The sequence below is a fragment of the Flavobacterium rakeshii genome (assembly GCF_009741375.1).
Taxonomy (GTDB): Bacteria; Bacteroidota; Bacteroidia; order Flavobacteriales; family Flavobacteriaceae; genus Flavobacterium; species Flavobacterium rakeshii.
This window is the reverse complement of sequence record NZ_WOWP01000024.1, coordinates 1-115,343: the sequence shown is the minus strand read 5'-3', so window position 1 is coordinate 115,343 and position 115,343 is coordinate 1. Positions and strand designations below refer to the sequence as shown.

Here is a 115,343-nt window from a genome sequence, read left to right as displayed (position 1 = left end):
GCAGAATACGACTCAGAAATAGCTAACGTTGAAGTTGTTCACGGTCCTAATAGGGCAGGAGATATTCCTCACTCGCTTGCAAGTATAGATAAAGCTTCGGGTTTACTGGGCTATGATCCTAAGTATTCCCTTCAGGCAGGTCTTAAGGAAGCTGTGACGTGGTATTGGGCTAATTTAAAATAATGTATTTCTTTTTTATATAAAACAGGTTTATGAAAATAGCGATAATAGGGTTAGGTTATGTAGGATTACCATTAGCAAGGTTGTTTGCTACAAAATATTCTGTAGTAGGATTTGATATTAATCAGTCTCGTGTTAATGAACTTAACTCTGGTAAAGATAGTACGTTAGAAGTAGAAGATGTTTTATTGCAATCTGTACTGAAAAAAAGTGCATCTGAAGATGTAGGGTTGTTTTGTACAACTAACTTAGAAGATGCAAAGGATTGTAACTGTTATGTAATTACAGTTCCAACTCCTGTAGACAGGAATAACAGACCTGATTTGACTCCTTTATATAAAGCTAGTGAAACGGTTGGTAAAGTGTTATCAAAAGGGGATATTGTGATTTATGAATCTACGGTATATCCTGGTGTTACTGAAGATGAATGTGTTCCTGTGCTTGAAAAAATAAGCGGTTTAAAGTTTAATGAAGATTTTTATGCCGGTTATTCTCCAGAAAGGATTAATCCAGGAGATAAAGAGCATACAGTGGAAAAAATATTAAAAGTTACTGCCGGTTCAACTCCTGAAATAGGTAAGAAGGTAGATAATTTGTATAAATCGGTTATTGCTGCAGGAACTCACTTAGCTCCAACGATTAAAGTCGCAGAAGCAGCAAAAGTTATAGAGAATTCTCAAAGGGATATTAATATTGCTTTCGTAAATGAGCTAGCTAAAATTTTTAATTGCCTAAATATTGATACTCATGATGTATTAGAGGCTGCGGGTACAAAGTGGAACTTCCTTCCTTTTAAGCCGGGGCTTGTAGGTGGACATTGTATAGGTGTTGATCCATATTATTTGGCACAAAAAGCTCAGGAGGTAGGGTATCATCCTGAAATTATATTAGCAGGTAGAAGACTTAATGATAGTATGGGCGAATATGTAGCCTCTCAGGTAGTTAAGCTTATGATTAAGAAAGGGATAGTGGTAAATGGAGCTAAGGTTCTTATGCTAGGTGTTACTTTTAAAGAAAACTGTCCGGATGTTAGGAATACTAAAATTGTTGATGTTATAAGTGCTTTAAAAGAGTATAGTGTAGAGGTTGATATTTATGATCCATGGGCTAGTCCTAAAGAAGTGGAGCATGAATACGGTCTTAAGGTTACTAATACTCAACCAGAAGAAAAGTATAATGCAATAATTTTAGGTGTAGCACATAATGAATTTAAAAATTTAAATTATGAGGTGATTAAAGCTGATAACGGAGTTGTTTATGATGTAAAAGGAGTTCTTGGGGAATTGGCAGACAGTAAATTATAAAGAGATTAAGAGAAATGAAGGTTAAAAATATATGTTGTATAGGAGCAGGTTATGTAGGAGGTCCTACTATGGCTGTTATTGCTTATAAGTGTCCTGATATAAAGGTTACTGTTGTAGATGTTAATGAAGCTAGAATCAAGGCATGGAATGATGAAGATATTTCTAATATACCTATATATGAGCCAGGGCTGGAAGATTTAGTAGCTGAAGCAAGAGGTAGGAATCTGTTTTTTTCTACCGATGTTGAAAAAGCTATTGATGAGGCTGAGATGATTTTTATCTCTGTTAATACGCCTACAAAAACTTATGGTTTAGGTAAGGGAAAGGCAGCTGATTTAAAGTATATTGAGCTTTGTGCTAGGCAAATAGCTTCTGTAGCTAAAACGGATAAAATTGTTGTGGAAAAGTCTACGCTACCTGTTAGGACAGCTGAAGCAATTAAGAGTATTTTAGATAATACAGGAAATGGGGTAAAGTTTGAAATTTTATCTAACCCGGAATTTTTAGCAGAGGGTACTGCTGTTCAGGATTTATTAAATCCTGACCGGGTATTAATTGGTGGAGGAACAGATGAAGACGGATTTGCCGCAATTAATGCTTTGGTTGAAGTGTATGCTAATTGGGTTGACAGAGAAAAGATTTTAACTACAAATGTTTGGTCTTCAGAGTTGTCAAAACTTACAGCTAATGCTTTTTTAGCTCAAAGAGTATCTTCGATTAATGCAATGTCAGAACTATGTGAGAAGACAGGTGCTGATGTGAGTGAGGTTGCTAGGGCAATAGGTATGGATAGCCGCATAGGATCTAAATTTTTAAAAGCGTCTGTAGGTTTTGGAGGTTCTTGTTTTCAAAAAGATATTTTGAATTTAGTTTATATAGCAAAATCTTATGGTCTTCATGAAGTAGCGGATTATTGGGAGCAGGTTGTTATAATGAATGATCATCAAAAAAGACGTTTTGCAGTTAATATTGTTAAAACCCTTTATAATACTGTTTCAGGTAAAAAGATAACTTTTTTAGGCTGGGCCTTTAAAAAGGATACCAATGATACCAGAGAGTCAGCAGCTATATATGTTGCGGATGATCTATTAAATGAGCAAGCAAACATAGCTGTTTATGATCCTAAAGTGTCAGATCAAAAAATTCTATCGGATTTAAATTATTTAGAGACAAGAAGTGAAGCTGAGAATAGAGAGGGTATAGAAGTAAATCAAGATCCTTATGAAGTCTGTAAAGATGCTCATGCGATAGCGGTTTTAACTGAGTGGGATGAATTTAAAGGGTATGACTGGCAAAAAATATATGATAATATGAAAAAACCTGCTTTTGTTTTTGATGGTAGGAATATTCTTGATGGTGAAGAGTTGAGAAGAATTGGTTTTGTTTATAAAGGGATTGGAAGATGAATTTATAATTCAAGTTAGATTTTTGTGATAGCTAGATTGTGTTTTCTGAGGTATTTCCTTCTACTTCTATAAATGATTAAGAATTATAAGATATCTGTATAGTTTGGTGTTTTGTAAATGAAAATGACTAGGCAAAATTTATAAAAATAAAATATTGGAAAAAAATAAACTAAATAAGAAAATAAAAACTGGAGTAATTTGGACAGGAATTGATTTTTTAAGTAAAGCGGGTTTACAATTTGTTTTACAGCTTTTTTTGGCTAAATTATTATTTCCTTCTGATTTTGGTATAATTGGAATGGCGATGGTTTTTTCTGTCATTATTCAGGCATTTGTAGACTTTGGTTTTGCTTCAGCTTTGGTTCAAATGTCTGAAGAAGAGGTGTCTGATAAGACATTTAATACTGCTTTTTGGACTGGTTTTACTTTAAATTTATTAGTGTATTTGCTTTTGTGTATTATTATTGGCCCTTTGGTCGCTAGATTTTATAATGAACCGATTTTAGTATATGTTTTTCCTGTTTTATCCTTGAATATAATATTCAATTCGTTTAACATGATTCAATTGGTGAAACTGACAAGAGATCTTCAATTTAGTAAATTAGCAGCAGTCAATTTTACAGGGAACTTTATTGCTTGCATTATTTCGATAATAATGGCTTACAATGGATTTGGACTATGGAGTATTGCAGTAAATGGTGCATTAACTTCTTTAGTGTGTTTGCCTTTATATTTATATTTTAATAGATGGTTACCTAGTTTTTCATGGGAAAATAAAGAAATTAGAAAAATTTTTAGTTTTGGTATATATGCTACGGGTACTCAGTTGACAAATAATATTACATCGCAAATAGATTATCTTTTGATAGGGAAGTTAGTTGATAAGTACAATGTTGGTATTTATTCTTTTTCTTTTCAGATCACGAGTATTATCAGGTCTTCAGTAGTTGGGGTTGTGTCAAAAGTAATGTACCCTATTTATGCGAAAATAAGGGATGAGAAGTTAGCTTTGAAAAACTATTACGGACAGATAGTTCGGTTTAATACTATGATAGTTTCATATATAATGATTTTATTGTTTTTGTATGTAGAGCCAATTTTGGAGTTTTTTTATGGAGATAAATGGGATGAAGCAATTTATGTGATAAAAATTTTGTCCATAAGTTCAATTGTGTACGTCTTGGCAGGTTCAAATACATCTTTGATTAGAGCTTTAGGGAGGGCTGCATTAGAGTTTAAAATTCAATTATTTAAGACGTTTTTTTTGTATATCCCCTCTATAATAATAGGGACTTATTACTATGGAATAATTGGTACAGCGTGGAGTATAGTTTTTAATGGCATTGTTTCTGTTATTATAGCAATGTATTTCATGAAGAAATTATTAGGTTTTACTTATAAGGATTTGTTTTATTCTATCTACAAAACTTTCGTAATAATATTTTTTGTTATAATTGTACATTTTAGTTTTCTAACTAATAATCAGTACTTAAAACTATCAATTTCAATTTTTATATTAATATTAGGTACATTGGTTTTTCAAGGAAAGGATATAATAAAAGTATTAAAAAAATAATTATGGTTGTAGAAATATATGGAGCTCGATTTGTAAACAAAGGGGCTGAGATGATGCTTTACTCTATTGTAAATAAAATAAAAGAAAAATATCCTGAAGCTAAGATTGTTCTTAGTTGTTCATCAAAAGCAGAGTTTGATTTGTTAACACAGAAAGGTTTTTATAAACGTATTACTTACCGTAAACACCTATTTGATTTTGGGGATTTGGGTAGGTTAATTCCAAAAAAAAATAGAGAAAAAAATAATATTATTTTAGAAAATGAAATAGATGTTTTTTTTGATGCTTCTGGTTTTGCTTATGGAGATCAATGGACATATAGAATGGCGAACTATACTGCAAACAAGTTTAAAAAGTATAAAAAAAATGGTACAAAGTTAATAGTAATGCCACAGGCTTTTGGACCATTTAATAAAAAGAATAATAATTACTATACTAGGCAGTTTTTAAATTTAGCGGATTTTGTTTTTATTAGAGACAAAAAATCCTTTGAATATGTGCAAAAATTAAATTTGAATCATAATGACATTAAGTTGATGCCTGATTTTACAATGTTACTTGCTTATCAAAAAGAAAGTAAGTATAATAGTTTAAAAGATTATGTATTCATTGTTCCCAATAAAAAAATTATATCAACATCGAGATTAAATAATATTGAAGAATTGTATATTGAGATGCTTAAAAATATGATTCTTAAATTAGAATTGTTAGGGGTCTCTGCGGCTTTTCTTATTCATGAAGGTATTGGTGATTACCATATTGCAGAGATGATTAATAATAAATTGCCTAAAAAAATTGAGATAGTATGGGAGAAGGATATTTATAAATTGAAAGGAATTATTCATGGAGCTAAAGCTCTAATTGGTTCACGTTTTCATAGTTTAGTTTCAAGTTTGTCACAATCTGTTCCATCGATTGCTATAGGTTGGAGTCATAAATATCAGATGCTCTTTGAAGATTTTAATACTGAAGATAATATAATCAAAATAGATGAAGAAAAACAGGTGTATTTAGATAAGATTGATAATTTCTTTAGAGAAGAAAAAATGAAAAATGAAATTGAGAATTTAAGAAAGAATAGTCTTGTTCAAAAAAATAAAATTGATGATTTATGGGATATAGTATTTGAGAAAGTTTTAAATTAATAATTTAATGGGTGATTTTTTCGTAGGGTATTACATACTTTATTCTTTTTTTTTCATAATAATTTTACTTGATTTAATTGGTGGTTTTTTTAACAGGAAGCTGTTATACTTAAAATTTCAAGATTTTTTCCTATTCCTGTTTTTAATAGCATTCTATATATTATTAGCTAATAGGAGTGTAAATGTGGGGGCTGATACAGAAAGGTATGTTAGGCATTATGAAAATATGATTTATCACGGTGGAGATGTATATGGTTCAGATTTTGGTTTTAATATTTTAAATAAACTTCTGATTTATATAAACGTTTCCCCTCAATATTATTTATTTTTTTTATCACTGTTGTTTGTTGTTCCCGTTTATTATGCATTCAAAAAGTTTGAAAATGTAAATAAAGTTTATTTGTTATGGTTTTTTTCTAGTCTGTTTATCTTTATTTCAATGTCTACAAATGTACTGAGGCAGGGAATTGGTGGAGCTTTTATTATGTTAGGAGTGAGTTTGTATTTAAACAATAAGAATAACAGTAAGAGATTTATTATTCCTTTTTTAATAGCTCCTTTTTTTCATTTTTCTTGTCTATTAGCTGTTTTTGTTTTTTTTACTAGTAAGTATGTTAGTGATAAGATTGTTTATTTAATATTGTTTCTGAGCATTTTGTTGTCGTATCTAGGTTTTAATTTAAATACGCTATTGGTTAATTTACCAATTGTTGGAGGTCTTTTTTTAGATAGAATGGATGGGTATTTAAATGATAATATTAAGGGCTATAAAACAGGATTTCGCATTGATTTCTTAATTTTTAATCTCTTTTTTATTATATTAGGTTATTATATTTCTAGACTAAAAGGGGTAAGTGATAGGTATAAAAAGTATAATTTTGTTTATCGTGTTTATGTTTTACTTACCAGTTATTTTATTATGATGTTTAATATTCCTTTTTCTGATAGATTTGGAATTCTATCATGGATTTTTATTCCTTTTTTAATATATCCTATATATGAAATGAATAATTTGCAATATTATAAATTGAAATTATTTTCGGTTTGCTTAGGTTTTTCTTTGTTTTTGATTTTTAATGTAATAGGTGTATGATTTCTATAATAACTACAGTGAAAAATGGATCTAAATATATTTTAGAAACATTGGAAAGTATCAAAAATCAAACTTTTAAGGATTTTGAACATATTATTGTTGATGATGGCTCTACTGATAACACTGTACAAATTTTAAATAAATTTCAGTTTGATAATCCTAATTATAAATTGCTTTTATTTCAACCAGGGTCTCTAGGTAGGGGTAAGGCTCTAAATTTTGCTATTGGTAAAGCGAAATTTGAGTGGGTAGCTATTATTGATGCGGATGATATATGGCATCCTGAGAAACTTAAAGCACAAGTAAATATTCTAAAAGTTCATCCGGAAATAACAGTTTTAGCTACTAAGACAAAATTGTTTTCCAAAAGTTTTGAATTTGATGATTTTAAAGTAATTACTTTTTATTTAATTAAACCAAAAAAAATGTTATATAAATCAATTATATCTCACTCATCTGTTATAATTAAGAAACAAGATGCTGTTTATGATGAAAAAAGAGTTTCTCAGTTTGATGCTGATCTTTGGTATCGCCTAGCTTTTAATAGTGATAAAACATTAGCGTTAATTGAGCAAGAATTAAATTTTCATAGAATTCATGAAACCCAATCTTTTGAATCTTCAAAAGGGCAATTGTATCAGATAAATGCAATAAAATTGAATGTAAAGTATTGTATAAAAACCTTTACTATATTCCCACTCATTATATATGCAGTAAAGTATTTTTATAGATCATTAATTCCAAGAAATATCAGATTTAAAAGAGTTAAGTAATTATGAATATAGCAATTCTATTCAATAAAAACCATAAACTCCACAGTACTAATTGGAGCCTAGCTTGGATTCAATATTGTGAAGATAATAATATAAGCTATAAAATAGTAAATCCATATGAAAATAGGGTGATCCATAAATTAATGGATTTTGACATAATTCTTTGGCATTTTAGTAATTATAGTTTTAAGGATATGTTAATGGCAAAAAATATTTTGTTTACTCTTCAAGAGCGAGGTAAAAGTGTATTTCCTTCTTATAAAGATGCTTGGCATTTTGACGATAAATTAGCTGAAACATATCTTCTGGAAAGTATAGATGCGCCTATTCCCAAGTCTTTTTATTATTATGATATTCAAAGTTTAGAATATGATATAAAAAATAATAAATTAGACTTTCCTATTATTGCCAAACTTAGAAATGGATCGGGATCTCATAATGTTAAAATGTTAAATACAAAAGAAAAGCTATTGATTTATGCCAAAAAGATGTTTAATTCAGGTATTAGTAGTGCTCCCAGTATTTTATATAAAGCATCTTCAAATATAAAATCCTCTAAAAGTATAAAGACCTTCATTAATAGGGCAAAACGAATTCCAGAATTTTTAAATTCTCTTTCAAATGCTAGAAAATTTAATATTGAAAGAGGGTATGTTTATTTACAAGAATTCATTCCAAATGAAGGATATGATTTAAAAATAGTTGTTGTAGGGGATAAATTGTCATTTATCGGAAGGAATATACGTGATGACGAATTTAGAGCATCAGGTGGGGGAGATTTGTTTTATAATAGAAGTAGGGTAACAAACGATATCATTCATTCAGCTTTTACAGTCTCTGATATCTTAGGGTTTCAATGTATGGGATATGATTATGTTGTAAATTCAAATACAGGTAAAGGCTTGATAGTTGAAATAAGTTATGGATTCTCACATCGAGCATTATTAGATGCAGGTGGCTATTTTGATAGAGGAGGTAGATGGCACGACGAACCATTAAATGTGCCTCATGAAATAATTAAAACGATGACTTTATAAGATATCTTTGCTTTTCAATAGTTTTAATGAATTAAAAGAATTATATTCAAATTTTGTTTAGAGGATTATATTTTTTTGAGGGATTTGTTAAAAATGTATATCCATATTTCAATAAAGCCGAGATTTGTGTAGTTCCCTTCAAGAGTTGAAGGTTTTCCTAATGTGCTTTTGAAGATGATGTTCCAAAATAGTAAAATAGTTTCTACTAAATGTGCAGGAGGTATAGATAAAATTAAAGGCGTTTTTGTTTGTGAAACTGAAGATGTAAATGCTTTAACTCATGCAATGGAAAAAGCTCTTGATTCGAATACGGATTATTGTAGAGTTTTGTTTGATAAGTTGTTGGAAGTTAAGAGTATAGATGGTTTTGTGGGTAAAATTGATTCTGTTATTTATGAAAAATAAACTCGTAAGAATTACAACTGTTCCTATATCCTTAGAGAAGCTCTTGGAGAATCAGCTTCGCTATATGAATGATTTCTACGAGGTGGTAGCTATTTCGTCTGATGAAGAAAGACTTAATAGATTTGGTGAAAATCAGGGTGTAAGGACTTATACTGTTGAAATGACAAGGACTATATCACCCTTAAAAGATGTTTTTGCATTGATAAAAATGATGAAGGTTTTAAAGAAGGAAAAGCCTTTTATTGTTCATACACATACACCGAAAGCTGGAATTGTTGGTATGCTAGCGGCAAAAATTGTAGGTATTCCTCACAGGTTGCATACAGTTGCAGGTTTACCATTATTGGAGACTAATGGCATGAAGAGAAAGGTTCTTAATTTTGTTGAAAAGCTTACATATAATTGTGCTACTAAAGTTTATCCAAATTCATATGGTTTAAATGAAATTATTGTCAGGGAAGGTTTTTGCGAGTCTTCAAAACTAAAAGTTTTAGCTAATGGTAGTTCAAATGGTATAAATACTGCTTATTTTAATTCAAATTTTTGGAGTGATAATGATAAACTTGTTTTTAAAGAGAGTTTAGGTGTTTTAGAATCTGATTTTGTTTTTGTTTTTGTAGGAAGGTTGGTTAGGGATAAAGGGATTAATGAACTGGTTCATGTGTTTGATAAATTAAGTTCAGGGATTAAAAATATTAAAATGCTTTTAGTAGGTCCATATGAATCAGAATTAGATCCTTTGTTGCCTGAAACTGTTGGTATTATAAAAAAGAATAAACTAATAATTGAAACAGGTTTTCAAAAAGATGTGAGGCCATACTTGGATATTTCTAATGTTTTGGTTTTTCCAAGTTACAGGGAAGGTTTTCCTAATGTAGTTATGCAGGCTGGAGCTATGGGACTACCTTCAATAGTTACAAATATTAATGGTTGTAATGAAATTATCATTAATGATGTTAATGGTTTTATTATATCTGTAAAAAATACAAAACAACTTCATGATGCGATGTTTAGAGTTTATGAAGATACTCAGGTTTATGAGTCTATGAGAGATAAATCCAGAGAGATGATTGTTTCTCGCTATGAGCAACTAGTTGTTTGGGAAGCAATACATGAAGAATATAAAAGTTTTGAGAATGATTTATAAAAATGTTTTAAAAAGATTAATTGACTTTTTGCTTGCATTGTTAGCTCTGTTAGTTTTTAGTCCTGTACTTCTTGTGGTTGGGGTATGTCTTTTTTTTGCTAATAGCGGAAAACCTTTCTTTTTTCAAAAAAGACCAGGAAAGGGCGGAAAGGTGTTCAGTATTGTAAAGTTTAAGACTATGACAGATGCGAGAGATGTAAATGGAGATTTGCTTTCAGATGCTGAGCGTTTAACTTCTATTGGCGCTTTCGTCAGAAAAACTTCTTTGGACGAGATTCCACAATTATTAAATGTATTAAAAGGTGATATGAGTCTTGTTGGGCCTAGGCCTTTATTAGTTCAATATTTGCCATTGTATAATGAAGTGCAAAATAGGCGTCATGAGGTGAAACCTGGTATTACCGGTTGGGCTCAGGTAAATGGAAGGAATGCAATTAGCTGGCAGGATAAATTTACTTTAGATGTTTGGTATGTAGATAATCTATCCTTCAAATTAGATTTAAAGATATTATTTTTGACTGTAAAGAAAGTGTTTAAGTCGGAGGGAGTTAGTTCATCAACTTCTGTGACTATGGAAGTTTTTAAAGGGAATTAGTATGTTTTTATATGGTGCTAGCGGTCATAGCAAAGTTGTAATTGAAGTTGTCAGGTCAGGTAAAGAGCAATTTGTTGAGGCTTTGTATGATGATAATCCGGGACGTGATGAATTGCTAGGGGTTAAAGTGGTGTCTGATAAAACTGTTTTTGAAAGCAAAAGTGAATGGTTAATAGCTATTGGAAATAATCGTATAAGAAAAAAAATAAATGATAAGTTAAAGCTAAATTATGTTTACTTAGTGCATTCCAATGCAACTTTATCTCCCTCTTCCAAGTTGGGTAAAGGTTCAGTTGTTATGGCAGGTGCTGTTATAAATGCAAATGCTTTGGTAGGGAAGCATTGTATTGTTAATACAGGGGCAGTTATTGAGCATGACTGTATAGTAGGTGATTATGTTCATGTTTCGCCAGGTGCTGCTTTGGCTGGAAATGTTGAGGTTGGTGAGGGGACTCATATTGGTATTGGAGCTGTTGCTATACAAGGGGTTAAAATAGGGAGATGGGCTACAATAGGTGCCGGAGCAGTTATTATAAGAGATGTTCCTGATTTTGCAGTCGTTGTGGGGAACCCGGGTAAAATCATAAAATATAATAGGTTTTAATGACTTGTGTTATCATTAATTAAAATTGTTTAGTTTGATAGTTTTAATTTAAATTTGTATAAAAAATAATCTCTAAATAATGAGTTTGGATAAAATATGGCTCTCTTCTCCACATATGGGAGGGAACGAACAGAAATATGTAAATGAGGCTTTTGATACCAATTGGGTTGCTCCGCTTGGGCCTAATGTTAATGGTTTTGAGGGTGATTTAGAAACTTATTTATTGAGTAATTCTCATGTAGGAGTTCTGAGTTCTGGTACATCCGCTTTACATTTGGGGTTGATTTTACTTGGAGTTGGTTATGGTGACGAGGTAATTTGTCAAAGTATGACTTTTTCAGCTTCAGCAAATCCTATTAAATATGTAGGTGCAAATCCTGTTTTTGTTGATAGTGAGCCTGATACCTGGAATATTTGTCCTGACTCACTTGAAGAAGCGATCAAAGACAGGATAAAAAGAGGAAAAAAGCCTAAGGCTATTATTGCCGTACATCTTTATGGAATGCCATATAAAGCGGACAGGATTAAACAAATATCTGATTTGTATGATATTCCTGTTTTAGAGGATAGTGCTGAGGCTCTTGGAAGTACTTTTAAAGGGCAAAAATGTGGTACTTTTGGAGATATAGGTATTTTGTCTTTTAATGGAAATAAGATAATAACAACTTCTGGAGGAGGTGCAATAGTACTAAAAAATAAGGAGTTGAAAGATAAAGCGGTTTTTCTTTCTACACAAGCCAGAGATGCCGCGCCACACTATCAACACAGTGAAGTAGGATATAACTATAGAATGAGTAATGTGTGTGCTGGTATTGGTAGAGGGCAAATGGAAGTGCTTGATGAGCATATCTCTTTAAGGAGAAGAATGAATCATTTCTATAATACATTGTTTGAAAATATTAAAGGGGTGAACGTTTTTAAAGAACCTAATGGTGATTTTTATTCAAACCACTGGTTGTCTGCTATTACTGTTGATTTTACAACTACTGGTAAGACGAGAGAAGATTTAAGGTTGGCTTTTGAAGAAAAGAATATAGAGTCAAGACCTCTATGGAAACCAATGCACATGCAGCCTGTATTTAAAGGGTGTTCTTATTATGGTGGGAACGTTTCAGAATCATTATTTGAGTCGGGTTTATGTTTGCCTTCTGGTTCAAATTTGGAAGATGTAGATAGAGAGCGTATATTTGAAGTGATTAATACAGTATTTGATTTGGCAATTTCTACTTAGTTTTTAAAAGAAATTAAGGTGATATTTATTGATTTTTAGAGAGTGAGGGAAGGTAAAAATATTAGAGACTACAATTGGAATGACTATCGTTTTTGGACGTCATTACATAATTTAGGTTATTTGCCGCGTTGGATAATACTGTTGCTGGATTTAGTAGTGGTTTCTTCTACCGGTATAATTTCCTATGTTTTAATACATAGAACAGGTGTGTCTATAAAGTCAGATTTATACTTCTTGAGTATACTGATATACCTATTTATAACATTACTATCCTTTCGGGCTTTTAGAACTTATGCAGGTATTATTAGGCACTCTTCTTATATAGATGCGGTTAAAATATTTTTTGCCCAGTTTACTACGGCTTTTTTACTTTTAGCATTTAACAGTTTGTATCAAACTATTACCGGAGATTTAATTTATCTTAACGTCGCTATATTAATTAATGCTGTGTTTTCATTCAGTTGTTTATTTTTATATAGGGTATTAGTAAAACAGGTTTTTGAAAATTACTTTAACAGTAGTAATGGTAAAAAATTGGTAAGGGCTATTATATATGGTTCTGATGCTAATGCTATTGCTGTTGCTAATGCATTGAAGTCTGAGATTCCGGGGCGATTCAAATTAGTGGGTTTTATAGATAAATCAAGTCATAATAAATCTAAAATGATTCTCGGGTTGCCTATCTTGCAACATAAAAAGAAAATATCTGTTGTGATGAGGGTGTTCAATGCTGAAGCATTGGTTATTGCAGATAAGAGTTTATTAAAAGAGGAAAAGCTCGCTATAGTAGATGAATGCTTGGAGTTTAATTATAAAGTTTATACAGTTCCTTTGATATCTGACTGGGAAGATCAAAAAGAAATTTCCAGAAAAATAAAAAATTTCCAAATACAGGATTTACTTGAAAGAAAACCTATAGTTCTTGATAACTATTCAATTTCTTCTCAAATAAAAAATAAAACAATACTGGTAACCGGTGCTGCAGGTTCTATAGGGAGTGAAATTGTAAGGCAGGTTTTACAATTTAATCCTAAGAATGTTGTAATGGTTGATCAGGCAGAAACACCTTTACATCAACTGGGGCTTGAAGTGAGTAGAATGGATTCTAACACTAATATTGTTTCTATTATTAGTGATGTAAGAAATAGAGGGGCTATGGAAGAGGTTTTTAGAAAATATAAGCCTCAGGTTGTTTATCATGCAGCAGCATACAAACATGTTCCTTTGATGGAGGAAAATCCTTCTCAGGCTATTTTTGTTAATGTTTTAGGGACTAAAAATATTGCTGATTTAGCTTATGATTATAAGGTTGATAATTTTGTAATGGTTTCCACTGATAAGGCTGTTAACCCAAGTAATGTTATGGGAGCAAGTAAACGTATTGCCGAAAAGTATGTTCAGGCTCTACATAATAAAATGATGGTGGAAAACGGACATTGCTCTACAAAATTTATTACTACTCGCTTTGGAAATGTTTTAGGATCTAACGGTTCTGTGGTTCCGTTATTTACTAAACAAATTGAAGCAGGAGGTCCCATTACTCTAACTCACCCAGATATCATACGATATTTTATGACTATACCTGAGGCCTGTCAATTAGTATTAGAGGCGGGAGCTATGGGTAAAGGAGGTGAGATTTATATATTTGATATGGGAAAACCAGTTAAGATTATAGATCTTGCAAAAAAAATGATTCGTTTAGCAGGTTTTATTCCTGATAAGGATATTGAAATCAAAATAATTGGATTAAGGCCAGGGGAGAAGTTATATGAAGAACTATTGAACGATACATCTAAAACGTTACCTACGCATCATGAAAAAATTATGGTTGCTCAGGAGGTTTTTGATGATTTTATTTGTTTAGGACATCAGGTGGATGATTTGATAGTAACGGCTTCAGGCTATTTAGTAGAAGAAGTGGTTTTTAAAATGAAACAAATTGTTCCTGAGTTTATTAGTATGAATTCTGAATTTGCTACTCTTGATAAAAAGGGTTAAAATCCCCTTTTAACTAATTATTCGTTTTTTTGCTTTTAAAAAAAATTATCTTTGCGCTAAATTAACCAATATTTTCTTCTTAGAAAAAATATCCATACCGTAAAAAATGATAAGAAAGATATTACTGTTTTTTATTGCTACACTTTTATTTACCTCATGTGTTCCTAGGAAGAAGCTAGTGTACTATCAAAATTTACCATCGTTTGAAGATTCAAAACAAAATTTTGAAACACGTATAAAAGCGGACGACTTATTGATGATAGTTGTTTCAGCTCCTGATGGTGCCGCAAAGGATTTCAACTTACCAATAACGGGAGTTACCGGTACAACTACTTTTAGTGGTAGTATTGATGTAGCATCTTCTCAACAAAGAATTCAGGCTTATACCGTGAATAGAAATGGAGAAGTTCAGCTGCCTGTTTTGGGGGATGTGAAAATAAGCGGACTTACAAAAGAAGAGGCTCTTGAGATGTTAAATGAAAAATTATCTGCTTATCTGAAGGAGTTTACAATTAATTTAAGGATTGTGAATTTTAAGGTTACGGTTGCTGGTGAAGTTACTAGGCCTGGTGTTGTTTCTGTACAGACAGAAAGGCTTACTCTGCCTGAGGCTATTGCTATGGCTGGAGATATGAGTATTTATGGTAAGAGGGATAATGTATTGGTAATACGTGAAATTGATGGTGTTAAGACTTATAATTATATAGATATGACAAAAGCTGATTTTATTAACTCACCTTTTTATTATCTTACTCAAAATGATTATGTGTATGTAGAACCGAATAAAACCAGAATAAACTCATCTGGTGTTGGTCCTAATGTAAGTGTGCTCATATCTGCAACTTCAATCTTAATTTCACTTATTGCTCTATTAACTAGATAAAAATGCAAAACAATAATATTCCTATTTTAACAGAAAACGAAAATGAATCCGGTTTTGATGTAAGAGCTCAGCTAGATAAATATCTGGTGCATTGGAAATGGTTTACAGTAAGTGTAATTGTTTGCTTGTTTTTGGCTTTTATCTATCTAAGATATGCAACCCCTGAATATAGTATTTCGGCTACTATTCTTATTAAAGATGAGAAAAAAGGCGGAGCCGGAAATGAGCTATCTGCCCTTAGTGAGCTAGGGTTTATGTCGGGGAACAGTAATGTTGATAATGAGATAGAAGTACTTAAAGCCCGTACACTGATTCAAAACACGGTTAAGAATTTAAAGTTTAATGTAAGTTATTTTAATAAGGGAAACTTAAAAACTTCTGAAGCTTACATGAACTCGTTTGTGAGAGTTAACTTTTATGATACAACACCTGATTTTTTTGAATCAGATACCATTTTTTCAGTTAAACCTATTTCAGATTTAAAGTATGAATTATTAGATTCTGAAGGTGAAAAAGCTGGGGTGTATTCTTATGGAGAATCATTGCCAACTAAGTTTGGAAATATGGTTGTGACTATAAATACTGATAGTCTGCCAACAAATACTAAGAATGAAGGTAAAGAGGTTTTTATACAGATAAAGCCTTTAAGGAAAATTACAGATGCATATGGGAGTAAATTAAAGGTTAATACAGTTAATAAAATGACGAGTGTTGTTTCGTTATCTATAACTGATAAGGTGCCTGAAAAAGGAAAGAACTTTCTTGATACTTTAATAAGTATTTATAATAATGATGCTGTAAAAGATAAGAACCTTGTAGCTGCTAATACTGAAAAGTTTATTAATAAGAGGCTTGAATCCTTAACAAAAGAGCTCGATACTGTTGAGAGAGATGCAGAGGGTTATAAAAGAGGAGAGAGGCTTACTGATATTTTTTCTGATGTAAAACTATCTTTGACTTCTGCGGATGCTTACAGTAAAAGTGTTAATGCGAAGGCAGGAGAGATTGATGTTGTGAATTATATGATTGAGTTTTTAGATAGTGCTGACAATGATAGTACTATGCCAACCAATCTTATGCCGGAAGGAGATGCAGCTTCAATGATTAAAGAGTATAATGAGCTTGTTCTTCAAAAACAAAGACAGACTGAGAGCATGACAGATGAGCATCCTCAGATGGTTGCTATAAATACTCAAATAGAAGGATTTAGAGAGAGTCTTAAGCAAAGCCTGGGTAATTTATTGTCTTCTCTTAAAATTGCTAAAAAGAACCTTGAAAGGCAGGAAAATATAATGCAGGGTAGAGTGGGTGAGGCCCCTCGTCAGGAAAGACAATTTAGGGTTATTGAGAGACAAAAGGAAGTTAAGGAAGAGTTATATTTATTTTTATTAAAAAAGAGAGAAGAGAATGCTATTACCCTTGCAGTTACTTCTCCTAATGCAAAAATAATTGATTCTGCTTTTGCTAAGGAACAGCCCGTTTCTCCAAAAAGTAATATTGTTTTATTGGCATCCTTAATATTAGGATTGTTAATTCCATTTTTAATTATATACCTAAGAGAGCTTCTAGATACTAAGATACATAGTAACGCTGATTTTGATCATTTAACAGTACCTTTCTTGGGAGATGTGCCTAGGTCAGAAACAAGTAGTGAGCTGGTTAATCTTCATGGTCGATCGGGTACAGCTGAGGCTTTAAGGATTATTAGAACAAATATGGAATTTATGCTTAATAATGTGTCTGAAGGCATTGCTAAAACCATTTTTGTTACATCTACTATACCTAAAGAAGGTAAAACTTTCGTGTCTGTTAACTTAGCTACCACAATAGCTATGACAGGTAAAAAAGTGCTTCTTATAGGTATGGATATACGTAACCCTAAGTTAGATGAGTATGTAAACATACCTTCTAAAGGGCTTACAAATTACTTGTCTTCACCTAACGGAGCAAATCTTAATGATTATATTGTTAAGTATGGAGATTTTGAAAGCTTCTATATACTTCCTCCTGGTATAATACCTCCAAACCCGGCTGAATTACTTATGGGGAAACGTGTGGTTGAAATGTTTGAAAAGCTTCAAAAGGAGTACGATTACATTATAGTTGATACAGCTCCAGTTAGTTTAGTGACCGATACTATAATTGTTGCTCATTTGGCGCATTCATTCATTTATGTGTCAAGAGCGAATTATCTTGATAAGAGGATGCTTGTTGTTCCTGAAAACATGTACAAAGAAGGGAAGCTACCTAATATGGCTCTTGTTCTTAATGATACTGATAGGAAAACGGGCTACGGTTATGGTTATGGCTACGGTTATGGTTATGGATATGGTTATGGTGCCGATATGGACGCGTCTAGATCAAGCTGGAGAGATAAAATCTTTGGAAAGAAAAAGCTGTAAGCTTTATATAATATAAAAATAATGCCTTCTTTAAAATTTAAAGAAGGCATTATTTTTTAAGGCGTCTTTTAAAGCGTCATGCTTTTTAAAAGGTATTTTGCTTTTAAAAGCTGTAGCATGTTTCATGTGGTGTGTGTCTGATCCTGTAAAGTCAATTAGCTTTTCATTTAAAAGTCTTTCAGCCGTTTTTAAAACACCTTGGCCATAGTATCCTGTAACTGAAAGCAGGTTTAATTGAAACAGGCATCCTGCTTTTTTAAGTCTGTAGTATTCTTCAAATTTTGAATGATAAAACAGGTAGCGTTCGGGGTGGGCAAGTACAGGTTTGTAGCCTGCTACCTGTAATTCAAATAATATGTCGTAAAGGTTAATTGGCGGATTAATGTATGACATTTCAACCAAAACGTAATTATCCTTAAGTGTCAGGAGTGATTCTGATTTGAATAACTCAACAAAGGTGTCATCCATTAAATGCTCAGCTGCGGCTTTAAATGGTGATATTATATTTTGTTCTCTTAAAAAAGAAAGGGTGCTTTCTTCTTTTTGCAGTATTCCTTCTTTAGTGTTGTTCCATACTCCCGGTAGTATATGCGGTGTAGCTGTAAATTGTGAGAACCCGTATTCTTTTAAGGTATTGATGAGTAAAAGGGTGTCATTTTCGTCTTTAGCGCCATCATCTATTCCGGGTAATAAATGTGAGTGTATGTCTATATAGCCATCAGGGATTAAATCTGCCAGGGCTACCTTTGGTTTATTGAAAAAAAGCAAGGTATTAGGTTTAAAATTAGTGTTGTAAAATTAATATAAAACACTAATTCTAAATAATACTGTTTGTTAAAATGTGCTAATTAGTAGTGGGGATTGCTTTCATTTTTCTGATTAAGGCAACTGAGTTGACTAATAAGAGTGGTAACATAAGCCATATATGTATTTTAGTTATTGTTAGTGCCAGATAAACTACAAAAAGGCTAGATGATATGTATATAAGTCTTTTTAAGAGTGTTTTTCTCTTTTTTGGACTGATGATGGCTATAATTATAAAAAGTGGATTAAATAGTAGTATATTGTAGTTTAATAATAGTTCGTTATGGCTGGAATATAAACTCACAAAGCAAAATAGTAATCCCATAAGACCTGCGAATACCAAATAAGTGTTGTAGCCTGCTTTTTTAATAGTAAGGATAAGTAATAAAAGAGCTAATATAATATAACTGTAAAAGCTATTTATAAAAGAAAAACCTGTGGTTAGTTCTGTTTTTTCAACTATCGTTGTTGTTACCTTTGCTAAAGACTTATCGCTTTTTGTTTTGGTATTGCTAATTCCCTCCATCAGTTCTTTAGGTAGAAATAGCTTTTCAGATGTATTATCTGTTTTGTAGCCAAACAAAAGGTTTATTCCCAGATTTTCGTAAAAATGGTTGTCCTGAAGATAAGAGTAGATAATCTCTCTGTATGTTTTTCCGCTGTCTGAATTTTCTAATGAAATAGGAACCTGTTTGTTGACTATGTCTGCCACCATAGTTGTGCAATTACGGTTTATGAATTTATAGGTGTAATATTTTTTATCTGAAAAAAGTATACCGTTAAGTTCGTCTGCAATCTGTTGTTTTTGGTATTGAGTAAGGTTTAATGTCTGTTCATATACATCACGACCGTAATACTGGTATTCGTAAATAAAATCACGGTAAGAAGCTACTGAAACAAAATACTGTAAGTCTCCTTTTACGAATTTTGGGTAGAAGTTAGGCGTGTCAAAATCGAATGTCCCGAAGTTGTATACCGTATTTATATTTTTGGCAGGGTCAAATATCCTGATAGCTGTATGTCCGAATACTGAATATAGTTCGTTTCCCGGTCCACAGGTTAATACACTTATTTCGGCTTTATGTGATAAAGGGATTTGTGCAAAGGTTTTAAAGGTTGATAAGCTAATAAAAAGTAAAATTAATAAAGCTCTAAAACTTTGCATGGTGTGATTTGTTTATCTGAATATCCCTAAATCTACTTTGAGGGAAAAAATGTTTGAATATAATGCTGCACTCTGGTCGCCAATATCGGTCAATGCATAATCAACTTCTATGCCTTTGTACTTAAAGCCAAGTCCTATATTTGGCTGAAAGCTTAATTTACCGCTACCGTCAATTTCCCTTATGTTTTGAAAATTACCAACACCACCTCTTAAATAAACGATGTCGATATAACCAAATTCAAAACCAAAGGCCGGATCAAAACTGATTGACTCTGTAGATACAAGGTCATTAGTTTGGGCAAACTGCATATTTAAATTGGCCGATGCTAATATACTATAATCGTAGCGTATTATGAATTTTTTTGAGAAACCAAGTTGAGCTTTTGGTAATGTAATCTCATTAGTTTCCGGTAATTCCTGATTTTCACCGGGTATAGCATCACTAATAGTTTGGAACTCCTCTTCATCAATGTTCCAAACGTTGTAGGTGGTTGTTATGTCCCTTAACATTAAACCGAATTTCCAGTTGTCTTTAGTTTGGTATTGTATGCCTATGTCAAAACCAAATCCCCATGAGTTGGCAAAATCTCCTATTATCCTTCTGATAACTTTTGCGTTAATGCCATACTGAAAGCCGTCTAACGGTAGCGAGCGGGCATATGATATGGTAACGCCATAATCGGCAGCCGAGAAAAGGCTTATCCTGTTGTAGTCTATATTACCTTCGCTGTCTATTAGCTGTGTGGTATTCATAATGTCATCCACACCAAATCTAATTACCGATATTCCAAAGGCGCTCCTTTCGTCAATAGGCATGGCAAAAGCGGCATAGTCGTATTGTGCTATATTGGCAAAATAACTGGCGTGCATAAGTGCCAGTTGTTTGTCTTTTACCTGTAGTAATCCGGCAGGATTCCAGTAGCCCGAGTTAACGTCTCCGGTATGGGCTGTAACAGCATTACTCATTCCCAGTGCAGCGGCATCTACCCCAATGTTCATGAATTCATTAGAGTACTTCCTGACTGACTGTGCATGAGCTAAAAAGGAAAAAAGCAGTATGGGAAATATAAATTTCTTTTTCAACGCTGTTAAATTTGTGCAAATATGAAATAAAAATCTCAATTACTAAACTCTATTTCTATTAACTTATTGTGTTAACTTTGCAGTAAAATTAAATGCTATGTCTGTTAAGAAACACATTCCGAACTTTATTACGTTACTAAATCTTGCTTCTGGTTTAATAGCTCTTGTGTATGCATTCAATACCAATTTGCAAATGGCATTCTTTTGGGTTTGCATGGGTATCTTTTTTGATTTTTGGGATGGTTTCTTTGCAAGGATACTAAAAGTTCAGGGTAAGCTTGGACTTCAGTTAGATTCTTTGGCCGATATGGTTACCAGTGGTGTAGTGCCGGGTGTAGCGATGTATCAGCTATTGGCAAATATTGCTGATTTAACTGATGACTATAACTTATCTATCGATAATGGTTATTTAGGCTTATTACCTTATGTTGGTTTTATTATAACCCTGGCTTCCTGCTATAGGCTGGCAAAGTTTAATATTGATGAACGTCAAACCGACTCGTTTATTGGTTTGCCTACACCTGCAAATGCATTGTTTATAATGAGCTTACCTGTAATATTGAACCACACCGGAGGTGAGGGTGTTGTGTTTGAGTTTTTAAGTAATCCGTTTATTCTGGTAGGTATAACTTTACTGAGTGCTTACCTGTTGAATGCCGAGATTCCTTTGTTTTCGCTTAAAGTAAAATACTTTAACTGGAAAAACAATAAAATACAATTCATATTTCTAATAGTATCGGTATTGTTATTGTCTTTCTTCCAGTATTTTGCTATTCCTGTAATTATATTGTTTTATGTAATACTTTCTGTAATAAACAATATGACTGCTAAACAGGCTAATGGATAACAGGCAATACAAAAAAAACTATAATAAGGCTTCCAGAAAAGCAAAGGCTGTTTACAGGGAAGATAACCGAAAGGTTACACCCGGTAAAATACTTAAGTATTCTTTTTTGGTTTTACTATTGTCTTTTGTTGTGGCAATAGGTTATCAGTACAGACATGGTTTTTTATACTATTTAGGTTTTAAGAGCAATAAGTGTATTGAAAAACTAACTAAAGAGGAACGCAAAATTGCCGACCTCAGAATTTATGAGATAGTATCGCGCCACAAGGATAAAGTTTTTGGTTTTGATGTGTCCGAATATCAGGGTGATATTGACTGGGGTAAGGTAAAAGAGGGGAACGAGGATTTTGCCATGAAATTCGTATTCGTTAGGGCTACTGCCGGTAAGAATAAAACCGATAAACAGTTTAAGGATAACTGGAAACAATCGGGTAAAAAAGGGTTTATTCGCGGTGCATACCACTATTACAGACCAAATGAAAACTCTATAAAACAAGCCGATAATTTTATAAAAACAGTTTCCCTGAAAAAAGGTGACCTGCCACCTGTGCTTGATATTGAAAAGATACCAAGTAAACAAAGTATGGATAGCCTTAAAACCGGACTTAAGCGCTGGTTGGATAGGGTTGAGACTCACTATGGTGTTAAGCCGATTATTTACAGCGGGGAGAGTTTTTATACCGATTTTTTAAAAAAAGAATTTGTAGGCTATACTTTATGGATTGCCAACTATAGTTTTTTTGAAGAAGAAATAAGGAAGGAATGGCATTTTTGGCAGTTTACAGATAAGGCAGCTATTGAAGGAATAGATGGCAATGTTGATGTAAATATTTACAACGGAGATATTACAGCATTACATACAATGAAACTACAGTAGTTGTTTTTTAGCTTATTGATTAATAGTTTTCTATATATTTGGCTGCAACCAATTTATTTATACTATGAAATCAAAATTAGTTTTTTATTAACTGCTGCTCTCATTTTGAATCAAAAAATGTAATGATGGGTATGAGGCTTTTGGATATTTATGAAGTTGAAATAAAAGGGGATACTGTAAAAAAAGTCCTTTATCTTAATATGTATGATAAAGGTAAACTTTTTGCGCCGAAGGAATTTTTAATGAAATAATAAACAAAAAACGGCCTCAAGGCCGTTTTTTTATTCACTTATATTAAAAGTTTTCTTCATCAGGGACTGTAGACGGAGTTGTTTGTTGCTGGAAGTCCAGTTTTTTCTTTCTTAACTCAAAGTTTTGTCCCAAATATACTTTACGTACCATTTCGTCACTGGCAAGATCTTCGGGTACACCTGCCTTAAGGATGTCTCCCTGAAACATTAGGTAAGTCTTATCTGTAATGGCAAGAGTTTCCTGTACGTTATGGTCGGTAATAAGAATACCTATATTTTTATTTTTTAACTGTGCTACAATACGCTGAATGTCTTCAACCGCTACCGGGTCAACACCTGCAAAAGGCTCATCAAGAAGGATGAACTTAGGGTCGGTTGCCAGTGCACGGGCAATTTCTGTACGACGTCGCTCACCACCCGATAAAAGGTCACCTCGGTTAGTACGTATATGTTGTAGTGAGAATTCGTCTATAAGGGCTTCCATTTTAGCTTCCTGTTCCTGTTTAGATAGGTTTGTAAGTTGTAATACACTCAATATGTTATCTTCAATACTAAGCTTTCTGAAAACCGAAGCCTCCTGAGCAAGATAACCAATACCGTTTTGAGCACGTTTGTACATAGGATAATCGGTAATATCCATATTGTCCAGATATATTTTTCCGCTGTTAGGCTTTACAAGTCCAACAATCATATAGAAAGATGTGGTTTTTCCGGCACCGTTAGGTCCCAATAGTCCTACAATCTCTCCTTGGTTTACCTCAACCGAAATACCTTTTACAACGCTTCGGCCTTTATATGTTTTGACTAGGTTGTCAGCTCTTAAGATCATGTCTTAAATTTCTTTTTTTAATATTATTCGCCCTGTCCCTTTTCTTCAAGCGCTTCCCAAAACTCGTAAGCTCTTCTAAGGTGGGGAACTACTATTGTACCGCCTACCAGGGTTGCAATGCTAAGGGCTTCCATAACCTCTTCTTTGTTAAGTCCTTCTTTGTAGCAGGTCTCTAAATGGTATTTTACGCAGTCGTCGCAACGTAATACTGCAGACGCCACAAGTCCCAGCAATTCTTTTGTTTTAACATTAAGAGCGCCTTCCATGTAGGCGTTTGTGTCAAGGTTAAAGATACGTTTTATTATTTTATTGTTATCTGCCAGAAGCTTGTCATTCATTTTCTGGCGGTAGTCGTTAAACTCCTGTACTATATCGCTCATGTCTAATTAGCTTTTGTTATCTCACTTTTCTTTCCAATTCTTACAGCAATAAATATACTCAGTTCATATAGTATTGCCAGTGGTACGGTAACTATAACCTGACTTACAACATCAGGCGGAGTAACCACAGCAGCAACAATAAGCATAATCACGTAGGCATATTTTCTGTATTTTCTTAAAAACTCGGCGGAAACCAGTCCTACCTTAGCAAGAAAATATATAAGTATAGGTAACTCAAAAATCAGACCACATGAAATAACGGTGGTTTTGATAAGGCTTAAATAAGAATCCAGATCGATGTCGTTTTTAACAATTTCGCTAATTCTGTAGTTACCTAAAAAGTTAATCGATAAAGGTACGATAAGGAAATATCCGAAAAAGACACCAAGGAAAAACAGTATTGAGGCAGAGAATATAAATGCCATAGCATACTTGCGCTCTTTGTCATAAAGTGCCGGACGTATAAATTTCCAGAATTCCCATAAAATTACCGGGAAGGCTAAAATAAAACCGGCTGTTATAGATGTCCAGATATCGGTTGAGAACTGACCGTCCATTCGCCTACTTTGAATTTCAAAAGGCAGTTCGGTAATGCAAAAGCTTTTGTCTAAGTCGTATTTATTTGCCAGGTCGCAAAAAAACTGGTAAGTAAGAAAGTCTCCGCTTGCCGGGGCAAATATAATATTGTCAAAAATGAATTTACTGAAGATAAAAGCTATAACTCCGCAAATTAATATTGCTAATGTACTTCTAATCAGTAACCATCTTAATTCTTCAAGATGGTCAAGGAAAGACATTTCTCCTGTGGTTGTTTTTTTAGCGTCTTTGGCCATTTATTTATACTATTCCTTCTTTTAAAATATCGTGTAAATGCAGTATGCCTTTGTACTCTCCGTTTTCTTCTACTACCAGCTGGGTGATAGCAAAATTTTCCATAGTGTTAAGAGCATCTGCTGCCATTTCGGTTGGCTTTATTGTTTTTGGGTTGTGCGTCATTATATCTTTAGCTACAACTCCGGCAATGTTATCCCTGTCGTTAAGCATTCTTCTTATATCACCATCGGTAATAATACCTACAACTTTTTCACCTTCTAACACGGCTGTAACACCAAGTCTTTTTGCCGATATTTCAAAAATTGCCTGTTTTATACTGCTGTCTGGTGTTACTGCTGGTCTGTGAGTATCGTCAAGCATATCACCTACACGTAATAACAGTTTTTTGCCAAGCGCACCACCAGGGTGGTATTTGGCAAAATCTTCACTTTTAAAATTGTTAAGCTCCATAAGACATACGGCAAGAGCATCGCCCAAAACGAGCTGTGCTGTAGTACTGTTTGTTGGTGCCAGGTTGTTAGGGCAGGCCTCACTTTCTACATACGCATGAAGTACATAATCGGATTCTTTTCCTAAAAACGAATCTTTATTTGCAGTCATGCCAATAAGTACGTTGCCGTCGCGTTTTAATAACGGAGCGAGTACTTTGATTTCAGGGCTGTTGCCACTTTTAGAAATACAAATAACCACATCTCCCGGTTGGACCATTCCTAGATCTCCATGAATAGCCTCGGCTGCATGAAGGAAAAGAGATGGGGTTCCGGTAGAGTTAAGCGTTGCAACAATTTTGCTGGCTATAATGGCACTTTTACCAATTCCGGTAACAACCAGTCGGCCTTTGCTCTGGTGAATTATACCGGTAGCCTTTGCAAAGTCCTCATCAAGGTAGTTTACAAGGTTAGCAATGCTCTCGCTTTCAGTAAGTATGGTTTTTCTGGCTGAATCCAGTATTGCCTGTGTATTTATCAAGATTGTGAAATGTTTAAAAAGTTGCGCGTATTAAAGATTTTTGTATCTTTATGTTCTGCAAATTTATGTAAATTACTATTAATAAATAATGAAATCGACCGAAATTGACTTACACAAAGAGTTAAAAAAATATTTTGGTTTTAACAAATTTAAAGGTCTCCAGGAAGATGTTGTAAAAAGTATCATAACGGGACAAAATACATTTGTTATAATGCCAACAGGTGGCGGAAAATCACTGTGTTATCAGTTGCCTGCTTTGGTGCTCGATGGAACAGCGATTGTAGTTTCCCCATTAATCGCGCTGATGAAAAACCAGGTGGATGCCATAAGGAGTCTTTCGTCAGAACAGGGGATAGCGCACGTTTTAAATTCTTCCCTTACAAAAACAGAAGTGAACCAGGTAAAAAGTGATATCACTAACGGTATTACTAAGCTTTTGTATGTAGCGCCCGAGTCGCTTACTAAGGAAGAATATGTTACTTTTTTAAGAGGTGTTAAGCTGTCTTTTGTAGCGATAGATGAAGCACACTGTATATCAGAATGGGGACATGACTTCAGGCCTGAATACCGTAATTTAAGGAATATTATAAAGCAGCTGGGCGATGTACCTGTTATAGGACTTACAGCAACAGCTACACCTAAGGTGCAGGAAGATATACTGAAAAACCTTGACATGAGTGACGCCAATGTGTTTAAGGCATCATTCAACAGGCCAAACCTTTATTATGAGGTAAGACCAAAGGCTAAAACAGTTGAGTCTGATATTATTCGTTTTATAAGGCAACATAAAGGCAAATCAGGGGTTATTTACTGTTTGAGCCGTAAAAAGGTGGAGGAAATAGCACAGGTATTGCAGGTAAATGGTATTAGTGCCGTGCCTTACCATGCCGGATTGGATGCTAAAACACGTGCCAAGCATCAGGATATGTTCCTTATGGAAGATGTAGATGTGGTAGTGGCAACCATTGCATTTGGTATGGGTATCGATAAGCCGGACGTTCGTTTTGTAATTCACCATGATATACCAAAGTCACTTGAGAGTTACTATCAGGAAACAGGTAGAGCCGGTCGTGACGGAGGTGAAGGGCATTGTTTGGCTTACTATTCGTATAAGGATATAGAGAAGCTGGAGAAATTCATGTCGGGCAAACCCGTGGCAGAGCAGGAAATAGGTTTTGCACTGTTGCAGGAAGTAGTTGCTTATGCCGAAACTTCAATGTCAAGACGAAAATTCCTTCTTCATTATTTTGGGGAGGAGTTTGACGAAGTGAATGGTGAAGGTGCCGATATGGATGATAATATTCGTAATCCTAAAAAGAAATCAGAGGCTAAAGATCAGGTGGTAATTTTATTGGAAACGGTTAAGAATACCAAGCAGATGTATAAGTCTAAAGAAATAATATTTACACTTACCGGTAAGGTTAATGCGCTTATAAAGGCTCATAAAACCGATTCTCAGGCTTTCTTTGGCAAAGGTAAGGAGTATGATGATAAGCACTGGATGGCACTTATTAGGCAAGTGTTGGTAGAAGATTATCTGTCTAAAGATATTGAGACGTATGGAGTGCTTAAGCTTACGCCAAAAGGTGAAGCGTTTATTGCTAACCCTGTGTCATTCATGATGACTGAGGATCATGACTACGGTGACGATAGTGATGATGCTACAGTAACAGCAGCAAAATCCGGTGGGGGTACTACTGATGAGGCTTTGGTAAATATGCTTAAAGATCTTCGTAAAAAGGTAGCCAAAAAACTGGGAGTTCCGCCGTTTGTGGTGTTCCAGGATCCATCGCTGGAAGATATGGCTTTAAAGTATCCTGTTAGTGTTGCCGAACTGAGTAATGTACATGGTGTAGGTGAAGGTAAGGCTAAAAAATACGGTAAAGAATTTGCCGACCTTATTGCCCGCTATGTTGAGGATAATGATATTGTAAGGCCAGATGATCTTGTAGTGAAATCTACAGGGGCTAACTCTGCACTTAAGTTATATATTATCCAGAATGTGGACAGGAAACTTCCGTTGAGTGATATTGCCAGTGCGAAAGGTTTGGATATGGATGCCCTGCTTAAAGAAATGGAGCAGATAGTATATTCGGGAACCAAGCTTAATATTAAGTATTGGATTGACGAAATACTGGACGAGGATCAGCAGGAAGAAATCCATGAATATTACATGGAATCAGAGTCTGATAATATTAAGGATGCACTTAAGGAGTTTGACGGTGATTATGATACCGAAGAACTAAGACTTATGCGTATTAAGTTTATAAGTGAAGTTGCTAATTAAATTAGCAACGCATAAAATGATAAAAAAAAAGCCCCAGGATTTCTCGGGGCTTTTTTATGATATTTATACATTCAGTTTAATCATTGGATACTGATCGCTAATTACTCTTCATAGAGTTCGCCACGATGAGGTTTGAGTGCATCGCGCACCTGTATCATGTGTTCATCGGTAACTACCATATAAGCTATGGCATGCATGTCGCTTATTGCTTTAAATCCTGTAATGTTTAACGGTAGTTTTTCTATAGCTATATATTCTTTTAAATGAATTTCATGGTGCTCGGCGGTTTTTGCTCCGGCAGGTCCTTTAAAATCCCATATCAGTTTTATTTTTCTCATGTGTAATTGTTACAGTTAGGAAGGGTAAAGTTACAAAGTAGGTTTTATTCTCTGGGTAAAGTTTTTATATTTATAACCTTATATCAATAATTAGCATGAAACACTATATACTTACCGCTTTATTTATCACCTCGGTTTCCTTTGCACAGGAACTAACTTTAGAAAGAGCCAACGGCCTTGCCGGACTACCGTTAAAATGTATGCAACAGGAGTTTCCTAATAAAATGGGACAGCTTATTGCCGATGCTTCCGAACTGGGTACACCTCAACAGTTGCACCCTGCCTTTTATGGCTGTTTTGACTGGCATTCGTCGGTGCACGGGCATTGGAGCCTGGTGTATCTGCTTAGTAAGTTTCCTGATATTGACAGGAAAGAAGACATTATAAGTAAGCTACAGGTAAATTTGAGTAAAGCTAATATTGAGCAGGAGGTAGCCTATATGAGTAAAGGCCATGAAAAGGCTTTTGAGCGTACTTATGGCTGGGCATGGCTTTTAAAGCTTCAGTTGGAACTGGAAAGGTCTCCGGTTGGTGAGGTGAAAGGACTGGCTGCTAATGTAAAACCGCTGGCCAATTTGATAGCTGAAAGATATATAGAATTCCTGCCAAAGCTTAACTATCCGGTTAGGGTAGGTACACATACAAACACTGCCTTCGGGATGTCATTGGCATGGGATTATGCTGTGTATTCGGGTAATGCAGAATTGCAACGTGTGATTAAGGAAAATGCCTTACGCCTGTTTAAAAATGATACCGATTGCCCTTTTGACTGGGAACCAAGTGGTACTGATTTTCTTTCGCCTTGTATGGAGGAAATGGCAATAATGCAACGCGTAATGCCTGAAAAAGATTTTTTAAAATGGCTTAAAGGCTTCGCAAAGCAATTGTTTGATGAAAAGTACAATTGGGAACCGGGTGAGGTATCCGACAGGAATGACGGTCACCTTGTGCATCTTGACGGACTTAACTTTAGCCGTGCCTGGAATATGTACAGGCTGGCAAGTCAGTATCCAAAACAGTTTGGTCATTTAATTCCGTTAGCCAATCATCATTTTAATTATTCGTTACCGGCTATTGTAGACGGTAATTATGAAGGCGAACACTGGCTGGCTTCATTTGCGCTTCATGCTTTTGAAGAAAAAGTGGCTTTAAAATAGCCTGAATTTTTAAGTGAAGATAATCTCTAAATATTGATTATTTTTGCGACATGCCAAGAGAACTCCAGATACAGGTAACCCCAGAGGTTGCCGCACAGCAGCATTTGCTTACAGAGCATGTTGCTAAGCTTATGCAGGTTAGTCCTGATGAGATCAGTCATATCGCTATTGTAAAGCGCTCTATTGATGCGCGCCAAAAGGCTGTTAAAATAAATCTTAAGCTTGCAGTATACTGGAAGGAAACGTATACCGAAACCACTATTCCTTTGCCTGATTATAAAGATGTTTCTAATAGTAAGGAAGTAATTATAGTAGGGGCAGGACCAGCAGGATTGTTTGCAGCGCTGCAACTTATTGAGCTTGGTGTTAAGCCTATTGTTATAGAAAGAGGTAAGGATGTGCAGGAACGCAGGCGTGATCTTAAAGCTATTAACCGCGAACATATTGTGGACGAAGATTCCAACTACTGTTTTGGTGAGGGTGGTGCCGGAACTTACTCTGACGGGAAGCTATATACCCGTTCTAAAAAGCGTGGAGATGTAGACCGTATCCTGAAACTTTTTGTGGCTTTTGGTGCTGCCGATAATATAATGGTAGAGGCGCATCCGCATATTGGTACCAACAAACTGCCTAAGATAATCAAATCCATGCGTGAAAAGATTATTGAGTTTGGCGGCGAGGTACTTTTTGATACCCGTGTAGTTGATATACTGGTAAAAAACAACGAAATTGGAGGAGTGGTTACTCAGAATAATGACGTAATCAATGCCAAAAAAATAATACTGGCAACAGGACATTCTGCAAGAGATGTATTTGAGTTGCTGGATCGTAAAAAAATCTTCATAGAAGCAAAGCCTTTCGCGCTTGGTGTAAGGGCAGAGCATCCGCAAACCTTAATAGACAGCATACAGTACAGTTGCGATTTTAGGGGAGATTACCTGCCACCTGCACCATATAGTATAGTAAAACAGGTAAACGGCAGGGGGATGTATTCCTTTTGTATGTGTCCGGGAGGTGTTATTGCGCCTTGTGCTACCAGTCCGGGAGAGGTTGTTACTAACGGATGGTCTCCTTCTAAAAGGGATCAGGCTACGGCTAATTCGGGTATTGTGGTAGAGCTGAAACTGGAAGATTTTAAACCTTTTGCTAAGTTTGGTGCACTTGCCGGAATGGAATTCCAAAAAAGCATTGAACAAAAAGCATGGCATTTGGCGGGTGAAACCCAAAAGGTGCCTGCGCAGCGCATGATCGATTTTACACAAAGCAAAGTATCTGCCGATATTCCTAAAACATCTTATGTGCCGGGAACAACTTCAGTTGAACTGGGGCAGGTATTTCCGGGATTCATTACTCAGGTAATGAGGCAGGGTTTTGTGGATTTTGGCAAATCCATGAGAGGATACTTAACTAATGATGCTATACTTCATGCTCCCGAATCAAGAACCTCATCGCCGGTGCGTATACCGCGTGATCCATATACGCTGGAACATGTACAGATAAAAGGACTCTACCCGTGTGGTGAAGGTGCGGGTTATGCTGGGGGAATTATCTCTGCCGCTATTGATGGGGAGAAGTGTGCTATAAAATGTGCTGAAGAGCTGGCATAAATATTGCCTAGCTTTTTAGTGTAACTAAAATCAAACCAATAACTATGAAAAAAATATCAGCCTTACTCCTGGTATTGTTACCTCTTATTGCTTTTTCGCAAAACAACTTTAAAGCAATCGATTCTGTTTTATCTGTTTATGATCAGGGTGTTGTGCCCGGTGTTTCTGTTAGTATTGCAAAAAACGGCAAAGTCATTTATAGCAGAAATGTTGGTTATGCAGATATTGAAGCTAATAAAAAAATAGACGACAAAACGCTGTTTTGTATGGCGTCTGTATCAAAACAGTTTACTGCTGCCTGTATTGTTATGCTGGAACAGCAGGGCAAGCTGAGCCTTGAAGATAAATTATCAAAATATTTTCCTGATTTCCCTGAGTATGCTAATACTATTAGCATTGTTCATCTTTTAAATCACACCAGTGGTATAAAAGACTACTTGGCCTTATCTATGTTGAGGGGACATGATAATAAAGATTATACAAATGAAATGGTAGAAGATATGCTTAGAGTACAGGAGCTTGACTTTGAACCGGGAAGCACTTTTTCTTATACCAATTCAGGATATTGGTTTTTGGTAAGGATTATAGAGAAAGTATCAGGTAAATCAATTATTGATTTTGCTCAGGAGAATATTTTTCGACCTTTAAAAATGAAAAGTACTCAATATGCTTATGATCCTTATTTAGTAAAGCATATGTCAAAAGGTTACGTGGAAACAGATGAAGGGTATGAAATTGAACCACAAAAAGAATATGTAATTTCAGGAGCGGGCGTTGTTTCTTCGGTACAGGATATGCAAAAGTGGCTGTTTGAAATGTATACTCAAAAAGTTTTTGGTACTGCCTTTTGGCACCGTATGCTTAATGAAGAGTTTTATGATTTGGGTAATAATAATTTTTCTACAAAAGGATTGTTTACAGGAGATTACTACGGGGTAAAACGTATTCAGCATGGGGGTGATGTTGATGGTTTTCATACCGTAGTAGAGTGTTTTCCTGAGCAGGGAGTAACTGTTGCAATATTTACTAATAATGATAATGTAAATGTTTATGAGTTTAATAAACCTGCATTGAGTAGCTTGTTGAATTTGAAATATAAAAAAGAGGTTGTCAAAACAGAAGAGCCGCCGATTTTTGACCCCGTTAGTGAAACTGATTTAAAACAATATGAAGGAGATTATGGTTCTGAGTTGGGATTGTTTTTTAATGTTAGTGTTAAAGACGGTGTTCTCTATGTTATACAGAAATGGGATGGAGGTGGTTATCCTGTTGTGCAGGCAGGAGCTAATAAATTTAAAATAGAAGGAGACCCGGTCTTTTTTGAGTTTATTGATATAAATAACGGAATGGCAAATTTATTAAAGGTGAATCAGGAAGACGGGGAGTATGTTTTTATGAGAGATTATCAGTTGCCTGATTTTGGTGATTATTTAGGGAAATATTACTCAAAAGTACTCGATGTAAACTATGAATTCTATTTAGAAGGCGGTTTGTTGGTGTTCAGGCCACAGGGTGTCGATGAGGTACGTGTTGCTACTATAAACGAAAAAGATAAAGCAACTAGCCCTTGGGGGGACTTGTCTTTTGTAAGAGATAGTGAAGGTGTTATTACAGGTTTTTTACTGTCGCATGATAGAGCCATGAATATTGAATTTGTAAAAGTGCCGGCTATAGAGTAGGCTGTTATCTGTATGTTGCAGTTGTTATTTTTACAGTTACTGACGGCCGGAAATATGCTGTTAAAAGCAATGGACTTATTTTGACAGGCCTTTCATTGTGATGAAATCTAATCAAACAATTATGAAAAAAATATCAGCCTTACTCCTGGTATTGTTACCTTTTATTGCTTTTTCACAAAATAACTTTAAAGCAATCGATTCTGTTTTATCTGTTTATGATCAGGGTGTTGTGCCCGGTGTTTCTGTTAGTATTGCAAAAAACGGCAAAGTTCTCTATAGCAGAAATGTTGGTTATGCAGATGTTGAAGCCAATAAAAAAATAGATGACAAAACGCTGTTTTGTATGGCATCTGTATCAAAGCAGTTTACCGCTGCCTGTGTTGTTATGCTGGAACAGCAGGGTAAGCTGAGTCTTGAGGATAAATTATCCAAATATTTTCCTGATTTCCCAGAGTATGCTAATACCATTAGCATTGTTGACCTTTTAAATCATACCAGTGGTATAAAAGATTATATCGTTTTGTCTATGTTGAGAGGAGATCATTATATGCTATATAAGGATCAGGATATGAATGATATTCTAAAAAAACAGAATCTTGATTTTGAGCCTGGAAGTGAATACTCTTATAGTAATTCAGGATATTGGTTTTTGGTAAAGATTGTTGAGAAAGTGTCGGGTAAATCGATTATTGATTTTGCTCAGGAAAATATTTTTTTTCCTCTTGAAATGAATAATACTAAGTATACCTATGATCCGTATTCAGTAAAGCATATGTCAAAAGGCTATGTTGAAACAGATGAAGGACATGAGATTTCACTACAAAAAGAAGGCTTAATTTCTGGAGCAGGTGTTGTTTCTTCTGTGGATGATATGCAAAAGTGGCTATTTGAAATGCATACTCAAAAAGTTTTTGGTGCTGCCTTTTGGAACCGCATGGTTAATGAAGAATTTTATGAGATAGATAAAGATGAATTTTATACTAAAGGTTTGGTTATTGATACTTATTTAGGAGAAAAGCGTATTGAACATGGAGGAGATGTAGATGGTTTTCATACTCTAACTGAATATTTTCCTGAACAAGAGTTAACTGTTGTCATATTTAGTAATAATGATGAAATAAGTATAAATAAAATCAATAAAACATTATTAAGTGTTTTTTTTAAGAAGATAATCTCTACTATAACAGAAGATGAAAAAAATAAAAAAGTTAGCGGAGTAAAACTTACTGAAGCCGAATTAAAAAAATATACAGGTGATTATGTTTTTATCACTTACTCATTTAATGTGAGTGTTAAAGAGGGGGAGCTCTTTTTTCTACAGGGATGGAATGGAGTTGGTTATTCGGTTTTGGCGTTAGGTGATGATAAATTTGCAGATAAAGATAATGAAGATGTTGTGTTTAGCTTTTCTGATATTAAAAATGATAGTACAGGTTTATTGGTGTTAAATCAAAATGGTCAAGAATATAAGTTTGACAGAAAGCCTGTAGCACAGGATGTTAATGAGTTTGTAGGTAGCTACTATTCAGCAGCTCTTGATGTAACATATAATTTTATATTAGAGGAAGGTGATTTGTGGTTTGTGTTAGGGACTGAAGAATCAGTTCCTCTTTTACACCAGGGTAAGGACAGGTATTTGTCTCCTTTTGGAAACCTGACTTTTAAGAGAGGTGAAAAAAGTAAACTTACAGGCTTTTTACTATCACATGAAAGAGCTAGGGATATTGAATTTGTAAAAGTACCGGCTAGGGGATAGGGATTTCCTCTTCATGTAGTTTATGCCCGCCTTTATCATAGTAAATGCAGGTCATGGCTACCATATCTATTACCCATTTGTCTACACCATCCTGAGCGGCGTGTTGGCAAAAAGCCTTATAATCTGTTTCGCCTGCCTGATGGGCATTGAGGTGGTGGATAAAATCAATGGGATTACCTGAGCCTGTAATTTCAAGGTTGTCATATTTTGGGTTAGACTGTACTCTGTAATTGTCACAGCCCCAGTATACGGTGTGACCGTCTCTTACATAGGTGTTGTAGCGAATAACGCCCAGCTTTATTAGGTCCTGAATGTATTGGGGGAAATCGGCACCACTTTTAACATTAGAGTGCGCTTCTTCAATTTGGTCAATTGTAAACATACTCTTTAAATTTTAATATAAAGGTACGTAAAAGATTGATGTGTAATTGTATAACCTTAAATATTAACAAAATAAGCCAAATTGCCAAGAGGCTGCTTTTCCGCTAATATTTTCTTATTTTTGAAAGCTATTAAAATATCATGACAGAAGAAAAAGTAATACTTGTAAACGAAAAAGACGAGCAAATAGGGCTTATGCCAAAAATGGAGGCACATGAAAAAGCGTTGTTGCATCGTGCTTTTTCGGTTTTTATACTGAACTCCAAAAATGAGATTATGCTGCAACAAAGAGCAGCCGATAAATACCATTCGCCACTGCTATGGACAAACACTACCTGTAGCCATCAGCGTGACGGGGAAACCAATATCCAGGCCGGTAACCGCAGACTCATGGAAGAGATGGGGTTCCAAACAGAACTAAAAGAACTGTTTTCCTTTATATATAAGGCTCCTTTTGATAACGGTCTTACTGAGCACGAACTGGATCATGTTATGATAGGATATTATAATGACGAACCTAATATTAATACCGAAGAGGCTGAAAGCTGGAAGTGGATGAGTATTGATGCTGTGAGGGACGATATGAAAAATCATCCGGAGCACTATACAGTTTGGTTCAGAATCATATTTGACGAGTTTTACCATTATCTGGAAGATCATAAATTACCTAACTAATGAGAGTAACTGTTAGCAGAAAAGCACATTTTAATGCCGCGCACCGCCTGTACCGCAAAGACTGGAGCGACGAGCAAAATGAGGCTGTTTTCGGGAAATGTAATAATCCTAATTTTCACGGGCACAACTATGAGCTTATAGTGAGTGTTACGGGAGATATTGATCCTAAAACCGGATATGTTATAGACATGAAGGTGCTTAAGGATATTATTAATGATGAGGTAGAGCAGCCTTTTGATCATAAAAACCTAAATGTTGATGTACCTGAGTTTAGGGATTTAAATCCTACTGCCGAAAATATAGTGGTAGTGATTTGGAATAAAATAAGAAAGCGTATTGATGCTGCCATGGATATTGAAGTGGTACTATATGAAACGCCAAGAAACTTTGTTACTTACCGCGGTAACTAAAGCAACTATATTAATAATAAGACACTCAAATGGAATTATATCCGCTAATTTTTGAACCGATTTTAAAAGACAGGATTTGGGGAGGTACTAAGCTACAATCTGATCTTGGGAAAAATATACCAACACAAACAACAGGGGAGAGCTGGGAACTTTCGGCTGTTCCCGGAGATGTAAGTGTAGTTAGTGAGGGTATATATAAAAACAAACCGCTTAGTGAATTGTTAGAACAGTTTCCGCAGGAAATACTGGGGCAAAAAGTACATGAGCAGTTTGGGGCACAGTTTCCGTTACTGTTTAAGTTTCTTGATGCAAGAGATGATTTGTCAATACAGGTGCATCCTAATGATGAACTGGCTAAGCAACGTCATAATTCTTTCGGGAAAACCGAAATGTGGTATGTTATGCAGGCCGATGAGGGTGCCAGGATTATTGTAGGGTTTAAACATAAATCAGGTCCGGAGGAGTATGTAGAACACTTAAATAACAAAAACCTTATTGAGATACTTAATGAGGTTGAGGTTAAAAAAGGTGATGTGTTTTTCCTTGAAACAGGAACCATACATGCTATAGGTGCCGGAATTGTTATAGCTGAGATACAGCAAACATCAGATATAACTTATCGTATATACGACTGGGACAGGGTAGATGCGCAGGGGAAATCAAGAGAACTGCATGTAGAGCAGGCTCTTGATGCCATGAATTACAATACTACCGATACCCAAAAGCACTATACTCAAACAGAAAACAGTGCTAATGTAATGGTAAACTGCCCTTATTTTACAACCAGCTATTTTCCGTTAAACGGAGAGGCTAATGTGAATAAAAGCGGTAGTAGCTTTACAGTATATATATGTACAGAGGGTGAATATAGCTTTGAAAATAACGGAAAAACATATTCATTTAAAAAAGGAGACACCATACTGGTGCCTGCAGCCTTAAAGGATTTCTCGCTAAGGGGAGAAGCTACTTTGTTAGAAATATGTATTTCTTAACAGAGAAGGAGAAAATTAGTTGTAATTTTGCGAAGAATTTAAAATCAAAATAAAGATGGCAAGTGTAAGAACTTTAAAAAAAGACATTAATTACGTTTTAGGAGATATTATCGAGGCAGTTTACATTTGGGAGATGACAACTCAGGGAAAACCAACTCAGGAGTCAGAAGCTATTATAGATGAGGCAATTACTGTTTTTGATAATTTAATTACAAAAATTAACGCTAAAAACGTTGAAAATAAAAAAGATCATTTCAGAAAAATAAATCAAGAACTGGAAGAATCTGCTGGTCAGCTTGTTGCAAAGATTAACGCGCTGTAAGGAAAAATTTCAATAAAAAAGTGCAAATTTTTTTTTGGAAAATTCAAAACCAGTCTTATATTTGCACCCGTATTGAGATGCCGGTGTAGCTCAGCTGGCTAGAGCAGCTGATTTGTAATCAGCAGGTCGTGGGTTCGAGTCCCTCCATCGGCTCAATAAAAAAACCGTTTCAGAAATGAAACGGTTTTTGTTTTTTATAGCCTGTTTCTAATCCTCAATTTTAAAATAATCCTCGAGGTACTCTTCAAACGTTTCTATAGTAGCTGAATTCAATATAGTAATATTATATTCTTTGATAAACTTATATTTTGCAGTATAGTTACTACTGTTAAAGTCGACATTTTTTTGCCTTTTATACTATAAAGCCAAAAGGTATAGTCTCTATAAAGATATAATGCTAAAAAATCTCCGTTGAATGAAACCCAAATTCCTGTTATATCCTGAAAAAATTATAATAAAGGGAATAGAGTAATAAAAGTAGTAGTTTTTATAAAACTTTAGGTTTGGTGTTTTTATTGGTAGTCTTTGTAATCATGAATAAAGGAGATAAATAGGTTACCTCTACTGTTCTGGTATTATATCCTAAAGCCCCAATATCTTGCTGTTGCAGTTCTACAGTTTTAGCTTTGCTGTTTTTTTCTGATATTGTTTCAATTGTTTCCCATGCAGAGGCATAAAAAATGATTTTAAGAGGGGATATGTATAAGATGAGTAGTATTGCTATAAATGGGGTAAAAAGTGTCTTTAAACGCTTCTTTTTGCTTTTATAGATGAAATAGTTTATTGTGAATAGCAATGGAGAAAGTAACAGGAAGCTATAGTAGGTATAATACTTTAACGGCTGACTTTTTATTTCTACTATTTGTAACGCATCAAATACAAAAAGAAAAACAGCAAGGATATATGCTGCGTTTAGTATTGCTGATATATGCCTTGCTGTTTTCATATTTTAAAGAAAGAGTTTTATTCTACTGTATCTTCTTTTTTTCTGTTGTCAATAAACTCGGTAAGCATTTTTCCATAATGCGATTTTGCAATCTCAGGTGTCATGCTTTTTTGTATGGTGTCTAAAAATTTGACGTTAGCATCATATATTTCAGAGAGTGCTATATAAGGTCCTATTGGTTTATCTGCGTTATTAAGGGCAAAGTTTATAGTTGCTAAGTATCTTGTTTTAGTGATTTTTTCACTCGCTTTCTCAATACTGTCAAGTTGCTGAGTGTTTCCTGTTTTTGTGGCCTCAAGGTTTTTCTCCATAAGGTCCAGATTCATGTTAGTGTAGCGCTTTTTAATTTCTAAAAAGCTTTCATATAGTTTTTGGTTCTCTGAGCCTGTAACTTTAGCACGGCTGTAAAAACCTTCAACATCTGAGTTAATGGTAATATCACCCGGTTCAGCAAAAAACGGTAGCTGATTGTCTACAGAATTGGTTTGTCCTCTGTCTAAAATAAGGTATAGCATTTCGGGTTCTTCTATATTTAAATCACTGTTAAATGCTGAATTTCCGTTAATGATAATACTGTCCAGAGTAACAAGGTTAGTGTCTACTATTCTTTTTATATAAAGCTTACCCTGCTTAAAACCTTTAATATTTCCAGATATATGCAGGTTGGTTCCGGCTTTATGTTCTTCTTTACAGGCAAAAAGTGCGGTTGCTGCAAACAGGGCTAAAATAGTTTTTTTCATAAATCAATACTGCGGTTAAATTTTTCGCAAAGTAATAAAATTTTACCGCTTTATGTAAATAAAAAAAGCAGCCTCAAGGCTGCTTTTTTGTGTATAATGGTTTTGATTAATCGTCTAATAACATTTTTACCAGTTTGATGTTGCCTGTATGAATAAGTTCTACAAAAAATGAACTTATACCATACCTGGGAACTTCTGTCCCGGTGGTACATACTCTTGAAGACCCCTTTTTTGTAATTGGTTTTACTGTGGAAGTCTCTTCAGTTTTTACAGCAGATGCTGTTGTAGCTGTTTTTGCAACCTTAGTATTTTTAGTTTCCTGTTCTGTTTTGGAAAGTACAGTATTGTTCTCAGTAGGGTTTGGAGTTGTGTTATTTTCATTACCATTATTGCCGTTATTTGCAAGAGCGGTAAAACTCAGTCCCATAAAAAATATAATAAATAAAGCTTTCATATTCAGTAAGGTTTTAATTGTTTAAAGGTGTGCAGCTTTTTTAAGAGCCTAAATATAGTAATTTTTTGTATACCAAAGCATTAACTGTTGTTTTTTAAGCTTTTTTGAATTGGTTTTTTTATTTAATAATGGTTGTTTTTTTATACAGTTTTAAAATTAGTAGCAGAAAACATGATAATGTTACAGTTAATTGTTACTTTTTTTAAAATTATTTTACCTGTTGTTTTATCCACCCTGAAACTTCGCTTAAAACTGCCGGAGACATAGTTTGCTCTATGTTACCATATTCCTGCGGTAGTCCTGTTGTACATTCCTGAAAAAGGTGATTAAGTCCGTCCAGTTTTTTAATAGTTACTTTTTTGTTTGCAGCAGTAGCCAGTTTAATTCCGTTAAGGTTTTCATCCGGGGTTACCTGTACATCTTTAGATCCGTTAAGAGCCAGTATTGGGCATTTTGTGTTTTTTAGCGCCTGTTCAGGGTTGTATTTTAAAAAGTAAACAAACCACGGACTTAATATGCCTTGTGCTTCAGATGCGGCATACCTGTCAATTTGTTCCTCTGTCGCACCCTGAGCAGCAAGGTCGGCACCCATATCTGCCTTAAATAATGCAGTTACTTTCTCTTTCCTGATTTTTGGGTCACTCTCGTTAATAACCACATCATATATCTTTTTGTTTTGAGCCTTGCTCGATGCCAGAACCTCATCTGTAAGTCCGGATAGTTTTCCTAATGTGTAGGTTTGAAGTATCATTAGTTCAGAAATTTTAATACCGGGCCCTGCCAGAAGCACTACAAAAGCAACATCTTTATTTTTTTCGGCAACCATTGGGGCTATCATTCCACCTTCGCTGTGTCCCAGTAAACCGATTTTCTTTTTGTTTATTTCCGGTCTTGTTTTCAGGTAATTTAAGGCTGCTTCTACATCGGTAGCAAAGTCAGCACTGGTAGCTTTTTGAAAATCTCCTCCAGATTCGCCAACCCCTCTGTCATCAAAACGAAGTACAGCTATACCGTTTTTGGTAAGGTGGTCTGCTAAAAGTAAAAAGGGTTTATGGTCGGCAATTTCTTCGTTTCTGTTACTAGGGCCGCTCCCGCTAATAAGTATTACCGCTGGATAGTTGCCCGTTTTTTCAGGAAGGGTTAGTGTGCCTGCCAGTGTAATGCCATCTTTTTCATTTTTAAAGGTAATATCTTCACTTTGGTAAGGGAATGGAGCTTTCGGCTCCTGCGGACGGTTTACACCTAAACCCTTAGATAAGTTTAACGGAAGGCTGGAGCCTGCCTGGCTAAAAGTTCCGTTAATGTTCCCGTCTTTAAAATCTCCTTTATACTGAACCCCGGCTGCAGGTACAGAGAAGGTAAGTGAATTGTCTGTAAAGTTTATATTGCTTAAGGGGATGCCTTTAGCTCCCTGATCCGGGCTGTCCATAGTGCCGTTATATTCTCCGGTTTCATTTTGCGAAATGTTTACAACCATTCTAAGTTGTACACCCTGAAATTCAAGTTTACCGTTCCAGGTGCCTGTAATATCCTGAGCTATGGCAAATGTTGTTGCCATTAAAATTATAAGTGTAAAGAGTTTTTTCATAATCAGTTAGTTTAATGCTGTGATAAAAAGTATTGAAAGTACCTCTGCCAGTATAATGGCGATGGCAAATAATACTTTATGTGTTATGGTTTTTAAATTGGTTGCTGTTTTAAAGCCGTTATATAGTAATGCTATTGTCCATATAAGGGTAATAATTCCTAATAAGGATACTATGGTTATGGTTATAATTTCGGTAGCAGTGAAAGATATAGGTGCCGGATCAAGCGGATTGATTTTAGCTGTTTTGACCGCAAATTCTTCCAGCGTATCTGCTGCAAAGTGTGTAAAGGGCATGATGCAATATATGCTTCGTGCTACCAGTACGGTATTTAAAATATCTATAGGTCTTACTTTTTTATTAATGAAAAACCCAATTGCGTACAATGTTGCAAAAAGGGAAGCGATATTTATAATGTTATCTGTAATAGCCTGCTTTAGTGTAATGTTTTTAACCAGATGCATATCTATCGCTCCGTCAAACCTGGCATTGAATATATAGCTTAAGTAAGTTGAAAGGACTGCCGTGGCTATCCCAAAAATAAATAATTGGGTTTCGCTGTATTTTTCAAACGGATTAAAAAGTATTTTCTTCATAGCATTAATGAGTTTGTTGTAATTGCTTAATTTTTTCGATAAGATCGTCCAGCCTGTTTCTAACGGTTGGATAACTTATGCCCATTTGAGAAGCCATTTCCTTTAGGCTGCCACTGGTAAGGAAAAACTGAAGTATAAAACTTTGTTCGTCCTGCGAAAGCTGTAAGTATACCGGTAGCGGAAAGTTACCATTCACGCTGGTGCTACACTCCGGGCAGGTTAGCTGCGATACATTTAGTGACGATTCGCAACTGGGGCATATTACGGGAAGTTTTGCCATAACATTAAGTTGTTTTAAATAAATTGCATTACAATATTAATAAAATTAAAGTTAACTTTAATAAAATTAAAAATAAAATTTACTTTGGTTTAAATTAGGGCATAAAAAAACTCCCTGTTTAAAAGGGAGTTTAATAAAATTAAAATTTGTTTTTAAAATAATATTTTGAGTCTAAATCGTCGTCCTCCAAGTTGCTAAAGTTTTGCGACTTTGGTTTTGGTTTCTTTCCGGCCACCTTTTTCTTCCACAATTCAAAATTGTCGGCGGGCAGTTTCTTTTTCATAATTTCAGTTATTTCCTTCTCGGATAAACCAAATTGTTTTTTAATTTCTTCAAACGGCTTTTTTTCTTCCTGAGCCAAAGAAACTATTCTGTCTATAGCTTCCTTTTCAAGTTCCGTACGGTTACTCTTTTTCATCAGATGAAAACATTAATATCAAAAAATAAGTTTTAAAGTTTAATCAATATTACTAAAAAAAATAATTGATTTTAAGTTTGTAGGTAATTTTTGTGTTTTTTAAAAACTAATTAACAGTAAGGGGGTTAGCGTTGTATTATTTAAAAAAAATATTACATAATGGTTAAGTTTTTTTAAAGGTATGCAATGCCGCTTCCTGTTTTTAGATATAGTAGTATGCCCAATACAAGAGTACAACCTGTAACGGAAGCCTGATAAACCTTATTTGCTTAGATAAACCTAATGATGCATTGTCGTTTATGTACATGTAAACGTTTGCCGGAAAAACGGCAATAAGTAAAGCCATGATCCCGAGTGCAGCATAGCCCGATGTTTTAGGGATACATAATAATATGCCTAAAACAACCTCGGCTACTCCTGCAATAGCGTTGAGTGTTTTTGGAGAAGGGAACAGCGGCGGGATAATTTTAGTATACATTTTAGGAACCCTGAAATGATTGAGTCCGGCAAAAATGTACAGTGCTGCCATAAGGTATAAATGCCAGGGTAAGCTCATAAGTTTACTTTTTATATAAAGATACTTAATTTGAGTTAGTTATTCCTTCGGTATTTTATATTCATAATTACTACTGCAAGTATAATGAGTACAATCCCTGCCCATTGTATTAGGGTTACCTTTTCCTGTAAAAGGATAAAAGCCATGCTTACCGATACCGGAAGTTCCAGTGATGATACTATACTGCCCAGCCCTATGCCTGTGAGCGGGAATCCTTTATTTAAAAGTAACGGAGGAATAATAGTACCAAAGATGGCAAGAACCAGCCCCCATTTTATAAAGATGTCAAAATTGTAAGTACCGGGCCATGTTATTGCGGTAAAAGTAAGTACTATGACTGCGCCTCCATACAGCATATACAGGCTGCGCTTTGATGGCGGAAGGTGTACTGCTATACGGCTTGAGGTAAACATATTTGCGGTAAATGCCGCGGCGGCTAAAAGTCCTAATACTATACCGCGCCAGTCGGGCACCTCGGTTGTGTTAAGTAAGTTAGTAGCCATTATGGTTCCGGCAAGTACTATAATAACGGCTATTACTTTACGTAATGAAGGTAGGGTTTTGGTAAGGAGGGCCTCCAGTACAACGCCCATCCATACGGTTTGCATAAGGAGTACTATACCTATGGAAACCGGAATGTATACTACAGCCAAGTAGTAAAATACACTGGTAAAGCCCATTGAAGTTCCGGCGATTATAAGGTGGAGTTTGTTTTTATTGGTAGCCTTTACAGCCGGAGTGTTTTTATTTTTCTTTTGGTAAAAGGTAATGATAAGCATTCCTATAATTCCCAAAATCATTTGTGAAGAAGTAACCTCGGCAGTAGTGTATCCCTGTTTGTAGGATAGTTTAACCATAGTGGCGAGCATACCGTAGCTGGTGGCACCAAGACCAACCAAAAAAACGCCTTTTAATATATTCTTGCCCATTTGTTTTATTACAGGTTAAAGGTAGTAATCATTTACGGTATATTTGTGTCTCTTAACATTACTTTTTCCAACAGCTTTTAAATGATAAAAACGAAATACACCTCAAAATGTGATTATTGGTACAGTACCATTGTAGGTAGTGTGTTTACACTAATTCCTATATATGGAGTAGGTTATTTATTTTTACTTAAAACGGGGATGGTAGAGTTTTGGCCATTATGGCTGGTGGCAACCATACTTATTATAGCCTTTTTATTATGGCAGGATAACACTTGGCGAAAAGTGGCTACTGGTAAATCTAAAGCAGTTAATTTTGATATTGTAAAAATCGCATTGCAAAACTTAGGTTGGAAAGAAAAAGGTTTTACGTCTAAAATAGAGCTTACTTATAATAAATACATTCTGAAATTTCTTGAGATCAATATTGAACCTCATTCCCAAATAATACGATATCATTTTAGATATGCAACTTCCAATAGTGCTAGGTTACTTTTTATTTTCGGGATATGTTCTTTTTGCGAGTGGCGCTTTAAACGGGCTTTGAAAAAAGAAATGGCAAAAAGATAAATAGATTAATACTAAATCAACTAAAAATATAGTTATAGGTAATAACCTACATCTTAACTATATGACTGCCAAATTATACCTGTTGTTTTTTCTCTCTGTTTTTAGCTGTTCGGGGAATAAAAAAGAAGAAGCTAAAGAAGCTGAAAAAGACTATACCGCTACACATACCGAAGCTCTTAAATTTTGTAAAGAAAAAGGCTTTTGTAAAGATTATTATTTTTTGGTAGATATGAGTATACATTCAGGCAAGAACCGTTTTTTTGTTTACAGTTTTAAGGATACCATTGTGACCGATAAAAATATTGTAACCCCTGGTAGCTGTGATCAGTTTGAAGAGAATCCGTACAAATACCAAACAGCCAAGTTCAGTAATACGCCCGATAGTCATTGTTCTTCAAAAGGGAAATATAAGGTAGGTAATCGCGATTACAGTTCGTGGGGTATTAATGTAAAATACTGGCTACACGGACTGGAAGAGACCAATAATAATGCAGTCGACAGGGTAGTGGTACTACACTCCTGGGATGCGGTATCTAACAGGGAAATCTATCCGCAATACAGTCCGCTTAGTTGGGGATGTCCTGCGGTGTCTGACAAGTTTATGAAAAAACTGGATGAGAAACTAAAGCAGACAGCCAAGCCTGTTTTACTATGGATAGTAGAGTAAAGTATATTTGTTAATCTGTTTATTTGTTAATCTGTTTATTTGTTTATGGGTAATTAAATCCACAAACTAACTGTGTTTCTTCGCCTCTTCAATCAAATCGCTTAGGTGAACCCTTAATGCTTTTACCGATATGCTTATCTCCCAAAACGATACGGCAAGTGAAGCCAGTAATAACAGCAGACTTAACCCAAAAACGTAAGTGCCCCATAAATTACTGCCAATAAAAAGTAATGTCATGGCAAAAACCGAAAAGAAAAGGCTCAATACGCCATACATCTGCATTTGGCGGATAAGCGTAAGTCGTTTGTTGAGGTTTTTAATTTCCAGCAGTATGCTTTTGGTTTCGTTTTCCTCATAGTTTTTTTTAAGTCCGCGTACAATGGTGGCTATAGTCAAAAACCTGTTGGTGTAGGCAAGTAGTATAAGTGAGGTGGCAGAAAATAATAGTGCCGGAGTTTCCAATGGAACATTCATAACAAAACACTGATTGAATAGTGATATAAAGATAAGGCTTTTAAAATTTTATTAACATCATTTTTCGTAATTATGTCTTACAATACAATTGTGCCTTATTTCGTTATTTAAGTTTAAATCCAACCGCCATGTTGTACCACGATATTTATACACTTTTAAAACAGTCTTTTTCCCAAAAACAGGATAACTCATTTGTGCCCGAACTGGATATTGCTATGTCGCATTATTCGTTTACATCGGCAGATGCCAAGCAGATGCTTCCGGGTAGTGATTCCCTGTTTTGCAGTAAGCACGATCATGCTTTTGATGATGTGGAACCGGGTGGTACAGGTGAAAACACCATAGTAGATGTAACCGACCATGAAATAAACGAAAACAACAGTTTTAAATATACCATAGTGCGTAAGGCGGGGCAGGAAAGGGCTAACGGTGCCATAATACTGCTACACGGACTTAACGAAAAAACATGGGACAAATACTTGCCGTGGGCTTATAAGCTTACACAGGATACGGGCAAGGCGGTAATACTGTTTCCTATTGCTTTCCATATGGACAGGGCTCCTGAGGTTTGGAGTGACAGGAAGCTGATGTTTGCCGTTGCCGAAGAGCGTGAGAAACGTTCCCGTGATAATACACAATGCTCGTATGTAAATGCGGCAATCAGTTCGCGTATGGATGCTAACCCGCAGCGTTTGTTTTGGAGTGGTATGCAAACCTATTCAGACATTATCCGTTTGGCAGATGATATAAAAGCCAATAAGGTGCCCGAGATAAGCAGTAATGCTTCGATTGACCTGTTTGGTTATTCAATAGGGTCGTTCCTGGCACTGATACTGATGATGGGTAACCCTAAGAATATATTTGACAATTCCCGATTGTTTTGTTTTTGTGGAGGGATGACCATAGACCGTATGTTCCCTGTATCACGCTACATTATGGATGCCCATGCGGCAGTAACCATGCAAAAGTCGTTTGCCCAGTTTTTAAGTTCTAACTTTGCTACCGATGGCAGGCTGGGGCATTATCAGGATACTGAACTTCACCCCGAAGAAAGCTGGTTTAAAACCATGGTGCGTTACAACCATTTCCAGAAGGAACGCGAAAAAAGGTTTGGCGAACTTGCTACACGCATAAAAGCCGTAGTGTTGGAAAAGGATGAGGTCGCACCACCCGCTGAAGCTTTAAATACCCTACAGGGCGGTTACAGGAATATAAAGGTTGAGGTAGATATACAGGATTTTAACCACCCGTATACCCACATGGTGCCTTTCCCGCTAACGCAAAAGTTTAAGGAAGAGATTAATGCCTCGTTTGAAGATACCATGAAAAAGGCTGCTGCTTTTTTGGGGTGAGATTAAAGAGTTCCTGAAATTAATTTTTTAAATGCATTAAGCCTGATTTGGCACTGTTTGTGTTGGCTTGATTGGAATAATTATTACTACAGATTAAAAAAATGAATTTCAAAAAAATAATATTCCTTTTAGTTTTTCTCTCACTACAAAATATTAATGCCCAAAACACCGAATATCTACTCGCTTTATCTAAAGGAGATAAAAAGGTTTTGATTTATGATTATAAAACATTGGATTCCATAACGTCTATTGATATTGGGGATGATCCCCATGAAATAGTTACCAATAAAAAAGGGGATTATGCTTATGTTTCACATCCTGTTTTAAGAGGTAAGGGGCACACCATTAGTGTGATAAACCTAAAAGATTTTGCTTTGGAAGATACTATAGATACCGCACCCTTTTATACACCTCATGGGTTAGTCTATAAAGATGATAAACTTTGGGTTACGGCACAGGGTTCCAAAAGTGTAGTAAAGTATAACTTACAATCCCGAAAGGCTGAAAATGTATTTGGAACAGGTCAGGATTTTACCCATTTAATATACCTTGCAAAAAAAGGGAACTGTTTTTATACTACAAATGTAGAGTCGGGGACACTAAGTATTTATGAAAACAGGGAGATACCGCCTTACATGCCGCCTACAGGTGTTTTACCTCCTAATGCAAAATCACGAATTGAATGGAGGCAAACACTTATAGATGTTGGGCTGGGGGCTGAAGGTTTTGATGTTAATGACAGAGAAGATATACTTTGGACAGCAAGGCCCGACGGCTATATTGTAGTAGTGGATTTATTGAAGAAAGAAGTAAAAACTACTATAAATACAGGTGTACAGGGATTACATCGTCTTAAATTTACACCAGACGGAAAATCTGTTGCTATTGTAAGTGTAAAAACAGGAGACATACTTTTCTATAATGCCGAGACATATAGTTTAGAAAAGAAAATTAATATTGGGAGAGGAGCAGGTATTTATATGGATAATGCAACTAGTCGTATGTTTGTTTCCTGTACTCCTGAAGATTATATTGTGGTAATGGATTTGAAAACCCGAAAGGAAATAAAACGTATAAAAATATCACGACCTGATGGGGTTACGAGTGTAAAGGTAGCTAACTAAAATAAAAAACCTGCAACTTTCGCTGCAGGTCTGTTATAATTATTTTGAAGTGAGATTTCTCGACTCCACTATGTTTCGCTCGAAATGGAAATTATTTAATAAGATCAAAACTACGTTTTACAAACGCGGTTAAGTCTTCACCCTTAAGCAGGTTTTGCGATAGTTTGGCAAGGTCAAGCGCCTGCTTTACTAATGCTTCCTGGTGTGCTTTATCTCCGCTGTTTAAAATGTTTGAGGTAAGCTCGTGGTTAGTGTTTACCACAAGGTTGTACATTTCCGGCATGTTGCCCATACCAAACATACCACCGCCACCGCTTTGGCTCATTTCTTTCATACGGCGCATAAACTCAGGCTGTGTAATTTTGAATGGTGCTGCGCTGCTGTCCATAGCTTCAAGTTGTACACTGTAGGTTGTTTTTGGTACAATCTCTTCCAGTACGGTTTTTAGTTTTTCTTTTTCCTCGTCGCTTAGTTTAGAGATTTGCTCATCATCTTTTTTGATAAGCTTATCAATATGATCGGCATCCACGCGGGTAAAGGTTACATTCTCGTTATCGGCCTCTAACTTCTGGATTAGGTGCGATACAATAGGAGAGTCAAGTAGCAGTACTTCATAACCTTTCTCTTTAGCATCGGCAATGTAACTGTGCTGAGCATCCTTATCACTAGCGTATAGAATTACCAGTTTACCGTCTTTATCGGTTTGGTTCTCTTTAAGGTTTTCTTTCAGTTCTTCAAGAGTAAAGTATTTCTCATCTACTGTTGGGTATAGGGTAAACGCACCTGCCTTTTCGTAGAATTTAGGTTCGCTAAGCATACCGTACTCCAGTACGATTTTAATATCGTTCCATTTTTTCTCGAAGTCCTCACGGTTTTCGGTAAACAGTGATTTAAGTTTATCGGCTACCTTACGGGTAATGTAGTTGGATATCTTTTTAACCGCACCGTCTGCCTGTAGGTAAGAACGCGATACGTTTAGCGGAATGTCCGGAGAGTCAATCACACCTTTAAGCATAGTAAGGAATTCCGGTACTATACCTTCTACGTTATCGGTAACAAATACCTGATTTTGATACAGCTGTATTTTGTCTTTTTGTACCTGTAGGTCGGCAGAAAGTTTAGGGAAATATAAAATACCTGTTAGGTTAAACGGATAATCTACATTAAGGTGGATGTTAAACAACGGCTCCTCAAACTGCATTGGGTAAAGCTCATGGTAAAAGGCTTTGTAATCCTCATCGTTAAGTTCGCTTGGTTGTTTTGTCCATGCCGGGTTAGGGTTGTTTATAATGTTGTCAACCTCAATTTCTTCGGCTTTATAATCTTCAGGAGCATCTTCCGGTTTTGGAAGTGTTTCTGTACGTGTACCAAATTTAATTGGCACCGGCATAAATTTATTGTACTTTTTAAGCAGTTCGCTTATGCGGTGCTCTTCAAGAAATTCGGTAGAATCCTCAGCAATGTGAAGGATAATTTCTGTACCTCTTTCAGTTTTGTCACTTGGTTCAAGAGTAAACTCAGGGCTACCGTCACACGTCCAGTGTACAGCAGGTTCATCTTTAAATGATTTAGTGATAATCTCTACTTTATCGGCTACCATGAAGGCAGAGTAGAAGCCTAAACCGAAGTGTCCAATGATACCCGAATCTTTTGCAGTGTCCTTATATTTTTCAAGGAACTCCTCTGCACCCGAGAAAGCTACCTGGTTGATGTATTTTTCAACTTCTTCACCTGTCATACCAATTCCCTGGTCAATGATGTGAAGTTTTTTACCCTCTTTATCCAGTTTTACCTCAATAACCGGGTTGCCATATTCTACTTTGGCTTCACCTATGCTTGTAAGGTGTTTTAGTTTAAGGGTAGCATCGGTTGCGTTTGATACCAGCTCACGTAAAAAAATCTCGTGGTCACTGTATAAAAATTTCTTGATTAGGGGAAATATGTTTTCTACCGAAACATTAATTTTTCCTGTTGCCATAGTATTGTTTGATTTTATTTTGCAAATATTGATGTGAGTACTTACTCAAATAAAATACCAAGACGGGTTTGGTGACAAATTGACATTTTAAGGCATGGTTTGTCAGTAATACAACCGTTTTTATATGTTAAAAAAACAGGGTTTTAAGAAAAAATTAATTCAAGCCCTTGCTATGAGCCGGATTCCCTACAATCCCCCTGACAGCTAACGATTTACCGGAGTGCTAAAAATAAGCGTGTTAAATTAACCGATAATTCCTGTTAAAAAACGCATACTGCTATTGTTTGATAACCTAAAAACTGATTAACTTTATTCATTGAAAAGTGAGTATATAACCTAAAACTTAAAATAACAGTTATGAAAAAAGTATTGTTTTTATGCATGTGTGTTATTGCCCTTGCCTCGTGTTCTTCACTGGATCAAAAATCGCAGGTAGGAATTAAGGGAAACTGGACAATTTCACAGGTGTCTTATCCGGGATCTGATTATATAAAAGTGACTTCTTTTGATGTAGCCGACTCACAATGTTTTGTGGGAAGCTCATGGAAGTTTGTTAGTAATAATAACACTGGGGAAATGAGCCTTGCTAAGGCAGGATGCCCTTCGTTTACAAGTCCTATTGTATGGAGTGTAACTAAAGAAGGTGCTTTTACCCTTAAAATAACCGAAGGAGAGAAAGCAAAAAGAGTTTCTCAGGGATACTTTTTACAGGTAAGAAACCAAACAGAAAACTCGTTCCAGTTGGTTGATAAAGTAAATGTAGGAGGTAAAACCGTGGATGTGGTGTACCAGTTTAACAGAATGTAATAAACAGATAAAACAAAAAAACAGCATTATGAAAGCGACGAAAATTTATTTAATGGCTTTTGCCTTTATTTTCAGTATAGGTTTCACCTCGTGTGAGGCTACAAAAAATATGAATAATACTCAAAAAGGTGCCGGTATTGGTGCTGCAGGTGGTGCCATTATTGGTGGTATCATTGGTAATAATGTGGGTAAGGGTAATACTGCCCTTGGTGCTATTATTGGTGGTGTTGTAGGTGGTGCTGCCGGTGGTGTAATTGGTAACCAAATGGATAAGCAGGCTCGTGATATTGACGAGGCGCTACCGGGTGCTGATGTTGAAAGGGTAGGAGAAGGTATTAAAATTACACTGGGTGAGAACTCGGTTAACTTTGATTTAAATAAGTCATCTCTAACTTCTACAGCAAAAGGTAACCTTGATAAACTGGTGCCTGTATTTAACGAGTACCCTGATACAGATATAGAGATATTCGGTTATACGGATAGTAGCGGTAGTGATGAGTATAACTTAAAACTGTCTGAACAAAGAGCTGCTTCGGTAAAAACTTACCTTGTAGGTAAAGGTATTAGCGGTGCACGTATTAATACTGTAGGTCGTGGTGAGGCAGATCCAATTGCATCAAACGATACTAAAGAAGGTATGAGTAAAAACAGACGTGTGGAATTTGCCATTACAGCAAACGAAAAAATGGTTGAAGATGCTAAGCAACAGGCTCAGTAATTTCTAACCAATTTATACAAATAAAAAAGCAGCCTGGTGGCTGCTTTTTTATTTTATCTCCAATCGGCATCGCCTTTGTTTTTGCCTAAGTAAAAGGTAAGTCCGGCAGAAAGGTTTAAAAGCTTTCCTACCGATGGCGGATCGGTTTCTTTTGAATATCGTTCACCGTTAAAGTCATAATCCTGACTAAAGTTCATAATATAGGTAGCGTCTAAATGAAAGGCAACCCAGTCGGTAATTCTTACCTGAGGTGTAATTCCCAGCATAATAAGTCCTACATTATCTTTTGCAGGATATCTCATCGATTTGATGTTGGCATAACCCAAACCGGCATGTGCCAGTAAATTGAAACGGGTGTCGCTATGGTTTTTAAGATTTAATGTTCTTGCCAGGTTGTTAACTGCCTGTACCGAAAAACGGGTATAATCTGAGCCGTAATTAGGAACATTGTCTTTCCTGAATTTATCTGACCCAAAGTCAAATTTAATTCCCCAGCTTTCGTCAATCATATACCTAAATGCAAATTCATAATGGGAATAATCAGAAAAACGTCCCACAGGAATACTGGCTCCATAACCTGCTTCCAATGAATACTGATCTGACTTGTTTTGAGAAAAAGCGCAAAAAGAGAGCGCCAACATACAAAGTGTGATGGTCTTTTTCATATTGTTTTTTAATGAGTTATGGTGTGGTGGGGATAAAGAAAGAAAAAATATTTTGAAGATTTTTAAATTTTAAAAACCGTTTAACAATTTTTCACGTATATATATTTATACAAGTTGGTTTTTATCAAATATGCATTTGATAAAATAATTTTAAAAGTGATAATTCACGAATGAGTTTGTTTATTTATTGGTTAGGTTGATAAGGGTACTTTCTCCTCGTTTGAGATTGTGCCCTTATTATTTTTTATAAGCCTGTTAGTTTGCCTTAAATCACTTACTTTTGCAGGGTTAAAATTTATAATTTTCAATGCTTGCTGTAAAGAATATTTCCTTTGGTTATACCGAGAAAACCATACTGCACAACCTGAGTTTTACTGTGAAAACCGGGCAAAATATAGCTGTTATAGGCGAAAGCGGATGCGGTAAAAGTACCCTGCTTAAACTTATATACGGTTTATATGATATTGAGGAAGGAGAAATTACCTATAAGGGCGAACCGGTACTTGGGCCTAAGTTCAATTTAATACCGGGTATGTCTTATATGAAATACCTTGCTCAGGATTTTGACCTGATGCCTTATATTACAGCGGCTGAAAATGTTGGAGCTTTCCTTTCTAATTTTTATCCGGAAGAAAAGCAGAGGCGTATTATGGAGTTGCTTGATATTGTTGAGATGAAGGAGTTTGCTAATGTTAAGGCACAATTTCTTAGCGGCGGGCAGCAACAGCGTATAGCACTGGCTAAAGTACTGGCGCTTGAACCTGAGGTTTTACTGCTGGATGAGCCTTTTAGTCATATTGATAACTTCAGGAAAAATGCACTGCGCAGAAATCTTTTTGCCTACCTAAAACAAAAAGGCGTTACCTGTATAGTGGCTACGCATGACAGTACCGATGCGCTTTCTTTTGCTGATGAAACCATTGTGATAAAAAGCGGAAGGATGCTCTCTAAAGCCAAATCAAAAGAGATTTATTACAATCCGGTAGATAAATATACCGCTTCGCTGTTTGGAGAGGTAAATGAAATAAAGCTTGAACTTTTAACGCTGACACAAAATCCTGAAGAAACTGTGTTAATCTATCCGCACCAGTTAAAGGTGGTGGAAGAGGGACCGCTTAAAGTAGTGGTAAAACAATGTTACTTTAAAGGGAATCGTTATTTGATAAAGTCGGCTTTAAACAGGCAGGTAGTGTTTTTTGAGCATTATAAAGAGTTGCCTGTTAATAGTGAGGTCGATTTAGCGGTAGACAGAAATGCTTTTAGCTAGTGCCTGCTACATGCTGTAAAGCAACAGGTTAAATGTCTTGCTATTAATTAAAAAATAAGTTAATTTACACTTCCTTTTTAAGGAATGTTTATTTTTGCGCCTGCATTTTTAATAAAACAATCAGTTTATGTATAATTCAAAGATTTCAGGGTTAGGCTATTATGTTCCGGAGAACGTGGTTACTAATGACGACCTTTCCAAAATAATGGATACTAATGATGAGTGGATCCAGGAACGTACAGGTATAAAAGAAAGAAGGCATGTAGTAAAAGGCGGTGGCGATACTACCACAACTATGGGGGTAAAAGCTGCTAAAGTTGCTATAGAACGTGCCGGTATAGATAAAGACGATATCGATTTTATAGTGTTTGCAACTCTTAGTCCTGATTATTATTTCCCGGGCCCGGGTGTATTAGTGCAAAGGGATCTTGGATTGAAAAGAACCGTAGGTGCACTTGATGTAAGAAACCAGTGTTCCGGCTTTATATATGCACTTTCGGTAGCCGATCAGTTCATAAAAACAGGTATGTATAAAAATATACTTATTATAGGTTCTGAGCTACACTCTACAGGTCTTGATATGACTACAAGAGGACGTGGTGTTTCGGTTATTTTTGGTGACGGAGCAGGTGCTGCGGTACTAACAAGAGAAGAAGATAACACTAAAGGTATCCTTTCTACGCATCTTCATTCAGAAGGTCAGCATGCTGAGGAGTTAGCGCTTATAGCTCCGGGTATGGGTAAGAGATGGGTTACTGATATTATAGCAGAAAATAATCCTGATGATGAGAGTTATTATCCGTATATGAACGGTCAGTTTGTGTTTAAAAATGCGGTAGTACGTTTCAGTGAAGTAATCAACGAAGGTTTGAATGCTAATAATCTACAGGTTTCAGATATTGATATGCTTATACCTCACCAGGCTAACCTTAGGATTTCGCAGTTCATTCAGCAGAAGTTCGGTTTAAGTAACGATCAGGTATATAACAATATCATGAAGTATGGTAATACCACTGCAGCTTCTGTGCCTATCGCATTGACCGAAGCATGGGAGAACGGTAAGATTAAAGAAGGTGATACGGTTGTGCTTGCAGCTTTTGGTAGCGGATTTACCTGGGGTAGTGCTATCATAAAGTGGTAAAATGAAACTTCGCAGGATGATTCTTTTAGGAATGTTATCTGTGCCTATTGTTTTGGGAATATATTATTTCCTTCCCGAAAAAGCATTGCCTAAAGGTAGTGTGGTAGACAGGTTAATAGTGTATAAATCCAAAAGGAAAATGCTTGTGTACAATGGTGATAAACTATTAAAAACGTATACTATTTCGTTAGGGAAAAATCCGTTAGGGCATAAACAGTTTGAAGGGGACAATAAAACTCCCGAGGGTGTTTACAGTATTAACGAACGTAACCCTAACAGTGCCTATCATAAAAATCTTGGTGTTTCGTATCCTAATGTGGCCGACAGGGAGTTTGCTGAAAAACAGGGTAAATCTCCGGGTGGACTTATTAAGATACACGGACTGAGAAATGACAGGGGGTATATAGGTAAGTTTCATCGCTGGAAAGACTGGACAGCCGGTTGTATTGCAGTAACCGATGAAGAGATAGATGAGCTTTACATAGCGGTAAAAGAAAATGCAGTAATAGAGATACTGCCTTAAAATAAAAAGCCCGGAACATTGTTCCGGGCTTTTCTTTTAACTAACTACTAATCTCAAATGATTGAAAAAACGAAATTTCACTCTATTTGTTTACTTTATATATTTTTTAGAACATGCCTCCGCTGCTCTGTTTTGTATTGTTGTCACGGTACTTGCGTTGCATAGCTCTGTTTTTACCACCACCAAACCTGTAGTTCAGGTTGAAATAAACCGTTTGACTTTCCCAACGGAACTGTCCTCCCTGTGGGAATGGGTTTTGGCTGTCAAAGGCATAGCGCATGGTTTTGAACATGTCGTTAAAGCGAAGGCTTAATGACATTTTATCGTCAAGAAGGCTGTAACGAACACCCGAGTCTACCTTGTACATTTCTTTGCTGTTGTTTTGTACTCCGTTAACAGGGCCTCTGTAAAAACCAAACAGTATAAAACTCAGTCTTTGATTAACTCTTAAGTTTGCGTTTAACCTGGCGTTAAAAGCATTAGCGTCTATCGATTTGATTACAAAATCATACTCTCCGTCAGGTTGCAGTATACTTACAGCACCTTTTTGCGAAATGCTCGAAAAATCGATTGCCGGTTGTATGTCTATCCACTTTGCGATTCTGTAATTTGCCGAAAGTTCAAAACCATAAGAGTTGTTTTTGTCATAGTTGTCAAAACTCATTATCTGGTCATTTTGATTCTCTGTGGTTTCATCAGGATATAAAACCCTGCTAATCTCATCGTTTATAAGTCGGTAAAATACCCCTCCTGTGATTGAAGAGCCCTTGCCAAACATTTTGGTATAGTTAAGTTCAACCGAATTGGTGAACTGAGGTTCAAGCTCTGGGTTACCTAATGAAGTAATCAATGGTGTAGAGAACTCCCTTATAGGTTTTGTTTGTTCTAAACTCGGTCTGTCTACACGACGGCTGTAGCTTAACTGAAACATGTTCTTTTGGTCAAGGCTATAGGTTAGGTATGCCGATGGGTAAACCGTAATATAATCATCGTCAAAATTTACGTTACCGGTTACAGATCTTGCTTTTACCTTATAACTCTCAAAACGTGCTCCTACCTGATACCCGAACTTTTCAAATTTTTGCCCGAATGTTGCATAAGCAGAATAAATATCGGCATCATAAGAATAATCAGAAACCGGGTTAGTGATTAACGGGTTGGTTGTTTGGTAATCGTTGTCTGAACGGATTAACCTTGCCTCAGCACCTAGTTCCAGTTTTGATTTATCACTAAGCGGATTTACATAATCAAGGTTTAAAGTCGCATTTTGACGTGTGTCTTCAACCCTGTCTACATAGTTACTTGGAGTGGTTCCTGCAACAATATTATAAACACCTGCCTGAGCGCTTTTGGTATCATTTAGGTTTCCTTCAAAATCAAGAGTATGACCTTCTTTGTCAAACTTATGCTTGTAAGCAAGGTTGTAAGTGTTATTATGGTTTCCGCTAATAAAATCAGAAATTTGTGAAGTATCGTCTTCCGCGTCGTTCAGGTAATCAATACCTATGTCTATTCTGGATTCGGCATCAAAACTATTTAGGTTTACGTATGCAGAAATAGTGTTGTTGTCATTGATGTAAAAATCCAGTCCGAATTTACCAAAGTAGTTCTCGTTATCATTGTAAATATCTAAATCCTGAAACGAGTTAAGGTTTGGGCTGTTTCTGTAAACCTCTCCCCAGTTATAACGCTTACCTAAGTTATTACCCATATTGGTAAAGAAATTCACTTTGCCCGAACGGTAGTTCATATCAAGCGAGTTATTGTACTTAGGTACCTTACCAAAGGTAATCCCGGAATTAAAGTTGCCGTTAAACCCATCGTTGGTGTTTTTGTGCAGGATGATATTGATAATACCCGACATACCCTCTGGGTTATACTTGGCACTAGGGTTGGTTATAAGTTCTATTTTTTTGATAGAAGTAGAAGGGATTTGTTTTAATAACTGCGCCGGACTAATATTAGTAGGTCTTCCGTCTACCAGTATTCTTACGTTTTGATTACCACGAAGGGAAATGTTACCATCCTGATCTACATTTACACTAGGTATATTGTTCATAATCTCACCGGCAGTTCCTCCTGCGGTAGTAAGGTCACGACCTACGGTGATAACCTTGCGGTCCAGTTTCTGTTCAATGGTAGATACCTCTTTTACAATCTCCACTTCCTGTAATTGGGTAGCTTCTTCAGTAAGAGTGATGGTGCCCATGTCAAACGTTTTTACACCCTCGCCAAGAGTAATGTCTCTTTTAAAGGTTTTGTATCCCATAAACTGGGCTTCAACAGAGTATTTGGCTAGCGGAAGGTTTTTGATATTGAACTTACCGTTGTCGTCTGTAATGATTCCGGTAACTACTTTGTCACCGTCTTTTACAACTATGCTAACATATGGTAGAGGTTCTTTAGAGTTTTTATCGTTAACCTCTCCCGTTATACTGCCCGGGTTTTGAGCATACATAGAGAATAGGCTCCCAAACAGGAGCGCAAAAAGCAATTTGAATTTCATTTGTTCGAAAATTGATTGATGATTGATGATGTCTTCGTGTAGTTTTTAAAACATATGCGCTACACAAAATCCTCCAAAACGTTTTTAAATCTATTTATCCGCTTTGTTACACATAAGACAATAGAGTGCAGGAAATGTTACATATTTTAACATGTTTTTTTTCTTCTTTTTTTAAAAGGGCTCATTAATAGAGGGGTAGTAGTTGTTATAATTGTTTGTAAGGGTGTGTTGTGTGTTAGTTTTAGGGGTGAAATGAGAGTGTGATTTAAAATATGATTGCAGTAATTATTTTAGAGATTTTCCTTTTAGCCTGTCAGGCAAATATTTTATCTTTGCAGGCTTAAAAACATTATAAAAATGGCATTGTCACAAATACTTACTTCCCATATCGAAAAAGCGATAAACGAATTGTTTGGTGTAACCCTTGAAAAGGTTGAACTACAGGCAACACGAAGGGAGTTTGAAGGCGATATTACCATGGTTATTTTCCCTTTGCTAAAGCTTGTAAAAAGTAATCCGGTAGAGCTGGGAAATAAAATAGGCCAGTACCTTGCAGATAACTCAGAGATTGTTGACCGATACAATGTAGTATCGGGCTTCCTTAATATTGTTATTGCAGATGCCTATTATGTAAACTTTTTTAATGATATAAAAGAAGATGAGAATTACGGACTGTTATCTCCGGAACCGGGAGACAAGGCTGTAATGGTAGAGTATTCTTCACCAAATACAAATAAACCACTTCACTTAGGTCACGTGCGTAATAACCTTTTAGGTTATTCGGTAGCCGAGATAATAAAAGCATCAGGTAAAAAAGTATATAAAACCCAAATTATTAACGATAGGGGTATACATATTTGTAAATCGATGCTGGCATGGCAAAAATTTGGTAACGGGCAAACTCCCGAAAGCACAGGCTTAAAAGGAGATAAGCTTGTAGGTAATTTTTATGTGGAGTTTGAGAATGATCTTAGAAAACAAGCTAAACCAATTTTTGAAGCTTTTGTAAAAGGAGATTTTTCTCTGGATAAAACCAATAGCGGTGAAAAACTTAGCGGTTTTAATACAGAGATTCAAAAATTTACAGCTATGCGTGACGATAAGATAGCGCAACTGGATTTTGAAAAAATAACTTCTTTTGATAGCGAACTGGCTGCCGAGATTAAAAATGGTCTTGAGTCGGGTTCTACAATTTCTAAAGTTTTTTCTGCTTTCAGGAAAAACGCACAGGATGATTTAGTAAAATCAAAACCTTTTAAAGAGGTCGATACTTTATTGAAGCCAATTATTTCTTTAGAAGATAAAATAGATGGTTTGGTTTCTGAAATTAATGATGCTGCCCGTAACAATACGGAAGTAATGCAGGAAGCCAAAGAAATGCTACGTAAATGGGAAGCCGGAGATCCCGAAGTAATTGCACTTTGGAAAAAAATGAACCAGTGGGTTTACGACGGTTTTGCAACTACATATAAAAACCTTGGGGTTAACTTTGATAGCTACTACTATGAGAGTAATACTTACCTTTTAGGTAAAGATGTGGTGGAAGACGGTTTAGCAAGAGGCGTGTTCTTTAAAAAGGAAGACGGTTCAGTATGGATTGATCTTACAGATGAAGGGCTTGATGAGAAACTGGTACTTCGTTCTGACGGTACATCGGTATATATTACTCAGGATATAGGTACTGCAATTCAGCGTGTAAAAGATTATCCTGATGTAGGCGGTATGGTATATACTGTGGGTAACGAGCAGGATTATCACTTTAAGGTACTTTTCCTAATTCTTAAAAAATTAGGATACGATTGGGCTGCAAGCCTTTATCACCTGTCTTACGGTATGGTTGATCTTCCGTCAGGAAAAATGAAGAGCCGTGAAGGTACTGTTGTAGATGCTGATGATTTAATGAATGAAATGACTGCTACTGCAAAGCAGATATCTGAAGAGCTTGGCAAACTTGAAGGTTATAGTGAAGAGGAAAAAACTAACCTGTACAAAACAATAGGTATGGGAGCTTTAAAATATTACATACTAAAAGTAGATCCTAAAAAACGAATACTGTTTAACCCGGAGGAATCGGTAGATTTTGCAGGTAATACAGGTCCGTTTATACAATATACTTATGCAAGGATACAGTCGCTTATCCGTAAGGCTGACTTTGATTTTTCTGCACCTTTAAGCAGTGCTGATGTGGTGCTTCACGAAAAAGAAAAAACAGTACTTAAGTTAATTGCTCAGTATCCTGAAGTTATACAAAATGCTGCCGAAAGCCATAGTCCGGCATTAATAGCCAACTATATTTACGAGTTGGTAAGAGAGTATAATTCTTTCTACCAAACTGTAACCATATTGGGGTCTGAAGTAGAAACCGAAAAAATATTCAGGATACAGCTGTCTAAAAAAGTGGGTGAGACAATAAAATCTGCTTTTGCTCTGTTAGGTATAGGTGTACCTGAAAGAATGTAATAAACATCCAGTTTTGTGAGTCAGAAAAATAAGCCTTACTTTTTACAGTCGTTCGCTATTGTAGTATTGTCAATAGCGGCATTTGTTGGCTTTAAATCTTTTTTACCTGAAAAGATTTTTACAGAAACCGAAACCGTTAGCAAAAATGTAGTGGTAGATAGTTTACTGCTGGATGCTATTGAGGTAGAAAAGGCAATAAAGGCAGAAGATACTGCTGCTGTGGCAGAGGTGGATACACTGGAGGAATCAGAAATTGTTTTTGAGGAAAAACACGGTATACAGTTTCCGCCCGAGACTTTTGAACAGTACAAAGGGTATCAGCATCTTGTTGCTCTTTTCCAAAAATTATACGAACTGGAAGAAACCGGAAGCGGTAATGTGAGGATTGCCTATTTTGGTGACTCTATGACCGATGGTGATATGATAGTGCAGGACTTCAGGTCTAACCTTCAGGAGAAATTTGGAGGTGAGGGAGTAGGTTTTGTAAATATCACATCAGAGTCGGCGGGTTCCCGTGCTTCGGTACAACACCAGTATTCGGGCAACTGGAAAACACAGTCCTACTTAAATGTAAAACGTCCTGACAGCCCGTTTGGCGTTAACGGATATGTATTCTTTACAAAACACGATACTGTTAAACCTACATGGGTAAAATACAGGGCAGGAGGTTTAAGGCACATGAACAGGCTTAACAGCCCTACACTGTTTTATGGTAAGAGTAATAATGCCGAAGCTAGTGTGGAATTTATAGCCGGGAAAGATACTCTTGTAAAAAAACTTAACCCTGTAAATAAGCTTAATACATTACTAGTTACTTCGGCTAATCCAAGGTCGCTTGAAGCCGACTTCATTAAGGCAGATTCTATTCCGTTTTACGGATTTAATTTTGATAACGGTAAAGGTGTACATGTAGATAATTTTTCTAACAGGGGGAATTCGGGTTTGCCTATATCGCTGTTCAATACCGGTGTTATGAAAGCTTTTAATGATAAGCTTGGCTATGATCTTATAGTGTTACACTACGGTACTAATGTTTTAAATTACGGTTCGTACAATTATACCTGGTATGAAAAACGTATGGGTATTGTTGTAAATCACCTAAGGGAATGTTTTCCGGGTGTGGATATACTTATCATTTCTACAGCCGATAAGGCTACCAAGTATGATATGGAAATGAAAACAGATTCGGCTGTTGTGCCTTTAACACTGGCACAAAAGCGTTATGCTGTACAAACCGAGTCAGGGTTTGTGAATCTGTATACACTTATGGGAGGTGATGGCTCAATGGTAAAATGGGTAGATGAGGAAGTGCCTGCTATGGCTAATAAAGATTATACTCACTTTAACTACAGAGGTGCCAAAAAAGTAGCCGATCTTATTTATACGCAGCTTATAAATGGTTACGAGAAATATAAAACTCTAAAGAAAGCAGCTGAACCGAAAGTAGAGGAAGAAGTTCCGGTAAAGGAAAACGATTCTATAACCGTTTTAAAAGACAGTATTAATGGTTAAGAAGTTAGGTTTCATAGTATTTGCATTATTCTTTTTTGCTAATGCATTGGCTCAGGTGGATACTGATTCTACCGAGGTGAGTATGGACAGTATTGTTATAGATAGTACTGTGATACTTTCTGATAATATCATTACCAATTCATCAGTTTTAAATTCAGTTTTTGAAAAATTATTCCAAATAGAGACCGAAGGTAAAGGGCATGTAAATATTGTGCATATAGGTGATTCACATATCCAGGCCGATTTAATTACTGGAGCTATTCGTGAAAAACTACAGCAGGAGTTTGGGAATGCCGGTGCGGGTTTTTCTTTTCCGTATAACTTAGCTAAAACCAACGGAGGGTATAGTGTGAAGTTTTCGTCTAATGCTGCCTGGGAAAACAGAAGAAATGTTTACAGTCCGGACGGAACCGAAGTAGGTTTAAGTGGTATAGCACTAACTACTAACGAAGATTTTGCTATGGCTATTGAGCCTCGTGATACTGCCAATGCCTTTAATACTATAAAAATTATTACGCCGCATAATCTGCCAATGTTTGATGTGGCTACGAGTTCAAAAACTATTATACTGGAGTCAACCGAACCAAAGGTGATAACACATAAAATTAAAAGTGGTGATGCACTTTCGTTAATAGCACAAAAGTATGGCACAACCGTATCGGAGATTAAAAAAGCAAACGGGTTGCGCAATAATAATATACGAGCAGGAAAGACTTTAAAAATACCAACAGGGGAAAAGGTAAAGAAAGAGATAGAAAGATCGGAGTTTATTCCTCTTGCGTTGCAGCAGGATAGTACTTATAGTTATTATTACAGTGAGGAAGCCCTGTCAAAAATATATCTGCTGGCTAATAAAAACCAAAAACAATACAATCTTAACGGTGTTGTGTTAGAAAAAGATAATGCCGGAGTTTTGTATCATGCTATAGGCGTAAACGGTGCAAAAAGTTCTGATTACAATAAGTATCCTATGTTTTTTGATCAATTAAGGGCGCTTGAACCCGATTTGATTGTGATTTCATTAGGGACTAACGAGTCTTTTGATAAAATGTCTGCTTCAGATTATATGGAGCAGATGAATGGTTTTATAGACAGTGTTAGGGCGGCAAACCCTTATGTTTGTATTTTGGTTACTACTCCGCCACCTTCTCTGTTTAAGAGGAAGTATCCTAATACTTTTGTAGCCGATTATGCAAAAAGCCTTTGTGTTGAAGAAACCGAAAAAGATTATGCTACCTGGGATTTGTTTACGGTAATGGGAGGGTTGTTCAGTGTAAACGATAATGCCAAAAAAGGATTGATGTCTTCAGACAGGGTACATTATTCAAGAGACGGATACAAACAACAGGGTATACAGTTTACCGAAGCATTTTTAAACGCATATAATAATTTTAAAACAAACAGGGAATAATGCAGTTTACAGATTTTGTGCCGCAAATTTCATCTTGGCAGGACGTGTTGGCGTGGTTCGCATATAATCCAAAAGAACCTTTGCTGTTTAATTCGGCCCGCTTCCTTAAGCTGTTTGTTGTGTTTTATGGGATTTATCTTTTGTTGCGAAATACTTTCCGCCTAAGGATATTTTACGTAATCGCGTTCTCATTGTATTTCTATCAGCAGTCCAGTGGCTTTTATTTTTTGCTGCTGTTGTTTACTACGTCGCTCGATTATACACTGAGTTATTTTTTATACCGGGAAACCGATACATTTAAACGAAAACTGTATGTATGGTTTAGTGTGGTGGTGAACCTTAGTTTTTTAGCCTATTTTAAATATACCAATTTCCTTATAGGGAGTTATAATGATCTTTTTGGAGGTAGTTTTGATTTTCAGGATATTATACTTCCGGTGGGTATATCGTTCTATACCTTCCAGTCCATTAGTTATACTATAGAGATATACAGGAAAGAGATTACGCCGGCAAAAAGCTTCCCGGATTATGTTTTCTTTGTGTCGTTTTTCCCGCAACTGGTAGCAGGACCTATTGTAAGGGCTAAAGATTTTATACCAAAAATTTACGAAAAGCTTCATATATCAAGGGAAGAAGTTAACTACGGGTTGTTCCTTATTATTGGAGGACTTATAAAAAAGGCGGTAATATCTGACTATATTTCAATCAACTTTGTAGATCGTGTTTTTGATGCGCCAAACAGTTATACGGCTTTTGAAAATCTTATGGCAACCTATGGCTATACATTGCAGATATATTGTGATTTTTCAGGATATTCTGATATGGCAATAGGTATAGCTTTATTACTTGGTTTTGAGCTTCCGCCTAACTTCCATACACCATATAAGTCGTCGTCTATTACTGAGTTTTGGAGAAGATGGCATATCTCGCTTTCAACATGGTTAAAAGACTTTTTATACATATCTGTAGGAGGGAACAGAAAAGGGACTTTTGCAGGGTTTTTATTTCCGTCGTTATTCTTTTTTGGTTTAATACTTTGGGGTGTAACATATGGACCTGATAGTAACCTGCCGTTTATATTAAGCCTTGGTGCCACCCTGTTATTTATACTTACGTTTGTGCTTTCCAAAAACAAGGAAAAAACTATGTATACCAATTCCAACCTTATGACTACAATGCTTTTGGGCGGATTATGGCACGGCGCAAGCCTTCGTTTTATTATTTGGGGAGCATTGCACGGTATGGCACTTTCGGTACACAAGATATTTTTGGAGTTTTTCCCTTCAAAAAAGAATAGTAAAACCACTATTGGGTCGGCAATATGGAAAGTATTCTCGGTTGTTCTTACCTTTCATTTTGTAGCCTTTTGCTGGATATTCTTTAGAGCTAAAGATTTTACTACAGCACTAGATGTGATTAATAATATTGGTAAAGTGACTTTTGAGCCCGAAAAATGGCAAACTATAGTGCTAGGATATAAAAATGTATTCCTTTTAATGTTAATAGGTTATGTGTGGCATTTCCTTCCGGAAGGCTTTACTCAATTTATGAAACAAGCCTTTAATAAAATGCCGTTAGTGCTTAAGGCTGTTATTTTAGGACTGGCTTACTGGTTAGTATATGCAACAGCTTCTGCAGGGCCACAACCGTTTATTTATTTCCAGTTTTAATACTTTTTCATAAAGTAGTTAGATAAGTTAGGTTTTTTTGCAAAAAAATTATTAAATTTCGCGCCTTAACACATGCTTAACTATTAACTATGAGAAAAAAACTACTTTTTGCTTCTTTTTTGTGTTTCTCTTTATTTAGCAGCCCTACGCTAAGAGCACAGGAAGAGCCGTATACCTTACAGGTTTTTGAGGAAGCCGTATTTTATGGGATGTATAATGGACTGGTTAATGAACCGGTTCCGGAAGGTGCTATTCGTAACAGTAACTCATCTTACGGGAAAATGCTAACCGAAGAACAATTAGCTTCGTTTGGTAATACGTTAACAATGACTGTTACTTTAAATCCGTTATGTGATAACTATGACAGGATTGGTAATGTAAACCTTGCTTTTGTTCCAAAAGGACAAACCACTTATGTATATAATGAGGTAGACAGGATAGAACTTGGGCGTTTTATTACTCCTTTTATGGATATGAATGCTACGCTTCAGGAAGTGCCATATGAATTTGACTTAGATAATATTACACAAATATTTCATGATGAAAATATTACTTCAGTATATGACCTGTGGGTAGAGCTAGAGGTTTATGGACATCAGGGTACACCTAATGTTGATGGAGCTGCAAATGAAATAGACGGATGTGAAAACAGAATTGATGTTTATCAGGGTAACTTAGAGTTTACTTCTACAAATGATCCTCTTATAACTAATGGAGATGATAACGTTTTTAAACCGCTATCATACAAATATGAGCTTAAAAACTATACTCTTGACGGTACAGATGTACTGGGAGAGACAGTTAGAACAATAAACTTTACCCTTGAAGAGGCTTTACCTAATGCTAAGTTTTACCTTATTACTTCAAACCACGGATCTAACTCAGGTGGGGAGGAGTACATAAGAAGACAGCATTATGTTTATTTAGATGATGTAGAGGTTGCGACTTACAAACCAGGAGGGGTTTCTTGTGTTCCTTTCTTTAATTATAATACTCAGCCTAGCTGTATATATTATGACTGCTATCAAAACCCTTCACCACCATTACCTGATAATGATGCTGCTTGGTCTTGGAATAACTGGTGTCCTGGTGATAAAATTCCAATCAGGGTAATTGAGCTTGGCGATCTTGCTGCGGGTGAGCATTCGTTTAGAATTGAAGTGCCGGATGCTGTTTTTAATGGTGGTCAGGGGTATTTCCCAATGTCTGTTTATCTACAGGGGTTTTCTCAAACATTAGGAGTTGAAGATTTTAATACAACAGCATTTAGTTTATTTCCTAACCCTGTTGTAGATATTGCTGAAATTCAAACAGTAGAAGGAAGCAGTATAAGTAATGTAACAGTTGTGAATACACTTGGTCAGATTGTTTATTCAGGAACAAGTGAGAAAATGAATCTTTCTCAGTTACAAAGTGGGGTATATATTGTTAATGTTAGATTCTCTGATAACAGAATCGGTACTCAAAAGCTTATAAAAAACTAATTGATTAAATAATAGTTGAAATAAAAAAATCTGCCATATGGCAGATTTTTTTATTTAGAATTTTAATCTTATCATAGCATTTGGTGTTCTTTCAACCGAATAGGTATTTACTACTTCAATAAGATCGGTTTCATCATTGATACGGTAATAGCGATTTATTATATTCTTTTTGTTTAACACATTTAATATAGAGATTCCCATTTGCAGGGTAGCCATGTTTTTAAGCTTTAAAGAATAAAGGGTAGAGAAATTAACCTGAAAGAAGTTCTCTATGTTGTCATCATTTGGTGATGCGTAGCTTATTTCTGGATACCCGGGAGTGTTGTATACGGGGTCATTACTTAGAGGTATTGTTTCGGGTCTTCCCGTAAACCATTTGCCTCCTAAGGCAAGTTTAAGTTTTTTCCATTCGTAAGTGGCAGCACAATTAATGGTGTGTTTTAATTCAAGATTATTTGGGAACTTAGACTGGCTAAACTCTTTAAAGTCATATTTGTTATTGTTCCAGGTGTAGCTAAACCATGCATAAAAGCCATGAAACTGTTTTTGTACCAGAAACTCTGTTCCAAAAACCCTGTAGTCACCTGTTAGGTTAAGGAGCTCAAGCTGGTTTTGAAAACCCTGTTCGGCAGTTGTAATACCCGATACTTTTTTGTAAAAGTTTTCGAGTGAGACCTGCCATCCTCCCGATTTATAATATACACCCGCCGATATCTGTCTGCCTTTTTGTATAGGGATATCATTTCCGTTTGCCATTATCCACCTTCTTTTTTCAATGCCTAAAAAGTCCTGCTGTACCTCGGCAACCTGAGAAGTGGCTTGGCTTTTAAATTCTCCCAAAGCTTCGAGTTTCCACTTGTTATTAATAGTGTAATTAAACTGTAATCTTGGCTCTAAAAGAAAAGTAGACAGGCTGGAAAAATAGTTACCTCTAAGTCCAAATTTTGCATAAAATTTACTGTCTTCGGGATTGTATTCTGCTTCGCCTATAAGTGCATGACTTCTTAGTACATCTTTTGTGGTTTGGAAATAATCAGGAGAGTTTATCCTGTTAGTATTTTTTATTCCCAGTTCGCTGTATTGGTAGCCTGTATGTAATGTTAAGTATGGTTGTAGGTTGGTACGGTTGCTTAAACGTAAGCCGGTATCTACTATGTTGTTTTCCTGCTCTACAACCTGATTGTTTAATAAGGCTTCGTTATTTCCGTTTACATGGTAGTAAGAACCGTATAAGGTAATTTCACCATAGTTTTTTTCATTCCATTGTGATTTCCATGTGGCAGATCCTCCAAGAGTAAGCTGGGACAGGTTGCTGTTTTTTACTAGTACACGGGTAGAAGTAATAGTTCCCTGAGTAAAATCGAGCTCATTGTTTATGCCTATAAAATCAATAAATAAGTCGCTCTTGTCGCTGGTTTTAAGGTGGTATTGTCCGGTAAAATCATAGAAGTAGAACTCCTTGTCGCTTTTATAGTTAACATCGTTACTGTTGCTAAGTTCGGTAACTACTGTGTTTTGGAAAATCCTTTTTGAATATTTGCTGTAAGCCGGAAGGTCTATAGCATCGGTAAAAGATCGTCTGGCCGATAGTTCCAATCCTGATTTTTCGGATAGTTTTACAACCGAATAGAAATCGGCGTTAATCATATTCGTTCCTATGCCAAAGCTGCTTTCGTCTATGTTTTCAGATCTTGAAGATATATCAACCACACTCGATACGCTCTCTCCATAAAAGGCAGAAGTTCCGTTTTTATATATTTTTATCTGATGGGGCAGGTTTGGGTTAAAGCCCGATATAAGCCCGAAAAAGTGCCCGGTTTGAAAAAGGCGTATTCCGTTCCATAAAAATAGATTTTGGTCGTGAGTACCACCCCTTACATTGATGTTGGAAACAGTTTCATCAATACTGCTTATACCGGGTAATTGCTGCATGGTTTGCAATACATCGGGCTCTATAAGCCCGGGAAGTATACCAAACTTTTTAGGTTTAATAATAAAGCTGCCATCATCCTTTTTAGAGATACCGGTGGTAAGGTAACGTTCGGTAACAATCTCTTCAAGTGTGGTGGTGAAAATAAGTTTAAGGATAATAGTACGGCAATCGTCTTTAAAGCTATTTACCGTTAATGTAATGGGTTCGTAAGCGGGATGGCTTATTTCTATAAGGTCATTTTTGTTTCTAACGATTTTAAAGTAACCATCCTTATCGGTTTCTGCCTGTTTGTTGTTTTGGGAAGTGTATCTTATTAGTGCTCCTTCAATAGGGACTGTATATTCATCCACTATATATCCACAAATATATTCCTCGCTAACCGGTTTGTAAACGCTTATATATTTGCCCGATTGTTTAAAGCTAAGACCTGTTTGGGTTCTGATATAGGATAGTTTTTCTCCAATAAGTAAGCTTTTTTGCGGAGGTACTATTTTAAGCGGACTGATATCACTATTAAGGTAGCTGAATTTTACACTGTGCTGTTCTTCAATTTGTGCCAGTATGGTTTTTAAAGGCAAAGCCTTATCGGCATCCTGGGCATAGGTAGCCCGGACGAAAAAAAAAAATAGTACATAAAATAAAAACAGTCCTTTTTTTAATATCATTCGGCCGATAAAATAACGGAGCCCTTACCTGCTTTTTTAGCTTTTAAATGATACTTGTCTGTAAAAAAGGCTAACGTAGTGTCAAGTTCGTTCATAGGCAGGGTACCTGTAAATACATTTTCAGGAGATAGGGAAACATTTTTATCCAGCTCTATTTTTACTGCATAATGCCTTTCTATTTCTTTAATAATATTTTCAGGCTTCTCACTTACAAAAGTTACTTCATTATTCATCCAGCCCGGTTGTGCAGCTTGTGTTTCTGGGATAGTTATTTCTTCTCCATCTTCAAAGGTAATACTTTCGCCCGGAGTTAGAAATACTTCCTGTGATTTATAAGTAACTTTAACCTTACCCTCAAAACAGGTAACATCAAAGCGGTTATCTCTGGCTTTTACATTAAATTGAGTGCCTACTACAGTAACCTTTCCAAGTGGAGTGTTTACATCAAAGGTTTTTCCTTTTGCCACCTTAAAGTAAGCTTCACCTGTAAGGTTTACACTTCTTTTTTTGTTCCAGTTCCATGATTTGAATTCGGCTTCTGAGCCTGAGTTCAGAACAACGGCCGATTTATCCGGTAGCAGGAATTCGGTTTTTTCACCAGCCTGAGCTATTTGTGTAGTAGTATTGTTTGTGTAGAATACAAAAGTTAGGCAGAGTGCAATAATCAATACGGCAGCTATGCGCACCAACCAGGGCTGATGTAGCTTGACCACTTTAGTTTGCGGTGCCTGTCTTTTTTCTGTTATAGCGTTATATAGTCTATCAGTATCCGTTTCCGGAGCCTGCAGTTGAGCAGAATATTCTGCGATTTTCCTGTAAGTGTCAAACTCAGGTAAAGATTCAAATTCCTTTAGCTCCTTTTCATCCATCTCTCCTGCAAGCCACTTCGCTAATTTTATATCCTCTTTCATTATTATGTTTGTTGCTTTGATTTGTAAACAGTTAATTAAATAAATACCCTACCTGAAATTTTCAATTTCTTTTCTCAGTTGTAGTAAAGCACCATGAATTCTTTTTTCTACGGCTTTAACGCTTATGTCTAAAATCTCGGCAATCTCATAGTATTTTTTGCCGTCTATACGATGCATAAGGAAAGCAGTGCGTTGCGCTTCAGATAGACTGGCTATAGCCTTTTGCAGTTTTATCTTAAACTGGTCTTCTTCCATAATAAACTCCGGGCTTTCTGAGGAAGAAGTGGGACCGTTGTGTTTTTTAGCATACTCCAGTACAACCTTTTGGTGTGCTATATGGTTTAAGGAAGCATTGTTTGCAACGGTGTAAATAAATGACTTGGCTTTTTCGGGAGGGACATTGGCACAGTTTTCCCATAGCTTAATAAAAGCTTCCTGGGTAACATCTTCGGCACGTTCTTCATCACCAAACTTATAATAAAGATAGTTTTTGAGCGTTTTTACGTGTGTTTTGAAGAAATTGGAAAAAAGCAATTCTTCGCAAATATTCGATATGGAGTTATTTTTCATTTTCGGAGTGCAATATCAATGTGAAATTATAAAAAATAATGCAAACAGGTAGGGATTTTCCCTTTTAAACTGTTTAATTATTGTCCGAAAACGGTAAAAGTGTATATGAAGTTCGTCAAAGCAAAAATAGATATTTTTTTTATTCTCATAACATTATTGCTGTTTTCCTGTCAAAGTGAAGAAAATATTGTTTTGCAGGATACTTCGGGCAATCTTCTTTCGGGATCAGAGTTGGCTGTCAAAATGATGAAAGTAACTCAAAATCCCGTGTTTGCCGATAATATTATAGATAGTACCGATTGTTTTTCGGTTAAACTGCCGGTTGTGGTTATTGCAAACGGGCAGGAAATTACTATTGATACCGATGCCGATTTTGCTCTTGTTAAAGATGTTTTCAACCAGTCTCAACAGGATGTTGATGAGGTGCAGGTACAACTCCCGGTTACAGTTGTATATGCTGATTATATCGAGGAGGTTATAAATACCCAACAGCAATGGTTGCAGGCGTCTTCCTGTAATGAAAGCGGAGGTGACTTAACCTGTATTGCATTTGAGTACCCTTTGTCTGTAAATACCTTTGATACGGTAAACCAAATTGCAGATGTTGTGGTTGTGGATGATAATATGGAGTTATATGGTTTTTTGAGCAATCTTAATGATAATGTACAGGCTGCGATTGCATATCCGGTTGTGGTATTGTCTCCTGATGGTAATGAAATAAGTGTTACAGATAATGAGGAGTTGCTTAATGCTATTAATCAGTTTGCGAATTTGTGTGAATAAATCGGAAAAAAGAGTTAAATTGTTGTAGTTGAGAAAATAACGGTAACGAATACTAACTTAAACTACTACAATTATGAAAAAACATGTTTTAAAATTAATGTTGGCATGCACTTTGATAACTGTATTGCTGTCGTGCAGTTCTGATGATGATAACTCACCAGTTAATACAGATACATCACAAATAGTGAGTGCGGCACAAAGTGGTACCTGGAGTATTACATCTTTTGTAGACTCGGGTAATGATGAAACAAATCACTTTACGGATTATGCTTTTACTTTTGGCAGTAACGGAGTGTTAACCGCAGTGAATGGTGATACCACAGTAACAGGTACGTGGTCTGTAACTACAGATGATAGTAATGATGATAACCCTAGTGGTGATGTTGATTTTAATATCACTTTTGCATCACCGGCAGATTTTGTTGATCTCACGGATGATTGGGATGTCGTTACAGTAACATCGACCACTATAAGCCTGATTGATGTGAGTGGCGGAAACGGAGGTACAGATACCCTGGTGTTCCAAAAGAATTAAAATAATATCCTTTACTGTTTTTGCAGAGAAGGATTAACAATAAATGAAAAAGAAAAACTAGCTATCTATTTCGATAAACGGAAGCTTCAAAGTTATTTGAATTGCTATGAAAACTAAAAAAAGCCAAAGTTTATCTGTGCGAAAAACCAGTCTGAAAAGGCTGGTTTTTTTATTTTTTCGAAAAAAAAATGAAATCAGGGTAGGGTGGAAAACCTTATGACTGTTTTACTATCAACACCGATTAACAGATGCAATAATCGTAAAGTTTGTGTTTTTTTTTAATATTCAAGTTTTTTCCTCAAGAAAACCAGTCCTAAAGGCTGGTTTTTTTATTGCATAACGCTGTTAACTTCAAAATCAAATTCTTAAATTTGCACCTTATAAAATCTGAACAATAAATTATGTTTGATAATTTAAGTGATAAGTTAGACAAAGCCTTTCATATTCTTAAAGGGCACGGAAAGATTACCGAAGTAAACGTAGCAGATACCCTTAAAGAAGTTAGGAGGGCATTACTTGATGCCGACGTTAACTTTAAGATAGCTAAAGATTTTACCAATAAGGTGAAAGAAAAAGCTATTGGCGAGAATGTATTGACTACATTACAGCCGGGGCAGCTTATGGTAAAGCTTGTGAAAGACGAGCTAACCGAACTTATGGGTGGCGATGTTGCAGGGGTTAACCTTTCGGGTAATCCATCGGTAATATTAATGTCCGGTTTACAGGGTTCGGGTAAAACTACTTTTTCCGGTAAGCTTGCTAACTTTTTAAAGACTAAGAAAAACAAGAAACCTTTACTTGTAGCCTGTGATATTTACCGTCCGGCGGCGATTAACCAGCTTCACGTAGTTGGAGAGCAAATAGGTGTAGAGGTATACTCTGAAGAGGGTAATAAAAATCCTGTAGAGATTGCACAAAACGCTATTAAGCATGCTAAGGCAAACGGCTTTAATGTAGTGATTGTGGATACCGCAGGTCGTCTTGCTGTTGATGAGGAGATGATGAACGAAATTGCTAACGTTCACAAAGCCATAGAGCCAAACGAAACGCTTTTTGTGGTGGACTCCATGACAGGTCAGGATGCTGTTAATACTGCTAAAGCTTTTAACGACAGACTTAACTTTGATGGTGTTATACTTACCAAGTTAGATGGTGATACCCGTGGTGGTGCCGCTATATCTATTAAATCGGTAGTAAATAAACCAATCAAGTTTATTGGTACAGGTGAGAAGATGGAAGCTATTGATGTTTTCTATCCTTCACGTATGGCCGACCGTATTCTTGGTATGGGTGACGTTGTATCGTTAGTGGAAAGAGCGCAGGAGCAGTATGATGAGGAAGAAGCAAGAAAACTTCAGAAAAAAATCGCTAAAAACGAATTTGGTTTTGACGATTTCCTTTCTCAAATACAGCAGGTAAAGAAAATGGGTAACATGAAAGACCTTATCGGGATGATTCCGGGTGCAGGTAAAGCCCTTAAAGATGTAGAGATTGAAGATGATGCTTTTAAGCATATAGAAGCTATTATACATTCCATGACTCCGGTTGAAAGAAGCAAACCGTCTGTTCTTGATGCAAAAAGAAAGAACAGGATTGCTAAAGGATCGGGTACGTCCATACAACAGGTAAACCAACTGCTGAAGCAGTTTGACCAAATGAGCAAAATGATGAAGATGATGCAGGGAGGTGCAGGCAAAAACATGATGCGAATGATGGGGGGTATGAAAGGCATGAGGCCATAAGAAACTGTAGAGGCGCGGGTAACCGCGTCTTTTTTAATAATAATTAACAGATATAACATGCAGTTATTAGACGGGAAAAAAATTTCTGAAGACATTAAGAATGAGATTGCCGCTGAGGTAAAAAAAATGAAGGACAATGGTGAAAAAGTACCTCACCTTGCAGCGGTTATTGTTGGTAATGACGGAGCAAGCCTTACTTATGTAGGTAGTAAGGTAAAGGCATGCGAGCGCATTGGGTTTGAGTCTACACTTATAAAATTACCAAGTACTATCTCTGAAACCGAGCTTTTAAAGAAAATTGAAGAGCTTAATCAGGATGATAATATTGATGGTTTTATCGTACAGCTTCCGTTACCGGAACAGATAGACGATCAAAAGGTGCTTATGGCTATCGACCCTAGTAAGGATGTTGATGGTTTTCACCCTGAGAACTTTGGTAAAATGGCTTTGGATATGACTACTTTTATCCCGGCTACTCCGTTTGGTATTCTTGAGCTTTTAGAGCGATACAATGTACAAACTGCAGGTAAGCATACAGTAGTTATTGGTCGTAGCCACATTGTAGGTAGACCAATGAGTATCCTTATGGGACGTAAAGGTTTCCCTGGTAACTCTACTGTAACACTAACACACAGTCATACTAAAAACATTAGCCAGATTACTACTCAGGCCGATATTATCATTACAGCTTTAGGTGTGCCTAACTATCTAAAAGCAGAAATGGTGAAAGATGATGCTGTAATTATTGACGTGGGTATTACACGTGTTCCAGATGAGACTTCTGAAAGAGGTTACAGGATTACAGGTGACGTAGATTTTGCTAACGTTAGCAAAAAAGCATCATACATTACTCCGGTACCGGGTGGTGTAGGGCCAATGACAATTGCAATGTTACTTAAAAATACTTTACTTGCAAGAGAGCAAAGAGCAATGAGAGGACAATAATCCTTTTATTTCTTTATATAAAAACAAAGGCTGCTAATTTTATTAGCAGCCTTTTTATTTTGGATCTTATACTAAAAAATCAATTTTGATAATTTATTTTAATGCTTAATTAAACGGAAGGGTATAAAAAACAAAAGGACTTACGTACTGTAAGTCCTTTGTAAAACAGGAATTGTAGGTTTAAAAATCAGTAGCTTTAGTAGTACCTTCCCATGCTTTTAGTTCCTGTTCTAAGTTTTTAAGCTTGGTTTCTGCCATTTGATATGCATCACTACCGAGAAAAAGGTATAATGGCGGATTAGCAGTTTCTGAAATCTTAATAATTTGCTCAACACCTTTTACAGGATCTCCGGGTTGGTTACCGTTAATGGTGTTTTCATGCAGTGACTGTGAGTTTCTTGCCGAAGTATAGGCTTCCATTGGATTTTGTGTTGCCGCAAGTGAATCAGAGTTTAGGAAGTTAGTCCTGAAATAGCCCGGTAATACTAGCGTTACGTTTATATTAAAGTCTTTCACTTCTTCTGAAAGGGCTTCGGTGAAACCATTTACAGCGAACTTAGTGGCACAATAAATACCAAATCCCGGGAAGTTTCCTATAAAACCGCCTACAGATGATATATTGAAAATGTGTCCTGACTTCTGTTCGCGTAAATAGGGAAGTGCTTTGCGTATAACATTGAGTGTGCCAAATACATTTACTTCAAAGTTTTGACGTGCTTCCTTGTCTGTGAGTTCCTCAACAGCGCCTAACAGTCCGTAGCCTGCATTATTAACAACGTTGTCCAGTTGGCCAAATTTTGCAACAGTAGCTTGTAGTGCCTGTTCAACACTATTCTCACTGGTAAGATCTACTTCTAACGGAAGTAAATTTTCATGTTCTCCGGCAGCAGCTAATAATTGGGCTTTATTCCTTGAGGTAGCAGCAACATAGTTTCCTTTTGCTAAAAGCTGTTTTACAAATTCCAGTCCTAAGCCTTTACTGGCTCCGGTAATAAACCATACTTTTTTCTCTTTGTTTTCCATAATTGTTCGTTTTTAATTATGGTACAAAGTTATGGGCAGGGTAGGGCTTATGGCTTGCTCCGGTCAAACCAATAATTACAAAAATCAAACATTTCTGTAATGGGAAGGTGTTTGGGTGGTTTTCTTCTTGAAAAAGTTATTGAAATGCGAAGGTTCCTCAAAGCCAAGGCAGTTGCTAATTTCAGCGATATTCCAGTCGGTATGTCTTAAAAGAGCTTTTGCTTCAGCCAGTAAGCGTTCACTAATAAGGGTAGTAGTCGTTTTACCGGTAGTTTGTTTTATGGCGCGGTTAAGGTGATTAACGTGTACTGATAGGGTTTGTGCAAAATCATTTGCCGATCGCATACTGAAACGCTGTACAGGTGTTTCTATAGGGAATTGCCTTTCAAGCAGCTCATTGAATACAGAAGTAATGCGGGAGTTGGCATTAGGGTGAGTGTACAGGTTTTCTGCCGGTTCGGTTTTAAGCGCAAGGTGGATAATCTCATTAAGGTAGCCTCTAAGTAAATCATATTTAAAGGCATAATCAGAATTGATTTCATTGAGCATTTTTTCAAAAATAGCAGCAATAGCTTCTTCCTGAGTTTGATTCAGTATATAAGACGGTTTACCTCCCGGAGTAAACATGGGTAATTCATTTAGACTGCCTCTTGTTTTTTCGGTGAAAAATGGTGCGGTGAATATGCAGAAATAACCTGTTGGGTCTTCTGACAAGGATTCCCATGTATATGGAACCTGCGGGTTAAAGAATACCAGAGATGTGCCGTCTACCTCTAAACTTTTATCGGCATAATGGTAGCGGTTTTTACCTCTTACAAAAGTAACCTTGTAGTAATCCCTGCGGGCATACCTTATTTGTTTGCCGGGTTGCAGGCAGTCTTCCAGCCTAAAAACATTAAAATGACCAATGCTGTCGTTAATGTTTTGTGGTACTTCTTTCCTTTTATCTATATAAAACTGGGTGATAGATTCTGATTCCATATTGAGGGTGATTGCGAAATTCAATCAAAGATACAAAATATTGTAGTTCCCTTTATGGTATGGATTATTTTCTCTTCCTGAAGTCGCCTTTCCTGTTTCGGTTGCCGTTTTCGTTTCTGCCTGTATTTTTAGGCTTATTGGTAAACGGTTTTTTGTTTTCGGTTTTAGCTTTAGGTAAGCTGGCTTCTTCCGTCTTACTGGAGTCAGATATAAGTTTGTTGAGTTCTTTTATCTCTGTTGGGGTAAGGTCGCGGTAGCGGCCTACAGGCACGTCCAGTGAAATGTTTATAATTCGTATACGTTTAAGTGCGGTAACCTCATATCCCAAAAACTCACACATACGGCGAATTTGCCTGTTAAGTCCCTGTGTAAGCACAATCCTGAAAATGTATCTGCTAACCTGCTCCACTTTACACTTACGGGTTATGGTATCTAAAATTGGTACACCGTTACCCATTCGTTGTATAAAACGGTCGGTAATCGGTTTGTTTACCGTTACGATATATTCCTTTTCGTGGTTGTTACGGGCTCTTAGTATTTTGTTTACAATATCGCCGTCATCGGTCATAAAAATAAGGCCTTCACTGGCTTTGTCAAGGCGTCCTATAGGGAATATACGGGTAGGGTAATTTATGTAGTCTACAATGTTGTTTCTAACATCGGGGTTTGTGGTGCATTCAATACCTACAGGTTTATTGAAGGCAAGGTAAACGCTTTTTCCTCTTTTTTCGGTAATCAGTTTTCCGTCAATGCGTACTTCATCCTCAAGGCTTACTTTGGTTCCCATTTCCGGTACAACGCCATTAATGGTTACACGGCCTTCTTCAATAAGTTTGTCGGCTTCCCTGCGGGAACAGTATCCGGTTTCCGAAATAAATTTGTTTAAACGCTTAAGCTCTTCCATCGTGCAAAGATACGCTTTTAGCTTTCAAAAAGGAAGGAGTATATTTTGTTGTAAAGGGCATCATCATGCATGCTGTGTCCAAGTCCTTTTGTAGCTATAAATTCGGCATTAGGCCATGCCTCGGCTATTTTTTTACCTTCTTTAAACGATACTACTTCGTCTTTTTCATCGTGGGCTATCAGTCCTTTTGCTTTTATTGTAGTGGCAAAAATACCGCCCGAAAACTCTTCGGTCTTTATTTTAAAGTGTTTAAAGAAGTGTTTTTTGAGTAACTGAATTACGTTTAGGTTCAGGCTTAGTATACCGGCATAATTATTTAGCAGTGTGTTAAGGTCACTGGGTGCGCCTAGTATCACCATTTTTTGGATAATCTCGTTAGGGTATTGTGACTGATAATGCACAGCAGTGGCACCTCCCATAGAGTGGCCAATCATGTATTGTGGCTGGAATTCCTTCACTACGATATCTAAGAATTCAGAATAACGCGGAACGCTGAACTCATGTCCTGACGATAAGCCATGTGCAGGAGCATCTACAGCAATAATGGTACTGCCTGATTTTTTAAGGTAGGGCATAAGTAGTTCCCATCGGGAAGCATTACTTTCCCATCCGTGAACAAGAAGTACTTTAGTATCGTTACCTTTCCAAATATAGGTTTGGAAAATAAAGTTGTTGTGAGTAATAATTTCAGCTTCGGCCTCTTTAAGTATGTCAGGAAGATTGTCTTTGGATAATCTGCCGTCTCGGGGCTCACTGAAAAATTTATATGCCAATTTACTTGCTTTCTGTGGAGCAATATAACTGAGTGTGTTTATGTAGAGCCCTATGGATTTAGACAGGATAAAGGTAATCAGTTTCTGCATGGCAGTTAAAAAAGCCCCGCATTGGCGGGGCTTAAATATTATAATTTAGCGAACAATTGTTCCATTTTTTCTTTTTCTTCGTCAGCAAGCATACTGTCTACTAAAATTCTTCCGCTGTGCTCATCAGTGATGATTTTTTTACGGGAAGCAATCTCCATTTGAGTTTGTGGAGGTATAGTAAAGAATGATCCGGCAGAAGCACCTCTTTCAATAGAAACAACTGCAAGTCCGTTTCTTACGCTTGTTCTTATTCTTTTGTAAGCAGCAAGAAGTCTTTCTTCGATTTGCTCCTGGTACTCAGCTGATTTTTCGATAAGGAAGTTTTCTTCTTTCTCAGTTTCAGCCATAATAGCACCAAGCTCTGATTTTTTATGGTCAAGGTGGCTTTGTTTAGCCTCAAGTCTTTCCTGAGACTGACCAATTACCTCTTTTTTATGCTCAATAGAAGCTTTCATCTCCTTAATGTGCTTTTCAGCAAGCTGGATTTCAAGCTCCTGGAATTCGATCTCTTTAGTAAGAGAGTTGAATTCGCGGTTATTGCGAACATTTTTTTGCTGCTCAGTATATTTTTTGATTGCAGTTTTGTGCTCGTCAATAGCGTTTTTCTTTTCTTTGATCTGATCCTCAATAGATTCCAGATCACTTTTAAGTTTGTCAAGCCTTGTACTTAATCCTGCAACTTCATCTTCAAGGTCTTCCACTTCAAGAGGAAGTTCACCCCTTACATTTCTGATTTCGTCTATTCTTGAATCAATTAACTGTAAATCATAAAGTGCCCTTAACTTTTCTTCAACACTTAATTCCTTGGTATTCGCCATATTTATAAGTACTTAACTGGATTTGTATTTTCTTGCGATAAAATGATTGCAAAATTAGGGATTTTTTTCGTAAGATAATAAACCTATATAATTTTTTGTTTAATGGGGTAAGATAATAATTTATATTAGCATTTACAATATAGAGCCATGAATGTAAAAAATCAGATTGAAAAATCTAACCATGAAATTAGCGAAGGGCTTAAGTTAAAAGCTGTAAACAGGTTGCGTAATCTTATTAATGTCTGTCCGGATAATATGGAGGTTAGGGAAGCACTTGCAGAGGTTTATTATAAAAGCGGTTTTTATGATGCAGCAGGGTTATATTGGATACTCACCGAGACTGATGATAACACTATTAAGGATTGTGTAACAGTTTATGAGAAATCAGTAAACTATTCGCCAATCCAGATTTTAAGAGATATTAAATACAGGGGTGATAAGTCAGGATTGCCTGATTATGCTATTCAAAAGCTTAACACTCTGGAAGCTGAGGCTTTAAAGAGGTCAAGATTGCGAGAAAGTCTAAACTTTAAATCAAACAAACAAATATCTAATCCCCCTTTATTTAAAGATAAGTTAGTGACGTTAATGTTGAGTTCTATTGTAGTAACAATGGGTATTGTTTTCTTTGTTGGGTTAGCAACTTCAGTTTCCTGGCTTTGGGGTGTGCTGTTTTAAATTAAAGGTAATTAACAGGGTTGGTATTAGTTTCTGCTACTACTATATTGATGTTTATTCGCTCGCTTAAATATTCGGCAATGTAATTTTTTGTGTAACGTTCGCTCTCAAAATGTCCAATATCGGCCAGTAAAAGCCTGTTTTCTGCTTCATAAAACTGATGGTATTTTAAATCGGCAGTTAAAAAAGCGTCTGCTTCTTTAGCGATAGCACTTTTTATGGCAAAACTCCCTGAGCCTCCCAATACAGCTACTTTCTTAATTGGTTTGCCTGTAAAAGCACTATGTCTTATACCTCCGGCTTCCATTTTTTCTTTTACAAAAAGCAGGAAGTCTTTCTCGTTCATAGGTTGTTCAAATTCACCTATCATCCCTAAACCAATATTTTGATGTTTGTTTTCAAGGCTGTAAATCTCATAGGCTACTTCCTCATAAACATGGTTGTTAAAAAGGGCTTTCAGTATTTTGGATTCTAAGTGTTTTTCAAAAGTTACCTCGACTTTAATCTCTTTATCTTCTACAAAATCACCAGGTAAGCCTATAGTGGGATTACTGTCTTCATTTCCCTGATAGGACCCAAACCCCTGTGAGGTAAAGCTACAGTTTTCATAATTGCCTATGTTTCCGGCTCCGGCATCAAACAATGCATTACGCAGTTTTTCTACATTTTCGGGTATGGTAAAAGTGATAAGCTTACGGATGTAGTTTTCTTTTGGAATTAAAACAGAAGTGTTTTTTAATCCTAAAGCATCACAAAATATTTTGTTTACGCCATGCTTATGGTTGTCTAAAGCGGTGTGAACGGCAAAAATGGCAATGTCATTTTTTATCGCTTTAATAATGCTACGTTCTACATAGTTTTTTCCGGTGATTTTTTTGAGCCCCGAAAATAATATAGGGTGAAAACAAACTATAAGGTTGCAGTTTTTTGCAATGGCTTCATCAATAATGCTTTCCAGGGCATCATGGCATACCAGTACTCCGGTGGCTTCGTTATTGCTGTTGCCGGTAAGCAGGCCCACATTATCAAAATCTTCGGCATAGGCTAACGGAGCCATTTTTTCTAAAACGGCAAGTATATCTTTTATTTTCATAAATAATTAAACTTTCAACAAATATAAACATAAATAAAAAAGTTTTTTGTAGGTATTTTTTTAATTATTTAACGTGTATTGTTTGGTTTTTTAAAAAAAAATATTAAGTTTGCCGCTTAACTAAAAACAAACCAATCTAAACGATGAAAAAATTTAAATTTGCAATGGCTGCCCTTGTAGTAGGGTTTTCAATGGTATCTTGTAGTGGTGATGACGATAACGGTTCTTCAGGTTCTATTGAAGGGAAATGGATTCCTGTTAAAGAAGGTGTTACTGCTAATGGGCAAGAACAGTTTTTTGATTATGAGCATACTGAAGGTTGTGATCAAGACTACATTGAATTCCTATCTGGAGGTGCTGTTAACGATGTTTACTATTACGGATCTTCATGTACTGAAGAGATCGATGAGGGTACATGGGTAAAAGAAGGTAATACTATCACTGCAACATATGGTGATGAGTCTTTTACTGCTGAAATCATTACTCTTACAGATACTGAGTTAAGATTAGGTGAGACTCAATCAATGGGTGGTGTTCAGGCAACTTATGTAACAGTTTATACAAAAGGATAATATCTTTTTAAAGTTATAATAAAAAATGCCCTGCTTTGCAGGGCATTTTTATTTTTAGGTAATTGATGTATTAAAAAATTATCTTTGTGAAAAATATTTGTATATGATTTTTTTGCGCAGGCTACTCTTTCCCTTTTCTTTAATTTATTTTGCGGTTACTGCTTTGCGTAATTTGTTATATGATGTTGGTTTTTTTAAGTCACAGCAATTTAATGTGCCTGTTATTGCTATTGGTAACCTGAGTACCGGAGGTACAGGTAAGTCACCTCAAACCGAATATCTTATACGATTACTGAAAGACAATTACAAGCTTGCGACTTTAAGTAGGGGGTATAAAAGAAAATCGGAGGGATATGTTTTGGCGGATGGCAATGCAAACGCCGATATACTGGGCGATGAACCTTATCAGTTTTACAGTAAATTTCCTGATATTAATGTGGCGGTAGATGCTAATAGGATAAACGGTATTGAAAGTTTGTTGCAGCTTAATCCGGGGCCTGAAGTAATTATACTTGATGATGCTTACCAGCACCGTAAAGTCAAGGCTGGTTTTTATATACTGCTTACTGCCTATGGCGATATTTATGCCGATGATTATTTATTGCCTGCCGGAAACCTTCGTGAGGGCGGGAGTGGAGCTAGACGGGCTGATGTAATTGTGGTGACCAAATGCCCTGTGGATATCACAGAAGCAGAGCAGGGAAAAATTAAGAAAAAATTACGACCGCAACCCGAGCAAAAGGTGTACTTTACTGCTATAGAATATGATACTGTTGTTTATGGTGATAGCAGTGAAATTTCTACAAAAGAAGTAAAGGAGAAAGATAAGGTGCTGGTTGCCGGAATAGCTAAACCTAAGCCATTTTTCGATCAGTTAAAAAACAGTTCTGATGTATGTTTGACCTATCCTGATCATCATGATTTTTCAGCCAAGGATATTGATGATATACTTGCCGCTGCAAAAAACAGGATTGTGGTGACTACCGAAAAGGATTATGTAAGGCTTAAAGATAAAATGCCTGACGGAAAACTGTTTTATCTGCCTATAAAAACTTCTTTTATTACTAACGGAGACGATTTTAATAAAACAGTTTTAAACTATGTGGGAAAAAGTACAGCAAACGGTTAATTATCTTAAAGAAAAAACCGCTTATACTCCGTCATTCGGACTCATACTGGGTTCCGGACTCGGTAACTTTCCCGATGATATTGATGTAGAGTTTACTATTCCTTATAAAGATATTCCAAACTTTCCGAGAACAACAGTAGCCGGACATCACGGTAATTTAATATTTGGAAAAATAGGCAACAAAAGCGTGGTTGCTATGCAGGGGCGTTTTCATTATTATGAAGGATACAGTATGCAGGAGGTTACTTTTCCGGTTAGGGTAATGAAGTTTTTAGGTGTGGAGCACCTTATTGTTTCTAATGCTTCGGGAGGTGTGAATCCGTTTTACAGAGTGGGGGATATTGTACTGATTTATGATCATATCAATTTTATGTCTCAGCACCCTTTGCGAGGTGCTAATGATGAACGTTTCGGTCCGCGTTTTGTAAATATGAGCGAACCGTATAGTCATGAAATGATTAATCAGGCGAAGGAAATTGCGGTTGAATTGCAGGTTGATGTGAAAGACGGAATATACCTTGGGTTACAGGGGCCTACTTTTGAAACACATGCTGAATACCGAATGGTAAAAATACTGGGTGCTGACTGCGTAGGTATGTCTACCGTGCCAGAGGTTATTGTAGCCAAACACATGGGGATGGAATGCTTTGGTGTTTCGGTAATTACCGATATAAGCGATGAGAAAAGTGTGGCGGCTGTAAGCCATAAAGAGGTGCTTGAGGCAGCAGCAAAAGCCGAGCCTAAAGTACGAATGCTTATAAAAGAGCTGATTGCCCGTTATTAGCTTATTTGTTTAAATGGAGAATAAGGTCTATTATTCTGGATGAATAACCTATTTCGTTATCATACCATCCTACCACTTTTACCATTTTATCGAGTGCCGATGTAAGCTGCGAATCAAAAAGGCATGAATTTCTGTTGCCTAAAATATCTACCGATACTATAGGGTCTTCGGTGTAGGCAAGTATACCTTTCAATTCGTTTTCCGATGCTTTTTTGAAGGCACTGTTTATCTCTTCAATGCTTACTTCACGTTTTACATAGCAGGTAATATCGGTTAGTGAACCGTCTGGTACCGGTACTCGTATACCACTACCGCCAATTTTGCCGTCAAACTCGGGAAAAATTTTAGTAAGCGCCTTTGCGGCACCTGTGGTTGTAGGTACTATGGATTGTGCTGCTCCGCGGGCACGCCTTAAATCTTTATGAGGTTGGTCGTGCAGACTTTGATCTGTAGTATAAGAGTGTACTGTTGTGATGTAAGCCTGATTAATTCCGCAAAGGTCATTTATCACCTTCATCATTGGTGCTGCATTGTTGGTAGTACAGCTGGCGTTAGAGACTACTTTTTCAGTTCCGTCAAGTATTAGTTCGTTAACTCCCAGTACAACCGTTTTTATCCTATCGTCTTCCGGTGGTGCCGAAAGTAATACCCTTTTGGCTCCTGCTTCAAGATGTTGGTTGGCATCTTCAAGAGTTTTGAATTTCCCTGTAGATTCCACAACAATATCAATGTCAAACTGAGCCCAGTTAATATCCTTAACCAGTTTGTTTCTTAAAAAAGGAAAGCTTTTTCCGTCAATGATAATCGAAGTTTCTGTATGGGTAACTTCATGGGGTAGTATGCCGTGAATACTGTCATACTTAATAAGGTGAGCCATTGTTTTTGCATCGGCAATATCATTAATGGCTACCACTTCAATTTCAGGGTGGTTAAGTAAGAGCCTGAAAAGGTTTCGGCCTATGCGACCGAAACCGTTTATGGCAATCTTTATTTTTTTGTCCATTGTTTTAAAAACAATTACAGCAAAAAGCTATTAAAGGATGTGTTTTTGTGCTTTGTATGAAGAACGTACAAGAGCGCCGCTTTCTACGTGGCGGAAACCAAGCTCAAGGCCTATTTCCTCATATTTCTTAAACTGATCCGGAGTGATAAACTCTTTTACAGGAAGGTGTTTTTTACTTGGCTGCAGGTATTGACCTATAGTAAGTACATCAAGGTTTACTGCTCTTAAATCGTGCATGGTTTGGATAACCTCTTCTTCAGTTTCACCAAGTCCAAGCATAATTCCCGATTTTGTACGATTAATACCATTATCCTTAAGGTAACGAAGTACTTCAAGGCTACGCTCGTATTTTGCCTGTATACGTACCTCACGAGTAAGTCTTTTTACTGTTTCCATGTTGTGCGAAACAACCTCTGGGGCAACCTCAATAATACGATCTATGTTTCTCTCAATTCCCTGAAAGTCGGGTATAAGAGTTTCCAGTGTGGTGGTAGGATTCATCCTGCGGATAGCCTTAACGGTTTCGGCCCATATAATAGAACCTCCGTCTTTAAGGTCGTCACGGTCTACACTGGTAATAACGGCATGTTTAATATTCATTAGTTTGATAGAGCGTGCCACTTTTTCCGGCTCATCCCAATCTACCGTTTCAGGTCTTCCGGTTTTAACACCACAAAAACCACATGAACGTGTACAAACATTACCCAGTATCATAAAAGTAGCGGTACCTTCACCCCAGCATTCACCCATGTTAGGGCAGCTTCCTGATGTACATATGGTATGCAGTTTATACTTATCTACCAGTCCTCTTAATTCAGTATATTTTTTCCCTGTAGGCAACTTAACCCTAAGCCATTTAGGCTTTTGAGTAAGCAGTCCGTTTTGGGCAGTTGGTTTTGCAGTATCTAATACGGTTTCCATAATAAAAACTTTAGACAGCAAAGATAAGGTATATTTGTGGATATTATGTAATGATTCATTTTTATGGCTAAAGCTCTAAAAATGTTATTCTTTTATAAAGAAAAAGCCCCTAATCAGGGGCTTTTTTTAAGATCTTATGTTAAGGGTTATAGGTAAATTGTAGGCAGTTCTTACAGGTTTACCGTTTTTTATACCCGGATTCCACTTTGTTTTGATACTTTTAAGTACCCTTATGGCTTCATTGCCCATTCCGTATCCGGGATCTCTTATTACTTTTATATTAGACATTGAGCCATCTTTTTCTACAATGAAAGAAACAAATACTTTGAGAGTCATGTCTTTACCAGTGTCAGGTGATGTGAAACGGTCACTTACAGTTTTATAAAACGTATTCATTCCACCGGGGAAATCAGGTTTTACATCTAATTTGAAAATTTCTATTGCACCTGTTCCGTTTTCATCTCCATTAGCGGTTCCGCCATCTGTGCGGTCTCCTGTTCCGTTTGGTGTACCAATATTTATTTCTCCGTTAGGGTTACCCGGTGTAGTTACCTGCCCTGGGTCTGAGTTTTCAAAGTCTTTAATAGTAGGTAAAGCAGCAGTTACCTCGCTAGCACTTACTATAACAGGTGTTGTGAATTCTGTTGTAGCGGTTACAGGTGCTGCAGCTTCTGCAGGCGGTTCCGGTATAACAGGTTCCGGCTCTGGTACATCAGGAAGGGGAATGTCGTTTGTTAAATCGACAAATACAAACGGATCGTCAAGCTCAGTTTGATTATCGGCTAGCTCTGTGTCTTGCTTAGGCGCTAATTTGTTTGCAATTACAGGTATGGAAATTAAACCTACTACTAGAGCAACGCCCAGAAATAAGGCAATAACTGTATGTTTAGGGTTTTGCTGACGAAGCTGGTAGGCTCCGTATTTTTGGTTACGGCCTTCAAAAACAAGGTCTATCCATTTTTTTTCGAAAACGCTTACTTTTGACATAATAAGATGATTTAAAGTTTGTTAATAAGGAATGATTTTTATACTAAAACGTTTTCGGTGTTTTTGATATTGTAAGAAATACTATAAAATTCTTATAATATTTTATTGTGTAAAAAAGTGATTTTTTTACATTAAGAAAAATATCCTTGTTTATTTATGAGATGTAAAGGTGTTCTCTGCAGATAAAAAAGGTTGAGTAGGGCAGAAAAGAATAGTTTTATTTTTTCTTTTTACCGTTTCGAATTATATCGGCAAGTAGTTTTTTTGCTCTTAGCAGTTTTATTTTTACATTATTAAGAGGTTCATTAAGTTGTTCGGCAATTTCCTGATAGCTTAGTTCCTGAAAATAGCGTAACTGTATTACCTCCTGATAATGTGATTTTAATTGCTTAATACATTCCAAAAGACTGGAAAGGTTTTGTTCCTTAATCAGTTCATCTTCGGCAGTAGGGGAGCTGTCTGCGATATTGTAAGCCTGTTGGTCTTCTTCATCTGTAATTTCTATAAACAGTGAAGACTTCTTTTTTCTTAAAATGTCTATATGTACATTTTTAGCGATGGCTATAAGCCAGGTGTTAAAGGCATATTCAGGGTTGTAGGTAGCAATCCTGTCAAAAGCCTTAGCGAATGTCTCTATAACAATATCTTCGGTATCGGTTTCGTTTTGGGTACGTTTAAGCATAAAGCCATATACTTCGTTCCAAAAAAAATCCAATAAAAAAGTAAAGGCAACCTGGTCGCCCTTTTTTGCCTTTTCTATATTGCTTTGTATAAGTTGAGAATTTATTTCCAAAGTACAGGTTTAGAGAACATATTGCTTATGTAAACATTAAGCTGTGTGAAGATAAGGAATATTTCTATAAAAGGGAACCAGTATATTACATCTTTCTCCTTTAGCTTGCCTGCGCTGTAGCCTACGGTTAACCATGCTATAAGGTAGCGGAAACCTATAACAGGTACAACAAACATCCAGTCGAAACCGGCAATTAAAAGCCCGGCAGCGAATAGTGGAAATAACAATTGTGCTATAAAGAACAGGCGTATTTTTATTTTGTCTCCGGTTTTAAATTGAGAGTGTAGGTATACCTGCCTCTTTTTTTGTGCAAACCATTGCCCGAATGATTTTTTTGGCGGACAGTAGGTAAAGCTTTCGGGAGTGTAACAAACGGTAGTGTTTTTTCCTGTAGCTACCTGGTTAACAAACATGGCATCTTCACCGCTTCTTACATGCATGTGGCTCATAAAGCCGTTAGCATTAAAGAATTCCTCTTTTTTATAAGCCATATTACGGCCTTCTCCGGTATAAGGTGATCCCATTTTTGCCCACGACATATATTGTGTTGCCCTAAGCATTTCGTCAAAACGGATTATTTTATTAAGGAAAGAGCGTTTTACTTTTTCATAAGCGCCATATCCCAGTACAATGGTTTTTGTTTGTGTAAACTGTGTGCTCATTTGTGACAACCATTCGTTTGAAGAAGGGTAGCAGTCAGAGTCAGTAAATAATAAATAGTCTTTTGTAGCGGCCTTGATACCTAAGGTAACGGCAAATTTTTTATTAGCCCAAAAGGCTTCGTTGTTTTCTACCTTAACCAAACGTACGTTTGAGTACTGTTTCTCAAACTCTTCAAGCACATCGAGTGTTTCATCGCTAGAGGCATCGTCTATAAGTACTACTTCAAAGTCGGGATAATTTTGTTCGGCAATAAGCGGAACGTATTTTTTTAGGTTTTCTGCCTCGTTCTTAGCACAAACAATAACAGAAACAGGGATTTTTTTCGGGCTGCCTTTATCTGGTTTAGAAAAAGCGAATTTCCCAAAAACAATAAGGTAATAAAATAGTTGTATTGCGGTAATACCGATAAATATATAGAAGGTAATGTTAAGCATACAGGTATTTTTTGATTGGCGTTTTAATGGTGCAAAATTAGGAAAAAGTCTTGTTTCTTCCTTTTGTTTGTTGTTAAGTGTTAGGTAATAATTGTAATAAAAAAACTATATAATATTAACTTCAGCCTCAATACGGATGCCGAAGTTGTTATATACGGTTTCCTGTATTTTTCGGGACAGGTTCAATAATTCCTGACCTGTGGCGTTGCCATAGTTTACAAGTACCAAAGCCTGTCTTGCATGCACACCTGCATCGCCAAAACGTTTGCCTTTAAAGCCCGACTGTTCTATAAGCCAGCCGGCAGGGACTTTTACTTCGGTTTCAGAAATTATATAATGCGGCATTTCAGGATGCTGACAGTAAGCCTGATCAAAGGCTTCTTTAGAGATAATAGGGTTTTTAAAAAAGCTACCGCTGTTGCCTAGTTCTTTTGGGTCGGGTAATTTACTTTGTCTAATATTTATTACTGCATCGCTAACATCTTTTATTCCCGGTGTTGTAATGTTTTTTTGAGATAGCTGTGCCATAATATCCCCATAAGCAGTGTTGATTTTATGGTCTTTTTTGGTTAGCTTGTAGGTAACCGATACTATAATGTATTTGTTTTTTAAACTATTCTTGAAAATACTTTCACGATACGCAAACTCGCATTCCTCTTTTGTAAAGGTTTTTATTTGCTGTGTAGCGATATCCATACCTTCACAGGATACAAAAGTGTCTTTTATCTCAGTGCCGTAAGCGCCTATGTTTTGTATAGGAGTGGTGCCCACATTACCGGGAATGAGTGACAGGTTTTCCAGTCCGCCATAATTGTGTTGTATGGTGTAAAGTACAAACTCATGCCAGTTTTCACCAGCCATAGCTTTTAAATGTACATGGTTGTCATCTTCAAAAACTACTTCTTTACCTTTAAGGTTTACATGTATAACTAATGAATGGATGTTTTGGGTAAGCAGCATATTGCTGCCACCTCCAAGTATGAATTTTTGTTTGCCTGAGTTTTCCTGAAGAACCTCTTTAAGTTCGTTTACAGAGTTAACCGAAACAAATTCATCGGCAAAAGCCTCAATTCCAAAAGTATTATGATTTTTAAGCGGGTAGTTTGAAATGATTTCCATAATTATGGGTTAGTTTACCAGTGGCAAAATTACATATTTTAACTACTCTTCGGTAGTCATGGCACGGTTTATATATTCTATAAACGGTTGCATAACCAATAATTTTTTTGCAGTCTCTCCAATAAAGTTTTTACTGGCAAGGTCTTTATCGCTAAGCTTATGTGTTACAGTGAAACTTTTAAGCTTTAAGAACTCAATTGCCGGATGATCTTTATCATAATCTTTAGGAGCGGTCTTCAGGCTTTGTTCCCTGTCCAGTGTTCCGTAAAGTTTTTTAAACTCCTTATTTTTCAGTATCTCTTCAAGGTCTTCGTAAAAGCCTGCAATTTCACGACGCATTTTTTTCAGTGAAATCGGGTCGGGCATGTGTAGTCCTCCCGCAATAAAGCTGGCTCCTTTTTCTATATGAAGGTAATAACCTCCCATATTGAATTCCTTATTTCCTGCCGACATCCATATCCCCATATTGGTTTTATAGGGAGATTTGTCTTTAGAGAAACGGATATCTCTGTTTATTCTGAAAGAGCAGTTTTTAAACTCCAGATGTTTTAATGACTCATCTCCTGCGCTAACTTCACTAATCAGGGCTTCAGTCACAGCTTTGTAGTCTTTTTTATATTCGGCATATCTTTTTTGATTTGCCTGAAACCAATCACGGTAATTGTTTTGTTTAAGGTCTTCCAGAAACGGAAGTATGGTTGCTGGTAACATAGTTGTATAAGTTATAAGGTAAAGATACGATAACTTTGGTGAGTAGACTTCACAATTTCTTCGGTACGTTCAGGATGGGTATCAGATATAAAAATCTGTCCAAAAACCTTATCGTTTACCATTTGTACTATTTTAGAAACCCGGGTCTCATCAAGCTTATCAAAAATATCATCAAATAAAAGGATAGGGAGTACGCCGCTTTGTTTCTTCATAAAGTCAAACTGGGCAAGTTTAAGCGCAATCAAAAAAGATTTTTGCTGTCCCTGTGATCCAAATTTTTTAATAGGATGTTCATCTATCTCAAACGAAAGGTCATCCTTGTGTATGCCTACACTGGTGTATTGCAGTACCCTGTCACGTTGCAGGTTTTCCTCCAGTAGCTTATCAAGTGTTTGTTCGTGCAACTGACTTTGGTATACTAATGATATGTTTTCTGCCGAACTGGTTATGGCATGATGGTGTGCATTGAATATTGGAATAAAATCGGCTAGGAATTTTTTTCTTTTCTCGAATACCGAATGGCCTAATGCGGTTAACTGCTCATTATATATACCCAGTGTTTCTTTATCAAAAGTGTGGTTAAGGGCAAAATACTTAAGCAAGGCATTTCTTTGGGCAATTACTTTTTGGTAACTTATTAGTTCCTGCAGGTAAGTGGGATCCAGTTGCGAAATAACACTGTCTATAAACTTACGTCTGGTTTCGCTTCCTTCCATAATAAGGTCATTATCTGAAGGGGAAATGATAACCAGAGGTATGAAGCCTATGTGTTCTGAAAACTTATCGTATGCTTTTCCGTTTCGTTTTAAAACTTTTTTCTGTCCTTTTTTAAGGCTACATACAATTTGTTCACTTCTGTCATTCTTTTCAAAAGTGCCGTCTATTACAAAAAACTCCTCTCCATGCTTTATATTTTGTATTGCAAGAGGGTTAAAATAGCTTTTTCCGTAAGATAAATGGTATATTGCATCCAGTACATTTGTTTTGCCTATTCCGTTTTTTCCCACAAAACAATTAATCTTTGAGTCAAACTCAAAATTGCCTTCAGATATATTCTTGTAGTTTAGGAGGGATAAATTTTTTAGGTACATTTGTAACTGTGTTCTTGATAGTGAGAACATTGTATAATTAGTATACTTTTATAAAAAGAGCATGCAAATTATTGAAAAATATCGACAAAAAGGTATTTTAATATTCAATAAAAATTTTATTTTTGCGGCTCACTAAATTAAATTAGATGGCAACATATAACAAAAGAGGATATAAAGCTCCAAAACCAGCTGAGGTGAACGAAGTAGAACCGGAAGAAACTTTTGACGGTCAAAGTACAACTGAGGAAGTGTTTAATACACTTGACGAAAAAGCCTCAAAGACTGAAGAATGGGTAGCCAATAACCAAAAGCCAATCATTATTGCAGTTGCTGTAATTGCAGTTGCTCTTGTAGGTTATTTGTTTTATGGACGCGTTGTAGTTGAGCCAAAAGAAACTGAAGCTGCTAACGATTCATTCCAGGCACAACAGTACTTTATTCAGGCTTCTAACGCTACAACAGTAACAGAGAAAGATTCATTATACAATCTTGCACTTGAAGGTGGAGAAGCTAAAATGGGACTTTTATCTATAGTAGAAAACTATTCTGGTACAGATGCTGCAAACGTAGCTAATTATATGGCTGGTATGGCTTACCTTAATACAGGTAAATATAAAGAAGCTGTAGAGCGTTTACAGGAGTATAAAGGTAAAGAGCTAACAACCGGTATTCTTGCTAAAGGAGGAATTGGTGATGCTTTTGCTCAAACAGGTGAAAACGAAGAAGCTTTAAAGTATTATGCTGAAGCTGCAAAAATGGGTGATGATGCTCTTGCTACACCTCGTTTTCTTTTCAAAGCAGGACAAACTGCTTTAACATTAGGTAAAAAAGAAGAGGCTAACAAATATTTCAATGAGTTAAAAACGAAATATGAGTCGGCTCCTGAAGCTAATAATATTGATGCTTACATAGCAGCAACAGAATAACTGTAAATGGCTACAGCTAACAAAAATTTATCACAATACGATAAAAACATGGTCCCAAGCGCGAAAGATTTTCGGTTTGGGATTGTTGTTTCAGAATGGAATGAGTCCATTACTGAAAATTTATATAAAGGAGCTTTTGAGGCTTTAATTGAAAACGGCGCTAAAGAAGAAAACATTGTGAAATGGGATGTGCCGGGAAGTTTTGAACTTATTTATGGTTCAAAAAGAATGATTGATACCCAAAATGTAGATGCTGTTATCGCTATAGGTAGTGTAATACAGGGTGAAACTAAACATTTTGATTTTGTTTGTGAAGGAGTTGCACAAGGTATTAAAGACCTGAATATTTTAACCGATGTTCCTGTGGTTTTTTGTGTACTGACAGACAATACTTTACAGCAGGCTATTGATCGTAGCGGTGGCAAACACGGTAATAAAGGTACCGAGGCTGCTATCGTAGCTGTTAAAATGGCGAATTTAAGGAAAGAAACGCGAGGTTAATTCAACTATTTTTTGTTACTTTGTAGTGTAATTAAAAATTAAATAATTATTTAATTTTTAAAACCAAAAAATGCATATCTTCGTATAAAGATAAAAAAAAGCCGGATAAATTAAGGTAAGGTGTGGTTTACCGGCTTCCCTTCTATTTTCGAATAGAAGGGTTTTTCATTTTATAGGGGTACTGTTTCTGATAATCAGCTTGTTATAGCCCTTTCTTTTTTTGCATAATATATTTTTTATTGTATTTTTCCAAAACCATTTAGAAGCTACTATCAACTCAAAAAGATTATATTATGAATACTTTTGCCTTCATTATTCATATTTTAACTTTATTGTCTACGGCGCTCATGGCCGGGCTGTTTTTTTCTTATTCATTTTCTGTAAACTCCGGTTTGGGTCAACTTAATGATTCTGCCTATCTTTTAGCAATGCAGTCTATAAATAGGGCAATACTTAATCCGGTATTTTTTATGTGCTTTTTTGGAACCGTTATTTTACTTCCTTTAAATGCCTATTTACAGTATGATGGCCGACTTACAATTAATTTTTCACTATTTGGTCTTTCGGCAGCATTTTACGTTATAGGACTGTTTGGTATTACCATTTTAGGGAATGTGCCTTTAAATGATGCTCTCGAAGCTTTTGATATAGGAAATGCAAGTCAGGAAACCATTTCAGGTATGCGGGAAACTTTTGAAGGCCCATGGAACAAATGGCATAGCATTCGTACTGCAGCTGTTGTTATTTCTTTTTTATTACTTAGTATTGCTTCGGTACTTCCTAAAAGGTAATTGTTTGAATTTTGTAATAATCTGATTGATTGGAGCAATATAAGTCGCTGATATTATGATGAAATTTGTGTAACTGCATAGCAGTTATAATTCTAATCATATAAATCAAAAAACAATGAAGTACAATTTTTTAGGAAACACAGGACTGTTAGTTTCTGAAATTTGCTTTGGTACAATGACGTTTGGCGGAAGAGGATTTTGGGAGGCTATTGGTAAAATTCAGCAGGAAGAGGTAAACGGACTAATGAAGGCTGTAGTAGATTCGGGAGTTAACTTTATAGATACGGCTAACGTGTATTCTTATGGAGAATCTGAAAGGCTGTTAGGGCAGTCTGTAAAAGATTTAGGGCTGAACAGAAACGAACTGGTTATAGCCACAAAAGTGCGTGGTCGTATGGATGAAAAGCCAAACAGTATAGGTTTGTCACGCTACCACATATTTAATTCTGTTGATGAAAGCCTGCAACGTTTGCAACTCGATCACATTGATATATTATATGTGCACGGTGTGGATAATCGTACTCCGGTTGAAGAAACCATGAGAGCACTTAATGATATAATACTATCGGGTAAGGTAAGGTATATTGCCGTATGTAACTGGCCGGCATGGATGGTGATGAAAGCACAGGGGATAGCTGAGAAGAACGGATGGAATAAATTTATTGGCCTGCAATATTACTATTCGCTTTCGGGGCGTGATATTGAAAGAGAGATTGTTCCTTTGGCTTTAGATCAAAACCTTGCTATTATGCCTTGGAGTCCGCTTGCCGGTGGTTTCCTTTCCGGTAAATACACTAGGGAAGGTCAGGCTTCGGGATCACGCCGAGAAACTTTCGATTTTCCTCCTGTAAACAAGGATAAGGCGTATGATATTATTGACGGACTTGTACAAATAGGGGAGGCACACCACGTGACCCCGGCACAGGTAGCCCTGGCATGGGTACGCCAGCAACAGGGAATTACCAGTACAATTATAGGTGCTAAAAATATCAGTCAGCTTCAGGACAATATCAAATCGGTTGATGTTGAGCTAACCGAAAAAGATTTACAATTGCTTGACGAATTGAGTGCCCTGCCAAAAGAATATCCGCAATGGATGGTAGAGCGTCAAAACGCCGACAGATAATAAAAGAAAAAAGCTGAACTTATAGTTCAGCTTTTTTTATGATTCCGTCTTTTTCCAGTTGTTTTAAAAGAGTTTCGGTATACCCTTTTACAAAATTCTCTAAATCTGTAGGGTTGTAAGTGGCAGATTGTGCCGACCAAATAAGCTCTTCGCTAGCTGTATCATATAAGTTACTTTCCAGGTAATAGGTTTTATCTGTTGTGTAATATCCGGGATCGTACATCATAGGGTAAACATTGGAGTAATATCCGTAAAAATTACCATAATATCCCATTCCCATACCCATTGGATAGTAAGAGGTAGAACCGGGAACATATCGTGTAGAGGTTTCCCTGTCTTTTAATGCTACGGTAAAAATGGTTTGAGCATTTGTCGCTCTTATTGCTTTAAGTAGTTCGTCTCTTGACGGCATATTGTCTTTAGTGAAAGTTCGTGTGAATACATTATGACTTTTAAAACTCTCTACATCTCTCTGGCTTGCCTGAAAAGCCAGTTCGTTTTCCAGTACAGTTTTAGCACTCATGTTTGAAGTAAGTACAGCGATGAACACGCTTTTTATCTTCTCATTTTTTATTTTCTCTTTATTAGCCCACGATCCTGTGATTTGTGTATTTGACCCTGCACAGGAGATCATAAATACCGTTAGTAATAAAAAGAAAAACAGATAGGTTGTTTTTTTACTCATAATATGTTGTATTGTAGTTGGTTATTTTAAAGGTAAGGTTTGTTTTCTTAAAATTTTCCCAATACAAAACAAAAAGCCTCCTAAATAGGAGGCTCTAAATATGATTACTTTTATTATTTTAAATGCTTTGCAAAAAAGCCCATCATGCATTTGTAAAGCTCAAGCCTGTTGTCTTCATGTCCAAAACCATGCCCTTCGTTATATTTAACCATGTAAGGCACATCAAAACCACGTTTCCTAAGGTTTTCTACTACCTGGTCTGATTCGTTTATGTTTACCCTTGGGTCATTGGCTCCCTGTACCACAAACAGAGGTTTGGTTATCTTATCTACATTAAGAGCAGGAGATACCTGTTTCATGATTTCGATATCCGTTTGTGATGTTTCATCATACCATTGGGCATAAACCTGTTTTAGATAAGGTTTCCAGTAAGGAGGAAACGATTTAAAAAAGGTAAATAAATTAGATACCCCTACATAGTCCACGCCACATGTATATAAATCAGGTGTTTTTACAAGACTTCCAAGAGTTGCCAGTCCGCCATAGCTACCTCCGTAAATGGCTATTTTAGAATCATCTATCATGCCAAGCGATTTCACATAAGCTACACCGTCTTCAAGGTCATTAAGCATTTTTCGGCCTATCTGTTTGTTCCCGGCAAGGTAAAATGCTTTACCATATCCGCCGGAACCTCTGTAGTTAACCTGTAGTGTAGCATAACCCCTGCTTGCAAAAAGTTGCGTCTCGGGGTTAAAGCCCCATGCATCCCTTGGTCCGTAAGGGCCGCCGTGAGGGTTTACAATAAGCGGAACTTTTTTCCCGTTTTTAGCCTCGTTAGGGATGGTTAGGTAACCATAAACGGTAAGTCCGTCCCTTGAGGTAAATTTTACCGGACGCATCTCTGCCATGTCCTCTTCTTTAAGGTTTGGCATCAGGTTGAATATTTCCTTAAAGGTGTCTTTTTCGGCATCATAAAAGTAATAGATGCCATAAAGCTTATCGCTACCTACATAAAGCAGGTATTTGTCTTCGTTGTCAGTTACATTACTGATAGAAACTTCTTTGTCTCCAAATTGCTTTTTAAACTTTTTATATAGCTTTTTGTAGGTTTCACTAACAGGTATCACTTCCGATTTTTCTCCGGTATAGTAATAAGCATCCAGTTCATATCCTCTTTTTCTGGAAGTTTCAGTACCACTTAGGTCGTAGGTATCGTTAGAAAATATCTTTTTTATTGTTTTACCCTTTTCAAAATCATACAGTACAATTTCTTTGGTGTCGTTGTCCAAATTGGTTAATACGTATGCATCGTGCTGATTTGATGAGGCATAATTAAATTCCAGTATAGCAAACTGTTGTTGCCAGTTGGTTTCCTTAGCTTTTTTGAAAGGTTTGTCGTTACCAAGCCTGTAATAGAGAACATAGTCGGTGCCGTTTTGCTGCTGTGTGTAAGCCTTAAGGTTACCATCCTTGTCAAAATCATAACCGCTTATAGGATTGGATAGATCGGTATTTTCAAAAAGCTTTTCCAGTTCACCTGTATTGATGTTGATTTTGTAAGGTTCAAATACCTGCGGATTATCTTTGTTCATTTCGATAATCATGTAATCTTTTTGATCCTTTAATATGCTTAGCAGGTTTACCCTTACGCCGTCAAACGGAGTAAGTTCCTTTTGGTTAGCTCCGTCAAGGTTTACAGCAAACAGGTGGAAGTTTTCATTTCCGCCGTTATCCATAATGTAGATAAGCCTGTTGTTGTTAGCCCATCCGTAACCTCTTACAAGGTCTTTACCTTCTTCTATAACGCGGGTTACTTTATCGGTTGCTGTGTTTTTTACATACACATGTCTTTTTCCCTTATCATCTTTTTCCATATAGGAAAAAAACTTGCCATCAGGCGAAAACTTAAACGAGCTTTGCATCGGTTTTTTAAAATAATCTTCTACCGAATACTTGTAGCTGCCTTTTTCCTGTGCTGCGAGTTTTTCAAGTTGCTGTTTTGACGATGGGAGGGAAGTATTCCCCGGGAGGTCTGTTTTTTCTTGTGCTGCCATACCTGTAAATATAGCAAAAGCAAGAAAGTTCAAAATTGACTTTTTCATTTCTTACAGTTTTAATAATTGATTTAATGATTGATGACTTTAAATATATCAATTATATTGGTAAGATTTTGATTAAAAAAGAGTTATTCGATTATATACATAAAAAAGCACTTGTGTGAATGCCACATAAGTGCTTTGAAAAACAGATAACAAAACAATCAATTAATCATAATCGCTGTATCGTACTGCAAATACGCAACGGTTGTCCTGTCCGTATTTAGAACTTTCATATTCGGTAAGATTCCACAGGTAACCTGTACTGCTGTCGTAGTATAAATCTTCTGCACCATGTGGCCAGCGGAAACGTGTTCCGGCACCGTCACCACTGTAATGACGTACCAAACGAGCGGTAGAGCCTTCGTAACTGCTGTTTCCTGTAGTGGTTACTAAACTGGTAGAAGCCTGTCCTTTTCTGTAAACCCCCTGTACACGATATACCGGTCCGTTGTTTCCGGTAGCGTTATCCTGTGGTTCAAGTTGCTGTACTGATTGCCCTGTGTTGATTTGTCCGTTTGAGTTAAGCGCAAATCCATAAATTTTAGGAGTCTGATTATCATCCGGAGTAAGGTATTGACCTGTCCATAGTCTTGCCTCACCATTATTACCTGTACCTAAAGAGATACACGAGTACGGATTGGCATTGTCTATGTCATAATAACCAATTTGAGGAAGCACATAAGAATAGTTGAATGCTTTTAGCGTACCGTCTGTCTCACGACCTATACGGCTTTTAGTACTGTCTCCCGAAACTGCAATAAGTTTTCTGATGTCAAACACACGCATGCCCAGTTTGGTGTCTACAACATAAATTTTGTTGTTAGAATAGGCTACACCACCTGCGTGGATAGTAACTGGGCAAAACAGGTCTAACTGATCGTAAGAGTTTGTAGATCTGTACAGGTTGCTGTTGTTCATGTTGTTTTTGTCCTGTACTAAAAGAATATGCCTGTAGGTGATATTATTCATATCGGTAATATCAACAAGTGCAACACGAACACCTTTGTGCTGGTTGTAAACTCCCGAAATAGTACCGGGACCAACACCATACCATGTAGCCAAAAGGAATTTACGACCGCCCCAGTTAAAACCGGTTAGTCCCTGTGGGCGCCATTCTTCTGTATCTTCGTCACCGCTGTTCCATTTGAAACCGGTAACCTGGTTTGCCGACGGAATGTTAAATCCGTAAACGCTGTTGTAACCGCTTTTTGTACCAGAGCGGTTAAGGTTAATGTCGTCTGGTTCTAAGAAGCCATACGATGATAGTGAGTTTACAAAGCTACTTTCGTCTGTGTAACTAATCGGCAGACTAAGAAAGGCCTTTGTTGTCACTTTTGTGGTGTCCTGAGATGTTGCAGCATCTTCAGAAACGGGCTCAAAATCATTTGAGCATGAACAAATCGCTCCAGCCATAAGCAGGGCAGCGAACTGTTTCAAGTAAGTGGTTTTCATTTTTATGGTTTTTAATAATTATTCGGCTTATAAGCAGCAGAACAATTTTCCCATCAGCTCCCGCACTTCATGAAAATGTTATTGCCTGTAAAAATTCAAATAAAAGTAAAATATCCCATAAAATATTGATTCGTTTATTATTAAAATATTAATAATGAAACATAAAATTTTGAGATAAATAACGGATGTTTAATTTTCTGCGTTTTTGTGTTGTATTTTTTTCTGATGCCTTTTGGAGTAAAACCATGCTCCGGCTGTAAGCAACAGGTAAAGCACTACAATGGCAGCCATTTGTTCCCATTTGTTTTTAAGTTCGTAGTATAAAATAAGGATGCTGCCCAAAGAGAGTCCGGCAATGGCTAACACGGTAATAACCGCCGATGATTTTGTTTTGTCTTTTATTTTATAATTGGCAATAGCCATTAATAATGACACCAGTAAAAAGGTAACGCTACCAAACTCCAGTATAAGTTCCAGTCCGCCAATAAGGATTAATACACCAGCAAAAGCTGCCATAAAAAGGGTAGCATTTTTAGGAATTTGGTTTGTTCTTTTGGTTAGTATATCCGGGAAATAACCATCATCTGCAATGGCTGCCAACTGTCTTGATGCTCCAAATACGGTCCCGCTAATGGCGCTGCTGGTTGCTAGTAAAGCCCCTGCTATAACTATGGTACTGCCTAGTTTACCCAATACTTCACCCGCGCCCGATGCCAAGGCGTATTCTTTGTTCTCAATAATTTTTTCGGCAGGTATGGCAAATAATGCCCCCATAGATATTACCACATATATCAGTACAGCCAGTACTATGGCACTGTATATGGCTCTCGGGATATTTTTATCGGGGTCTTTCATTTCGTTTACGGCATTAATAACGAGCTGAAATCCTTCAAAAGCAACAAAGGTGACCGATGATACGATAAGGATATTCATGATACTGGATCTTTCGGCATCCACAGTCATCGTCTCCATAAATTTGGCAAAGCTGGTATCTCCGTTTTGCATAAGTACCACCGATATTATGGTAAGTAAAACCAGTTTGGTATATACCATTATATCTTCAATTTTCCCCATACCGTTTACACTCCAAAGGTTAATGGTGGTAAACAGGCCTATAATTCCAAGTGCGATGGCTTTACGAATCCACATGTTGTCTGAAAAATCAGTACTACTAATGGCATAAGAAGAGAAGGTATAGGCATAGAGCGCGAGTGTACTTATGTACCCGAATATTACATACCAGCCTATAACAGAAGCCAGGAAAGGTGTTTTGGGATAGGTTTTTTTGTAAAAGGCATAGGTTGCACCTTCATCTTTATAATATACACCGAGTTTTACATAAGAGTAAGCAGCGAGCGAAGCTATAATACCGCCCACTATAATGGCAATAGGGGTGACGTTTCCTATTATTGCTACAGATATTCCTAATATGGTGAATATACCACCGCCTACCATTCCTCCCAAAGCAATGGCAATAAGTTCTGCCAGTCCCAGGTTTTTAGTTTTTGATTGTAGTCCCATGTAAGGTAATTTGAGGTAAGTGTAACAAAGTTACCCATTTGTAGGAAAAGCAAACATTAATTTTAGCTTAAATACTGCTAAAAAAGTATAAAGTGATACGACTATATGGTTTTTATAGCCATAATTTTTTCCTCAAAGGTTTCCTTACAATGTGATTTACTCTTAATACGGGTTTTGTAAGTGTAAACGGTTGATACCGATAGTTCGAGGAAATCGGCTATCTGGTTACTATCCTGTATACCCAGTCTGTAAAGGGCAAATAAGCGCATTTCGGTATTTAAAAGTTCCCCTTTCTTGATAACGGTTTTATGGTTATCGGGGAAAAGTGTATTAAAGTCCTCAATAAAAGAAGGGAACAGTTTCAGGAAAATCTCATCAAACTGATGGAACAGGTTTTCCCTTTCCTTTTTTACATTATAGCGTTTAAGGCTGGTAATAACCTCGTCGGTTTTTTTGGAAATTATTTTCTGTATGGTACTTTTTTGTAAGTGATCAATCTTATTTATAAAGTCAGAGGTAGCCTTTATAAAGTAAGCAATATACTCTTCCTTAATGATATTAGCTTCGCTAAGACTGTTGTTCATTTCCTGTAGTTTAGCATACGATTCTGCCATTGCCTTTCGTGAAGCATTTCGTTCCTTAAGCTGCCTGAAGATAATAACCAGGAAAATAATAATAATGACCGATAATATAGCGAGTAGTATCACCACGGCTTCCAGTATATCGTTCTTATCTTTAATCTTATTAAGCTGAGCTTTTTCTATAATAGGTAGTATGGTTGATATTTCAATTTTACGGTGGCGGGCATCATAAAATGTAGCATCGTCCATTGCCAGGTTAATATACCTGTTGGCTTTTTCAAGGTCGCCGCTTTTAAATAATTCGTTAGCCAGATTACGCAGAGCAACGGTTTCCTTAGTTGCATTCTTTACATCGGCAATAGCGGCGAGGCACAGGTAATGGATTCCTTTTTCCTTTAAACCCTGTTCAGAATAGATATAGCCGAGGCTTGATGTGGCAATACCATAATATTCTGTAGGGAGTTTGTAATTGTTAATCCAGTAGCTAAAGGCAAATTCGGCACCTTTGCGATCCTGTTGTTTCATGCGCTTCAGGCTAATGGCTGCCCAGTACTCATTAGTATTGGTGTCTACAATCATTATGGCCTGCTCAATATACTTTGTGCCTTTTTGTATGTAATTGATGTTATAACGGGGGTCGCGGGTATAATCGGCAAGGTCATAATAAGCACGTGCCTTTACCGAAAAATATTCATAACGGGTTTTTATATCCAGTCGGTCTTCATTTTTAATACTGCAAAGCGTATCAATAGCCTCTTTAAACAATCCGGAAGATAGTAATACAAAACCTTCCTTTATTTTGGCTTTGGCAAGCAGTTCAGAATCTTTTAAATGAAAAGCCATGTCCTTTGCCTGCTCGATATAATAATAGGCAGAATCATATTTAAACGATTTGTATTCGTCAAAAAGAGACATATAGGTGTTGTACAAAGCTTTTTTGTCATCGCTAAGTTTAAACTTTTCTATATGTACTTTCAGTTCGCCTATGGCTGCATACTTCTTTTTTACATACTGCTCCTTATTGGCAAGAGCTTTATCCAATTCCTGTAATACGGGGTCGGTCTCTTTTGGTGTACTAAACAAAGAGAAACAGGTAAAAAGTAAGAGAAAGGTGATGTGTTTTTTCATTGCTGCCGTAATAGCGCATAACAAGGTGTTATAACCTCATCATTACCTCGCGCAGTTGTTAATCAAGGTAAAATTTAATGATTTTTTTAACAGATTGTTTTGGAAGGGTAAAAGTACGGTAAAAATTTTCAACTCAATAAAAAAATCATTTAATATATAAACAATTAGGAAAAATATACTTATTAAATTTTGATATTCTTATTAATTTGATTTTTTACCTGCTTGAAATTGTCTAAACATCTACTTGATTTTTTAAGTATTGATAATTTATTAATTTATTGTATATCAGTTTTTTATTTTAAAAAATGACCTTGATTTATCTTGATTTTTGTTGAATGTTTTTTTTAAGAGTTTTTTAAGGACTAGTTTCGTCATATCCTTTTTGTGGGGAGTAACTAAATTACCTAACAAAACAACAACATTTATGAGAAGCAAAATTATTTATGGGTTAGCTATCATGGGGCTTATTGCGGTAGGCTGTAATGATCCTGATGATGGTAGTTATGTAGATCCTGTTACCATTTATGAGAAAATGGATGGCGACTGGGGTTTAATGAGTTTAAAGATGGTAGATGAATATGCTAAGGCAAACGCTATCGAACCGTCTGAACAGAACATGGGAGCTTATTTTAATTATGAAGATTTTAAAATAAGGTTTAGTGTTGACGATAAAATGGAACCTACTACTTATGAAGTAATGGGTGATGTGCCTCCTTTATTTCCGGCAAACGGATATTGGAAATTAAGTTCTGCTTTCCAACAACCAAACGGCGAAGCAGTAAAGATCTATTTATATAGTGATGCTCAAAAAACATTAATGACCGATGAACTTAGACTGGTAGCCGTACCTGGTAGCAATGAACAGATGGAGCTTCAGTTAGTAAGGAAGTCAGAAGGCATTGCGTTTGTGTCTTATTCGTTTAAGTTAAATGCAGTTAATTAACGACAACATGAAAAAAATTATACAATTTATAGTATTAGCTTTTGTTTTACTGCCGGGCGTTGCCAAGGCACAGGAGGCAGCAGGGTCTATAAACGATATGTGGTCGTTCCCTGTAGTATATGCTTACGACGAAGAAGTGACTTGGTTTTTTGACCTTTCCACTACAACGTTTGCGGCAGAATCGGATGTTTATTTATGGATTTGGTCTCCGTCTGAACCGGATGCAGGAAACTGGGAAAACTCTTCAGAGTTTGCAAAACTTACATATGAAGGGGATATGATATGGAGCTTTACGCTTACTCCTACAGAGTACTTTAATATGTCGTCGGAAGATATTGCGGCTAGTGCCGGATTTTGGTTCAGGTTAAAAGATCTTACAGGTGCATTACAGTCTGAAGTACATAGCATTGCGTATACTGATTATTCATCTTTTGCCGGTTCGGGGGAGTTATGGAGATCATACCCGTCGTCTCCGCTTATTGATGAAGGTGTAAGTATTCTTTTCAATGCCAATCTGGCCGAAGGTTTTGAAGATGCTACAAGTATACATTTCCACAGCGGACTTAACTTTTGGGATATAGCTGTTGAATATCAGTCATGGGTTCCTGAAGTGGTTGAGAAAACCCAGTTAAAAAACATGGGTGGAGGTATCTATAAAATGGACCTTATACCACAGGAATATTATGAGGCTCCCGACGGATATGTAATGGAAAACATTGCTTTCCTTTTTGTTAAGGATGACTGGGCTGCAACAAGCGGAGATCAGGTGCTTTATGCAGGTGAGTTTATTCCACCACCACCACCGGTATTTACATTCTTCCCTCAACAAATTAGCAAAAAAGACTTTTTAGGGATAATAAGAACAAACAACGAACCGGGGATTAATACCCTTATCTATACAGTTACTGCAGGTACGGTAGAGGTTACGGGCGAAATTACAGGTGGTGTAAGTGAGATTAAAGGATTTGTAAATCTGGTGTCTGCACTGCAAAATGTAGATGTAACCGAAATACATGTACTGGTTAAGGATAATACTGACAGAACAATTTCAGACACTACCATCCCGCTTAAGCAGCTGGACTAATAAACCACAATCAACTTAAAAAACCATTCGATGAATAGTAAAAATACTAAAGCAGGCCTGCACAAGGTGTGGGCTAATAAATCGCTGGTACTCACATTTGTCATGCTTTTTCTTTCGGTTGCTGCATTTGCACAGGGTAAAAAGCAGGTATCTGGTACCATTAACGACAATACCGGTATGGGTATGCCGGGGGTGTCGGTAATTGAGGTAGGTACAACAAACAGTGTGGCTACCGATATTGACGGAAAATTTGTTATTACAGCTACTGTGGGCAGTACGCTGGAAATATCTTTTATAGGTTATGAAACACAAAGCGTAACCGTAGATGAAAACACATCAAACATTGAGCTTACTTTACAGGAAGGCGCATTGATGCTTGATGCTGTAGAACTGGTTTCTGTAGGTTATGGTACCATGAGAAAACAGGATTTAACAGGAGCTATATCAACAGTAGGAGAAAAAGACCTTGTAAAAGGTAACGTTACTTCTACCGAGCGTGTGCTGCAGGGTAAAGTTGCCGGTTTAGCAGTTGTTCAGGATACGGGTGATCCAAGTAGTGGGTCGTCACTTCGTTTAAGAGGTGGTACTTCGCTAACGGCAAGTAACAGTCCGCTTATCGTGGTAGACGGAGTAGCTGGTGTAGATATTAACGTTGTACAACCTTCAGATATCAAATCGATAGATGTACTTAAAGATGCTTCGGCTACAGCTATCTATGGTTCAAGAGGAGCTAACGGTGTTATTATCATTACAACAAAAAGCGGTAAAAAAGGACTTTCTGTAGTATATAACGGTTTTACCAGTGTTGGTAAAGCATCAAATAATTTAGACCTTCTTTCTGCAAACCAGTGGAGAGCCTATGTTCGTGATAACAACCTAATGGACGCTGTTGATTATGGCGGAGATACGAACTGGCAAAAAGAAATTCAGCAAACTGCTTATTCACAAAACCACAGCCTTAGTATTAATTCGGGTTCTGAAGATGGCGGACTTCGTGCATCGCTTCAGTACTTTGATAACGAGGGTATCATTAAGCGTTCGGGAATGGAGCGTTTAAGCGGTAATATTAGTGTTTATCAGTATGCTTTAGATAAAGCTATTAAATTTGATATGGGCTTAATGGCTAATATTGACAAATGGCATCCGGTAGATTACAGAATTTTTGAGCGTTCGTTTAATCTTAATCCTACAATTCCTGTTTATGATGAAAACGGTGATTTTACATCTGTAGGAGGAACATTATACGAAAACCCTGTTGAGATACTTACTAACCGTACTGCTGATAGTAAAAGACACAGGTTACTTGGTTACTTTAAAACAGAAGTAAACCTGTTTAATGACTTTAAAGCGGTTGTGAATACTTCGTTAGAACACAATGCTCTTAATGCCGATCAGTACAAACCATCTTATGCTGTACTTGAAGGCAGAACCGAAAACGGTTACGGACAAAAAACATATGGTGAGTACACTACAGCACAGATTGAAGCGTACCTTAACTATAACAAAATGTTTGGTAAGCACAGTGTAAACGGTATGCTGGGTTACTCTTACCTTGAAAATGTATACGAAGGTTTTGGAGCACAGCGTAGCGGTTTTGAAACAGATTTATTTGGTTATAACAATCTTGGAGCAGGTTACAACTACCGTTTAGGTGATGTTTACTCTTACAAAGGGAAATCAAACCTGGTTTCTTTCTTCGGTAGGGCAAACTATTCTTACGATGGTAAGTATATGGCAACAGCAACTGTAAGACGAGATGGTTCAAGTCGTTTTGGTGCAAACAACAAATGGGGGGTATTCCCTTCTGCATCGGTAGCGTGGAGAATCTCTGACGAGAACTTTATGGACTGGTCTAACGACTGGTTAGGAAACCTTAAAATAAGAGCAGGTTATGGTGTTACCGGTAACCAGGATGGTATTGGAGAGTACAAATCGCTTTCAATATTAGGAGTGGGGCAGGATAGCTACTACAACCCGGCTACAGATTCATGGAGCCTTGCTTATTCGCCAACACAAAACCCTAACCCTGATCTTAAATGGGAGGAAACTCAACAGCTTAACTTAGGTTTAGACTTTACTTTATTTAACAGAATATCAGGTTCGTTTGAGTATTACTCAAAAACAACTAAAGATTTATTATACACTTATCAGGTACCTCAGCCACCTTACTTAGTGGGTACTATGCTTGCAAACGTAGGTGAACTTTCTAACAAAGGGGTAGAGCTTACATTAAGTGCCGATATTATTAACAACGATAAGTTTACATGGAGTGTAAATACTAACTTCTCTCATAACAAACAGATGATTGAGAAATTATCTAACCAAACGTATGATACAGATGTAATTTACAGTGGTTCACTTCACGGACTTTCGGGTATGTCTAACCAGTTCTCTCAAATCATTGCCGAAGGTTATCCTGTAGGAACGTTTTGGGGTAAAGAGTTTTTAGGTTTTGATGAGAACGGAGAGTTTATTTTAAGCGAGGAAGATAAAGCTATTGGTGATGTTCAGCCGGATCTTATTATGGGTCTAAGCATGAACTTTACATACGATAAGTTTGACTTTGGGTTTACCAGTTACGGTATGTTTGGTCAGGAAGTACTTAATGCAACAAACATGATGCTTTATACATCAAACAGATTACCGGCATACAACGTGCCTGATGACTTTATCGGTTCGGGGATCAACTCGGCGCCAACATTCTCAAGCTACTGGATAGAGAAAGCATCTTTCTTCAGGCTTCAAACGGTAACGCTTGGTTATACTTTTCCGTTTAAGGACAACGGTTCTAAGCTTAGAATATATGTGTTAGGTGAAAACCTTGCAGTATTTACAAATTACGATGGTACAGACCCAGAGGTTAACCTTACAGGTCTTGATAATCCGGGTATGGACAGGTTTAATAACTTTCCAAGGCCAAGAACTTTCTCTGTAGGTCTAAACTTCACCCTGTCTAAATAAGTGATTTGATAATCCTAAAATTAAAATGATGAAAACCAAAATAACAGCATTATTCTTAACGTCTCTTTTTGCACTGTCGTGTACAGATCTTGATGAAGATTTGTATGACAGAGTTAAAGACGACAACTTTGGTAATACACCAAGTGAAGTGGAAGCTCTTGTGGGTGGGGCTTACTCATCCCTTAGAGGGTTTAGCGACGGAATCTCAAATTCATTTCCGGGTAGCGAATATGTATTCTTTTTAAACGCAGTAACTTCAGACGAGACTGTTATCCCTACAAGGGGTACCGACTGGTTTGACGGCGGGCAGTGGCAAAGGGCACAAACCCATACATGGCTAGCCAGCGACGGTATGATACTTTCGGCATGGCGCTACTGTTATGCAGGTATTGCTAAAGTAAACTCTATTATTTACCAGATAGACAAATCAGGACTTACCGATGAGGCTAAGGCTCCTATATATGCAGAGCTTAGATCGGTTCGTGCTTATTACTACTACATGTTGTTAGATATGTTTGGTAATGTGCCAATCGTAACAGATTTTGAAGATCAGGGACTACCGTCTAACTCAACACGTCAGGAAGTATATGACTTCGTGGAAACTGAGTTACTGGAGTCGTTACCTTACCTGAAATCAGAAATAGTATACTCTAAGTTTACTAAAAATGTAGCTTACGCTTTACTGGCAAGATTATATCTTAATTCAGAAGCGTTTATTGGTCAGGCCCGTTGGCAGGATTGTATCGATATGTGTCAAAATGTATCGGGCTATTCACTAACGGTAGATTACTTTGCCAACTTCGCTACAGAGAACCAAACATCAGGAGAGATAATCCTTTCTATACCTTATGATAATGCAGCAGGAACAGTAGGTAATTATATGTCTTCAATGAGCTGTCATTATCTTCACAGGTTTACTATTTCGCCAACAGGAGATTATCCTTGGAGTGCTAATGGTATGGCTGCAGAACCGGGTGTTTTCTCGAGCTTTGAAGAAGGTGATGTGAGAAGAAACGCAATGGTGGAAGGTGAGCAAATTAACCTTGCAACAGGTTCGGTTATTATTATGGATAGTGGTGAACCGCTTATCTATACTGAAGAGATTCCTGACTTTACCAATTCTGCACAAAATGTAGGGGTGCGTTTAGGAAAATATGAAATGAAACCGGGAGAACAATGGGAAAGAGATCACGATCTTGTTGTTATCCGTTATGCTGAGATACTGATGATGCAGGCAGAGTGTTATGTTCGTTTAGGTTCGCCTGGGCAGGCACTTCCGTTTGTAGAGCAGGTAAGAATGCGTGCAGGACTTGAAACTCCTGATACGATAGATTTAGACTTCATTGATCAGGAACTTCGCAGGGAATTCCTATTTGAGGGAAGAAGAAGGACAGATAATATCAGGTTTGGTACATTCTTCCAGCCTGGTTGGGAATTAGGTACAACAGAACCTTTCAGAGCCATCTTCCCTATACCGGAAACCGTATTGTCTACCAATACGAATTTACAACAAAACCCGGGTTATTAAGAAGTTAGTAGTAGTGCCGGTCTTCCATGTTTGGGTTAGTTCATGGCAGGCCGGCATATTTTACTTTACTGAAGCTTATATTTTTTAAATAATGAACAGATATTTTACACTATTATTAAGCGGTGTTATTGCTATAGCCATTAGCTGCAACAGTTGCAGTAAAGATGATAGCGGTACTGAAAACGTGGGGGGAAGTCAGGAGGAAACATTTGATCCTGTTGCTGTAACCAAAACAAACAGTACCGAAATCTATATGCATTACATGCCGTGGTTTGAAACTAAAGAAAGCAGTGGTAACAACCAGTGGGGCTATCACTGGACCATGACAAATAAAAATCCTGATAACGTTAATGCTAACGGGCAAAGAGAAATTGCTTCACATTATTACCCTTTAATAGGGCCATATCATTCGGGTGACCGTGATGTTATTGAGAACCATTTACTGCTGATGAAGTATTCAGGAGTAGATGGTATTTTGATTGACTGGTACGGCACCTATGATATTAATGACTTTAAGGCTTTAAAGGAAAACTCAGAGCAGTTAATTGATATGCTGGATGAGGTAGGTTTAAAATTTGCCATAGTATATGAAGACAGGTTTTTAAATGATATTGTACAGGCAGGGCTGGCTCCTACAGTTACCGGTGCAGCAAAAACCGATTTAGGTTATATGCAAAGCAATTACTTTAATACTGATGAATATATTAAAGTAAACAACAAACCATTGTTGCTAAACTTCGGGCCTATTGTGATGCAGACTCCAGAGGAATGGACTGCCGCTTTTAGTAATCTTAGTACCAAACCAACTTTTCTTACCTTATGGAATGAATCAAACGAGGCGGGTGAAAATGCTTCGGGCGAATACTCATGGATTTATGAGAATAATGCCAATCTTAATAATTTCTATGTAAATAATCTGCCTAACCTTGATGTGGCAATGGGTAGCGCTTATCCGGGGTTTCATGATTACTATGCCGAAGGCGGTACATCTACCGTTATTGGCTGGACAATAGATCATAACAACGGGGCAACGCTCGACGAAACTCTTAGCATGGCACAAAATGCAAACCTTGATTACCTGCAACTGGTAACCTGGAACGACTTTGGCGAAGGGACCATGTTTGAGCCTACAGCAGAGTTTGGTTACAGCTACATACAAAAAGTAAAAACATTTGCCGGAGTGCAAAACACCGGAGATGTATTTAATGAGATAAGTAAACTTTACGATTTAAGAAAAGAGTATAAAGGCAATACTGAAATTCAGAAAAAGCTTGATAAGGCATTCAATTATTTTGTTTCAATGCAAGCAGATAAAGCGATAGAGCTACTAAACGAAATTCAATAACAATTGTAATTAATGCAAATAATGAAAAATAAATTATTCAGGTTGTGCCTTACGGCTTTTGCTTCGGTAATGGTATTATCATGTGGTACCGAAGAGAAAGTATATACAATATCTTCTCCGGGGAACACAAACGAACTGGTGTTTAAGCTAACAGAAAAAGGTGAGCCACAATACAGTTTTTCCTCAAACGGAAAAACGGTTATAGAACCTTCGTTAATGGGGTTTGAATTTCAGGAAGCCAATAAAATGACTGATGGTTTTGAAGTGGTGAACACCGAAGAGAAATCGGTTGATGAAAATTGGGATCAACCTTGGGGAGAGTTTAAAACCGTAAGGGATAACCACAAAGAATTAGTAGTTCACTTAAAGGAATCTAAAGGTGATGGTCGTTTAATGGATATCATTTTCAGGGTATTTGACGACGGACTTGGTTTTAGATATTATTTCCCGGAACAGCCTAATATGGGTGAGGTGAAAATAGCCGATGAGGTTACACAGTTTACCTTCCCTTTTGATAACGATGTATGGTGGATGCCTGTGCATAGTGAGAACAGCTACTATGAAAGCTTTTACCGCAAAACACCAATAAGTAAAACCGATACCATTAATACTCCGGCGACTTTTGAAACAAAAGACAGTCTGTTTGTTGCAATACATGAAGCAAATTTAACCGACTTTGCTTCTATGACACTGCTTAAAACTAATGGTAATAGTTACAAAAGTGATTTAGTGCCGTGGGCAGATGGGGTTAAGGTATATGCAAAAACACCTTTCCAAACGCCTTGGAGAACTGTTATGGTAGGAACAAAAGCCGGAGATCTTGCCATGTCTACATTAACGTTAAACCTTAACGAACCATGTAAGATTGAAGATACATCGTGGATTACCCCAATGAAATATGTGGGCATATGGTGGGGTATGCACCTTGATAAATACACTTGGGGACAGGGAGAAATACATGGTGCGACTACCGAGAATACCAAAAAGTACATCGACTTTGCTGCTGCAAATGGCTTTGATGGTGTTTTAGTAGAAGGATGGAATGAAGGATGGGACGGCGACTGGACAGCCGACGGTACTGCCTTTAGCTTTGTAAAGCCTTATCCTGATTTTGATTTGGAAGAAATAACAAGATATGCTGCTGCAAAAAATGTACGTCTTATAGGGCATCATGAAACTGCAGGTGCAGCAAGTCACTATGAAAGCCAGCTGGAAGATGCATACAGCCTTTACAATAAGGTTGGTGTTAATTCGGTAAAAACAGGATATGTAAACAAGTATCTTGATAAAAAGGAATGGCATGACAGTCAGTTTGGTGTGCGTCACTACAGAAAAGTGATAGAAACAGCCGCCAAACATCATATCATGATTGATAACCACGAACCGGTAAAGGGAACAGGACTTTGGCGTACGTATCCTAACCTTATGGCTCAGGAAGGAGCAAGAGGGCAGGAATATAACGCATGGTCGGCAGACGGAGGTAATACTCCCGAGCATACTACCATTATGCCGTTTACAAGAATGCTTGCAGGTCCGTTTGACTTTACTCCGGGTAACTTTAACTTTGATTACGAAACGCCAAATAAAGCGATGGTGCAAACTACGGTTGCAAAGCAGCTTGCTTTGTATGTGGTAATATTCAGTCCGCTACAAATGGCTTCTGATTTGCCTGAAAATTATGAGGGTAGGGCAGAGTTCCAGTTTATTAAAGATGTTCCGTGCAATTGGGAAGAGAGTAAAGTGCTTGACTCTAAAATAGGGGAATATGTAACTATTGCCCGTAAGGATCGCAATAGTGAAGAATGGTTTTTAGGTTCTATAACTAACAGCGATGCACGTAAAATAGCAGTTCCGTTAAACTTCCTGAAACAGGGAGTGCCGTATAAGGCAGAAATATACAGAGATGGTGAAGGTGCTGATTATAAAGAAAACCCTTATCCGGTAAGTATAGATGTAATGACGGTTAACAGTACTTCTGTTCTTGACCTGAATTTAGCTCCGGGTGGAGGTACAGCTGTTCGATTCATACCAATCACCAATTAGAGAATTGTATTTGTGATTTTGTTTAAAGAAAACGGGGCTATAAGCCCCGTTTTTTATTCTGTAATGATATTGTTTAGTGTAAGCTTTAGTGCTTTGGCAGCATTTTTTACCATTTCGGGCCAGTCAACCGCAGCGGTATCATCGGCTCCGTCTGAAATGTATTTCAGACATAAAAACGGAATGTTTTCCTGTTTGGCTATAAGTGCTAACGGGTAGGCTTCCATGTCTATTACATTATAATCTTCGGTGTTATGATCCATTACAAAGCTGTCTCCAGTGCCACATATCCCGTGAGGTAGGGTTTCTATTTTAATACCGTATTCCAATACAGGTAGATGTGCTGAGAAAGGCGTTTGGTACTTTTCAAAACCCAGTGCAGTTACATCCATGTCACGCTGTACAAAATTAGTACAACAAACTACATCGCCCCTTTTATGTGAAGTGCTCCCTGCCGAACCCAGATTTATTATGATAGAAGGCTTACTGTCGTGTATGCTCTTCATTAGGTTATACATGGCGTTTATTTTACCTATACCTACAAAAAGGGTGTTTACGTCTTTAAACTCATGAGTAGCTTCTGATTCCAAAGCAAAAACATATAAAGGTTTTTGTAATAACTCTGATGTAGAGGGTAATGTATTGTGGGTAGTAACAGACATGATTCTTGATAATTTCTGCAAATTTAGCTTAAATATTCAAAACCATAGTTATGTAGGGCTAGGGTAACATTTCTCCTTTAGGTTTAAACAATGATGCAAACTGATGGCAAACCGGCAGTAATACAATAGCGATAATTAAATTGAATATTAAATGTGCCAGTGCTGCCTGATAGGTAATGTTTGATGATATGCTTAATATGAGGTTTTCAAACAGTTTGTAAAACGGTAAATATATTACTACGCCAATAGCATTAAAAGCAAGATTAGCCAATGCCGTTTGCTTAGCTACTTTTCCAAGTTTTAATGATGCTATAAAGGCTGTGGTTGTAGTCCCTATGTTAGAACCTACAATGATACCTATAGCACTGTCCAGTCCTAAAATATTCTGGGAACATAATATTATAGTTAAACCAACGGTAACCGAACTTGACTGGCAAATAGCTGTAATGAGAATACCGTACAATATTCCTATGAATGGATTTGAAGCGTAGCCGAGAAAATTTACCAAATCAGGACTGTCTTTAATAGGGGTGAGGTTCATGCTTATTAACTCAAGGCTAAAAAGTATCAGTCCCATGTAAAATACGGGTTTTGAATACAGTTTTATCCTTTCGGGGAAATATCCCATTACAAAACCTAAGGCAAGCAGTATAATTCCCAGAGCTTCCATTTGGAAGGAAACCAGCCATGCTGTAACTGTAGTACCTAAGTTACTCCCCAAAAGTATAGGCAGGGAACTCTCAAAAAGTAATACCCCCGAATCTACAAACGAAACCACTATGGAAATTACCGCACTGCTTGACTGTATAAGTGCTGTGGCTACAAACCCCAGTAAAAAGGCTTTTATTTTGGAATGGGACAAACTGGTTAGCAGTGACTTTATTTTAGAATCGGCTTCACTTTTTAAAGTATCCGAAAAGCCTTCAAGACTATGGGTAAATAACCCAATTGCAGCAATAATCGATATAAGTATTTTTAGCCAGTTTAGTTCTTCCATGTTTGGATTGGTTGGTTAATAGGAGTGATGTATTTAAAGATAGAAAATTTTTATAAACAAAAAGCCGGACGTTTGTCCGGCTCTTTCTAAAATAAAGAAATTATGTTTTACAGCATCATACCGCCCGATACTTCTATACGCTGTCCGTTTATCCAACGAGCCTCATCGGTACATAAAAAGGCAACTACTCCGCCAATATCATCCGGTAAGCCTACACGGCCTAAAGCAGTAACAGAAGCTACCTGGTTGTTCACCTCTTTGTTGTCTCTTACATGACCACCGCCAAAGTCGGTCTCAATAGCGCCCGGAGCTACAATGTTAGCAGCAATTTTACGCGGACCTAACTCTTTAGCAAGGTATCTTGTAAGTACTTCGATAGCACCTTTCATAGATCCATAGGCAGACGATCCGTTAAAAGAGAAACGAGCCAGTCCTGAAGATATGTTTATAATGCGTCCGCCCTCATTCATAAAAGGGAGTGCCTTTTGTGTAAGGAAAAACACTCCTTTGTAGTGAATGTTGAATACCTCATCTACCTGCTCTTCGGTAGTATCTTCAAAGTTGGAATATAATGCTGTACCTGCATTGTTTATAAGAAAATCGAAGTTGGGGCTTCCGGTGTTTTCCTCAAGATGCTGGGTAGCTTCTTTAATAAAGCCTTCAAAAGATGATACATTGGCAGTGTTTAACTGGTAAGCAATAGCTTTTTGTCCCAATGATTTGATTTCTGCAACTACTTCATCAGCTTTTTCCTTATTGCTGTTATAGGTAAATATTACATCAATTCCTTTTTGTGCAAGGCTAATTGCCATGTTTCTGCCTAAGCCACGGCTACCACCCGTAACTATAGCTATTTTGGTTCTTGTTTCCATATTAATAAAAATCAATTTTTAGTTGTTATTATTTTATGGTACAAAGTTCCGTCAAAAAGCCACGGTACGGTTTGCAAACATCAATCGGTTATTTGTAAAATTCAAATATAGGGTTATGATCTAAAGGTAAGCGGAGCCAGCGAGGTTTGTTTTTTAAAGAAGTTAGAGAAATGAGCTACCTCTTCAAAGCCCAGGCTATCGGCAATTTCAGATACGTTCCAGTCGGTTTGTTTTAATAGGATCTTTGCTTCCTGTAAAATACGTCCGGTTATAATATCGGTAGTAGTTTTTCCTGTACTTTCCTTTAGCACCTTGTTGAGGTGGTTTACGTGTATGGCAAGCCGTTCGGCGTACTCTTTTGCTGTACGTAACTGTAGTTTTTGGGTAGGCGACTCTATAGGGAACTGGCGTTCCAAAAGCTCTATGAAAAGAGATATGATACGTGTTGATGCATTTTGCTCTGACCGAAGGGTAGAGGCAGGCTGTAGTTTTTGCCCGTAATGAATAAGCTCTGTAAGGTAGTTGCGTAACAGGTCGTACTTGAATTCGTAATCAGAATTGATTTCTTTTTGCATCTTCCTGAAAACGAGTTCTATTTCATCTGCTATTGCATCATCTATTTCAAAAACAGGATACCCACCCGATTGGAATATTGGCAGATCATCTATTACCAGTCCGCTTTTATTTTTGATTAGGAACTCATGGGTGAAAACACAAAATAATCCTCCCTGGTTTTCGTCTAACGGATACCAGTGGTAAGGCACTTTTGGTGTGGCAAACAGCAGGGCATTTTTCTCAACGTTTATTACCTTATCGGCATACTCGGCGCGGTTTTTTCCTCTAATCAAGCTTATTTTGTAATAGGCTCTCCTGTTGTAGGGCATTACATTTTTTTGCTTTACCTGTTTTATGGTTTCCGAAATGTCAAACACATTAAAATGCCCTACCTCTTTACTTATACCCGGAGGTAAAAGAGTATCTAAATCCTTGCCTGTAAAGTTTACGGCTTCTTTATAGAATTCTTCGAGCGATGTGTTTTTAATGTTTTTCATAACTACCGTTGTTTGCAAAATTCAAAGGTAGTAAATGTTTTGTAGATATGTTTTAATAAAAAAGACCTCCTGAGTAAGGGAGGTCTTTTTAACTGTATTAGTTGAGTATTTTTTCTAAATGTTGCCTTACTTCTTCGGCTGTTGG

Annotated in this window: 105 protein-coding genes, 1 tRNA gene and 3 pseudogenes (1 of these 109 running past the window's edge); 61 read left to right on the top strand and 48 right to left on the bottom strand. The window is 36.7% G+C overall.

Going from position 1 to position 115,343, the window contains the following annotated elements; translation table 11 throughout:
- The 16 genes and pseudogenes from GN157_RS07905 to GN157_RS07830 all read left to right on the top strand — a co-directional run.
- Positions 1–183 carry the final stretch of an SDR family oxidoreductase gene (locus GN157_RS07905; protein ID WP_157482970.1) on the top strand. 795 nt of this gene lie to the left of the window's left edge, so 183 of the gene's 978 nt are visible here — the last part of the coding sequence; its start codon lies beyond the left edge, outside the window; it ends in the stop codon at positions 181–183.
- Positions 184–212: 29 nt separating this feature from the next.
- Positions 213–1,484 (top strand): nucleotide sugar dehydrogenase, encoded by a 1,272-nt coding sequence (locus GN157_RS07900; protein WP_157482764.1) that lies wholly within the window; start codon positions 213–215, stop codon positions 1,482–1,484.
- Between the two features lie 14 nt (positions 1,485–1,498).
- Positions 1,499–2,890 carry a UDP-glucose 6-dehydrogenase gene (locus tag GN157_RS07895; RefSeq protein WP_157482762.1) on the top strand — a complete coding sequence of 464 codons (1,392 nt, stop codon included), beginning with the start codon at positions 1,499–1,501 and terminating at the stop codon, positions 2,888–2,890.
- A 154-nt stretch (positions 2,891–3,044) separates the two neighbouring features.
- Positions 3,045–4,466: a lipopolysaccharide biosynthesis protein gene (locus tag GN157_RS07890; RefSeq protein ID WP_157482760.1), complete on the top strand. Its 1,422-nt coding sequence runs from the start codon at positions 3,045–3,047 to the stop codon at positions 4,464–4,466.
- A 2-nt stretch (positions 4,467–4,468) separates the two neighbouring features.
- Positions 4,469–5,611, top strand: coding sequence for a polysaccharide pyruvyl transferase family protein (locus GN157_RS07885; RefSeq protein WP_157482758.1), 1,143 nt, complete (start codon positions 4,469–4,471; stop codon positions 5,609–5,611).
- Between the two features lie 7 nt (positions 5,612–5,618).
- The gene (locus GN157_RS07880; protein ID WP_157482756.1) at positions 5,619–6,704 is read left to right on the top strand and encodes an EpsG family protein; all 1,086 of its coding nucleotides are present in this window, start codon (positions 5,619–5,621) and stop codon (positions 6,702–6,704) included.
- Positions 6,701–7,477, top strand: coding sequence for a glycosyltransferase family 2 protein (locus GN157_RS07875; RefSeq protein ID WP_157482754.1), 777 nt, complete (start codon positions 6,701–6,703; stop codon positions 7,475–7,477). The genes GN157_RS07880 and GN157_RS07875 overlap by 4 nt, the downstream gene beginning before the upstream one ends.
- A 2-nt stretch (positions 7,478–7,479) precedes the next feature.
- A complete protein-coding gene (locus tag GN157_RS07870; RefSeq protein ID WP_157482752.1) occupies positions 7,480–8,514 on the top strand; it encodes an ATP-grasp domain-containing protein in 1,035 nt (344 codons plus the stop codon).
- A 144-nt stretch (positions 8,515–8,658) separates the two neighbouring features.
- Positions 8,659–8,919, top strand: a pseudogene (locus GN157_RS07865) (hypothetical protein); the annotation flags it as partial.
- A complete protein-coding gene (locus GN157_RS07860; protein ID WP_157482748.1) occupies positions 8,909–10,066 on the top strand; it encodes a glycosyltransferase family 4 protein in 1,158 nt (385 codons plus the stop codon). The pseudogene GN157_RS07865 and the gene GN157_RS07860, both read left to right, overlap by 11 nt.
- Positions 10,059–10,661 carry a sugar transferase gene (locus GN157_RS07855; protein ID WP_317163523.1) on the top strand — a complete coding sequence of 201 codons (603 nt, stop codon included), beginning with the start codon at positions 10,059–10,061 and terminating at the stop codon, positions 10,659–10,661. Before GN157_RS07860 ends, GN157_RS07855 begins: the two co-directional genes overlap by 8 nt.
- Position 10,662: 1 nt before the next feature.
- Positions 10,663–11,265, top strand: a complete 603-nt coding sequence (locus GN157_RS07850) for an acetyltransferase (RefSeq protein ID WP_157482745.1) — start codon at positions 10,663–10,665, stop codon at positions 11,263–11,265.
- Positions 11,266–11,344: 79 nt separating this feature from the next.
- Positions 11,345–12,496 (top strand): DegT/DnrJ/EryC1/StrS family aminotransferase, encoded by a 1,152-nt coding sequence (locus GN157_RS07845; RefSeq protein ID WP_157482743.1) that lies wholly within the window; start codon positions 11,345–11,347, stop codon positions 12,494–12,496.
- A gap of 42 nt (positions 12,497–12,538) precedes the next feature.
- Positions 12,539–14,494, top strand: a complete 1,956-nt coding sequence (locus tag GN157_RS07840; RefSeq protein WP_317163520.1) for a polysaccharide biosynthesis protein — start codon at positions 12,539–12,541, stop codon at positions 14,492–14,494.
- Between the two features lie 106 nt (positions 14,495–14,600).
- Positions 14,601–15,377 (top strand): polysaccharide biosynthesis/export family protein, encoded by a 777-nt coding sequence (locus tag GN157_RS07835; protein WP_157482741.1) that lies wholly within the window; start codon positions 14,601–14,603, stop codon positions 15,375–15,377.
- A 2-nt stretch (positions 15,378–15,379) separates the two neighbouring features.
- On the top strand, positions 15,380–17,779 hold the full coding sequence (locus tag GN157_RS07830; protein ID WP_157482739.1) for a GumC family protein: 2,400 nt from the start codon (positions 15,380–15,382) through the stop codon (positions 17,777–17,779).
- Between the two features lie 30 nt (positions 17,780–17,809).
- Here the strand turns inward: GN157_RS07830 and GN157_RS07825 are convergent, their stop codons facing one another.
- From GN157_RS07825 to GN157_RS07815, 3 genes are all read right to left on the bottom strand, one after another.
- A complete protein-coding gene (locus tag GN157_RS07825; RefSeq protein ID WP_157482737.1) occupies positions 17,810–18,547 on the bottom strand; it encodes a tyrosine-protein phosphatase in 738 nt (245 codons plus the stop codon).
- Between the two features lie 76 nt (positions 18,548–18,623).
- Positions 18,624–19,748, bottom strand: coding sequence for an Lnb N-terminal periplasmic domain-containing protein (locus GN157_RS07820; RefSeq protein ID WP_157482735.1), 1,125 nt, complete (start codon positions 19,746–19,748; stop codon positions 18,624–18,626).
- A 12-nt stretch (positions 19,749–19,760) separates the two neighbouring features.
- Positions 19,761–20,831 (bottom strand): putative type IX sorting system protein PorV2, encoded by a 1,071-nt coding sequence (locus GN157_RS07815; RefSeq protein WP_231749087.1) that lies wholly within the window; start codon positions 20,829–20,831, stop codon positions 19,761–19,763.
- Between the two features lie 97 nt (positions 20,832–20,928).
- Between GN157_RS07815 and GN157_RS07810 the strand changes: the two genes are divergently transcribed.
- Both GN157_RS07810 and GN157_RS07805 read left to right on the top strand, forming a co-directional pair.
- Positions 20,929–21,678, top strand: coding sequence for a CDP-alcohol phosphatidyltransferase family protein (locus GN157_RS07810; RefSeq protein WP_157482733.1), 750 nt, complete (start codon positions 20,929–20,931; stop codon positions 21,676–21,678).
- Complete coding sequence (locus GN157_RS07805) at positions 21,671–22,555, top strand: glycoside hydrolase family 25 protein (RefSeq protein ID WP_157482731.1); 885 nt, start codon at positions 21,671–21,673, stop codon at positions 22,553–22,555. The genes GN157_RS07810 and GN157_RS07805 overlap by 8 nt, the downstream gene beginning before the upstream one ends.
- A 294-nt stretch (positions 22,556–22,849) precedes the next feature.
- Here the strand turns inward: GN157_RS07805 and lptB are convergent, their stop codons facing one another.
- The 4 genes from lptB to GN157_RS07785 are packed head-to-tail and all read right to left on the bottom strand — an operon-like array spanning position 22,850 to position 25,818.
- On the bottom strand, positions 22,850–23,635 hold the full coding sequence (gene lptB, locus GN157_RS07800) for an LPS export ABC transporter ATP-binding protein (protein WP_035129961.1): 786 nt from the start codon (positions 23,633–23,635) through the stop codon (positions 22,850–22,852).
- 23 nt (positions 23,636–23,658) lie between these two features.
- Positions 23,659–24,015 (bottom strand): carboxymuconolactone decarboxylase family protein, encoded by a 357-nt coding sequence (locus tag GN157_RS07795; RefSeq protein ID WP_157482729.1) that lies wholly within the window; start codon positions 24,013–24,015, stop codon positions 23,659–23,661.
- Between the two features lie 2 nt (positions 24,016–24,017).
- Positions 24,018–24,848, bottom strand: coding sequence for a twin-arginine translocase subunit TatC (gene tatC, locus GN157_RS07790; RefSeq protein ID WP_231749084.1), 831 nt, complete (start codon positions 24,846–24,848; stop codon positions 24,018–24,020).
- A gap of 4 nt (positions 24,849–24,852) precedes the next feature.
- Positions 24,853–25,818 (bottom strand): KpsF/GutQ family sugar-phosphate isomerase, encoded by a 966-nt coding sequence (locus tag GN157_RS07785; protein ID WP_157482727.1) that lies wholly within the window; start codon positions 25,816–25,818, stop codon positions 24,853–24,855.
- 88 nt (positions 25,819–25,906) lie between these two features.
- Here GN157_RS07785 and recQ point away from each other — a divergent pair, with 88 nt between their 5' ends.
- Positions 25,907–28,105 (top strand): DNA helicase RecQ, encoded by a 2,199-nt coding sequence (gene recQ / locus GN157_RS07780; RefSeq protein WP_157482725.1) that lies wholly within the window; start codon positions 25,907–25,909, stop codon positions 28,103–28,105.
- Positions 28,106–28,206: 101 nt separating this feature from the next.
- Here recQ and GN157_RS07775 read toward each other — a convergent pair whose 3' ends face one another.
- Positions 28,207–28,443, bottom strand: a complete 237-nt coding sequence (locus GN157_RS07775) for a hypothetical protein (RefSeq protein ID WP_035129972.1) — start codon at positions 28,441–28,443, stop codon at positions 28,207–28,209.
- 95 nt (positions 28,444–28,538) lie between these two features.
- Between GN157_RS07775 and GN157_RS07770 the strand changes: the two genes are divergently transcribed.
- The 4 genes from GN157_RS07770 (at position 28,539) to GN157_RS07755 (ending at position 34,642) form a co-directional block, all read left to right on the top strand.
- Positions 28,539–29,600, top strand: coding sequence for a DUF2891 domain-containing protein (locus GN157_RS07770; protein WP_157482723.1), 1,062 nt, complete (start codon positions 28,539–28,541; stop codon positions 29,598–29,600).
- 50 nt (positions 29,601–29,650) lie between these two features.
- Positions 29,651–31,207 carry an NAD(P)/FAD-dependent oxidoreductase gene (locus tag GN157_RS07765; RefSeq protein ID WP_157482721.1) on the top strand — a complete coding sequence of 519 codons (1,557 nt, stop codon included), beginning with the start codon at positions 29,651–29,653 and terminating at the stop codon, positions 31,205–31,207.
- Between the two features lie 44 nt (positions 31,208–31,251).
- Entirely contained in the window at positions 31,252–32,886 is a 1,635-nt protein-coding gene (locus GN157_RS07760; RefSeq protein ID WP_157482719.1) for a serine hydrolase domain-containing protein, read from the top strand.
- Positions 32,887–33,007: 121 nt separating this feature from the next.
- Complete coding sequence (locus tag GN157_RS07755) at positions 33,008–34,642, top strand: serine hydrolase domain-containing protein (RefSeq protein WP_197429417.1); 1,635 nt, start codon at positions 33,008–33,010, stop codon at positions 34,640–34,642.
- On the opposite strand, the gene GN157_RS07750 is transcribed toward GN157_RS07755, so the two are convergent.
- The gene (locus tag GN157_RS07750) at positions 34,632–35,024 is read right to left on the bottom strand and encodes a DUF1398 domain-containing protein (RefSeq protein WP_157482715.1); all 393 of its coding nucleotides are present in this window, start codon (positions 35,022–35,024) and stop codon (positions 34,632–34,634) included. The genes GN157_RS07755 and GN157_RS07750 overlap by 11 nt on opposite strands.
- Before the next feature lie 140 nt (positions 35,025–35,164).
- Here GN157_RS07750 and idi point away from each other — a divergent pair, with 140 nt between their 5' ends.
- The 5 genes from idi (at position 35,165) to GN157_RS07725 (ending at position 37,575) form a co-directional block, all read left to right on the top strand.
- Complete coding sequence (idi, locus tag GN157_RS07745; protein WP_157482712.1) at positions 35,165–35,698, top strand: isopentenyl-diphosphate Delta-isomerase; 534 nt, start codon at positions 35,165–35,167, stop codon at positions 35,696–35,698.
- Positions 35,698–36,108, top strand: a complete 411-nt coding sequence (locus GN157_RS07740; protein ID WP_157482711.1) for a 6-pyruvoyl trahydropterin synthase family protein — start codon at positions 35,698–35,700, stop codon at positions 36,106–36,108. Before idi ends, GN157_RS07740 begins: the two co-directional genes overlap by 1 nt.
- Before the next feature lie 29 nt (positions 36,109–36,137).
- On the top strand, positions 36,138–37,100 hold the full coding sequence (locus GN157_RS07735; RefSeq protein WP_157482709.1) for a type I phosphomannose isomerase catalytic subunit: 963 nt from the start codon (positions 36,138–36,140) through the stop codon (positions 37,098–37,100).
- Positions 37,101–37,155: 55 nt separating this feature from the next.
- Positions 37,156–37,422 (top strand): hypothetical protein, encoded by a 267-nt coding sequence (locus GN157_RS07730; RefSeq protein ID WP_157482707.1) that lies wholly within the window; start codon positions 37,156–37,158, stop codon positions 37,420–37,422.
- A 79-nt stretch (positions 37,423–37,501) separates the two neighbouring features.
- Positions 37,502–37,575: transfer RNA gene (locus GN157_RS07725), tRNA-Thr, on the top strand.
- Positions 37,576–37,909: 334 nt separating this feature from the next.
- On the opposite strand, the gene GN157_RS07720 is transcribed toward GN157_RS07725, so the two are convergent.
- The 9 genes from GN157_RS07720 to GN157_RS07680 form a co-directional block, all read right to left on the bottom strand.
- Positions 37,910–38,368 carry a hypothetical protein gene (locus GN157_RS07720; RefSeq protein ID WP_157482705.1) on the bottom strand — a complete coding sequence of 153 codons (459 nt, stop codon included), beginning with the start codon at positions 38,366–38,368 and terminating at the stop codon, positions 37,910–37,912.
- A gap of 17 nt (positions 38,369–38,385) precedes the next feature.
- Positions 38,386–39,108 (bottom strand): DUF4369 domain-containing protein, encoded by a 723-nt coding sequence (locus GN157_RS07715; protein WP_157482703.1) that lies wholly within the window; start codon positions 39,106–39,108, stop codon positions 38,386–38,388.
- A gap of 106 nt (positions 39,109–39,214) precedes the next feature.
- Positions 39,215–39,562 carry a hypothetical protein gene (locus GN157_RS07710; protein ID WP_157482701.1) on the bottom strand — a complete coding sequence of 116 codons (348 nt, stop codon included), beginning with the start codon at positions 39,560–39,562 and terminating at the stop codon, positions 39,215–39,217.
- Between the two features lie 208 nt (positions 39,563–39,770).
- The gene (locus GN157_RS07705) at positions 39,771–41,150 is read right to left on the bottom strand and encodes an alpha/beta hydrolase family protein (RefSeq protein ID WP_157482699.1); all 1,380 of its coding nucleotides are present in this window, start codon (positions 41,148–41,150) and stop codon (positions 39,771–39,773) included.
- Between the two features lie 6 nt (positions 41,151–41,156).
- Entirely contained in the window at positions 41,157–41,744 is a 588-nt protein-coding gene (locus GN157_RS07700) for a hypothetical protein (protein ID WP_157482697.1), read from the bottom strand.
- A gap of 4 nt (positions 41,745–41,748) precedes the next feature.
- Positions 41,749–42,024, bottom strand: a complete 276-nt coding sequence (locus GN157_RS07695) for a DUF2089 family protein (protein WP_157482695.1) — start codon at positions 42,022–42,024, stop codon at positions 41,749–41,751.
- Between the two features lie 139 nt (positions 42,025–42,163).
- The gene (locus tag GN157_RS07690; protein WP_157482693.1) at positions 42,164–42,442 is read right to left on the bottom strand and encodes a DUF2805 domain-containing protein; all 279 of its coding nucleotides are present in this window, start codon (positions 42,440–42,442) and stop codon (positions 42,164–42,166) included.
- A 202-nt stretch (positions 42,443–42,644) separates the two neighbouring features.
- Positions 42,645–42,998: a DoxX family protein gene (locus GN157_RS07685; RefSeq protein ID WP_157482692.1), complete on the bottom strand. Its 354-nt coding sequence runs from the start codon at positions 42,996–42,998 to the stop codon at positions 42,645–42,647.
- A gap of 35 nt (positions 42,999–43,033) precedes the next feature.
- Entirely contained in the window at positions 43,034–43,927 is an 894-nt protein-coding gene (locus GN157_RS07680) for an EamA family transporter (protein ID WP_157482690.1), read from the bottom strand.
- Between the two features lie 81 nt (positions 43,928–44,008).
- Between GN157_RS07680 and GN157_RS07675 the strand changes: the two genes are divergently transcribed.
- Both GN157_RS07675 and GN157_RS07670 read left to right on the top strand, forming a co-directional pair.
- The gene (locus GN157_RS07675) at positions 44,009–44,494 is read left to right on the top strand and encodes a hypothetical protein (protein ID WP_157482688.1); all 486 of its coding nucleotides are present in this window, start codon (positions 44,009–44,011) and stop codon (positions 44,492–44,494) included.
- Positions 44,495–44,555: 61 nt separating this feature from the next.
- Positions 44,556–45,161: a murein L,D-transpeptidase catalytic domain-containing protein gene (locus GN157_RS07670; RefSeq protein ID WP_157482687.1), complete on the top strand. Its 606-nt coding sequence runs from the start codon at positions 44,556–44,558 to the stop codon at positions 45,159–45,161.
- 66 nt (positions 45,162–45,227) lie between these two features.
- Here the strand turns inward: GN157_RS07670 and GN157_RS07665 are convergent, their stop codons facing one another.
- Positions 45,228–45,635: a DUF2721 domain-containing protein gene (locus GN157_RS07665; protein ID WP_157482685.1), complete on the bottom strand. Its 408-nt coding sequence runs from the start codon at positions 45,633–45,635 to the stop codon at positions 45,228–45,230.
- Between the two features lie 128 nt (positions 45,636–45,763).
- Here GN157_RS07665 and GN157_RS07660 point away from each other — a divergent pair, with 128 nt between their 5' ends.
- A complete protein-coding gene (locus tag GN157_RS07660) occupies positions 45,764–46,987 on the top strand; it encodes a DUF6051 family protein (protein ID WP_157482683.1) in 1,224 nt (407 codons plus the stop codon).
- A 101-nt stretch (positions 46,988–47,088) separates the two neighbouring features.
- Positions 47,089–48,111 (top strand): YncE family protein, encoded by a 1,023-nt coding sequence (locus tag GN157_RS07655; RefSeq protein ID WP_157482681.1) that lies wholly within the window; start codon positions 47,089–47,091, stop codon positions 48,109–48,111.
- 91 nt (positions 48,112–48,202) lie between these two features.
- Here GN157_RS07655 and htpG read toward each other — a convergent pair whose 3' ends face one another.
- Positions 48,203–50,089 carry a molecular chaperone HtpG gene (gene htpG / locus GN157_RS07650; RefSeq protein WP_157482679.1) on the bottom strand — a complete coding sequence of 629 codons (1,887 nt, stop codon included), beginning with the start codon at positions 50,087–50,089 and terminating at the stop codon, positions 48,203–48,205.
- Positions 50,090–50,446: 357 nt separating this feature from the next.
- Between htpG and GN157_RS07645 the strand changes: the two genes are divergently transcribed.
- Both GN157_RS07645 and GN157_RS07640 read left to right on the top strand, forming a co-directional pair.
- Positions 50,447–50,896, top strand: a complete 450-nt coding sequence (locus tag GN157_RS07645; protein WP_157482678.1) for a lipocalin family protein — start codon at positions 50,447–50,449, stop codon at positions 50,894–50,896.
- 28 nt (positions 50,897–50,924) lie between these two features.
- Entirely contained in the window at positions 50,925–51,614 is a 690-nt protein-coding gene (locus GN157_RS07640; RefSeq protein WP_157482676.1) for an OmpA family protein, read from the top strand.
- 53 nt (positions 51,615–51,667) lie between these two features.
- Here the strand turns inward: GN157_RS07640 and GN157_RS07635 are convergent, their stop codons facing one another.
- Positions 51,668–52,279 (bottom strand): hypothetical protein, encoded by a 612-nt coding sequence (locus tag GN157_RS07635; protein ID WP_157482674.1) that lies wholly within the window; start codon positions 52,277–52,279, stop codon positions 51,668–51,670.
- A 307-nt stretch (positions 52,280–52,586) separates the two neighbouring features.
- Between GN157_RS07635 and GN157_RS07630 the strand changes: the two genes are divergently transcribed.
- The 3 genes from GN157_RS07630 (at position 52,587) to GN157_RS07620 (ending at position 55,210) form a co-directional block, all read left to right on the top strand.
- Positions 52,587–53,546 carry an ABC transporter ATP-binding protein gene (locus GN157_RS07630; protein WP_157482672.1) on the top strand — a complete coding sequence of 320 codons (960 nt, stop codon included), beginning with the start codon at positions 52,587–52,589 and terminating at the stop codon, positions 53,544–53,546.
- A 127-nt stretch (positions 53,547–53,673) separates the two neighbouring features.
- On the top strand, positions 53,674–54,687 hold the full coding sequence (locus tag GN157_RS07625; protein WP_157482670.1) for a 3-oxoacyl-ACP synthase III family protein: 1,014 nt from the start codon (positions 53,674–53,676) through the stop codon (positions 54,685–54,687).
- Between the two features lies 1 nt (position 54,688).
- Positions 54,689–55,210 (top strand): L,D-transpeptidase family protein, encoded by a 522-nt coding sequence (locus GN157_RS07620; protein ID WP_157482668.1) that lies wholly within the window; start codon positions 54,689–54,691, stop codon positions 55,208–55,210.
- Between the two features lie 106 nt (positions 55,211–55,316).
- Here the strand turns inward: GN157_RS07620 and GN157_RS07615 are convergent, their stop codons facing one another.
- On the bottom strand, positions 55,317–57,716 hold the full coding sequence (locus GN157_RS07615) for a TonB-dependent receptor domain-containing protein (RefSeq protein WP_157482666.1): 2,400 nt from the start codon (positions 57,714–57,716) through the stop codon (positions 55,317–55,319).
- A 357-nt stretch (positions 57,717–58,073) separates the two neighbouring features.
- On the opposite strand from GN157_RS07615, the pseudogene argS (GN157_RS18075) reads away from it, so the two are divergent.
- The 6 genes and pseudogenes from argS (GN157_RS18075) to GN157_RS07590 form a co-directional block, all read left to right on the top strand.
- Positions 58,074–58,715, top strand: a pseudogene (argS, locus tag GN157_RS18075) (arginine--tRNA ligase domain-containing protein); the annotation flags it as partial.
- A gap of 303 nt (positions 58,716–59,018) precedes the next feature.
- A pseudogene (argS, locus tag GN157_RS18070) lies at positions 59,019–60,176 on the top strand (arginine--tRNA ligase); the annotation flags it as partial.
- Between the two features lie 15 nt (positions 60,177–60,191).
- Positions 60,192–61,688, top strand: coding sequence for an SGNH/GDSL hydrolase family protein (locus GN157_RS07605; protein ID WP_317163518.1), 1,497 nt, complete (start codon positions 60,192–60,194; stop codon positions 61,686–61,688).
- Positions 61,681–63,099 carry a LysM peptidoglycan-binding domain-containing protein gene (locus tag GN157_RS07600; protein WP_157482662.1) on the top strand — a complete coding sequence of 473 codons (1,419 nt, stop codon included), beginning with the start codon at positions 61,681–61,683 and terminating at the stop codon, positions 63,097–63,099. Before GN157_RS07605 ends, GN157_RS07600 begins: the two co-directional genes overlap by 8 nt.
- Complete coding sequence (locus GN157_RS07595; RefSeq protein WP_157482660.1) at positions 63,099–64,769, top strand: MBOAT family O-acyltransferase; 1,671 nt, start codon at positions 63,099–63,101, stop codon at positions 64,767–64,769. Before GN157_RS07600 ends, GN157_RS07595 begins: the two co-directional genes overlap by 1 nt.
- An 89-nt stretch (positions 64,770–64,858) precedes the next feature.
- On the top strand, positions 64,859–66,253 hold the full coding sequence (locus GN157_RS07590; protein ID WP_157482658.1) for a peptide-N-glycosidase F-related protein: 1,395 nt from the start codon (positions 64,859–64,861) through the stop codon (positions 66,251–66,253).
- Positions 66,254–66,307: 54 nt separating this feature from the next.
- Here the strand turns inward: GN157_RS07590 and GN157_RS07585 are convergent, their stop codons facing one another.
- From GN157_RS07585 to GN157_RS07575, 3 genes are read right to left on the bottom strand one after another with little or no spacing between them, the layout of a single operon-like run.
- A complete protein-coding gene (locus tag GN157_RS07585; protein ID WP_157482656.1) occupies positions 66,308–68,851 on the bottom strand; it encodes a TonB-dependent receptor in 2,544 nt (847 codons plus the stop codon).
- Positions 68,848–69,762, bottom strand: a complete 915-nt coding sequence (locus tag GN157_RS07580; RefSeq protein WP_157482654.1) for a FecR family protein — start codon at positions 69,760–69,762, stop codon at positions 68,848–68,850. The genes GN157_RS07585 and GN157_RS07580 overlap by 4 nt, the downstream gene beginning before the upstream one ends.
- 48 nt (positions 69,763–69,810) lie before the next feature.
- Positions 69,811–70,332: an RNA polymerase sigma factor gene (locus GN157_RS07575; protein WP_157482652.1), complete on the bottom strand. Its 522-nt coding sequence runs from the start codon at positions 70,330–70,332 to the stop codon at positions 69,811–69,813.
- A gap of 105 nt (positions 70,333–70,437) precedes the next feature.
- On the opposite strand from GN157_RS07575, the gene GN157_RS07570 reads away from it, so the two are divergent.
- The 4 genes from GN157_RS07570 (at position 70,438) to GN157_RS07555 (ending at position 74,337) form a co-directional block, all read left to right on the top strand.
- On the top strand, positions 70,438–71,115 hold the full coding sequence (locus tag GN157_RS07570) for a hypothetical protein (RefSeq protein WP_157482651.1): 678 nt from the start codon (positions 70,438–70,440) through the stop codon (positions 71,113–71,115).
- Positions 71,116–71,188: 73 nt separating this feature from the next.
- Positions 71,189–71,650 (top strand): hypothetical protein, encoded by a 462-nt coding sequence (locus GN157_RS07565; RefSeq protein ID WP_231749082.1) that lies wholly within the window; start codon positions 71,189–71,191, stop codon positions 71,648–71,650.
- Positions 71,651–72,051: 401 nt separating this feature from the next.
- Entirely contained in the window at positions 72,052–73,392 is a 1,341-nt protein-coding gene (gene ffh, locus GN157_RS07560) for a signal recognition particle protein (RefSeq protein WP_035130085.1), read from the top strand.
- A gap of 57 nt (positions 73,393–73,449) precedes the next feature.
- Positions 73,450–74,337 carry a bifunctional 5,10-methylenetetrahydrofolate dehydrogenase/5,10-methenyltetrahydrofolate cyclohydrolase gene (locus GN157_RS07555; RefSeq protein ID WP_157482649.1) on the top strand — a complete coding sequence of 296 codons (888 nt, stop codon included), beginning with the start codon at positions 73,450–73,452 and terminating at the stop codon, positions 74,335–74,337.
- Positions 74,338–74,517: 180 nt separating this feature from the next.
- On the opposite strand, the gene GN157_RS07550 is transcribed toward GN157_RS07555, so the two are convergent.
- The 5 genes from GN157_RS07550 to GN157_RS07530 form a co-directional block, all read right to left on the bottom strand.
- Positions 74,518–75,360: an SDR family NAD(P)-dependent oxidoreductase gene (locus GN157_RS07550; protein WP_157482647.1), complete on the bottom strand. Its 843-nt coding sequence runs from the start codon at positions 75,358–75,360 to the stop codon at positions 74,518–74,520.
- Positions 75,361–75,444: 84 nt separating this feature from the next.
- Entirely contained in the window at positions 75,445–76,341 is an 897-nt protein-coding gene (locus tag GN157_RS07545) for an AraC family transcriptional regulator (protein WP_157482645.1), read from the bottom strand.
- Positions 76,342–76,405: 64 nt separating this feature from the next.
- Positions 76,406–77,245 carry a 23S rRNA pseudouridine(2604) synthase RluF gene (gene rluF / locus GN157_RS07540; RefSeq protein WP_157482643.1) on the bottom strand — a complete coding sequence of 280 codons (840 nt, stop codon included), beginning with the start codon at positions 77,243–77,245 and terminating at the stop codon, positions 76,406–76,408.
- Positions 77,246–77,262: 17 nt separating this feature from the next.
- Positions 77,263–78,108 (bottom strand): alpha/beta hydrolase, encoded by an 846-nt coding sequence (locus GN157_RS07535; RefSeq protein WP_157482641.1) that lies wholly within the window; start codon positions 78,106–78,108, stop codon positions 77,263–77,265.
- Positions 78,109–78,146: 38 nt separating this feature from the next.
- Entirely contained in the window at positions 78,147–78,926 is a 780-nt protein-coding gene (locus tag GN157_RS07530; protein WP_157482639.1) for a zinc ribbon domain-containing protein, read from the bottom strand.
- A gap of 147 nt (positions 78,927–79,073) precedes the next feature.
- On the opposite strand from GN157_RS07530, the gene GN157_RS07525 reads away from it, so the two are divergent.
- Positions 79,074–79,604 (top strand): DUF6584 family protein, encoded by a 531-nt coding sequence (locus GN157_RS07525; RefSeq protein WP_157482637.1) that lies wholly within the window; start codon positions 79,074–79,076, stop codon positions 79,602–79,604.
- A 1-nt stretch (position 79,605) separates the two neighbouring features.
- Here GN157_RS07525 and GN157_RS07520 read toward each other — a convergent pair whose 3' ends face one another.
- Entirely contained in the window at positions 79,606–80,697 is a 1,092-nt protein-coding gene (locus tag GN157_RS07520) for a Nif3-like dinuclear metal center hexameric protein (RefSeq protein WP_157482635.1), read from the bottom strand.
- 143 nt (positions 80,698–80,840) lie between these two features.
- Between GN157_RS07520 and GN157_RS07515 the strand changes: the two genes are divergently transcribed.
- The 3 genes from GN157_RS07515 to GN157_RS07505 all read left to right on the top strand — a co-directional run bounded on the left by GN157_RS07515 (position 80,841) and on the right by GN157_RS07505 (position 83,182).
- Positions 80,841–81,269 (top strand): lipocalin-like domain-containing protein, encoded by a 429-nt coding sequence (locus GN157_RS07515; RefSeq protein ID WP_157482633.1) that lies wholly within the window; start codon positions 80,841–80,843, stop codon positions 81,267–81,269.
- Between the two features lie 103 nt (positions 81,270–81,372).
- A complete protein-coding gene (gene lpxK, locus GN157_RS07510) occupies positions 81,373–82,398 on the top strand; it encodes a tetraacyldisaccharide 4'-kinase (protein WP_157482631.1) in 1,026 nt (341 codons plus the stop codon).
- Complete coding sequence (locus tag GN157_RS07505) at positions 82,370–83,182, top strand: purine-nucleoside phosphorylase (protein WP_157482630.1); 813 nt, start codon at positions 82,370–82,372, stop codon at positions 83,180–83,182. Before lpxK ends, GN157_RS07505 begins: the two co-directional genes overlap by 29 nt.
- A gap of 1 nt (position 83,183) precedes the next feature.
- On the opposite strand, the gene gap is transcribed toward GN157_RS07505, so the two are convergent.
- From gap to recF, 8 genes are all read right to left on the bottom strand, one after another.
- The gene (gap, locus tag GN157_RS07500) at positions 83,184–84,185 is read right to left on the bottom strand and encodes a type I glyceraldehyde-3-phosphate dehydrogenase (RefSeq protein ID WP_157482628.1); all 1,002 of its coding nucleotides are present in this window, start codon (positions 84,183–84,185) and stop codon (positions 83,184–83,186) included.
- Positions 84,186–84,215: 30 nt separating this feature from the next.
- Positions 84,216–85,106 (bottom strand): lipoyl synthase, encoded by an 891-nt coding sequence (gene lipA / locus GN157_RS07495; RefSeq protein ID WP_035130145.1) that lies wholly within the window; start codon positions 85,104–85,106, stop codon positions 84,216–84,218.
- Positions 85,107–85,232: 126 nt separating this feature from the next.
- Positions 85,233–86,093 (bottom strand): energy transducer TonB, encoded by an 861-nt coding sequence (locus tag GN157_RS07490; RefSeq protein ID WP_157482626.1) that lies wholly within the window; start codon positions 86,091–86,093, stop codon positions 85,233–85,235.
- A gap of 217 nt (positions 86,094–86,310) precedes the next feature.
- The gene (locus GN157_RS07485) at positions 86,311–86,886 is read right to left on the bottom strand and encodes an RNA polymerase sigma factor (protein ID WP_157482624.1); all 576 of its coding nucleotides are present in this window, start codon (positions 86,884–86,886) and stop codon (positions 86,311–86,313) included.
- A complete protein-coding gene (locus GN157_RS07480) occupies positions 86,877–87,983 on the bottom strand; it encodes a glycosyltransferase (RefSeq protein ID WP_157482622.1) in 1,107 nt (368 codons plus the stop codon). The genes GN157_RS07485 and GN157_RS07480 overlap by 10 nt, the downstream gene beginning before the upstream one ends.
- Before the next feature lie 105 nt (positions 87,984–88,088).
- The gene (gene murB / locus GN157_RS07475; RefSeq protein WP_157482620.1) at positions 88,089–89,102 is read right to left on the bottom strand and encodes a UDP-N-acetylmuramate dehydrogenase; all 1,014 of its coding nucleotides are present in this window, start codon (positions 89,100–89,102) and stop codon (positions 88,089–88,091) included.
- Between the two features lie 42 nt (positions 89,103–89,144).
- Positions 89,145–89,813, bottom strand: coding sequence for a DUF2461 domain-containing protein (locus GN157_RS07470; protein ID WP_157482618.1), 669 nt, complete (start codon positions 89,811–89,813; stop codon positions 89,145–89,147).
- Between the two features lie 11 nt (positions 89,814–89,824).
- Entirely contained in the window at positions 89,825–90,904 is a 1,080-nt protein-coding gene (gene recF / locus GN157_RS07465) for a DNA replication/repair protein RecF (protein ID WP_157482959.1), read from the bottom strand.
- A gap of 146 nt (positions 90,905–91,050) precedes the next feature.
- On the opposite strand from recF, the gene GN157_RS07460 reads away from it, so the two are divergent.
- The 4 genes from GN157_RS07460 to GN157_RS07445 all read left to right on the top strand — a co-directional run bounded on the left by GN157_RS07460 (position 91,051) and on the right by GN157_RS07445 (position 94,248).
- Positions 91,051–91,830: a tetratricopeptide repeat protein gene (locus tag GN157_RS07460; protein WP_157482616.1), complete on the top strand. Its 780-nt coding sequence runs from the start codon at positions 91,051–91,053 to the stop codon at positions 91,828–91,830.
- A gap of 6 nt (positions 91,831–91,836) precedes the next feature.
- On the top strand, positions 91,837–92,331 hold the full coding sequence (gene ribH / locus GN157_RS07455) for a 6,7-dimethyl-8-ribityllumazine synthase (RefSeq protein ID WP_035130167.1): 495 nt from the start codon (positions 91,837–91,839) through the stop codon (positions 92,329–92,331).
- 293 nt (positions 92,332–92,624) lie between these two features.
- Positions 92,625–93,122 carry an anthrone oxygenase family protein gene (locus GN157_RS07450; RefSeq protein WP_157482614.1) on the top strand — a complete coding sequence of 166 codons (498 nt, stop codon included), beginning with the start codon at positions 92,625–92,627 and terminating at the stop codon, positions 93,120–93,122.
- 115 nt (positions 93,123–93,237) lie between these two features.
- Positions 93,238–94,248: an aldo/keto reductase gene (locus GN157_RS07445; RefSeq protein WP_157482612.1), complete on the top strand. Its 1,011-nt coding sequence runs from the start codon at positions 93,238–93,240 to the stop codon at positions 94,246–94,248.
- Between the two features lie 19 nt (positions 94,249–94,267).
- On the opposite strand, the gene GN157_RS07440 is transcribed toward GN157_RS07445, so the two are convergent.
- The 5 genes from GN157_RS07440 to GN157_RS07420 all read right to left on the bottom strand — a co-directional run bounded on the left by GN157_RS07440 (position 94,268) and on the right by GN157_RS07420 (position 101,714).
- Positions 94,268–94,933 carry a hypothetical protein gene (locus GN157_RS07440; RefSeq protein WP_157482610.1) on the bottom strand — a complete coding sequence of 222 codons (666 nt, stop codon included), beginning with the start codon at positions 94,931–94,933 and terminating at the stop codon, positions 94,268–94,270.
- A 113-nt stretch (positions 94,934–95,046) separates the two neighbouring features.
- Positions 95,047–97,035 carry a S9 family peptidase gene (locus GN157_RS07435; protein WP_157482608.1) on the bottom strand — a complete coding sequence of 663 codons (1,989 nt, stop codon included), beginning with the start codon at positions 97,033–97,035 and terminating at the stop codon, positions 95,047–95,049.
- 162 nt (positions 97,036–97,197) lie between these two features.
- Positions 97,198–98,484: a hypothetical protein gene (locus tag GN157_RS07430; protein WP_157482606.1), complete on the bottom strand. Its 1,287-nt coding sequence runs from the start codon at positions 98,482–98,484 to the stop codon at positions 97,198–97,200.
- Between the two features lie 189 nt (positions 98,485–98,673).
- The gene (locus GN157_RS07425) at positions 98,674–100,005 is read right to left on the bottom strand and encodes an APC family permease (RefSeq protein ID WP_157482604.1); all 1,332 of its coding nucleotides are present in this window, start codon (positions 100,003–100,005) and stop codon (positions 98,674–98,676) included.
- A 101-nt stretch (positions 100,006–100,106) separates the two neighbouring features.
- Positions 100,107–101,714, bottom strand: a complete 1,608-nt coding sequence (locus tag GN157_RS07420) for a DUF6377 domain-containing protein (protein WP_157482602.1) — start codon at positions 101,712–101,714, stop codon at positions 100,107–100,109.
- A gap of 424 nt (positions 101,715–102,138) precedes the next feature.
- Here GN157_RS07420 and GN157_RS07415 point away from each other — a divergent pair, with 424 nt between their 5' ends.
- The 6 genes from GN157_RS07415 (at position 102,139) to GN157_RS07390 (ending at position 111,618) form a co-directional block, all read left to right on the top strand.
- Complete coding sequence (locus GN157_RS07415; RefSeq protein WP_157482600.1) at positions 102,139–102,657, top strand: DUF5004 domain-containing protein; 519 nt, start codon at positions 102,139–102,141, stop codon at positions 102,655–102,657.
- Between the two features lie 7 nt (positions 102,658–102,664).
- Positions 102,665–103,741 carry a hypothetical protein gene (locus tag GN157_RS07410; protein ID WP_157482598.1) on the top strand — a complete coding sequence of 359 codons (1,077 nt, stop codon included), beginning with the start codon at positions 102,665–102,667 and terminating at the stop codon, positions 103,739–103,741.
- Between the two features lie 30 nt (positions 103,742–103,771).
- Positions 103,772–106,702 carry a SusC/RagA family TonB-linked outer membrane protein gene (locus GN157_RS07405; protein ID WP_157482596.1) on the top strand — a complete coding sequence of 977 codons (2,931 nt, stop codon included), beginning with the start codon at positions 103,772–103,774 and terminating at the stop codon, positions 106,700–106,702.
- A 25-nt stretch (positions 106,703–106,727) separates the two neighbouring features.
- The gene (locus tag GN157_RS07400; RefSeq protein WP_231749080.1) at positions 106,728–108,230 is read left to right on the top strand and encodes a RagB/SusD family nutrient uptake outer membrane protein; all 1,503 of its coding nucleotides are present in this window, start codon (positions 106,728–106,730) and stop codon (positions 108,228–108,230) included.
- A gap of 91 nt (positions 108,231–108,321) precedes the next feature.
- Positions 108,322–109,575: a glycoside hydrolase family 71/99-like protein gene (locus GN157_RS07395; protein ID WP_157482594.1), complete on the top strand. Its 1,254-nt coding sequence runs from the start codon at positions 108,322–108,324 to the stop codon at positions 109,573–109,575.
- A 21-nt stretch (positions 109,576–109,596) separates the two neighbouring features.
- Positions 109,597–111,618, top strand: a complete 2,022-nt coding sequence (locus GN157_RS07390; protein WP_157482592.1) for a glycoside hydrolase family 97 protein — start codon at positions 109,597–109,599, stop codon at positions 111,616–111,618.
- A gap of 53 nt (positions 111,619–111,671) precedes the next feature.
- On the opposite strand, the gene GN157_RS07385 is transcribed toward GN157_RS07390, so the two are convergent.
- From GN157_RS07385 to GN157_RS07370, 4 genes are all read right to left on the bottom strand, one after another.
- Positions 111,672–112,277, bottom strand: a complete 606-nt coding sequence (locus GN157_RS07385; RefSeq protein ID WP_157482591.1) for a 5'-methylthioadenosine/S-adenosylhomocysteine nucleosidase family protein — start codon at positions 112,275–112,277, stop codon at positions 111,672–111,674.
- 58 nt (positions 112,278–112,335) lie between these two features.
- The gene (locus GN157_RS07380) at positions 112,336–113,274 is read right to left on the bottom strand and encodes a Na/Pi cotransporter family protein (RefSeq protein WP_157482589.1); all 939 of its coding nucleotides are present in this window, start codon (positions 113,272–113,274) and stop codon (positions 112,336–112,338) included.
- Between the two features lie 107 nt (positions 113,275–113,381).
- Positions 113,382–114,146 (bottom strand): SDR family NAD(P)-dependent oxidoreductase, encoded by a 765-nt coding sequence (locus GN157_RS07375; protein ID WP_157482588.1) that lies wholly within the window; start codon positions 114,144–114,146, stop codon positions 113,382–113,384.
- 113 nt (positions 114,147–114,259) lie between these two features.
- A complete protein-coding gene (locus GN157_RS07370) occupies positions 114,260–115,198 on the bottom strand; it encodes a helix-turn-helix domain-containing protein (protein ID WP_157482586.1) in 939 nt (312 codons plus the stop codon).
- Positions 115,199–115,343 lie beyond the last annotated feature (145 nt).

Coding starts and splice junctions, on each gene's coding strand:
- GN157_RS07435 (WP_157482608.1), bottom strand. CDS start 97,035: ATGAAAAAGTCAATTTTGAACTTTCTTGCTTTTGCTATATTTACAGGT.
- GN157_RS07705 (WP_157482699.1), bottom strand. CDS start 41,150: ATGAAAAAACTCTTTACACTTATAATTTTAATGGCAACAACATTTGCC.
- GN157_RS07525 (WP_157482637.1), top strand. CDS start 79,074: ATGAATGTAAAAAATCAGATTGAAAAATCTAACCATGAAATTAGCGAA.
- GN157_RS07410 (WP_157482598.1), top strand. CDS start 102,665: ATGAAAAAAATTATACAATTTATAGTATTAGCTTTTGTTTTACTGCCG.
- GN157_RS07380 (WP_157482589.1), bottom strand. CDS start 113,274: ATGGAAGAACTAAACTGGCTAAAAATACTTATATCGATTATTGCTGCA.
- GN157_RS07805 (WP_157482731.1), top strand. CDS start 21,671: ATGGATAACAGGCAATACAAAAAAAACTATAATAAGGCTTCCAGAAAA.
- GN157_RS07505 (WP_157482630.1), top strand. CDS start 82,370: ATGTGGGAAAAAGTACAGCAAACGGTTAATTATCTTAAAGAAAAAACC.
- GN157_RS07440 (WP_157482610.1), bottom strand. CDS start 94,933: ATGAGTAAAAAAACAACCTATCTGTTTTTCTTTTTATTACTAACGGTA.
- GN157_RS07775 (WP_035129972.1), bottom strand. CDS start 28,443: ATGAGAAAAATAAAACTGATATGGGATTTTAAAGGACCTGCCGGAGCA.
- GN157_RS07630 (WP_157482672.1), top strand. CDS start 52,587: ATGCTTGCTGTAAAGAATATTTCCTTTGGTTATACCGAGAAAACCATA.
- GN157_RS07845 (WP_157482743.1), top strand. CDS start 11,345: ATGAGTTTGGATAAAATATGGCTCTCTTCTCCACATATGGGAGGGAAC.
- GN157_RS07665 (WP_157482685.1), bottom strand. CDS start 45,635: ATGAATGTTCCATTGGAAACTCCGGCACTATTATTTTCTGCCACCTCA.
- GN157_RS07880 (WP_157482756.1), top strand. CDS start 5,619: ATGGGTGATTTTTTCGTAGGGTATTACATACTTTATTCTTTTTTTTTC.
- GN157_RS07555 (WP_157482649.1), top strand. CDS start 73,450: ATGCAGTTATTAGACGGGAAAAAAATTTCTGAAGACATTAAGAATGAG.
- GN157_RS07720 (WP_157482705.1), bottom strand. CDS start 38,368: ATGAAAACAGCAAGGCATATATCAGCAATACTAAACGCAGCATATATC.
- lptB (WP_035129961.1), bottom strand. CDS start 23,635: ATGATCTTAAGAGCTGACAACCTAGTCAAAACATATAAAGGCCGAAGC.
- GN157_RS07870 (WP_157482752.1), top strand. CDS start 7,480: ATGAATATAGCAATTCTATTCAATAAAAACCATAAACTCCACAGTACT.
- GN157_RS07755 (WP_197429417.1), top strand. CDS start 33,008: ATGAAAAAAATATCAGCCTTACTCCTGGTATTGTTACCTTTTATTGCT.
- GN157_RS07375 (WP_157482588.1), bottom strand. CDS start 114,146: ATGGAAACAAGAACCAAAATAGCTATAGTTACGGGTGGTAGCCGTGGC.
- GN157_RS07520 (WP_157482635.1), bottom strand. CDS start 80,697: ATGAAAATAAAAGATATACTTGCCGTTTTAGAAAAAATGGCTCCGTTA.
- GN157_RS07710 (WP_157482701.1), bottom strand. CDS start 39,562: ATGAAAGCTTTATTTATTATATTTTTTATGGGACTGAGTTTTACCGCT.
- GN157_RS07400 (WP_231749080.1), top strand. CDS start 106,728: ATGATGAAAACCAAAATAACAGCATTATTCTTAACGTCTCTTTTTGCA.
- GN157_RS07445 (WP_157482612.1), top strand. CDS start 93,238: ATGAAGTACAATTTTTTAGGAAACACAGGACTGTTAGTTTCTGAAATT.
- GN157_RS07585 (WP_157482656.1), bottom strand. CDS start 68,851: ATGATATTAAAAAAAGGACTGTTTTTATTTTATGTACTATTTTTTTTT.
- GN157_RS07420 (WP_157482602.1), bottom strand. CDS start 101,714: ATGAAAAAACACATCACCTTTCTCTTACTTTTTACCTGTTTCTCTTTG.
- rluF (WP_157482643.1), bottom strand. CDS start 77,245: ATGGAAGAGCTTAAGCGTTTAAACAAATTTATTTCGGAAACCGGATAC.
- GN157_RS07760 (WP_157482719.1), top strand. CDS start 31,252: ATGAAAAAAATATCAGCCTTACTCCTGGTATTGTTACCTCTTATTGCT.
- GN157_RS07430 (WP_157482606.1), bottom strand. CDS start 98,484: ATGAAAACCACTTACTTGAAACAGTTCGCTGCCCTGCTTATGGCTGGA.
- GN157_RS07655 (WP_157482681.1), top strand. CDS start 47,089: ATGAATTTCAAAAAAATAATATTCCTTTTAGTTTTTCTCTCACTACAA.
- GN157_RS07640 (WP_157482676.1), top strand. CDS start 50,925: ATGAAAGCGACGAAAATTTATTTAATGGCTTTTGCCTTTATTTTCAGT.
- GN157_RS07600 (WP_157482662.1), top strand. CDS start 61,681: ATGGTTAAGAAGTTAGGTTTCATAGTATTTGCATTATTCTTTTTTGCT.
- GN157_RS07490 (WP_157482626.1), bottom strand. CDS start 86,093: ATGTCAAAAGTAAGCGTTTTCGAAAAAAAATGGATAGACCTTGTTTTT.
- GN157_RS07385 (WP_157482591.1), bottom strand. CDS start 112,277: ATGTCTGTTACTACCCACAATACATTACCCTCTACATCAGAGTTATTA.
- GN157_RS07730 (WP_157482707.1), top strand. CDS start 37,156: ATGGCAAGTGTAAGAACTTTAAAAAAAGACATTAATTACGTTTTAGGA.
- GN157_RS07740 (WP_157482711.1), top strand. CDS start 35,698: ATGAGAGTAACTGTTAGCAGAAAAGCACATTTTAATGCCGCGCACCGC.
- GN157_RS07835 (WP_157482741.1), top strand. CDS start 14,601: ATGATAAGAAAGATATTACTGTTTTTTATTGCTACACTTTTATTTACC.
- GN157_RS07900 (WP_157482764.1), top strand. CDS start 213: ATGAAAATAGCGATAATAGGGTTAGGTTATGTAGGATTACCATTAGCA.
- GN157_RS07575 (WP_157482652.1), bottom strand. CDS start 70,332: ATGAAAAATAACTCCATATCGAATATTTGCGAAGAATTGCTTTTTTCC.
- recF (WP_157482959.1), bottom strand. CDS start 90,904: ATGTACCTAAAAAATTTATCCCTCCTAAACTACAAGAATATATCTGAA.
- GN157_RS07700 (WP_157482697.1), bottom strand. CDS start 41,744: ATGAAGAAAATACTTTTTAATCCGTTTGAAAAATACAGCGAAACCCAA.
- murB (WP_157482620.1), bottom strand. CDS start 89,102: ATGGAAATCATTTCAAACTACCCGCTTAAAAATCATAATACTTTTGGA.
- GN157_RS07615 (WP_157482666.1), bottom strand. CDS start 57,716: ATGAAATTCAAATTGCTTTTTGCGCTCCTGTTTGGGAGCCTATTCTCT.
- GN157_RS07690 (WP_157482693.1), bottom strand. CDS start 42,442: ATGAAAAAGAGTAACCGTACGGAACTTGAAAAGGAAGCTATAGACAGA.
- GN157_RS07415 (WP_157482600.1), top strand. CDS start 102,139: ATGAGAAGCAAAATTATTTATGGGTTAGCTATCATGGGGCTTATTGCG.
- GN157_RS07645 (WP_157482678.1), top strand. CDS start 50,447: ATGAAAAAAGTATTGTTTTTATGCATGTGTGTTATTGCCCTTGCCTCG.
- GN157_RS07675 (WP_157482688.1), top strand. CDS start 44,009: ATGATAAAAACGAAATACACCTCAAAATGTGATTATTGGTACAGTACC.
- GN157_RS07470 (WP_157482618.1), bottom strand. CDS start 89,813: ATGTTACCAGCAACCATACTTCCGTTTCTGGAAGACCTTAAACAAAAC.
- ffh (WP_035130085.1), top strand. CDS start 72,052: ATGTTTGATAATTTAAGTGATAAGTTAGACAAAGCCTTTCATATTCTT.
- GN157_RS07530 (WP_157482639.1), bottom strand. CDS start 78,926: ATGGCGAATACCAAGGAATTAAGTGTTGAAGAAAAGTTAAGGGCACTT.
- GN157_RS07715 (WP_157482703.1), bottom strand. CDS start 39,108: ATGAAAAAAACTATTTTAGCCCTGTTTGCAGCAACCGCACTTTTTGCC.
- GN157_RS07620 (WP_157482668.1), top strand. CDS start 54,689: ATGAAACTTCGCAGGATGATTCTTTTAGGAATGTTATCTGTGCCTATT.
- recQ (WP_157482725.1), top strand. CDS start 25,907: ATGAAATCGACCGAAATTGACTTACACAAAGAGTTAAAAAAATATTTT.
- GN157_RS07660 (WP_157482683.1), top strand. CDS start 45,764: ATGTTGTACCACGATATTTATACACTTTTAAAACAGTCTTTTTCCCAA.
- GN157_RS07685 (WP_157482692.1), bottom strand. CDS start 42,998: ATGAGCTTACCCTGGCATTTATACCTTATGGCAGCACTGTACATTTTT.
- GN157_RS07590 (WP_157482658.1), top strand. CDS start 64,859: ATGAGAAAAAAACTACTTTTTGCTTCTTTTTTGTGTTTCTCTTTATTT.
- GN157_RS07395 (WP_157482594.1), top strand. CDS start 108,322: ATGAACAGATATTTTACACTATTATTAAGCGGTGTTATTGCTATAGCC.
- GN157_RS07795 (WP_157482729.1), bottom strand. CDS start 24,015: ATGAGCGATATAGTACAGGAGTTTAACGACTACCGCCAGAAAATGAAT.
- GN157_RS07875 (WP_157482754.1), top strand. CDS start 6,701: ATGATTTCTATAATAACTACAGTGAAAAATGGATCTAAATATATTTTA.
- idi (WP_157482712.1), top strand. CDS start 35,165: ATGACAGAAGAAAAAGTAATACTTGTAAACGAAAAAGACGAGCAAATA.
- GN157_RS07595 (WP_157482660.1), top strand. CDS start 63,099: ATGCAGTTTACAGATTTTGTGCCGCAAATTTCATCTTGGCAGGACGTG.
- GN157_RS07480 (WP_157482622.1), bottom strand. CDS start 87,983: ATGCTTAACATTACCTTCTATATATTTATCGGTATTACCGCAATACAA.
- GN157_RS07750 (WP_157482715.1), bottom strand. CDS start 35,024: ATGTTTACAATTGACCAAATTGAAGAAGCGCACTCTAATGTTAAAAGT.
- GN157_RS07895 (WP_157482762.1), top strand. CDS start 1,499: ATGAAGGTTAAAAATATATGTTGTATAGGAGCAGGTTATGTAGGAGGT.
- GN157_RS07820 (WP_157482735.1), bottom strand. CDS start 19,748: ATGCAAAGTTTTAGAGCTTTATTAATTTTACTTTTTATTAGCTTATCA.
- GN157_RS07885 (WP_157482758.1), top strand. CDS start 4,469: ATGGTTGTAGAAATATATGGAGCTCGATTTGTAAACAAAGGGGCTGAG.
- GN157_RS07450 (WP_157482614.1), top strand. CDS start 92,625: ATGAATACTTTTGCCTTCATTATTCATATTTTAACTTTATTGTCTACG.
- tatC (WP_231749084.1), bottom strand. CDS start 24,848: ATGGCCAAAGACGCTAAAAAAACAACCACAGGAGAAATGTCTTTCCTT.
- GN157_RS07370 (WP_157482586.1), bottom strand. CDS start 115,198: ATGAAAAACATTAAAAACACATCGCTCGAAGAATTCTATAAAGAAGCC.
- lipA (WP_035130145.1), bottom strand. CDS start 85,106: ATGGAAACCGTATTAGATACTGCAAAACCAACTGCCCAAAACGGACTG.
- GN157_RS07550 (WP_157482647.1), bottom strand. CDS start 75,360: ATGGAAAACAAAGAGAAAAAAGTATGGTTTATTACCGGAGCCAGTAAA.
- GN157_RS07425 (WP_157482604.1), bottom strand. CDS start 100,005: ATGGGACTACAATCAAAAACTAAAAACCTGGGACTGGCAGAACTTATT.
- GN157_RS07735 (WP_157482709.1), top strand. CDS start 36,138: ATGGAATTATATCCGCTAATTTTTGAACCGATTTTAAAAGACAGGATT.
- GN157_RS07535 (WP_157482641.1), bottom strand. CDS start 78,108: ATGCAGAAACTGATTACCTTTATCCTGTCTAAATCCATAGGGCTCTAC.
- GN157_RS07830 (WP_157482739.1), top strand. CDS start 15,380: ATGCAAAACAATAATATTCCTATTTTAACAGAAAACGAAAATGAATCC.
- htpG (WP_157482679.1), bottom strand. CDS start 50,089: ATGGCAACAGGAAAAATTAATGTTTCGGTAGAAAACATATTTCCCCTA.
- GN157_RS07635 (WP_157482674.1), bottom strand. CDS start 52,279: ATGAAAAAGACCATCACACTTTGTATGTTGGCGCTCTCTTTTTGCGCT.
- GN157_RS07765 (WP_157482721.1), top strand. CDS start 29,651: ATGCCAAGAGAACTCCAGATACAGGTAACCCCAGAGGTTGCCGCACAG.
- GN157_RS07515 (WP_157482633.1), top strand. CDS start 80,841: ATGAAAAAATTTAAATTTGCAATGGCTGCCCTTGTAGTAGGGTTTTCA.
- GN157_RS07460 (WP_157482616.1), top strand. CDS start 91,051: ATGGCAACATATAACAAAAGAGGATATAAAGCTCCAAAACCAGCTGAG.
- GN157_RS07860 (WP_157482748.1), top strand. CDS start 8,909: ATGAAAAATAAACTCGTAAGAATTACAACTGTTCCTATATCCTTAGAG.
- GN157_RS07670 (WP_157482687.1), top strand. CDS start 44,556: ATGACTGCCAAATTATACCTGTTGTTTTTTCTCTCTGTTTTTAGCTGT.
- GN157_RS07390 (WP_157482592.1), top strand. CDS start 109,597: ATGAAAAATAAATTATTCAGGTTGTGCCTTACGGCTTTTGCTTCGGTA.
- GN157_RS07580 (WP_157482654.1), bottom strand. CDS start 69,762: ATGAAAGAGGATATAAAATTAGCGAAGTGGCTTGCAGGAGAGATGGAT.
- ribH (WP_035130167.1), top strand. CDS start 91,837: ATGGCTACAGCTAACAAAAATTTATCACAATACGATAAAAACATGGTC.
- GN157_RS07770 (WP_157482723.1), top strand. CDS start 28,539: ATGAAACACTATATACTTACCGCTTTATTTATCACCTCGGTTTCCTTT.
- GN157_RS07850 (WP_157482745.1), top strand. CDS start 10,663: ATGTTTTTATATGGTGCTAGCGGTCATAGCAAAGTTGTAATTGAAGTT.
- GN157_RS07545 (WP_157482645.1), bottom strand. CDS start 76,341: ATGGAATCAGAATCTATCACCCAGTTTTATATAGATAAAAGGAAAGAA.
- GN157_RS07680 (WP_157482690.1), bottom strand. CDS start 43,927: ATGGGCAAGAATATATTAAAAGGCGTTTTTTTGGTTGGTCTTGGTGCC.
- gap (WP_157482628.1), bottom strand. CDS start 84,185: ATGGACAAAAAAATAAAGATTGCCATAAACGGTTTCGGTCGCATAGGC.
- GN157_RS07810 (WP_157482733.1), top strand. CDS start 20,929: ATGTCTGTTAAGAAACACATTCCGAACTTTATTACGTTACTAAATCTT.
- GN157_RS07570 (WP_157482651.1), top strand. CDS start 70,438: ATGAAGTTCGTCAAAGCAAAAATAGATATTTTTTTTATTCTCATAACA.
- GN157_RS07695 (WP_157482695.1), bottom strand. CDS start 42,024: ATGGCAAAACTTCCCGTAATATGCCCCAGTTGCGAATCGTCACTAAAT.
- GN157_RS07625 (WP_157482670.1), top strand. CDS start 53,674: ATGTATAATTCAAAGATTTCAGGGTTAGGCTATTATGTTCCGGAGAAC.
- GN157_RS07565 (WP_231749082.1), top strand. CDS start 71,189: ATGAAAAAACATGTTTTAAAATTAATGTTGGCATGCACTTTGATAACT.
- lpxK (WP_157482631.1), top strand. CDS start 81,373: ATGATTTTTTTGCGCAGGCTACTCTTTCCCTTTTCTTTAATTTATTTT.
- GN157_RS07405 (WP_157482596.1), top strand. CDS start 103,772: ATGAATAGTAAAAATACTAAAGCAGGCCTGCACAAGGTGTGGGCTAAT.